This is a genomic window from Flavobacterium xylosi (assembly GCF_042787345.1).
In the GTDB taxonomy this organism is placed as follows: domain Bacteria; phylum Bacteroidota; class Bacteroidia; order Flavobacteriales; family Flavobacteriaceae; genus Flavobacterium; species Flavobacterium xylosi.
Genome location: NZ_JBHZPZ010000007.1, coordinates 1 through 115343 on the forward strand (window position 1 = coordinate 1; position 115343 = coordinate 115343).

The 115343-nt window shown below is 33.2% G+C and carries 106 protein-coding genes, 3 tRNA genes and 2 pseudogenes (1 of these 111 running past the window's edge); 50 read left to right on the forward strand and 61 right to left on the reverse strand.

Translation table 11 applies throughout. The features are described from left to right. Window positions 1-125 precede the first annotated feature (125 nt). Window positions 126-947, forward strand: coding sequence for a haloacid dehalogenase type II (locus tag ACFX5E_RS07210; RefSeq protein WP_379854524.1), 822 nt, complete (start codon window positions 126-128; stop codon window positions 945-947). Window positions 948-1092: 145 nt separating this feature from the next. Here ACFX5E_RS07210 and ACFX5E_RS07215 read toward each other — a convergent pair whose 3' ends face one another. The 13 genes and pseudogenes from ACFX5E_RS07215 to ACFX5E_RS07275 form a co-directional block, all read right to left on the reverse strand. After that, window positions 1093-1821 carry an LVIVD repeat-containing protein gene (locus tag ACFX5E_RS07215; RefSeq protein WP_379854525.1) on the reverse strand — a complete coding sequence of 243 codons (729 nt, stop codon included), beginning with the start codon at window positions 1819-1821 and terminating at the stop codon, window positions 1093-1095. Window positions 1822-1824: 3 nt separating this feature from the next. Beyond that, window positions 1825-2121: a hypothetical protein gene (locus ACFX5E_RS07220; RefSeq protein WP_379854526.1), complete on the reverse strand. Its 297-nt coding sequence runs from the start codon at window positions 2119-2121 to the stop codon at window positions 1825-1827. Window positions 2122-2163: 42 nt separating this feature from the next. Next, window positions 2164-2316 (reverse strand): hypothetical protein, encoded by a 153-nt coding sequence (locus ACFX5E_RS07225; RefSeq protein ID WP_379854527.1) that lies wholly within the window; start codon window positions 2314-2316, stop codon window positions 2164-2166. A 120-nt stretch (window positions 2317-2436) separates the two neighbouring features. Continuing rightward, complete coding sequence (locus ACFX5E_RS07230; protein WP_379854528.1) at window positions 2437-2817, reverse strand: hypothetical protein; 381 nt, start codon at window positions 2815-2817, stop codon at window positions 2437-2439. 234 nt (window positions 2818-3051) lie between these two features. Next, a complete protein-coding gene (locus ACFX5E_RS07235; RefSeq protein WP_073355212.1) occupies window positions 3052-3252 on the reverse strand; it encodes a DUF4177 domain-containing protein in 201 nt (66 codons plus the stop codon). 294 nt (window positions 3253-3546) lie between these two features. Continuing rightward, complete coding sequence (locus ACFX5E_RS07240; protein WP_379854529.1) at window positions 3547-5355, reverse strand: hypothetical protein; 1809 nt, start codon at window positions 5353-5355, stop codon at window positions 3547-3549. A gap of 491 nt (window positions 5356-5846) precedes the next feature. Beyond that, the gene (gene katG, locus ACFX5E_RS07245) at window positions 5847-8114 is read right to left on the reverse strand and encodes a catalase/peroxidase HPI (protein ID WP_379854530.1); all 2268 of its coding nucleotides are present in this window, start codon (window positions 8112-8114) and stop codon (window positions 5847-5849) included. A gap of 539 nt (window positions 8115-8653) precedes the next feature. Then, a pseudogene (locus ACFX5E_RS07250) lies at window positions 8654-8934 on the reverse strand (MepB family protein). Between the two features lie 237 nt (window positions 8935-9171). Beyond that, window positions 9172-12516: a preprotein translocase subunit SecA gene (secA, locus tag ACFX5E_RS07255; RefSeq protein ID WP_379854531.1), complete on the reverse strand. Its 3345-nt coding sequence runs from the start codon at window positions 12514-12516 to the stop codon at window positions 9172-9174. Window positions 12517-12600: 84 nt separating this feature from the next. Beyond that, window positions 12601-12822, reverse strand: a complete 222-nt coding sequence (locus tag ACFX5E_RS07260; protein WP_007138072.1) for a DUF2795 domain-containing protein — start codon at window positions 12820-12822, stop codon at window positions 12601-12603. 162 nt (window positions 12823-12984) lie between these two features. After that, the gene (locus tag ACFX5E_RS07265; protein WP_379854532.1) at window positions 12985-13554 is read right to left on the reverse strand and encodes a cob(I)yrinic acid a,c-diamide adenosyltransferase; all 570 of its coding nucleotides are present in this window, start codon (window positions 13552-13554) and stop codon (window positions 12985-12987) included. A 53-nt stretch (window positions 13555-13607) separates the two neighbouring features. Next, complete coding sequence (locus ACFX5E_RS07270; protein ID WP_379854533.1) at window positions 13608-14465, reverse strand: ATP-grasp domain-containing protein; 858 nt, start codon at window positions 14463-14465, stop codon at window positions 13608-13610. 127 nt (window positions 14466-14592) lie between these two features. Continuing rightward, entirely contained in the window at window positions 14593-15279 is a 687-nt protein-coding gene (locus ACFX5E_RS07275; RefSeq protein ID WP_379854534.1) for an ABC transporter ATP-binding protein, read from the reverse strand. 350 nt (window positions 15280-15629) lie between these two features. On the opposite strand from ACFX5E_RS07275, the gene ACFX5E_RS07280 reads away from it, so the two are divergent. Next, window positions 15630-16310, forward strand: a complete 681-nt coding sequence (locus tag ACFX5E_RS07280) for a hypothetical protein (protein ID WP_379854535.1) — start codon at window positions 15630-15632, stop codon at window positions 16308-16310. 52 nt (window positions 16311-16362) lie between these two features. Here ACFX5E_RS07280 and ACFX5E_RS07285 read toward each other — a convergent pair whose 3' ends face one another. From ACFX5E_RS07285 to ACFX5E_RS07300, 4 genes and pseudogenes are all read right to left on the reverse strand, one after another. Next, window positions 16363-17172: an O-methyltransferase gene (locus tag ACFX5E_RS07285; protein WP_379854536.1), complete on the reverse strand. Its 810-nt coding sequence runs from the start codon at window positions 17170-17172 to the stop codon at window positions 16363-16365. Window positions 17173-17387: 215 nt separating this feature from the next. Next, complete coding sequence (locus ACFX5E_RS07290) at window positions 17388-17744, reverse strand: helix-turn-helix domain-containing protein (RefSeq protein WP_379854537.1); 357 nt, start codon at window positions 17742-17744, stop codon at window positions 17388-17390. Between the two features lie 3 nt (window positions 17745-17747). Continuing rightward, window positions 17748-18041 (reverse strand): annotated as a pseudogene (locus tag ACFX5E_RS07295) (type II toxin-antitoxin system HigB family toxin). Window positions 18042-19330: 1289 nt separating this feature from the next. After that, window positions 19331-21193: an ABC-F family ATP-binding cassette domain-containing protein gene (locus ACFX5E_RS07300; protein WP_379854538.1), complete on the reverse strand. Its 1863-nt coding sequence runs from the start codon at window positions 21191-21193 to the stop codon at window positions 19331-19333. Window positions 21194-21543: 350 nt separating this feature from the next. On the opposite strand from ACFX5E_RS07300, the gene ACFX5E_RS07305 reads away from it, so the two are divergent. The 10 genes from ACFX5E_RS07305 to ftsY all read left to right on the forward strand — a co-directional run bounded on the left by ACFX5E_RS07305 (window position 21544) and on the right by ftsY (window position 29306). Beyond that, window positions 21544-22707 (forward strand): glycosyltransferase family 2 protein, encoded by a 1164-nt coding sequence (locus ACFX5E_RS07305; RefSeq protein ID WP_379854540.1) that lies wholly within the window; start codon window positions 21544-21546, stop codon window positions 22705-22707. Between the two features lie 84 nt (window positions 22708-22791). Beyond that, a complete protein-coding gene (locus ACFX5E_RS07310) occupies window positions 22792-24096 on the forward strand; it encodes a dihydrolipoamide acetyltransferase family protein (RefSeq protein WP_379854541.1) in 1305 nt (434 codons plus the stop codon). 146 nt (window positions 24097-24242) lie between these two features. Beyond that, a complete protein-coding gene (locus tag ACFX5E_RS07315) occupies window positions 24243-25019 on the forward strand; it encodes an exonuclease domain-containing protein (protein ID WP_379854542.1) in 777 nt (258 codons plus the stop codon). Between the two features lie 37 nt (window positions 25020-25056). Continuing rightward, window positions 25057-25668: a fumarylacetoacetate hydrolase family protein gene (locus tag ACFX5E_RS07320; RefSeq protein ID WP_379854543.1), complete on the forward strand. Its 612-nt coding sequence runs from the start codon at window positions 25057-25059 to the stop codon at window positions 25666-25668. Further along, window positions 25668-26012, forward strand: a complete 345-nt coding sequence (locus tag ACFX5E_RS07325; protein ID WP_379854544.1) for an Hpt domain-containing protein — start codon at window positions 25668-25670, stop codon at window positions 26010-26012. The genes ACFX5E_RS07320 and ACFX5E_RS07325 overlap by 1 nt, the downstream gene beginning before the upstream one ends. A gap of 184 nt (window positions 26013-26196) precedes the next feature. Then, window positions 26197-27450: a CinA family nicotinamide mononucleotide deamidase-related protein gene (locus ACFX5E_RS07330; RefSeq protein ID WP_379854545.1), complete on the forward strand. Its 1254-nt coding sequence runs from the start codon at window positions 26197-26199 to the stop codon at window positions 27448-27450. A 71-nt stretch (window positions 27451-27521) separates the two neighbouring features. Next, window positions 27522-27758, forward strand: coding sequence for a 50S ribosomal protein L28 (rpmB, locus tag ACFX5E_RS07335; RefSeq protein ID WP_024980263.1), 237 nt, complete (start codon window positions 27522-27524; stop codon window positions 27756-27758). Window positions 27759-27785: 27 nt separating this feature from the next. Beyond that, window positions 27786-27968, forward strand: coding sequence for a 50S ribosomal protein L33 (gene rpmG, locus ACFX5E_RS07340; protein WP_017495179.1), 183 nt, complete (start codon window positions 27786-27788; stop codon window positions 27966-27968). 74 nt (window positions 27969-28042) lie between these two features. After that, the gene (locus ACFX5E_RS07345; RefSeq protein ID WP_379854546.1) at window positions 28043-28195 is read left to right on the forward strand and encodes a DUF4295 domain-containing protein; all 153 of its coding nucleotides are present in this window, start codon (window positions 28043-28045) and stop codon (window positions 28193-28195) included. A gap of 127 nt (window positions 28196-28322) precedes the next feature. Further along, window positions 28323-29306: a signal recognition particle-docking protein FtsY gene (ftsY, locus tag ACFX5E_RS07350; RefSeq protein WP_379854547.1), complete on the forward strand. Its 984-nt coding sequence runs from the start codon at window positions 28323-28325 to the stop codon at window positions 29304-29306. Window positions 29307-29494: 188 nt separating this feature from the next. Here ftsY and ACFX5E_RS07355 read toward each other — a convergent pair whose 3' ends face one another. Continuing rightward, the gene (locus ACFX5E_RS07355; RefSeq protein WP_379854548.1) at window positions 29495-30565 is read right to left on the reverse strand and encodes a serine hydrolase domain-containing protein; all 1071 of its coding nucleotides are present in this window, start codon (window positions 30563-30565) and stop codon (window positions 29495-29497) included. Between the two features lie 262 nt (window positions 30566-30827). On the opposite strand from ACFX5E_RS07355, the gene ACFX5E_RS07360 reads away from it, so the two are divergent. Further along, entirely contained in the window at window positions 30828-31271 is a 444-nt protein-coding gene (locus tag ACFX5E_RS07360; RefSeq protein WP_379854549.1) for a hypothetical protein, read from the forward strand. Then, window positions 31252-31548, forward strand: a complete 297-nt coding sequence (locus ACFX5E_RS07365; protein WP_035673647.1) for a DciA family protein — start codon at window positions 31252-31254, stop codon at window positions 31546-31548. Before ACFX5E_RS07360 ends, ACFX5E_RS07365 begins: the two co-directional genes overlap by 20 nt. A gap of 123 nt (window positions 31549-31671) precedes the next feature. On the opposite strand, the gene ACFX5E_RS07370 is transcribed toward ACFX5E_RS07365, so the two are convergent. From ACFX5E_RS07370 to bshC, 3 genes are all read right to left on the reverse strand, one after another. Beyond that, on the reverse strand, window positions 31672-32091 hold the full coding sequence (locus tag ACFX5E_RS07370) for a nucleoside-diphosphate kinase (RefSeq protein ID WP_073207465.1): 420 nt from the start codon (window positions 32089-32091) through the stop codon (window positions 31672-31674). A 111-nt stretch (window positions 32092-32202) separates the two neighbouring features. Beyond that, window positions 32203-33474: an acyltransferase family protein gene (locus ACFX5E_RS07375; protein ID WP_379854550.1), complete on the reverse strand. Its 1272-nt coding sequence runs from the start codon at window positions 33472-33474 to the stop codon at window positions 32203-32205. A 36-nt stretch (window positions 33475-33510) separates the two neighbouring features. Then, window positions 33511-35103: a bacillithiol biosynthesis cysteine-adding enzyme BshC gene (bshC, locus tag ACFX5E_RS07380; RefSeq protein WP_379854551.1), complete on the reverse strand. Its 1593-nt coding sequence runs from the start codon at window positions 35101-35103 to the stop codon at window positions 33511-33513. A gap of 105 nt (window positions 35104-35208) precedes the next feature. Here bshC and ACFX5E_RS07385 point away from each other — a divergent pair, with 105 nt between their 5' ends. The 3 genes from ACFX5E_RS07385 to ACFX5E_RS07395 are packed head-to-tail and all read left to right on the forward strand — an operon-like array spanning window position 35209 to window position 37549. Continuing rightward, window positions 35209-35463, forward strand: a complete 255-nt coding sequence (locus tag ACFX5E_RS07385; RefSeq protein ID WP_379854553.1) for an autorepressor SdpR family transcription factor — start codon at window positions 35209-35211, stop codon at window positions 35461-35463. A 4-nt stretch (window positions 35464-35467) separates the two neighbouring features. Continuing rightward, the gene (locus ACFX5E_RS07390) at window positions 35468-36121 is read left to right on the forward strand and encodes an SdpI family protein (RefSeq protein WP_379854554.1); all 654 of its coding nucleotides are present in this window, start codon (window positions 35468-35470) and stop codon (window positions 36119-36121) included. 51 nt (window positions 36122-36172) lie between these two features. Continuing rightward, window positions 36173-37549 (forward strand): alpha/beta hydrolase family protein, encoded by a 1377-nt coding sequence (locus ACFX5E_RS07395; RefSeq protein ID WP_379854555.1) that lies wholly within the window; start codon window positions 36173-36175, stop codon window positions 37547-37549. Window positions 37550-37606: 57 nt separating this feature from the next. On the opposite strand, the gene ACFX5E_RS07400 is transcribed toward ACFX5E_RS07395, so the two are convergent. Together ACFX5E_RS07400 and ACFX5E_RS07405 are read right to left on the reverse strand one after the other, a co-directional pair. After that, window positions 37607-37804, reverse strand: coding sequence for a T9SS type B sorting domain-containing protein (locus tag ACFX5E_RS07400; RefSeq protein WP_379854675.1), 198 nt, complete (start codon window positions 37802-37804; stop codon window positions 37607-37609). 3 nt (window positions 37805-37807) lie between these two features. Continuing rightward, window positions 37808-38029, reverse strand: coding sequence for a hypothetical protein (locus ACFX5E_RS07405; RefSeq protein WP_379854556.1), 222 nt, complete (start codon window positions 38027-38029; stop codon window positions 37808-37810). 10 nt (window positions 38030-38039) lie between these two features. Here ACFX5E_RS07405 and ACFX5E_RS07410 point away from each other — a divergent pair, with 10 nt between their 5' ends. From ACFX5E_RS07410 to ACFX5E_RS07425, 4 genes are all read left to right on the forward strand, one after another. Continuing rightward, window positions 38040-38714: an OmpP1/FadL family transporter gene (locus tag ACFX5E_RS07410; RefSeq protein WP_379854676.1), complete on the forward strand. Its 675-nt coding sequence runs from the start codon at window positions 38040-38042 to the stop codon at window positions 38712-38714. A 264-nt stretch (window positions 38715-38978) separates the two neighbouring features. Beyond that, entirely contained in the window at window positions 38979-40292 is a 1314-nt protein-coding gene (gene rimO, locus ACFX5E_RS07415; protein ID WP_379854557.1) for a 30S ribosomal protein S12 methylthiotransferase RimO, read from the forward strand. A 39-nt stretch (window positions 40293-40331) separates the two neighbouring features. Next, window positions 40332-40787 carry a hypothetical protein gene (locus ACFX5E_RS07420; RefSeq protein ID WP_379854558.1) on the forward strand — a complete coding sequence of 152 codons (456 nt, stop codon included), beginning with the start codon at window positions 40332-40334 and terminating at the stop codon, window positions 40785-40787. 38 nt (window positions 40788-40825) lie between these two features. Further along, complete coding sequence (locus tag ACFX5E_RS07425; RefSeq protein ID WP_379854559.1) at window positions 40826-41728, forward strand: N-acetylmuramoyl-L-alanine amidase; 903 nt, start codon at window positions 40826-40828, stop codon at window positions 41726-41728. Between the two features lie 291 nt (window positions 41729-42019). Here the strand turns inward: ACFX5E_RS07425 and ACFX5E_RS07430 are convergent, their stop codons facing one another. Beyond that, window positions 42020-43066: an outer membrane beta-barrel protein gene (locus tag ACFX5E_RS07430; RefSeq protein WP_379854560.1), complete on the reverse strand. Its 1047-nt coding sequence runs from the start codon at window positions 43064-43066 to the stop codon at window positions 42020-42022. Between the two features lie 622 nt (window positions 43067-43688). On the opposite strand from ACFX5E_RS07430, the gene ACFX5E_RS07435 reads away from it, so the two are divergent. Both ACFX5E_RS07435 and ACFX5E_RS07440 read left to right on the forward strand, forming a co-directional pair. Then, window positions 43689-43997: a hypothetical protein gene (locus ACFX5E_RS07435; RefSeq protein WP_379854561.1), complete on the forward strand. Its 309-nt coding sequence runs from the start codon at window positions 43689-43691 to the stop codon at window positions 43995-43997. Window positions 43998-44075: 78 nt separating this feature from the next. Then, window positions 44076-44555: a hypothetical protein gene (locus ACFX5E_RS07440; protein WP_379854562.1), complete on the forward strand. Its 480-nt coding sequence runs from the start codon at window positions 44076-44078 to the stop codon at window positions 44553-44555. 142 nt (window positions 44556-44697) lie between these two features. Here ACFX5E_RS07440 and ACFX5E_RS07445 read toward each other — a convergent pair whose 3' ends face one another. Together ACFX5E_RS07445 and ACFX5E_RS07450 are read right to left on the reverse strand one after the other, a co-directional pair. Next, the gene (locus tag ACFX5E_RS07445) at window positions 44698-46056 is read right to left on the reverse strand and encodes an NAD-dependent succinate-semialdehyde dehydrogenase (RefSeq protein ID WP_379854563.1); all 1359 of its coding nucleotides are present in this window, start codon (window positions 46054-46056) and stop codon (window positions 44698-44700) included. A 143-nt stretch (window positions 46057-46199) separates the two neighbouring features. Next, entirely contained in the window at window positions 46200-48338 is a 2139-nt protein-coding gene (locus ACFX5E_RS07450) for an ATP-binding protein (RefSeq protein ID WP_379854564.1), read from the reverse strand. A 645-nt stretch (window positions 48339-48983) separates the two neighbouring features. Between ACFX5E_RS07450 and ACFX5E_RS07455 the strand changes: the two genes are divergently transcribed. Both ACFX5E_RS07455 and ACFX5E_RS07460 read left to right on the forward strand, forming a co-directional pair. Then, a complete protein-coding gene (locus ACFX5E_RS07455) occupies window positions 48984-49523 on the forward strand; it encodes a flavodoxin domain-containing protein (protein WP_379854565.1) in 540 nt (179 codons plus the stop codon). A gap of 39 nt (window positions 49524-49562) precedes the next feature. Beyond that, window positions 49563-50057 (forward strand): nuclear transport factor 2 family protein, encoded by a 495-nt coding sequence (locus ACFX5E_RS07460; RefSeq protein WP_379854566.1) that lies wholly within the window; start codon window positions 49563-49565, stop codon window positions 50055-50057. A 68-nt stretch (window positions 50058-50125) separates the two neighbouring features. On the opposite strand, the gene ACFX5E_RS07465 is transcribed toward ACFX5E_RS07460, so the two are convergent. The 4 genes from ACFX5E_RS07465 to ACFX5E_RS07480 form a co-directional block, all read right to left on the reverse strand. Next, window positions 50126-51667, reverse strand: coding sequence for an acyl-CoA carboxylase subunit beta (locus ACFX5E_RS07465; protein ID WP_379854567.1), 1542 nt, complete (start codon window positions 51665-51667; stop codon window positions 50126-50128). 120 nt (window positions 51668-51787) lie between these two features. Continuing rightward, the gene (accC, locus tag ACFX5E_RS07470) at window positions 51788-53227 is read right to left on the reverse strand and encodes an acetyl-CoA carboxylase biotin carboxylase subunit (protein ID WP_379854568.1); all 1440 of its coding nucleotides are present in this window, start codon (window positions 53225-53227) and stop codon (window positions 51788-51790) included. A 4-nt stretch (window positions 53228-53231) separates the two neighbouring features. Further along, complete coding sequence (locus tag ACFX5E_RS07475; protein ID WP_379854569.1) at window positions 53232-53717, reverse strand: acyl-CoA carboxylase biotin carboxyl carrier protein subunit; 486 nt, start codon at window positions 53715-53717, stop codon at window positions 53232-53234. Between the two features lie 102 nt (window positions 53718-53819). Continuing rightward, window positions 53820-56021 (reverse strand): B12-binding domain-containing radical SAM protein, encoded by a 2202-nt coding sequence (locus ACFX5E_RS07480; protein WP_379854570.1) that lies wholly within the window; start codon window positions 56019-56021, stop codon window positions 53820-53822. A 127-nt stretch (window positions 56022-56148) separates the two neighbouring features. Between ACFX5E_RS07480 and ACFX5E_RS07485 the strand changes: the two genes are divergently transcribed. Genes ACFX5E_RS07485 through ACFX5E_RS07495 form a run of 3 tightly spaced genes read left to right on the forward strand, consistent with a single transcriptional unit; the run spans window position 56149 to window position 57785 of the window. Next, the gene (locus ACFX5E_RS07485) at window positions 56149-57036 is read left to right on the forward strand and encodes a sensor histidine kinase (protein WP_379854571.1); all 888 of its coding nucleotides are present in this window, start codon (window positions 56149-56151) and stop codon (window positions 57034-57036) included. An 11-nt stretch (window positions 57037-57047) separates the two neighbouring features. Further along, a complete protein-coding gene (locus ACFX5E_RS07490; protein WP_379854572.1) occupies window positions 57048-57350 on the forward strand; it encodes a response regulator in 303 nt (100 codons plus the stop codon). A 51-nt stretch (window positions 57351-57401) separates the two neighbouring features. Then, window positions 57402-57785 carry a helix-turn-helix domain-containing protein gene (locus ACFX5E_RS07495; RefSeq protein WP_379854573.1) on the forward strand — a complete coding sequence of 128 codons (384 nt, stop codon included), beginning with the start codon at window positions 57402-57404 and terminating at the stop codon, window positions 57783-57785. Between the two features lie 58 nt (window positions 57786-57843). Here the strand turns inward: ACFX5E_RS07495 and ACFX5E_RS07500 are convergent, their stop codons facing one another. Both ACFX5E_RS07500 and ACFX5E_RS07505 read right to left on the reverse strand, forming a co-directional pair. After that, window positions 57844-59430 carry an OmpP1/FadL family transporter gene (locus tag ACFX5E_RS07500; RefSeq protein WP_379854574.1) on the reverse strand — a complete coding sequence of 529 codons (1587 nt, stop codon included), beginning with the start codon at window positions 59428-59430 and terminating at the stop codon, window positions 57844-57846. Between the two features lie 46 nt (window positions 59431-59476). Then, window positions 59477-60490: a hypothetical protein gene (locus tag ACFX5E_RS07505; protein WP_379854575.1), complete on the reverse strand. Its 1014-nt coding sequence runs from the start codon at window positions 60488-60490 to the stop codon at window positions 59477-59479. 101 nt (window positions 60491-60591) lie between these two features. Here ACFX5E_RS07505 and proS point away from each other — a divergent pair, with 101 nt between their 5' ends. The 5 genes from proS to rpsT all read left to right on the forward strand — a co-directional run bounded on the left by proS (window position 60592) and on the right by rpsT (window position 62861). Then, window positions 60592-62070 (forward strand): proline--tRNA ligase, encoded by a 1479-nt coding sequence (gene proS, locus ACFX5E_RS07510; protein ID WP_379854576.1) that lies wholly within the window; start codon window positions 60592-60594, stop codon window positions 62068-62070. Between the two features lie 78 nt (window positions 62071-62148). After that, window positions 62149-62220, forward strand: a tRNA-Glu gene (locus tag ACFX5E_RS07515). Window positions 62221-62265: 45 nt separating this feature from the next. Further along, window positions 62266-62337 (forward strand) — tRNA-Glu (locus ACFX5E_RS07520). Between the two features lie 42 nt (window positions 62338-62379). After that, window positions 62380-62451, forward strand: a tRNA-Glu gene (locus tag ACFX5E_RS07525). 158 nt (window positions 62452-62609) lie between these two features. Further along, on the forward strand, window positions 62610-62861 hold the full coding sequence (gene rpsT / locus ACFX5E_RS07530) for a 30S ribosomal protein S20 (RefSeq protein ID WP_073207384.1): 252 nt from the start codon (window positions 62610-62612) through the stop codon (window positions 62859-62861). 137 nt (window positions 62862-62998) lie between these two features. On the opposite strand, the gene ACFX5E_RS07535 is transcribed toward rpsT, so the two are convergent. Continuing rightward, complete coding sequence (locus tag ACFX5E_RS07535) at window positions 62999-63409, reverse strand: response regulator (protein WP_379854577.1); 411 nt, start codon at window positions 63407-63409, stop codon at window positions 62999-63001. Further along, window positions 63409-65124: a PAS domain-containing sensor histidine kinase gene (locus ACFX5E_RS07540; protein ID WP_379854578.1), complete on the reverse strand. Its 1716-nt coding sequence runs from the start codon at window positions 65122-65124 to the stop codon at window positions 63409-63411. The genes ACFX5E_RS07535 and ACFX5E_RS07540 overlap by 1 nt, the downstream gene beginning before the upstream one ends. 168 nt (window positions 65125-65292) lie before the next feature. Between ACFX5E_RS07540 and typA the strand changes: the two genes are divergently transcribed. Beyond that, window positions 65293-67089, forward strand: a complete 1797-nt coding sequence (gene typA, locus ACFX5E_RS07545) for a translational GTPase TypA (protein WP_379854579.1) — start codon at window positions 65293-65295, stop codon at window positions 67087-67089. Between the two features lie 132 nt (window positions 67090-67221). On the opposite strand, the gene ACFX5E_RS07550 is transcribed toward typA, so the two are convergent. The 8 genes from ACFX5E_RS07550 to ACFX5E_RS07585 all read right to left on the reverse strand — a co-directional run bounded on the left by ACFX5E_RS07550 (window position 67222) and on the right by ACFX5E_RS07585 (window position 82201). Next, complete coding sequence (locus tag ACFX5E_RS07550) at window positions 67222-67671, reverse strand: glycosyl-4,4'-diaponeurosporenoate acyltransferase CrtO family protein (protein ID WP_379854580.1); 450 nt, start codon at window positions 67669-67671, stop codon at window positions 67222-67224. Between the two features lie 135 nt (window positions 67672-67806). Beyond that, window positions 67807-70596 carry a T9SS type B sorting domain-containing protein gene (locus ACFX5E_RS07555; protein WP_379854581.1) on the reverse strand — a complete coding sequence of 930 codons (2790 nt, stop codon included), beginning with the start codon at window positions 70594-70596 and terminating at the stop codon, window positions 67807-67809. A 78-nt stretch (window positions 70597-70674) separates the two neighbouring features. Then, window positions 70675-75729: a T9SS type B sorting domain-containing protein gene (locus tag ACFX5E_RS07560; protein ID WP_379854582.1), complete on the reverse strand. Its 5055-nt coding sequence runs from the start codon at window positions 75727-75729 to the stop codon at window positions 70675-70677. Window positions 75730-75753: 24 nt separating this feature from the next. Next, window positions 75754-78108: a T9SS type B sorting domain-containing protein gene (locus tag ACFX5E_RS07565; protein ID WP_379854583.1), complete on the reverse strand. Its 2355-nt coding sequence runs from the start codon at window positions 78106-78108 to the stop codon at window positions 75754-75756. Window positions 78109-78123: 15 nt separating this feature from the next. Beyond that, window positions 78124-78960, reverse strand: coding sequence for an ABC transporter permease (locus ACFX5E_RS07570; protein WP_379854584.1), 837 nt, complete (start codon window positions 78958-78960; stop codon window positions 78124-78126). Between the two features lie 56 nt (window positions 78961-79016). After that, window positions 79017-79913: an ABC transporter ATP-binding protein gene (locus ACFX5E_RS07575; RefSeq protein ID WP_379854585.1), complete on the reverse strand. Its 897-nt coding sequence runs from the start codon at window positions 79911-79913 to the stop codon at window positions 79017-79019. A 67-nt stretch (window positions 79914-79980) separates the two neighbouring features. Continuing rightward, window positions 79981-80382, reverse strand: a complete 402-nt coding sequence (locus ACFX5E_RS07580) for a response regulator (RefSeq protein ID WP_379854586.1) — start codon at window positions 80380-80382, stop codon at window positions 79981-79983. Then, the gene (locus ACFX5E_RS07585) at window positions 80372-82201 is read right to left on the reverse strand and encodes a PAS domain S-box protein (protein WP_379854587.1); all 1830 of its coding nucleotides are present in this window, start codon (window positions 82199-82201) and stop codon (window positions 80372-80374) included. Before ACFX5E_RS07585 ends, ACFX5E_RS07580 begins: the two co-directional genes overlap by 11 nt. 359 nt (window positions 82202-82560) lie before the next feature. On the opposite strand from ACFX5E_RS07585, the gene ACFX5E_RS07590 reads away from it, so the two are divergent. Next, on the forward strand, window positions 82561-83625 hold the full coding sequence (locus tag ACFX5E_RS07590; RefSeq protein WP_379854588.1) for a hypothetical protein: 1065 nt from the start codon (window positions 82561-82563) through the stop codon (window positions 83623-83625). 172 nt (window positions 83626-83797) lie between these two features. Here the strand turns inward: ACFX5E_RS07590 and ACFX5E_RS07595 are convergent, their stop codons facing one another. From ACFX5E_RS07595 to ACFX5E_RS07625, 7 genes are all read right to left on the reverse strand, one after another. Then, window positions 83798-84037, reverse strand: coding sequence for a hypothetical protein (locus ACFX5E_RS07595; RefSeq protein ID WP_379854589.1), 240 nt, complete (start codon window positions 84035-84037; stop codon window positions 83798-83800). 227 nt (window positions 84038-84264) lie between these two features. Next, the gene (locus ACFX5E_RS07600) at window positions 84265-85323 is read right to left on the reverse strand and encodes a nucleoid-associated protein (RefSeq protein WP_379854590.1); all 1059 of its coding nucleotides are present in this window, start codon (window positions 85321-85323) and stop codon (window positions 84265-84267) included. A gap of 211 nt (window positions 85324-85534) precedes the next feature. Beyond that, window positions 85535-86074 (reverse strand): IS1096 element passenger TnpR family protein, encoded by a 540-nt coding sequence (locus ACFX5E_RS07605; RefSeq protein WP_379854591.1) that lies wholly within the window; start codon window positions 86072-86074, stop codon window positions 85535-85537. A gap of 189 nt (window positions 86075-86263) precedes the next feature. After that, complete coding sequence (locus ACFX5E_RS07610; protein ID WP_379854592.1) at window positions 86264-86860, reverse strand: HPP family protein; 597 nt, start codon at window positions 86858-86860, stop codon at window positions 86264-86266. Between the two features lie 9 nt (window positions 86861-86869). Then, window positions 86870-88150, reverse strand: a complete 1281-nt coding sequence (locus ACFX5E_RS07615; protein ID WP_379854593.1) for a chloride channel protein — start codon at window positions 88148-88150, stop codon at window positions 86870-86872. Between the two features lie 184 nt (window positions 88151-88334). Then, window positions 88335-88724, reverse strand: coding sequence for an SMU1112c/YaeR family gloxylase I-like metalloprotein (gene gloA2 / locus ACFX5E_RS07620; protein ID WP_379854594.1), 390 nt, complete (start codon window positions 88722-88724; stop codon window positions 88335-88337). A gap of 30 nt (window positions 88725-88754) precedes the next feature. Beyond that, the gene (locus ACFX5E_RS07625) at window positions 88755-89312 is read right to left on the reverse strand and encodes a sugar O-acetyltransferase (protein WP_379854595.1); all 558 of its coding nucleotides are present in this window, start codon (window positions 89310-89312) and stop codon (window positions 88755-88757) included. A 138-nt stretch (window positions 89313-89450) separates the two neighbouring features. Between ACFX5E_RS07625 and ACFX5E_RS07630 the strand changes: the two genes are divergently transcribed. The 7 genes from ACFX5E_RS07630 to ACFX5E_RS07660 all read left to right on the forward strand — a co-directional run bounded on the left by ACFX5E_RS07630 (window position 89451) and on the right by ACFX5E_RS07660 (window position 96824). Next, window positions 89451-91658 (forward strand): TonB-dependent receptor, encoded by a 2208-nt coding sequence (locus ACFX5E_RS07630; protein WP_379854596.1) that lies wholly within the window; start codon window positions 89451-89453, stop codon window positions 91656-91658. 129 nt (window positions 91659-91787) lie between these two features. Next, entirely contained in the window at window positions 91788-92408 is a 621-nt protein-coding gene (locus ACFX5E_RS07635) for a hypothetical protein (RefSeq protein ID WP_379854597.1), read from the forward strand. A gap of 72 nt (window positions 92409-92480) precedes the next feature. Beyond that, window positions 92481-93815 carry a histidine kinase gene (locus ACFX5E_RS07640; protein ID WP_379854677.1) on the forward strand — a complete coding sequence of 445 codons (1335 nt, stop codon included), beginning with the start codon at window positions 92481-92483 and terminating at the stop codon, window positions 93813-93815. A gap of 27 nt (window positions 93816-93842) precedes the next feature. After that, a complete protein-coding gene (locus ACFX5E_RS07645) occupies window positions 93843-94139 on the forward strand; it encodes a 2TM domain-containing protein (RefSeq protein ID WP_379854599.1) in 297 nt (98 codons plus the stop codon). Continuing rightward, on the forward strand, window positions 94117-94458 hold the full coding sequence (locus ACFX5E_RS07650; RefSeq protein ID WP_379854600.1) for a 2TM domain-containing protein: 342 nt from the start codon (window positions 94117-94119) through the stop codon (window positions 94456-94458). Before ACFX5E_RS07645 ends, ACFX5E_RS07650 begins: the two co-directional genes overlap by 23 nt. 60 nt (window positions 94459-94518) lie before the next feature. Further along, complete coding sequence (locus tag ACFX5E_RS07655) at window positions 94519-96009, forward strand: ArnT family glycosyltransferase (protein ID WP_379854601.1); 1491 nt, start codon at window positions 94519-94521, stop codon at window positions 96007-96009. Between the two features lie 47 nt (window positions 96010-96056). Further along, complete coding sequence (locus tag ACFX5E_RS07660; RefSeq protein ID WP_379854679.1) at window positions 96057-96824, forward strand: LytR/AlgR family response regulator transcription factor; 768 nt, start codon at window positions 96057-96059, stop codon at window positions 96822-96824. 104 nt (window positions 96825-96928) lie between these two features. On the opposite strand, the gene ACFX5E_RS07665 is transcribed toward ACFX5E_RS07660, so the two are convergent. The 5 genes from ACFX5E_RS07665 to ACFX5E_RS07685 form a co-directional block, all read right to left on the reverse strand. Next, complete coding sequence (locus tag ACFX5E_RS07665; RefSeq protein WP_073207301.1) at window positions 96929-97111, reverse strand: CsbD family protein; 183 nt, start codon at window positions 97109-97111, stop codon at window positions 96929-96931. 239 nt (window positions 97112-97350) lie between these two features. Further along, on the reverse strand, window positions 97351-98124 hold the full coding sequence (locus ACFX5E_RS07670) for a CDP-alcohol phosphatidyltransferase family protein (protein WP_379854602.1): 774 nt from the start codon (window positions 98122-98124) through the stop codon (window positions 97351-97353). 56 nt (window positions 98125-98180) lie between these two features. Further along, complete coding sequence (locus ACFX5E_RS07675) at window positions 98181-99203, reverse strand: COX15/CtaA family protein (protein ID WP_379854603.1); 1023 nt, start codon at window positions 99201-99203, stop codon at window positions 98181-98183. Between the two features lie 50 nt (window positions 99204-99253). Next, on the reverse strand, window positions 99254-100687 hold the full coding sequence (locus tag ACFX5E_RS07680; RefSeq protein WP_379854604.1) for a CCA tRNA nucleotidyltransferase: 1434 nt from the start codon (window positions 100685-100687) through the stop codon (window positions 99254-99256). A 67-nt stretch (window positions 100688-100754) separates the two neighbouring features. Beyond that, window positions 100755-101324, reverse strand: coding sequence for an L-threonylcarbamoyladenylate synthase (locus ACFX5E_RS07685; protein ID WP_379854605.1), 570 nt, complete (start codon window positions 101322-101324; stop codon window positions 100755-100757). A 113-nt stretch (window positions 101325-101437) separates the two neighbouring features. Between ACFX5E_RS07685 and ACFX5E_RS07690 the strand changes: the two genes are divergently transcribed. Then, window positions 101438-101590 carry a hypothetical protein gene (locus ACFX5E_RS07690; RefSeq protein ID WP_379854606.1) on the forward strand — a complete coding sequence of 51 codons (153 nt, stop codon included), beginning with the start codon at window positions 101438-101440 and terminating at the stop codon, window positions 101588-101590. A 171-nt stretch (window positions 101591-101761) separates the two neighbouring features. Here ACFX5E_RS07690 and ACFX5E_RS07695 read toward each other — a convergent pair whose 3' ends face one another. The 3 genes from ACFX5E_RS07695 to ACFX5E_RS07705 all read right to left on the reverse strand — a co-directional run bounded on the left by ACFX5E_RS07695 (window position 101762) and on the right by ACFX5E_RS07705 (window position 104460). Then, a complete protein-coding gene (locus ACFX5E_RS07695) occupies window positions 101762-102517 on the reverse strand; it encodes a glycosyltransferase family 2 protein (protein WP_379854607.1) in 756 nt (251 codons plus the stop codon). A 194-nt stretch (window positions 102518-102711) separates the two neighbouring features. Beyond that, window positions 102712-103665 carry a WaaS/CpsH family glycosyltransferase gene (locus tag ACFX5E_RS07700; RefSeq protein ID WP_379854608.1) on the reverse strand — a complete coding sequence of 318 codons (954 nt, stop codon included), beginning with the start codon at window positions 103663-103665 and terminating at the stop codon, window positions 102712-102714. 3 nt (window positions 103666-103668) lie between these two features. After that, window positions 103669-104460, reverse strand: a complete 792-nt coding sequence (locus tag ACFX5E_RS07705; protein WP_379854609.1) for a glycosyltransferase family 2 protein — start codon at window positions 104458-104460, stop codon at window positions 103669-103671. 205 nt (window positions 104461-104665) lie between these two features. Here ACFX5E_RS07705 and ACFX5E_RS07710 point away from each other — a divergent pair, with 205 nt between their 5' ends. After that, window positions 104666-105430 (forward strand): lipopolysaccharide kinase InaA family protein, encoded by a 765-nt coding sequence (locus tag ACFX5E_RS07710; protein WP_379854610.1) that lies wholly within the window; start codon window positions 104666-104668, stop codon window positions 105428-105430. Between the two features lie 283 nt (window positions 105431-105713). On the opposite strand, the gene ACFX5E_RS07715 is transcribed toward ACFX5E_RS07710, so the two are convergent. Then, window positions 105714-106547 carry a glycosyltransferase family 2 protein gene (locus ACFX5E_RS07715; RefSeq protein ID WP_379854611.1) on the reverse strand — a complete coding sequence of 278 codons (834 nt, stop codon included), beginning with the start codon at window positions 106545-106547 and terminating at the stop codon, window positions 105714-105716. Window positions 106548-106694: 147 nt separating this feature from the next. Here ACFX5E_RS07715 and ACFX5E_RS07720 point away from each other — a divergent pair, with 147 nt between their 5' ends. Further along, entirely contained in the window at window positions 106695-107858 is a 1164-nt protein-coding gene (locus ACFX5E_RS07720) for a glycosyltransferase (RefSeq protein ID WP_379854612.1), read from the forward strand. 7 nt (window positions 107859-107865) lie between these two features. Here ACFX5E_RS07720 and ACFX5E_RS07725 read toward each other — a convergent pair whose 3' ends face one another. Together ACFX5E_RS07725 and ACFX5E_RS07730 are read right to left on the reverse strand one after the other, a co-directional pair. Next, window positions 107866-108984, reverse strand: a complete 1119-nt coding sequence (locus ACFX5E_RS07725) for a glycosyltransferase family 4 protein (RefSeq protein WP_379854613.1) — start codon at window positions 108982-108984, stop codon at window positions 107866-107868. A gap of 22 nt (window positions 108985-109006) precedes the next feature. Further along, entirely contained in the window at window positions 109007-109834 is an 828-nt protein-coding gene (locus tag ACFX5E_RS07730; RefSeq protein ID WP_379854614.1) for a 2,3,4,5-tetrahydropyridine-2,6-dicarboxylate N-succinyltransferase, read from the reverse strand. A gap of 168 nt (window positions 109835-110002) precedes the next feature. Between ACFX5E_RS07730 and ACFX5E_RS07735 the strand changes: the two genes are divergently transcribed. The 4 genes from ACFX5E_RS07735 to ACFX5E_RS07750 all read left to right on the forward strand — a co-directional run bounded on the left by ACFX5E_RS07735 (window position 110003) and on the right by ACFX5E_RS07750 (window position 112531). Beyond that, the gene (locus ACFX5E_RS07735; protein WP_379854615.1) at window positions 110003-110236 is read left to right on the forward strand and encodes a hypothetical protein; all 234 of its coding nucleotides are present in this window, start codon (window positions 110003-110005) and stop codon (window positions 110234-110236) included. Next, complete coding sequence (locus ACFX5E_RS07740) at window positions 110226-110507, forward strand: type II toxin-antitoxin system RelE/ParE family toxin (protein WP_379854616.1); 282 nt, start codon at window positions 110226-110228, stop codon at window positions 110505-110507. The genes ACFX5E_RS07735 and ACFX5E_RS07740 overlap by 11 nt, the downstream gene beginning before the upstream one ends. Then, window positions 110508-110924, forward strand: coding sequence for a Holliday junction resolvase RuvX (ruvX, locus tag ACFX5E_RS07745; RefSeq protein ID WP_379854617.1), 417 nt, complete (start codon window positions 110508-110510; stop codon window positions 110922-110924). A gap of 110 nt (window positions 110925-111034) precedes the next feature. Then, window positions 111035-112531 (forward strand): malate:quinone oxidoreductase, encoded by a 1497-nt coding sequence (locus ACFX5E_RS07750; RefSeq protein WP_379854618.1) that lies wholly within the window; start codon window positions 111035-111037, stop codon window positions 112529-112531. Window positions 112532-112594: 63 nt separating this feature from the next. Here ACFX5E_RS07750 and ACFX5E_RS07755 read toward each other — a convergent pair whose 3' ends face one another. Then, entirely contained in the window at window positions 112595-114808 is a 2214-nt protein-coding gene (locus ACFX5E_RS07755; protein ID WP_379854619.1) for an FUSC family protein, read from the reverse strand. A 195-nt stretch (window positions 114809-115003) separates the two neighbouring features. Here ACFX5E_RS07755 and def point away from each other — a divergent pair, with 195 nt between their 5' ends. Further along, window positions 115004-115343: the 5' portion of a peptide deformylase gene (def, locus tag ACFX5E_RS07760; RefSeq protein WP_379854620.1), read on the forward strand. The gene runs 248 nt beyond the window's last position; 340 of the gene's 588 nt are visible here — the first part of the coding sequence; its start codon is at window positions 115004-115006; its stop codon lies beyond the right edge, outside the window.

Sequence of the window (115343 nt, forward strand, 5' to 3'; positions counted from 1 at the left end):
CAGGAGCAAATAAAGAACATTTATTCCATTCGAGAGAGAGGACTTTAAAGTCCTTTCTTTTGAAAAAATATCTTTATCTTTTCCCTAAAGTTGCATTAATTAGTTGAATCTAGTAAAGAAAAACAATGAAAGAATTTAAAAACAGCAACGAAAATTTAATAAATACTACTTGGACTATTGGCGAAGAAGAAATTAGTGCGCCTGCTCTAATTGTAAAAAAAGAGACAGACCATAAACAGGAGTACAGCGTTAGTTATTTCCAGAGACCCAAGGTTTTATTTTTTGATGTAAATGAAACGTTGCTGGATCTTAATGTGATGAAAAAAAGTATTGGTGCAGTGCTTGGAGATCATCCAGAATTGATGTCCTTGTGGTTCACAACAATGCTTCAATATTCATTGGTTACAACAGTGGCAAACCACTATAAAGATTTTGGAGAAATTGGAGCCGCTGCACTTATAATGGTTGGCCACAAAAATGGAATTGCTATAACGGATAAACAAGCTAAAAATGCTGTTGCCCCAATTTTATCATTGCCTGCACATCCAGAAGTAAAAGAAGCACTCTTACTTTTAAAAAAAGAAGGTTTTAAATTGGTAGCCTTCACTAACTCATCCAATAAAGCGGTAGAAGCGCAACTTAAATATGCGGGAATTCATGATATATTTGACGATGTGTTAAGTATAGAAGATGTAGGTAAATTCAAGCCACATGTAGATACATATAATTGGGCTGCTAGAAAAATGAGATTAAAACCGAATGAATGTATGTTGATAGCTGCCCACGGTTGGGATGTTGCCGGTGCAAATTGGGCGGGTTGGCAAACGGCTTTTGTCAGCCGTCCGGGACAGCAATTGTTTCCTCTTGCAAATTTACCAGAAATCAATGAAGAGAATATTTTATCAGTTGCTCACAAGCTAATTTCAATACCGTTTAAGCAGTTCTAATTATTGAAAAATTAATGAATCGACTGCAGAATTCAAATATTGATTGACATTTATCCGAAAATGAAATTTTTAGTAGAAAGTTTGGCTTGGGCCAAAATTTCATAAATGATATTTAGCGAATATAGGAACGTTATTTTGAGGAACATTAAAACGTTGTTTCACTCTCCAGTTGTATGTCTTTTATGTTATTAGGATTCATTTTATAGCGGTAGACGCCGTTGTTCCCAATGGCAAATAAGGTGTTGTCACGCACAATTAAATCAAAACAATTTTTGTCGATTGCGTGCATTAAAACAGGTTCAGCAGGATTTTGAATGTTGAATATTTTGATAACATCATCACAAACTAATAAATAATCAGCGGTGTAAAAACTGATGCCTTTTGGTTGCGAGAGTGTTCTGCTGTGAATTAATTTAGGATTTTTTAAATCTTTGGTGTCATAAACCTGCAAAACGTTAATATTATTGCCGCAAGTTGCGTTCGAGTTCAATGTCACATAGGAATGCGTGCTATTGGCAATGACAGGATCACAAGCGGTAAAGTGTTGCACACTGGACAACTTTGTTGGGTTTTCAGGATTGGTGATTGAATAGATAAACATTCCGTTTCTAGATCCAATAAACAAATTATCTCCATATGAAAACAGGGTTTCAATATCGAAACCTATGGGAATCTCATTGACTTTTACAGGCTTTTCCGAATCGATTAGCGAGAATACATTCAGTTTCATCTGATCAACGCCGTACAGATAATTCCCTTTTATGGCAAAAACAGCAAGTGAACCACCTTGCCCTATGTCGCCGTTTTGTGCGCTGTCACTATCCGAACAACCCATTATAAATATTAGTAATACGAAGGATATAATTTTTTTCATGTGTTACTTGATTAAAGTCCAATCGATTATTATTTCATTTTCTTTTGTGTAGCTATGTAAACCATTTGGAGCTTGCTTTTGCGGAAACACATTTTTGTTTCTGTTGGTGACCGTAAAAATTTTGGTGGCAGAATTGAAAGTGGCCGTGACTAAATCGACTGCTTGAATGATGTACACTGTATTTCCTTTGATGGCTAAGTCAGTAGCGCCTGGAGCTTTTATAAAATGGAGTCGGATTGGTTTTTTAGGATCTGTGTAATCATAAACGTGAAAACCTTTATTGACATCGTTGATAAACATTAAATCGTCCTTGATATAGATTTTTCCCGATTTAATAATGGGTTACGCATTTTGAAAAGCAATCGAACTTTCCAGAGCGCTACGGGCAATAATCACTGGTTTGTATTGTTGCTGAGGAATGTCGCCGATATCCGTTGTTGGCCAACAGGAAATAAATAGAAATGAAACCAGCAGGAGAAGTACTATTTTTTTCATTGATTAATGTTTTTATAAAGATAGCAAAAAAGGTATTTGTTTGCGTTATGAAGCTGTTATTGTTTGCGTTGCAAATACAATGAGACATTAGCAGTAAGCAACCGTAATTTATTTGATTTTTCAATTTGTAGAAAATTCAGAGCTTTCAATTCCGCTATTTTGTGTAATTATTTTCACGATTTTTTCCAAATCAGTACTGGCAATGTTATGTATTTCGAATATTTTGTCGCTTCCGGATTTCTGAATGATTTTTAAATTAGTGTTGTCTAATTCTATTTTTTTGACATTTTTAAATGTTATAGACTTACTGATTAATCTATTTATTTTGATGTTTATTCCCCGTTTATTCCATTCAACATAATTTTTGTACCAAAATATTTTACTGTAATAGGCTGCTTGGATAAAAAAACCAATGGAAGCCAAAATTTTATTCGTTCTTTTATATTCAAATTCAATAATTTCAAAACTACCCATAAGAATAAAAACTAAGGAGATTAACATTAAAAGAGATGTCCAGTTTTTAAATGTCAAGTGATTAAAGTATGTTTTTTTCAGTATGTTCAGTTGTTGTTAATACTTCAGTATTTTTAAATGTTGATAAAATTCAGCTTCTTTATGAAATTTTAATATTATAAAAATTGCGCAAAGTCAGAGACATTTGCGCAGCATTTATGAAAAAATTATGTGTTCTCAAAAGTGTTTTGTGAAGCGGGTATTATTTTTCTCTGACTTTGATTAAATATCTTTTTCAAAATACAAATGAATATAAATGGCAGAACCAAAATTTGTTGATGTTGATGTCGTGAACCTATATCCTTTTGCGGCATATTCATCTAGTTTTTCTTGAATTTCTTTTTTTGAGTCATTAGCAATGTGCTTTGAATCTAAAGTCAATTTGGAGTAATAAATTAAACTTTCTACTTTGTATTCTTTCATAATTTTTTTTTTTGGTAATGTTAATGGTGTTCTAACTTTTCATGTAAATATAACGGGTTATTATTACAAAAAAAGCTGTTTTTTTTATTTAAAAAAATATCTCAAACAAGATACACGATTCATTTGTAATAAATTCAAGGATATTTTCACTAAAATTAATTTGAAAGTTAGCTGCTTTATGACCTGTTTACTATAATCTCCATTTATAAAAATTGCGCAAAGTCAGAGACATTTGCGCAGCATTTACGAAAAATTTATTTGTTTTCAGGGATACTTTGCGGAGCTGAATCATCGTTATTGGTCATTTTTCTTAACTGAGTTTTTTATTTTAATTAAGTTGTAATTATTTTTTGAGATTATTTGGTTGTCAATAATTTCATTAAATTCTTCAATAGTTAAAACTCTAGGAATAGATTCAGTTATCCAATATTTTTTGCTAGTTGATGGTATAAACTCTTTAAAAGCAGATAAGCCGATCGGCAATATATAATCAAATTCAGAGATATCATAGTTTCTGCCTTTTGGGTTTTTAGAAAGCCAAATTACTTTTTGATTTGATTCATCAATCGATAGGTCAATTACGTTTTCTCTTCTTTGATTTATAGATTGCATATTACCTTTATAGTAGCCAATTGAATTTTCTTTTAGTTTGCATTCACATATTACTAGAATTTTATTTACTGCGACTGCATAATCTATTTGTTTTGATGAATTATTATTTGAATGACATTGGTTTGTTGGTAGAATCGATTTGGTTTTATTTGTAACATACTCAAATAAATCTCCTTTGAAATTTTCATCTTTAATACCTACTTGAAACATTAAATCATCTAATATTGAAGAAATCTTACTGTAATCAATTATAAATTTGTCTTTTGAAACAGGAATGAAGAGTTTTACTGGTGCAACAAAAAGCAAATCAATTGTATCTCTATTTTGAAGTTTTAAAAATTCAAAGCCTTCTTTAATATTTACTTTCTTTTTTTCAACCTCATCTAATTCTAAATTGAGGAAAGCAAAATTTTTAAAATAATCTAACTCTTTTAGAATATCACTTTCTAAAATAGGACCTTGATAACCTCTTAAAAATAATGGCTTGACCATCGCAACATCCTTTTCTAAAAATAGTTTGTGAAAAATTCTATATGCTACTGCTGTAATTACAGTTAAAATAGAAACAACTTCAATGTTATATTTTTTAAAAAATGAGCTAAATAATGGTTTATTATTGTTGTAAAAACCTCTTAATGGATATAATATGGGTAAAAAATTAGTCATCATATCTTCTCCAAAAGATAAAGGAATATCAAATTGTTTAAAAATAGGATTGAATAAATCCATTTTAATATTAGAAATATTATAAATCGGAACTAATAGTTTGCCAGAATCCAAATCATCTTTATTTTCTAATACTACACCCTTTCGTGTTGTAATAAAAGAAAAATCCCTATCGTCATAATTGTCAATTAAGAAGGCAAGTTCAGGTGTTCTAATTTCTGTGAAGTATTCTTTGTCGGAATGATTAATTTTAAGCGTAGCTCCTTTGCCTATAGCTCTTAAAGTTGCACCGCATTTCCAAACTTCATATGCTAACTTTTCCAATGTATAGTACTCTAGCATATTAGTTTGATTGAACTTAGTTAGTACTATTTGTCGAGGTAAGCTTTTCAGTAATTCTCTTTCGTATTTAAAATCATCACTTAACAGCAATCCATCAAAGACTTCACTAATTTCAATTTCTCCAGTAATTCCAATATGTTCACAAAACTCATCTTTAGCATATTTTTCAATAGCGCCATCTATAATTTTTCTTGTAACTCCTATTGTTATTGGTGATTTATCCCTACCTGAAGTACTTGGAGAAATTCTTCGAGATAAGTGAAGCCAATACATTCTTGATTTTGAAGAAACAATCTTTTCAATTTCTTTTGAGATTGAAGAGTAGTAAGTCTCAATTAACTCTTTGGATTGTAAATAGCTACATTCTTTTTCAGGTATCAATCCCCAAAACGATTTTCTCTTTGAATGTGGCTGTTTAATGACCTCAGAAACTATAGGTTGAGATATTAGGTAAAATGGTCTCTGGTAGTAATCTAAATTCATAGTTTATGTAAATGACAGCCATCTAGTATATACGTCTAACTTTTGTCATACATATCGCCCCATAATTGGGAAGATAGACCTGATAAAAAGTAGACTTTATTTTTTTTCAAATATATAAATAAATCGCTGAAAATACTTATAAAAATAAAGCAGCGACTCATTTATTCTCAAAGATATATTCTTTGTTTACAGGATCAGTACGGGAAACCGTAAACGGAGTTATTTACCGCAAAATCCCTAGCCCCGACAGTAGTGGAAAGCCTATGCCGGATGAAAATCACTTTTTTCTAGTGGTGGCAGAGCGACCAAAGGAAGCTCCTGACAGCGGCTAGAAAAAGGGTTTGAAACCAAATAGCTTGCAGCGTAGGGCGGGAATGGCTCCTGAAAATAAGGCGCAAAAAAAATCCCCAACTACAGTTTGTAATTGGGGATTTGTAGTAGTATATGATGATAATCTGTTATCCTTATTATGAATAAGCAGCGGATGAATATTATCTTACATCGAAACGATCAGCATTCATTACTTTGGCCCAAGCTTTTACAAAGTCATTTACAAATTTTTCTTTGCTGTCGTCCTGTGCATAAACTTCGGAGTAAGAACGTAAAATAGAATTAGACCCAAAAACAAGATCCACGCCTGTTGCCGTCCATTTTACTACTCCGGTTTTACGGTCGCAAATTTCGTAAAGACCTTTTTCTGTTGGTTTCCATGTATTGCCCATATCTGTTAGGTTGACAAAGAAATCGTTGGTTAAAGCGCCTATTGTATTAGTGAAAACACCATGTTTTGTATTGCCATAATTAGTTCCCAACACTCTCATTCCACCAACAAGAACAGTCATTTCTGGTGCCGTTAATCCCATTAATTGTGTGCGGTCTAGCATTATTTCTTCAGAGCTTACGGCGAAATCTTTTTTACTGTAGTTACGGTAGCCATCGGCTAATGGTTCTAAAGGTATAAAAGAGTCAGCATCTGTCATTTCATCAGTTGCATCTCCACGACCTGCTGAAAATGGAACTGTAATAGCTACGCCAGCCGCTTTAGCCGCTTGTTCTATTCCTAAATTACCTGCTAAGACAACAGTGTCAGCGATACTAATACTAAACTCAGCTGCAATAGTTTCAAGAATAGATAAAACATATGCTAAACGTTGTGGTTCATTTGCTTCCCAATCTTTTTGTGGTGCTAATCGAATGCGTGCACCATTGGCACCACCTCGCATATCTGAACCGCGGAATGTACGTGCGCTATCCCAAGCTGTATTTACCATTTCTGGAATAGATAATCCTGATGCAGCAATTTTATTTTTTACAGCATTTCGGTCGTAATCTGTAGTTCCAGCAGGAATAGGATCTTGCCATATTAAATCTTCTTGTGGAACATCAGTACCAAAGTAATTTACTTTTGGCCCCATATCTCTGTGTGTAAGCTTAAACCAAGCACGAGCGAAAGTGTCTGAAAAATATTCTTGGTCGTTCATGAACTTCAAAGAGATTTCTCTATAAATAGGATCGACTTTTAATGCCATATCAGCGTCAGTCATCATTGGATTTTGGCGAATACTTGGATCTTCGACATCTACAGGTCTATCTTCGTCTTTAATACTTATCGGTTCCCATTGCAATGCACCGGCAGGGCTTTTGCGAGATTCCCATTCGTGATTGAACAACATTTGGAAGAATCCATTGTCCCACTTCGTTGGGTGTGTAGTCCATGCGCCTTCAAGTCCACTTGTTACACTATGACGGCCTTTACCAGAATTAGTTGGATTTTTCCACCCTAGTCCTTGTTCTTCAGCTCCTGTTGTTTCAGGATCATCACCTAGGAGACTTGCATCACCATTCCCATGCGTTTTACCTACTGTATGTCCACCTGCAGTTAATGCAACCGTTTCTTCATCATTCATTGCCATACGAGCAAATGTTTCACGCATTTGTCCAGCAGTTTTCAAAGGGTTTTGCTTACCGTTTACTCCTTCTGGATTTACATAAATTAGCCCCATTTGAACAGCGGCTAATGGATTTTCCATAGTAGAAGGAATCTCTACATCAGCATAACGTTCGTCACTTGGTGCTAACCATTCTTTTTCAGATCCCCAATAGGTGTCTTTTTCTGGGCTCCAAATATCTTCACGTCCGAAGGCAAATCCAAAGGTTTTTAATCCCATGTCTTCATAAGCAATTGTACCGGCCAAAACAAGTAAATCGGCCCAACTCACTTTATTACCGTACTTTTTCTTGATAGGCCATAGTAATCTTCTTGCTTTGTCTAAATTAACATTATCAGGCCACGAATTTAAAGGTGCAAAACGTTGATTACCTGAGCCACCACCGCCACGACCATCAGAAATACGGTACGATCCAGCAGAATGCCAAGAAAGCCGTATCATTAATCCACCGTAATGACCCCAATCTGCAGGCCACCAGTCTTGGCTATCCGTCATTAAGGCATGCATATCCCTCTTTAAGGCTTCAATATCGAGTTTCTTAAGTTCTTCTTGATAATTAAACTCTTGTCCGAAAGGATTTGTTTTAGTATCATTTTGGCTCAATATGTCAAGGTTAAGTGCATTGGGCCACCACCCCATAACATTCGCTTTGGTTGAAGTATTTCCACCATGCATTACTGGGCATTTTCCTGCTGATGCATCATGGTTGGCTTCAACTATAGTCGCGCCTTCGTTTAGTGGAAGTTGTTCATGATTGACTGGGCATTTACCTTGACCGTTGGATAGATCTGTATTGTTATTATTTTCCATCTTTATTTTTATAAATTTAATGTGTTTCTTATTTAGTAAAATTAACAATAATGTATCTTATGAATCGATAGCATTCATCTTCATGTTTTATTTGGTTATAGATATTATTTATCACAATAAAAATTAAAATAGATTATGCGTATAATTATTAGCGAATTAAAGAAAAAGAATCTAATAGATGGAATGTGAAAATTAACTTGTTTTTTGGACTGACTTTAAACTTTAATCGAAGAAAAAAGACGCCGCTTTTCTTTCTCTCAAAAATACGAAAATAGTTGGATAAAAGGTAAATGAGTTCGGTTTTTAATATTGCAATCTAGCAATGAAGTGCTATTAATCTATTATTTTTTAAAAATTTAGAAGATACTTTTTGATCCGTAAAATTGTAGTAGAATTTTGGATTTCTTTATAAATAAAATCCCTTTTCAAGCCCTAATCTTTACGATAAAAGCAATTTTACGCGGTCTATATCGATTTTCTTATCAAATGGGATTTCTAAGAAAAATTCCAATTGCCATTTTTGTATTTTTTGTGCTTGATTATGCTTGTTTATTGGTTTTTAGATCCCGAGGAGGATAGGCTCGAATTGCGCGTTTGCCTTCTATTTTGCTAATAGAAATAATACCCTGTTCACAAAGCACTGACTTTGGAAAGATAAATTGGCCAAGGCGATCATCTTTCTAGTTTTTATAATGACAAGATCAATTGGGTCTGTAAAATCAAAAGGTTGAATCGGGCCTTTTCCGCTTCTTTTCCATAAAGTAAGGAATTGTCCAATCATAGTTGGAGTAATTTTAGCAGTAAGAAATTTAACGGACAAGGTGTTAATCTCAAAAGTGTAAGCGCCATATTAAGAACTCTCTTTTTCTTTTATTGGAAAAGAACATTTGTAGTGGTAATTATCGTATCTAAGTTCTTTGGCGACAAGTAGGTCGTGAGGAATTGTAACAGAATTTGACGTGGACATTTTATATGATTATTCTATTTTCAAATATAAAAAAATTCCCCAACTACTTTCGTAATTGGGGAATTTAATAGTAAGAAATCGAAACGGTTTTTAGTTAACGATAACCCATTGCCCTGAGGCGATTAAGCTTTCGGCTTTTTTGTATTTCATTTCTTGTACTTGTCCGTTGGCTACGTTTTGAATGCTAACAGTATCGTTACGATTGATTTTTGGCATATCTCTCACGATAGTCTCTGTTACTTGTCGTTGTTGGGTTTGTCCCGCTTCACGATTTTCATTTTCACTATTTGGAATCTCGTCTTTACTCAATTTAAAGTCTTCTTTCTGACGAACTTCTTTTGCTTCCTGAATTTGTTGATTCTGTTGCGCCGGTAAATCACCTTTAAATAAAAATGAAATAACTTCTTTATTTACGTTGTCAATCATTGCTCTAAACAAATTGAACGCTTCCAGTTTGTAAATTAGCAATGGATCTTTTTGTTCGTGAACCGCTAGCTGAACCGATTGTTTCAACTCGTCCATTTTACGTAAATGTTTTTTCCAGGCTTCATCAACGATAGACAAAGTGATATTCTTTTCGAAATCAGCAACTAATTGATTTCCCTGAGTATCGTATGCTTTCTTCAAATCAGTAACCACATTTAAGGTTTTGATACCATCCGTAAATGGAACTACAATACGCTCAAATTGGTTGTTTTTATCTTCGTATACCTCTTTTATAATAGGAAATGCTTCTCTGGCGCTTCTTTCTGTTTTCTCCGTGTAAAATTCCAGCGTTGCTTTGTAAATTTTACCTGTTAATTCCATTTCTGGCAATTTACTGAACTCTGCTTGTGTAACTGGAGAAGTAATGGAGAAATAACGAATCAATTCGAATTCAAAATTTTTGAAATCGTTAGTCGCTTTATTTTCATCTACGATTAATTCGCAGGTATCATAAAGCATGTTGGCGATATCCAATTTCAAACGTTCTCCAAACAAAGCATGACGACGACGTTTGTAAACTACTTCACGTTGTGCATTCATAACATCATCGTATTCCAATAAACGCTTACGAACACCAAAGTTATTTTCTTCTACTTTTTTCTGCGCACGTTCGATAGATTTTGTCATCATCGAATGTTGAATCACTTCTCCTTCTTGCAACCCCATTCTGTCCATAACTTTAGCCACTCTTTCAGAACCAAACAAACGCATTAGGTTATCTTCAAGAGAAACATAAAACTGAGAACTTCCCGGATCACCTTGACGACCGGCACGACCACGTAACTGACGGTCAACACGACGCGAATCGTGACGTTCCGTACCTACAATCGCTAATCCACCCGCGGCTTTCACTTCGGCAGATAATTTAATATCGGTACCACGACCGGCCATGTTTGTAGCAATCGTTACGACGCCGGACTTTCCAGCTTCTTCAACAATCTGCGCTTCTTGTTTGTGCATTTTTGCATTCAAAACATTGTGCGCAACACCTCTCATTTTAAGCATTCGGCTTAATAATTCAGAAATCTCCACAGAGGTTGTTCCAATAAGTACCGGTCTTCCCGCATTTGATAATTGAGTTACATCATCGATTACCGCATTGAATTTTTCACGAGTAGTTTTATAGATATAATCTTCTTTGTCTAATCTGGCCATTCCTCTGTTAGTAGGAATTTCTACCACATCCAGTTTGTAGATTTGCCATAACTCGCCAGCCTCAGTTGAAGCTGTTCCCGTCATACCACCCAGTTTGTTGTACATTCTGAAGTAATTCTGTAAAGTTACCGTAGCAAATGTTTGTGTAGCGGCTTCGATTTTTACGTTTTCTTTGGCTTCAATTGCTTGATGTAATCCATCAGAATAACGACGACCGTCCATGATACGACCCGTTTGTTCATCTACAATCATGATTTTATTATCCATGATTACATATTCTACATCTTTCTCAAACAAAGCATAAGCTTTCAGAAGTTGAGTCAAAGTATGAATACGTTCGCTTTTTATACCAAAATCCTGAAATAATCTTTCTTTTTCTTCAGCCTCAGTATCTTTGTCTAATTTTTTCTTTTCGATAGCTGCAATTTCGGTTCCAATATCTGGAAGAACGAAAAAGTTATTATCATCAGAATCTGAAGACAAGTATTTAATTCCGTTGTCAGTCAGTTCAACTTGGTTGTTTTTTTCTTCAATTACAAAATACAAAGCTTCATCAATCTTATGCATCTCGCGATTGTTGTCTTGCATGTATTGATTTTCGGTCTTTTGAAGTAATTGTTTAATTCCTTCTTCACTTAAAAATTTGATAAGTGCTTTGTTTTTAGGCAATGCTCTATACGCTCTTAATAAATTGAATCCACCTTCTTTGGTATTTCCTTCTTTGATTAATTTTTTAGCTTCCGATAAGAAACTGTTAGCCAATTGACGTTGCAAACTAACTAAGTTTTCAATTTTTGGTTTCATTTCCATGAACTCATGGCGATCTCCTTGCGGAACTGGACCTGAAATTATCAATGGTGTTCTTGCATCATCAATCAAAACGGAATCGACCTCATCGACAATCGCATAATTGTGTTTTCTTTGAACTAATTCATCTGGCGTATGCGCCATGTTATCTCTTAGGTAGTCAAAACCAAATTCGTTATTCGTTCCGTAAGTGATGTCAGCATTGTATGCCGCTTTTCTTCCTTCAGAACTTGGTTGGTAATTGTCAATACATTCTACTGTCATACCATGAAATTCGAATAAAGGCGCTTTCCATGTACTATCACGTTTAGCCAAATAATCATTCACGGTAACTAAATGGACTCCGTTTCCAGTCAAAGCATTTAAATAAAGAGGCAAAGTTGCCACCAATGTTTTTCCTTCACCCGTTTGCATTTCAGCTACTTTTCCTTCATGCAAAACCATTCCTCCAATTAATTGGACATCATAGTGAATCATGTCCCAAGTAATTTCTTTACCGGCAGCACTCCAAGAATTTGCCCAAATTGCTTTATCACCATCAAGGGTTATATAGCTTTTTGTTGCAGATAATTCACGGTCTTTAGCAGTTGCAGTTACTTCTATTTGAGAGTTGTCTTTGAATCGTCTTGCTGTTTCTTTTACAACGGCAAAAGCTTCAGGAAGAATTTCCATCAACGTTTTTTCCGAAATGTCGTATGCTTCTTTTTCAAGCGCATCAATAGCAACATAGATATCTTCTCTTTTGTCAATATCCTCAATGCTTTCCACTTCTTGTTTTAAGGTATTGATTTTCGCGTCTTTGTCAGCGCGAGCCTCTTTTATTCTTTCTTTAAAAAAAGTGGTGCGAGCTCTTAAATCATCATTAGACAATGACATTAAACTCGTTTCAAAAGTTTTAATTTTGTTAAGATACGGTTGTAAAGCTTTGACATCTTTTTGAGATTTATCTCCAACAAAGACTTTAATGATACTGTTTATGAAACTCATGATATGTTTTTATTTCTATTTGTATAATTGTGTAAATTTAACCAAAAAAAAAGCCTCTTTTGAGACTTTTTATTGGTTTACTTTTTAATATTCATCCTCATTCCAAAGATAATCTTCGTCTGTCGGATAATCTGGCCAAATTTCTTCCATTGATTCATATATCTCACCTTCGTCTTCTATAGATTGAAGGTTTTCTACTACCTCTAATGGAGCTCCTGCTCTAATAGCGTAGTCGATAAGTTCGTCTTTGTTAGCAGGCCATGGTGCGTCACTTAAATATGAGGCTAATTCTAATGTCCAATACATCTGTTGTCGATTTAGTTTTGTGCAAAAATAAATTTTTTACTGAAAAAGACAAGTAAAAAATGATTTATTTTGAAAAAAAGTTAAGAACGTTTTAATTAGTGTTCAGTTTTTAGTAGTTGGTGTTCCGTTTTTCACTTCTAACTGACTACTGTAAACTGCCAACTATTTTCTCGGAATCCATTGAACTTCCTCGGCGTTTAAATCATGAGACAACTTTCGTGCCAACACAAAAAGGTAGTCAGAAAGTCGGTTTAGGTACTTGATTGCGATCTCGGCAACGGGTTCGTTATGGCTTAAATGTACTGCTAAACGTTCAGCACGACGACAAACGCAACGTGCTATATGACAATATGACACAGTTGTATGGCCGCCGGGTAATACAAAATGAGTCATTTGCGGTAACTCATCCTCCATAGTGTCTATTTCATTTTCCAGTAACTCAATATCAGTTTCTATAATACCCAATTTTTTTAAACGGAGTTCTCCATTTTTCATCACTTCTTTTTCTGGGGGTGTGGCCAGAATTGCTCCGACAGTAAATAAGCGGTCTTGAATTTCGATTAAAATTTCTTTGTAATGAACATTCATTTCCTGATCCCGAATTAATCCAATATGGGAATTCAATTCGTCAACCGTTCCGTAACTTTCTATTCGAGCATGGTCTTTGGGAACCCTGGTTCCTCCAAAAAGTGACGTAGTCCCTTTGTCTCCCGTTTTTGTATATACTTTCATTTATGCTATATGAGTTTATTTTTGTGCCAACTTATAAAATGTAAACAACAAATTTAGGCTATTAATTCGACTATTGATGCGACAAATCGTTCAAGAGCAACTGGAGCTATGTCAAAATATAGATCAGGCTCAATACATTCAATTTCCATTAAGTATAATTCAGTATCGATTATGATTCCGTCGACTCTGGCATATAATAATTTTTCGGGGAAAGTATCCACGATTTCTTGTGCTTTTTCAATTAATTGTTGGCTGGGTTGAACCAAAGTGTATGCTCCGCCAAATTGCGACTGTACCCTAAAATCACCTTTAACGGGTTTTTTGTTTACCGCATGAGAGAATTTTTTATTGAAAAATATAAAAGAGGTTTCTCCTGCTATTTGGATTTGCGGCATGAATTCCTGCAAAAGCAATTCCTTTTCTTGCGCTAGATTTTTATAGTCTGCGTTTATTTTTTGAATGTCAGCTACGTCAAAAACTTCGGTTAGATAGGAGCCGGCTGAAAAGGCGGGTTTTATAACTGCTTTTTTCCAATGTGAAGGAATAAGTTCAGCAAGATTAAGTGAATTTCTTTTGTCGATGAAAACGGTGGGAAGAATTGAAATTCCTTGCTTTTCCATTTCACGCAAATAAAACTTATGCTTGTTTTGCTTGATGATTTCAATTGGATTAAGCGTTTTAATTCCTAATTTTTCTATTTGGTCAAGCCAATGGTTAAACTCGGTTTCTTTCTCGAAATAATCCCAGGTCGAACGAAAGATCAAGTAATCAAAATCGCTCCAATTTACGGTTTTATCGCTCCAGATTACCGGTTTTGCCACAATATTATGTTTGGCTAATTCTGGAATCAAAAGCTGGTCTGCAGCAGTTAATTCAGGAAGTTTTTCGCAGGTTAGTATAGCGATTTTCATTTTAGGCTATGTATTATTTGGAATTTTAAATGCTGTTGTGAGTTCGATTGCCTAGCCCGGCCTCTTTCTTTTTTGTTTAAAAAAGAAAGAGATACAAGCGGATAGCCGGAAGTAGCTCCTGAAAAAACTATTTAACCGTATCGCTTTCGATCAGTCCGTCTCTTAAACGGATAATTCGGTGCGCATAAGCGGCAATCTCCTCTTCGTGAGTTACTAAAATCACGGTATTTCCGTTAGCGTGTATGTCTCCAAAAAGTTTCATTATTTCAAGAGATGTTTTGCTGTCCAGATTACCTGTAGGCTCATCGGCCAGAATGATTGACGGTTTGTTGACCAAAGCACGCGCAATTGCCACACGCTGGCGTTGTCCACCCGAAAGTTGGTTAGGCTGGTGGTCCATTCTATCGGCAAGATTCACTTGTTCGAGTACTTCAGAGGCACGTTTGTTTCTATCCGATTTAGAAAAGCCCGCATAAATCATGGGTAAAGCCACATTGTCCAGCGCTGTCGTTCTGGGCAAAAGATTAAAAGTCTGGAAAACGAAGCCTATTTCTTTGTTACGAATTTCGGCTAATTCATCATCTTTCATCTTACTTACATCTTTGCCGTTCAAAATATAAGTTCCTGAAGTTGGCGTGTCAAAGCAACCCAAAAGATTCATTAAAGTTGATTTTCCGGAACCGGAAGGTCCCATCAATGCTACATATTCGCCTTTGTTTATTTCTAAATCAATGCCTTTAAGGACATAAACGATTTCGTTTCCGAGAACAAAATCTCGCTTTATATTGGATATTTTAATTAATGGATTGGCCATTGAAATTTTAGATTTTAGAGATGCTATTGAGATTTTAAAAGTACAAAAGACTTTTGGATTACAAATAAGTAGTTGTTTTTTAAATTTGTTACAGTAATGCTTCAAAATTAGAATTCAAAGTTGTCCTAAAATTCTATTAAATTCCTGTTTTAGCTTCTTTCTTCAATTTTGATAAGTAAAAAGACAGTTTGATGTTTTATAGTATTTCACTAATAAGTTATATAATTATTGGGAAAACTCTTTTTATTTCGTAATTTATTTTATTATTTTCATAATTTTTGGTTAATTACTGAAGTTTTTGTAAATTGCTTTACATTTGTAACAGAAATATTTAATTAAATTAAGAAATTATGAAAAGTAGAAATTTATTATTGGGAGCAGCGGTAATCGCATTAGGATTTACATCATGTAAGGACGAAAAAGCAACGGAAGCAGAGAAAAAAGTGGATACCTATGTAGTATATGTAGATTCTATTGGAAATGTTGCTGAAGCAGATGCTAAAACAAATTGGGAAGCAATCGATGCTTCATACCAAATGAGAATTAGTGATGCAGAAGCTGCTTTAGAAAATTTAAAGGATAAAGAAAAAGCACAGGAAAGAATAGATGCAAGTAAAGCAAAGTACGAAGCGTTGAAAGCTAAAATGCAAGAGGATATGAATGCTCAAAATGAAGCTGCCGCGCCTGCTGCAATTAATTCTAAACAAAAATTGAGAAATGCTTTGTTTGGACAAGGAAAAATCGGGGATGACATGAATTTTAGTTGGGTAAATAAAGACAATATTCATAGTGTTTACCAACAGTTCATTCATACTGCTGAAGACAATAAAGACAGTTACTCTCGTGAGGATTGGGATGAGATAAAATTAATGTATGAAGCATTAGACAGCAGAAAAAATACAGTTGAAAAAGAAGGACTTTCTGTTGATGACAATAAAAAAATTGCTGGTTTAAAATTTAAATTTGCCCCAATGTTAAAAGTAAACAGAATGGGAGCAAAAACGGAAGAAATGAAAGATGCTAAAGAATAAATAATTGTTGATTCAGGTGAGAAATGACCGTCAGAAATGACGGTCATTTTTTTTATAACCGAATTGTAAAATGTTCTTTAGGTTGTTCTCTTCTAAAAAACACCAATCCCCATTGAAACGTATCGATGGTAACGGTAACTTTAGGATGGTTTTTTATAATCTCCCAAGCTTCTTCCATTTCTGGCGACCAATGAATGTCATCGAAAATCCAAAGCGTATCGTTCGTAACTGTGGGCAATAAAAGTTCAAAATAGTCTAAAGTGGCTTGTTTTTGATGATTACCGTCGAAGTAAATAAGCCCCCTAGCCCCCAAAGGGGGAATTCCCAGCGAATCGGTAATTTTAGGTTGTTCATAGTTTCGCAGATAGCTTTCAAATTCCGTTACAACGGAATTTACATTGTTGAAATTGAATTTTTGAAAGTGTTCCTGAGCAATTTTCGACGTTTCAGGACAACCTTCGAGTGTGGTTATTTTTGCTTTTAAATTCCCTAGAGAAAGCGCGGAAGTGGCCAATCCTAAGGAAGTACCGATTTCTAAAATAGAGTCAGGCTGAAAATAAGTGACAATTCTAAAGAGCAATTCAGCCCGTTTCGGGCTAATTCCCGCGGTTTTTACAATTTTGGAGATTTCTCTTTTATTGGATTTAAAAACTTTTGAACCCGCACCAAAATCATTTACTTCAATTGTATTGTGGTTTTTTAAAAGTGAATTACTATACTCTTTTAAAACAGCATATTCCGGCTTTGATTTGGTGTCATAAAAACATTTCGTAATCAAAGTGAATACAAAAGGGGAATGTACCGCATGTTCATTCTTGGAATTCCAAAGAAATTGTAAGTAGGATTTGATTTGGAATAGCATAGCGTTTAGTAAACCGAGTTTATAAAGTAGGCACGAAGATACAAAGCCATTTTGCAAAAAAGGAATTACAGTCTCCTATTTTTAGGAAGGTAAGGAATGAAAGATGTTATTCTTGGTAGAACATTTCGATTTATAAAATAAAAAACCACAACAGAATTGGATTTTGTTGTGGTTTTTTTAGAATTGCTAATTCCTGTTAAGTGGCGATATTTTTACTAATAAGTTTGTATTAAAACTTCAGTCGGAATATTTAGGCTGATGTGTAACTGTCTAATCATTTCCAAAGAAAGTTTTCTTTTTCTGTTTAAAATTTCACTAGCTCGACTTTTGAAACCAATGATTTTGGCTAAATCATTTTGTGTATATCCCATTTGTTCCATTCTGAATTTTATCGCCTCAATAGGATCTGGTAAATCTATTGGAAAATGTTCATTTTCATATTGATCTATCAAAATTCCTAAAAGTTCTAATTCGTCGCCTTCTTCCGTTCCTTTTTTTGCGTCAAAGATTATTTCAAGTCTTTCAAGCGCTTGATTATAATCGTTTTCAGTTTTGATAAGATTTATGTTCATAATCTAAATTGTATTTGCGTTAATTTTGTCATATTCTCCGTGGGTTCCGATAAATCTGATCCAAACCATTTCATATTCATAATTTATTTTTACTATTAATCTGTAATTATTTCCTTTAATATTGAAAACTACTCAATTTTCATTAAGAATACTTGCGCTTGGATAGGCTGTTTTTATGTCATTAGGATTTTTCCATTCCGCTTTTTGAGCTTCACGAAGCCATGATTTTAATTGTTGTTCACAATCAGCATGATTTTCCCAAAAATCTCTCAACATTTTTTTCGCAAGTACTCTCAAATCTTTTTTTTACAAAGATAATAATAATAACCAATTTGGGAACATTTGTATTCGTGTTTTTTACTTGTTTGTGTATCTGTATTTTGTGGAGTATATTTTAGGAACTTTTTTTACAAAACAAAACTTTGCCAAAATAAACTAGAACAGGAAGATTTTCATCCGTCGTTGGTCATTGTGGATGGCGCTACACGGGTTATGGATTCCTTTTTTGACGGTATTAATACAGGAAAACATTGGTGCGGAAAATTATTAAAAAATTACATTCCTATTGCTTGGTAAATGCTATAGGTTTATAAAACAAAACCACAGCAGAATTAGATTTTGTTGTGGTTTTTTGTTTGTTTTGATGCTCATTATTTTGGGCGTAAAGTCAGAGACATTTGCGAAGCCTAACCAATAACTATTATATAGGGCAAAGAGCGGGTGTATTGTAGTAATTATTTGTTCTTTTTCTGACCGCCTTGAAGTGCAAATGCAAATCCTAGACCAAACAACAATGTTATCAGTCCTGCGAAATATGGGATTAGGTCAGACATCTTTATTGTTTTGTATCAGTTTTAAATAAATGCCGAACGCTAATATGGAAGGAACCCAAATTCCAATAAAGATTGCCTGATCTTTATTTCCCTGAAAGTATAAAATTTCCGAGAAAATTAATGAAAGGAAAGCTGCAACGAATAGTAGCTTGTCAGATAATGTAAATTTTTTTAACATTTTTAATAATTTAAAGATTATCTTTTTAATAAAATAATCAAGTAAATCTATTGAACATATGTTGAGAATTGATTGTTTCTATTGTTGTTTTAACAAATTATTAAGTATTGTTTAGCATATAGATTTTTTAGAATAATAAATATACTATTGATTGTTAGTTGAAATTAATAACAAAGAGCCGCTCATCCTACTATTTGCTAGTTTTTTTTGGAGTAAAAAAAACAATAAAACAAAAAAAAGTAGCTTGGAAAGTCCGTAAAGAGTATTATGTTAATTTTCCTGTTAAACATTTTACGATTGAAAAAAACATAATTGGATTGGGTTTTGTTGTGGGTTTTTTTGACTACTATTTTGGGTGCCAAGTCAGAGAGTATTGCGCAGTCTAAACAATAACTGTTGTATACTTAGAAGAGCGGGTTGGACTTTTAATTAGTTCTGATTTTTCTTACCAATTTTAAATTGACTTTTATGTAAAAAAACAAACCCACAACAAAATCAAAATTCTGTTGTGGGTGTAAACTAAATAGAATTAATAGTCGGTACTGCAAACTGCGACTGAACACTGAATACTAATTTTACCCTTCTATCTTCGCAGAAAGCTCAAACCATCTTTCTTCTTTTTCTTCAATTTTATTGATGATATTTTTCAATTCGTTGGCTTTCTTCTCGATAGCTGATTCTTCAATTTTTCCATCTGAGAATAATTGTTCGATAGTCGCTTTCTGAATTTCTAAATCTTTGATTTCTTTTTCTGTTTTCTGGAATTCCTTTTGTTCATTGAAAGTTAGGTTTCCGGTTGGATTATTTTGTTTCCAGTCTTTCTTGTCCGCTTTGTTTTCCTCTTTTTGAGCCACATCAGCACTATCTTCGTAGGCTCTGAAATCAGAATAGTTTCCTGGGAAATCCTCAACTACACCATCGCCTCTAAAAATGAATAAGTGATCTACAATTTTATCCATGAAATACCTATCGTGAGAAACTACTACCAAACAACCAGGATAATCTAAAAGGAAGCTTTCCAATACATTCAGCGTCACAATATCCAAATCATTTGTTGGCTCATCCAGAATCAAGAAGTTTGGATTCTGAATCAAAACGGTACACAAGTACAAACGTTTCAATTCTCCACCACTCAATCGATCCACAAAATCGTATTGTTTTTTAGCATCAAACAAGAAACGCTCCAATAATTGCGAAGCCGAAATCAATTTTCCTTTCATCAACGGGATAAATTCTCCGTATTCCTTAATCACATCAATAACACGCTGACCCGGTTTTGGGTTGATTCCACTTTGTGTGTAGTAACCTACTTTTATTGTTTCACCAATCACTACTTTTCCACTATCAAGAGGCAAAGTTCCGGTCAATAAATTCAAGAAAGTCGATTTTCCGGTTCCATTTTTCCCAATGATTCCAATGCGTTCGCCACGTTGAAAATCAAAACTGAAATTATCCATGATCACATGATCCTTGAATTTTTTGGAGATTTTGTGAAGCTCGATAATTTTGCTTCCCATACGTTCCATATTAATTTCAAGCTCCACTTTATTTTCACGACGGCGACTTTGCGCTTTTTCCTTGATGTCATAAAAATCATCCTGACGCGATTTTGATTTTGTCGTTCTCGCTTTTGGCTGACGGCGCATCCACTCCAGTTCTTTCACAAAAAGATTCTGTGCTTTATCCACACTTGAATTCTCGGATGCGATGCGTTCTTCTTTTTTCTCTAAATAATAAGAGTAATTTCCTTTGTATTGGTATAATTTTCCGTTGTCGAGTTCAATGATTTCATTACAAACGCGCTCCAGGAAGAAACGGTCGTGCGTGACCATAAACAACGTAATGTTTTCTTTGGAAAAATAGCTTTCCAGCCATTCAATCATCTCTAAATCCAAGTGATTTGTAGGTTCATCCAGAATCAATAAATCAGGACGATTGATCAAAATGATAGCTAACGATAAACGTTTTTTCTGTCCACCCGAAAGATTTTTTACTTTCAGTTTGAAATTTTCCAACTTCAGTTTGAATAAAATTTGTTTGTACTGCGTTTCAAAATCCCACGCATTGTGCTGATCCATTCCATCAAAAGCTTTTTGGTATGCTTCTTCATCTTCAGGATTTTCTAGTGCTTTTTCATACGCTTCAATCACTTTCAAAGTCTCATTGTCTGAGGCGAAAATGCTTTCTTCAATTGTCAATTCTTCCTGCAAATTATTATTTTGCGAAAGGAAAGCCATTTTTATGCCTTTTCTCAAAACAACTTGTCCCGTATCTGATTCTTCTAAACCATTAATGATACTCATAATAGTCGTTTTTCCAGAACCGTTTTTGGCTATGAAGGCAATTTTTTGATCTTTATTAATTCCGAACGAGATGTCTTTGAACAACGTACGCTCACCAAAAGATTTCGAGATATTTTCAACAGATAAGTAATTCACTTTGTAAGGTATGAGTTATAAATTATAAGGCATGAATTTGTGACGAAACATAACTTTTTTGCAAAAGTAATTCATTTACACCAAGTTTCAAGTTTTTGAGGTTGAAGTAATGTTAAAACTAAAAAGGTTAGGCTAATTTATTGGAGCCAATGATCTGGTTTTATTTGGAAGCATCGTTCCTGCTTTCGCCTTTATCTTTGTTCGTTCCTCTCAAAGGATATCGGCTTAAATGCAATTCACTGAACTCCTATGAAAATAAAAGTATAGTGAAGTAATCGTGGCTAAGGAGAAACATGTTTTTTAATTTTTTAAACTTTGTGACTTTGGGTCTTAACATATATCTTTGAAAAATGCAACTATCCGTCATCATTCTCAATTATAACGTTCGCTATTTCCTGGAGCTCTGTGTTTTAAGTGTTCATAATGCTTTAGAAAATATTGACGGAGAAATTATCGTAATAGACAATAACTCTCAAGACGACAGTTGTGCAATGATGAAGCAACGTTTCCCAAATGTAAAGCTCATTCAAAACAACGAAAATTTAGGTTTTCCAAAAGGGAATAACATTGGTGTAGCCCAAGCCCAAGGAGAATATATTTGCATTCTGAATCCTGATACGGTTGTCGCTGAAGATACATTCAGTAAAGTGTTAAACTTCGCCAACAAGCAAAAAGACTTAGGAATTATAGGTGTGAAACTCATTGATGGATCCGGGAACTTCCTGCCGGAAAGCAAACGCGGAATTCCAACTCCTTTTGTCGCGTTTACAAAGTTTACGGGTTTGTATAAATTATTTCCTAAATCAAGAACATTAGGAAAATATTACTCCCAACATTTAAATGAAAATCAAACCGGAGAAGTAGAAGTTCTCGTGGGCGCTTTTATGTTCATGAAACGAGAATTGTATCTAGAACTAGGTGGATTTGATGAAGATTGTTTCATGTATTCAGACGATATTGATTTGTCCTATCGAGTCCTGAAAGTAGGAAAGTCGAATTATTATTTTCATGAAACCACTGTAGTGCATTATAAAGGAGAAAGTACGGTTAAGGACGGAATTTATATGAAACGGTTTCAGGACGCTATGCAATTCTTTTACAAAAAACACTTTAAGGCTTCGTTGGTCTTTTCTTTAATTATGAAAGCAGGAATTGTGTTTTTCTCTTTTGTGAAAATGTTTCAAGGGCAGCCTAAAATAAGAACAAAACCAAATTCTTTTGTTTTTTATTCTTCGAACAAAAAATTAGCAAATAAACTGGCTCTGATTTTTCAAAATAAAGTTTCTTTTCACAATTTAAAAACAGAAAAAATGGTAATTTCGTCTTTTGTTAAGAGGGAAACAGAAACAGAGATTATTTTGGATAACGAATTCATTTCTTTCAAAGAATGCATTCGTTTTATGGAATCAGCAAAGAATAAAGGGTTTACCTTTAGAATTTTACCTAAAAAGGCTAATTTTTTAATTGGAAGTGATAATTCCAGGGAAAGAGGAGTAGTGGTAAAAATTGAGTGAAAAATTACATTAAGTGTAATTTATATTTAAAATATTTAGTAATTTCGCAAACTGAAAACAAAAAATACCTTTTAGGTTAACAATATGGCAAGATTTGAATTAAAACTTCCTAAAATGGGAGAAAGTGTCGCAGAAGCAACCATTACAAATTGGTTGAAAGAAGTTGGAGACAAAATTGAAGCTGATGAAGCGGTACTCGAAATAGCAACTGATAAGGTTGATAGCGAGGTGCCAAGTGAAGTTTCGGGTATTTTGGTGGAACAACTATTTGGTAAAGATGATTTAGTTCAGGTAGGGCAAACAATTGCTATTATTGAAACTGAAGGTGGAGAACTTGTACCTGTTGTTAAAGAAGTTGCTACCCCAGAGGCTGTTGCTGAAGTAACTAAAATGGTTGATGCAGCCAAAGAAAGTGTTGCAACGCCGGTAAATTTCTCGGACTCTGAAAAATTCTTATCGCCATTGGTAAAAAATATTGCCAAGGAAGAAGGTGTTTCTGTTGCAGAATTAGACACGATTTCAGGTACTGGAAAAGAAGGAAGAGTTACTAAAAATGATATTTTAGAGCACGTAAAAAATAGAACAATTCAACCGGTAGCTGTTTCAGCTCCAGTGGCAGAAGTTCAAAAAGCTGTTGCGGCTCCTGTTGCTCAAAAAGCGGCTCCTGTTTCCGTAAGTGGCGGAGATGAAATCGTTGAAATGGACAGAATGCGTAAGTTAATTGCGGGTTACATGGTAGCTTCAGTTCAAACTTCGGCTCACGTGCAATCATTTATTGAAGTGGATGTAACGAATATTGTAAAATGGAGAGAGAAAAATAAAGTTGCTTTCGAAAAAAGAGAAGGAGAAAAGTTGACGTACACGCCAATTTTCATGGAAGCAGTTGCAAAAGCTATAAAAGATTATCCAGGAATGAATATTTCTGTTGATGGTGATTTTATCATCAAAAAGAAAAATATTAACCTAGGAATGGCAGCATCGTTGCCAAACGGAAACTTGATTGTTCCCGTTATTAAAAATGCGGATCAATTGAACTTAGTTGGAATGGCAAAAGCAGTAAACGACTTAGGTGGTCGTGCGAAAGCTGGAAAACTAAAACCGGATGATACTCAGGGAGGAACCTATACGGTTACTAATGTAGGGACTTTTGGTAGTGTTTTTGGCACGCCAATTTTAAATCAGCCACAAGTTGGGATTTTAGCTCTTGGAGCAATCCGAAAAATGCCGGCAGTAATTGAAACTCCGGAAGGTGATTTCATAGGTATTCGCCAAAAAATGTTCTTGTCACACAGTTACGATCATAGAGTTGTAGATGGTGCGTTAGGAGGAAGTTTTGTGAAACGAGTAGCTGAATACTTAGAAGCTTTTGACGTAAACAGAGATTTTTAATAATTTATAATTAGAATAAAAACCCGATTGATTTTTAAAAATCAATCGGGTTTTCTTTTTTTTGAGATTTTCTGAAACTTTAAACGTTGAACTTTAAACGAAATTAAGCCCAAATTTCTATATTTGTACTAATACAAAATATAGACATGGAATTAAAGTTAAGTAAACCAATTTGCTTTTTCGACCTGGAAACTACGGGAATAGATATCGGAAAAGACAGAATTGTAGAAATCTCAATATTCAAAGTTTTTCCCAACGGAAATAAAGAAAGTAAAACATGGTTAGTGAATCCCACTATTCCTATTCCAGCACAAACAACAGCGGTTCATGGAATTACTGACGAAAAAGTAGCCAATGAGCCAACCTTTAATGAGTTAGCTTTACAGGTTTACGCAATGATCAAAGACAGTGATTTGGCTGGATTTAATTCGGATCGTTTTGATATTCCCTTATTAGCGGAAGAATTATTGCGTGCCGGAGTAGATTTTGACATGAAAGGAAAAGTTTCTGTAGATGTTCAAACTATTTTCCATAAAATGGAGGAGCGGACCTTGTCTGCAGCCTTGAAATTTTATTGTGATAAAGGGCTGGAAAATGCACATTCTGCAGAAGCCGATACGATGGCCACTTATGAAATCCTAAAAGCACAATTGGATCGTTACCCGGAATTGGAAAATGACATGAAATTGCTTTCGGAATTTTCAACTAGAAAAAAGATTGCTGATTTTGCTGGAATGATCACTTTTGATAAAGATAATGAGGAGATTTTTTCATTTGGAAAACATAAGGGGGTAAAAGTGGATAAGGTTTTAGAAACCGAACCAGGATATTTCAGTTGGATTCAAAATGCCGATTTTCCTTTGTATACCAAAAAAGTTTTAACGGCAATCAAACTTCGAAAATTGAATACTAAATTAAGTTAATTTTTGAATCTTTCAATCATTGAATAATTAATAAGAAATGAAAATAATCTGCATCGGTAGAAATTATACCAATCATATAGAAGAGTTACAGAACGAAAGGCCAACAGAACCCGTAGTTTTTATGAAGCCGGATTCGGCTGTTTTGTTGAAGCAACATCCGTTTGTGATTCCTGAATTTTCGGAAGATGTTCACCATGAAATCGAAATTATTGTAAAAATAAATAAAGTTGGTAAGTATATTGAGCCTAAGTTTGCCCATAAATATTATGACGAAATCAGCGTTGGGATTGATTTTACAGCTCGGGATCTACAAGATAAATTAAAAGCAAAAGGGTTGCCTTGGGAAAAAGCAAAAGCGTTTGATGGTTCGGCGGTTATAGGCGAATTTATTCCAAAAAATCAATTTAATTCGTTAGAAAATATTACATTTGAATTGACCAGTAATAATGAAACGGTACAAAAAAGTAATTCCAGTCATATGTTGTGGAAAATTGATGAGCTAATTTCTTATGTTTCTCAGTTTTTTACGCTTAAAATTGGCGATATTATTTTCACAGGAACCCCGGAAGGAGTTGCTGCTGTAAAATCAGACGATGTTTTAGAAGGATTTTTAGAAGGACAACAACTCTTTAGAATACAAGTAAAATAATGGCTTTAAAATATAACCTTTCCAAAGTGTACGCACTTTCAGATAACGACCCAGAATTTGTAAATGAAATTCTGACTTTGTTCGTTACCGAAGTTCCTGAAGATTTAAAGCAAATCAAAGAGGGAATAAAGAAAAAAGATCATAAACATGCTTATGCTTATGCTCACAAAATTAAACCTACCCTTGATTTAATGGGTTTGAATGTCGCTTTTGAAGAAATTCTCCAAATTGAAGCTTGGACAAAAGCGGAAGGCAAAAAGAAAGAAATAAAAGAGACTTTTAAAAGCGTAAAGAATCAGGTTAATGACGCTATTAAGGAAATCAAAAAAGACTTTGATTTGTAAAATTTGGGCGTGACCACGCTTTCACTAGCGTTACAGCGTGGTCAGGCTATCCGTTGCAATCTCTCTCGTTAAAGAACGAGAGAGGATTTCCACTTTTATCCCTCACGCAAAAACGGAATGTGCTAATTTAGATGTTCCTTTTTTTAGATTAAAATCTCAAAATAAACTCCATCAACTTCAAGAAATGAAAGCAACTATAGTTACCATTGGTGATGAAATTTTAATAGGACAAATTGTCGATACGAATTCTGCTTTTATCGCCAAATCATTAGATAGAATTGGTGTTGAAATCAACGAAATGATTTCGATAAGCGATGATAAAAAGCATATTTTGGATACTTTTGCAAAGCTTCAAAATACGGTGGATTTAGTTGTTATAACTGGTGGTTTAGGACCTACAAAAGATGACATTACCAAGAAGACATTCTGCGACTATTTTGATGATGAATTGATTGTTAATAAAGAAGTCGAAAAACATGTTGTCGAGTTAATTGAGCGTGTGATGAATAGAAAAGCTTCGCAAATCAATAAAGATCAGGCACTTGTTCCTTCTAAATGCACGGTACTTCATAATCAGGTGGGAACAGCACCTGGAATGTGGATGAAAAAAGAAAATACGGTTTTCATTTCGCTTCCCGGTGTGCCCTATGAAATGAAATATTTAGTCGAGAATGAAATCATTCCAAAAGTAGTTCGGGAATACAAACGGCCTTACATTATCCATAAAACAATTCTTACTTACGGTCAGGGCGAAAGCCATGTGGCCGAACGTATTGAAGAATGGGAAAATAACCTTCCGGAATTTATAAAATTGGCTTATTTGCCAGCTCCGGGAAGGGTTCGTTTGAGGCTTTCTGCCAGAGGCACTGATAAAGAGAAATTAGAGGCGGCAATCGCCGAAAATGTACAATCATTGGATGCGATAATACACGATATTATTGGTGGTTTTGATGATGAAGAAACTCTAGAAGTGGTAGTTGGGAAAATGCTGGCAAAGCAAAACAAAACCCTTTCAACGGCTGAAAGTTGCACTGGAGGTAAGATCGCTCAAGTTTTAACTTCTGTTCCTGGATCTTCCCAGTATTTTAAAGGCAGTGTGGTTTCCTATGCAACAGAGGCTAAAATCAATGTACTTGGTATACCGGAAAACCTCATAAAAGAGCATTCTGTTGTGAGCAAAGAAGTAGTTTCGGCTATGGCAATGAGTATTAAAAAAATGATGAAAACGGATTACGCAATTGCGACAACTGGTAATGCTGGGCCGTCAAAAGGGGACTCAAAAGCTGATATTGGAACCGTTTTTATTGCATTGGCTACGCCAAACGATATAATTGTTGAAGAATTTAATTTTGGGCAACCACGTGAAAAAGTGATAGATAGAACAGTAATCAAGAGTTTAGAAATATTACAGAAAGAAATTTTGAAAAATGTGCTTTAATTATTTTGCATAATAGGTTTATTTTTCTTTTCTTTGCACCCTCGATTTGAATAACGATAAAAGATAAGATAATGTCAAGAGTTTGTGACCTTACAGGTAAAAGAGCGATGGTAGGAAATAACGTTTCTCACGCTATGAATAAAACTAAGAGAAAATTTTCTGTAAACTTAGTTAAAAAGCGTTTTTATCTTCCAGAAGAAGATAGATGGATTACTCTTAGAGTAGCAGCATCTACGATAAAAACAATTAATAAAAATGGAATCGCTGCAGTTTTGAAAAAAGCACAGTCAGAAGGATTTATTAAATAATCCAGTCCAAAATAAAAAAATAGCAAGATGGCAAAGAAAGGTAATAGAATCCAGGTAATTTTAGAATGTACTGAGCACAAGACTTCAGGTGTTGCAGGGACTTCAAGATACATCACAACAAAGAACAAAAAAAATACTCCAGACAGATTAGAGATTAAGAAATTTAATCCAATCTTGAAACGTGTAACAGTTCACAAAGAAATTAAGTAATAATTAAAGATTTTGATAAAAATATCAAATGGTGACATTTGTATATTTTGTTAAAATACATATACATTTAAATCATGGCAAAGAAAACAGTAGCAACGTTACAGACATCTTCTAAGAGATTATCAAAAGCCATCAAAATGGTGAAATCTCCAGTAACAGGTGCATATACATTCGTAGAATCTATTATGTCTCCAGAAGCAGTTGATGAATTCTTGAAAAAGAAATAGTTAACAATCACATTATATAGAAAAGCTACTTTCATTCGGAAGTAGCTTTTTTATTTTCTATATTTACCGTTAGAAAATCGTTTTGGCTCTTTAAGTCTAAATACTTCATTTTTAATACTATTACACAATGAGTTTTTTCAAAAGAATATTTTCCCAAGAGAAAAAAGACCCGAGCTTTAGCGAACAGGCGAAGCAAACATTAGACAAAGGTCTGGAAAAATCAAAAACAACTTTCTTTTCAAAATTGACCAAAGCGGTTGCTGGAAAGACTAAAGTTGATGATGACGTTTTAGATAATCTGGAAGAAATTCTTGTGGCTTCGGATGTAGGAGTGAATACCACATTGAAAATTATTACTCGAATAGAAAAGCGTGTCGCTGCGGATAAATATCTTGGAATAGAAGAACTCAATCAAATACTTCGAGAAGAAATAGCGAGTTTACTATCTGAAACTAACTCAGGTGAAGCTACTGAATTTGTAATTCCGATTCAAACTTCCAAACCTTATGTTTTAATGGTTGTTGGTGTCAACGGAGTTGGAAAAACAACTACTATAGGAAAACTAGCCTATCAATTTAAAAAACAAGGCTACAAAGTGGTTTTGGGTGCTGCAGATACTTTTCGTGCCGCAGCTATAGATCAATTGCAAATTTGGGCGGATAGAGTAGGAGTTCCTATTGTTCGTCAAGATATGGGAAGTGATCCTGCATCAGTGGCTTTTGATACCTTGCAATCCGCGGTTGCTCAAAATGCCGATATTGTCATAATTGATACGGCAGGACGTTTGCATAACAAAATTAATTTGATGAACGAATTGACAAAAGTGAAGCGAGTAATGCAAAAGGTAGTGGGCGATGCACCTCACGATGTTTTATTAGTTCTTGATGGTTCTACGGGTCAAAATGCGTTTGAGCAAGCCAAACAATTTACTGCTGCAACAGAAGTTACTTGTTTAGCGGTTACCAAATTGGACGGGACTGCCAAAGGTGGTGTAGTCATTGGGATTTCAGATCAATTTCAGATTCCTGTGAAATACATTGGTGTAGGTGAAAAAATTGAAGATTTACAGGTCTTTAATAAATATGAATTTGTAGATAGTTTTTTTAAATAATAAGTGCAATGAATTTTTCTTCTTTTAAAAATACGAATCCGATTTATTTCTATTTTATCAGTATTTCTTCTTTTGTTTTGGCTAATATCGTTAGAGACAAAAGTATTGGCTTTTATTATTTTTTGTTGGCTGTTGGTGTGGTTTTCTTTTTGCTTGGTATAGTAAAAAGAATAAAAAATAAATGATTTTTATTGGTACAATGCGCTAATTTTCGCCCACAGTGTTAGATCAAAATCAGATAGCGCCAAATTTACATTATCGGCAGCATCGCCCATTCTGATTACTACCATTTTCTTGCTTGGAATGACATATATTTTTTGATCATTTTTACCCAAAGCCATAAACATATCATTTGGAGCAGTAGGAATAATACTTCCGGGAATTGTAAGTTGTGATTGTGGTAAATGGTAACTTGCTTTTCCGTTTAGCCACCATAAATAGCCATAACTGAGGTTTATATTTTGAGAAGTGGTTGTAGCTTCGTTAAAATACGTTTCGTTCAAAATAATATTGTTTTCCCATTTTCCTTTATTGTACATCAATAATCCAAAACGAGCCATACTCCGTGTAGTGCTCCCGTAAACAGAATTATTGCCAGATTGAAACCAAGCTCCATCCATTCCTATTTTGTCTCTTAATTTTGTATTGAAATAAGTGTTCCAAGTTTGTCCCGAAGCCTGAGCAATCACGTCTTGCAATTTTACATATACATTATGATAGGCCCAACGCGCAGCCGCATCAGCTTTGTATTGGAGACTTGATGGCGAAACATCATCCCCATTGGCAATATCTTCGATACCGGAAGTCATGGTGAGTAAGTTTTTGCAGGTAATTAGATTTTCTTGTGCCAGAGTTTCACTTGTCCAACCCGTTCCAATATATTGTGAAACTTTATTATTTATGTTTAAAATTCCTTCCTGTTGTGCAATTCCAGTTAGGGTGGAAGTCAATGTTTTTCCGGCACTTGCCCAATACCAATTAGTAGATGCTGCATGACCATTGAAATAATTTTCCATTACGATGCGGCCATTAACTAGAATAATGAAACCTTTAGACTGTTTGAGTTCTAAATAATCTAAAAGTGGTTGAACGGCTGCTTGTTTCCATCCCAAAGATGCAATTGATTTTGTTTCCCAAATAGTACCTGTTAATGGAGGAAAATAAATCGTTTCTGTTGTTGTAGCAGCAGGCTCAACAGTTTCGGAATTGCAACTGAAACATAAGAATAGGATAAGGAAACTATAGATTGTTTTTGGCATCGTACAAATGATTTATTTCTAATTAGTTTAAGACCAAAAATATATAAAATAGTTTAATCTGTTTTTGCTTTTTTTGTTTTCTTTGCGTTTATTAAGTTTAACTTTGTCTTTGAAACGAAAGTAGTATTTGGTTTCGAATGCCCTAGCCCTGATGGAAACGGCATCCGTTCCCGTCCTGAACATGTTTCAAGATCCCGAAACATGTTCAGGACGGGAAAGATATAGTAGACAGCAGGAAATAGCTCTTAAAAATAATAATTATATGAAAAACGTATTTAGAATTTTATTTATTTTACTGTTTTTTGTTGCCTGTCAGCAAAAGGTAACTCCTGCGGATGTTGCTAAAATTAATGGATATTGGGAAATTGAAAAAGTAGTCTTTGACCAAGGAAAAGATAAGAATTATGGGATGAATGAAAGTTATGATTATTTTCAAATAGGTAAAAATAATAGTGGAACCAGAAAAAAGGTGATGCCGCAATTAGACGGTACTTTTTTGGTAAACAATACCTATGAAAATGTAACCGTGCGATTTGCAGCCGATAAAACTTTTTTAGATTATTCGACTCCGTTTACAAAATGGAGTGAGGAATTGATTTCCCTTTCTCAGGATAAGATGGTGCTTATAAATCCAGAGAAAAAAGAATATCACTATAAGAAAACGGGACCAATAAATCTACTAGGCGATGGCAAAAAGACTAAATAATCAAAGTACGATAGGGGATGTTTTGAAACAAATTATCCAAGTAAATAAACTTCAACCCGGAATGGACCAGATTGATGTAAAGGATGCGTGGAAAAATCTGATGGGAAACGGTGTAAATAGCTATACTAATAACGTGGTTCTGAAAGGTTCGACTTTATATGTTGAATTAACTTCGTCGGTTTTGAGAGAAGAATTGAGTCACGGAAGGTCTAAAATTGTTGCGATGATTAATGAAGAATTGCGTCGGGATGTTGTGAAGGATGTAGTTTTAAGATAATTATTTTAGATTGTTGATTAACGATTGTAGATTTCAGATTTTCTTTTTCATAAAAAAATCCCGTCCCGATTTTATCGGGACGGGATTTTTATTTATACGATTTTCTAAATCTTAATTCATAAATTAAAACTGCTCTCTTCCAGCAAAATGGAAAGCACCTTCGATAGCTGCATTTTCATCGCTATCAGAACCGTGAACTGCATTTTCTCCAATAGAAGTTGCGTATGCTTTACGGATAGTTCCTTCAGCAGCTTCAGCTGGGTTTGTAGCACCAATTAAAGTTCTGAAATCTTCAACAGCATTGTCTTTTTCTAAAATAGCAGCAACAATAGGACCACGAGTCATGAATTCAACTAATTCACCGTAGAAAGGTCTTGCAGCGTGCACAGCATAAAATGCTTGTGCATCAGCAATTGTTAATTGAGTTAATTTCAAAGAAACAATTTTGAAACCAGCAGTTGTAATCATTGCTAATATATTTCCGATGTGTCCGTTTTCAACGCCATCAGGCTTAATCATTGTAAAAGTTCTATTAGTAGCCATTTTATTTTCTGTTTTTTAATTTTGTGCAAAAATAGACTTTTTTTTGAATTGAAATTATTAAATAAGCGGTTTAGCCGCTTTTATTTATTTAAAAATGCTGTTTTTATCGTTTTATACTTTAAAGATCAGCTTGTTTTTGTAAAATATCCACAAAATGAGAGACCAAATTCCAACATAAATTAAAGCTCCAACTAGGGATGACAATAAAGGATTATCGAAAAAAGGCGAAATCCAAAAACTATAAAGATATTTTTGAAGATTAATTTGTTCTGACGGTATTTTTGGATTTTGAAATTGAATCATTCTCAATCCTTGCGGAATAATACCAGAGAAAAAGAATACTACCATGGGATTTACTCCCCAAATTAGAAACAGTTTTGTCCATTTTTTATTGTCTATGACTTCAATGACATAAAACAAAACGGTTAAACACAGTATTGCTAATCCGGAAGTATATAAGACATAGGAACTGGTCCAAAGTGATTTGTTGATGGGAAACAGAATGTTCCAAAGTAGTCCCAATAAAGTAAGTATTAAACCTATTATTGCCATTTTTTTGACAATTTCCAACTTTGGTAAAGGACGATTAATCAATTGTCCAATTAGTAACCCGATTATTCCTGAAGCAATTGCTGGAATTGTGCTTAAGATGCCTTCGGGATCCCAAGTTTTCGAAAAAATCCACATGTGTCCTTCTAATATTACACTATCTAACCAAGCGCCCAAGTTGGTTCCTTTTTCAAAGTTTGCCGCTCCAATGCCCGGAACGGGTACTAAAGCCATTAATCCCCAATATATTAGTAATAGTGCTATAGCGGTTAGAAGTTGTGTTTTTTGACTGGTTTTTAAATACAATAGAGAAACGAAAAAATAGACAATTCCGATTCGTTGAAGCACGCCTGGAATTCTAACCTCTTGATATGCTTCGATACCGCTGTATGCTAAAAACAGCAAAGCAACAAAAACGAAAACTGTCAAATAGGTCTTTATTTTTAGACTGAAGTTACCCAAAAGCGCATAACTTACTCCGATTGTCATGACTAATCTGCCTACTAATAATGGAATTCCTTGCAGACCAAAAAGTTCTATTTTACCAAAAAAATTAAGGAATAATCCCAAACAAAAAATTCGTAAAGCGCGTATAGTTGTTTTATTGAAAGTTGCGCTATCAAACTGTTTAGTGGGCATTGCAAAAGATATGGCGACAGCCATTATAAAAATAAAGAAAGGAAAGACCAAATCGGTTGGCGTACATCCATTCCATTCCGCATGTTCTAACGGCGGATAAATATGATCCCAACTTCCAGGATTATTTACAATTGTCATCAATAAAATTGTGAACCCTCTAAATGTATCCAGTGAAATTAAGCGTTCTTTGGTCATTGATTTTTGGTTGGTTTTGGTTAATAGTGCTTGAATTTATGGCACCAAAATAATATCGAAATTTTGTCCCAAAGGTTTCAATTTATTGATAATCATAGGAATCAGATTCTCTCCATTTTCTAAATAAAATTCAGAGAAATTAGCCTGACGCTCCTGTAAACTTTCGTTTGGAAACAAATCGTTTTGTAATTCTGCGATGCGCTGTAATATATCACTTAGTTTTCTTTTTTGTGCTTTTAGAAGTCGTTTCTCCAAATTTGCCAATCCTTTGGTTTGTTTTACTTCTTGTGCTTTTACCGCTCCAATAAAGGATTTGTCCGTATGTTTTGCGATTTCATATAGTGATCCGAATTGTTTTTGCAAGTGCTCTTTCATCGCTGACAAATCGATTGGAAATTCAGATAATTGTTTGGTTTTATTGTTTAATAATTCAGCTTGTTTTGAAAATACATCTTTCCAACTCAAACTTAGTTTTTCTGCTTTTTTAGCTTGTTTTTCGGTTGCTAATAGTACCGAATTTCTCAGTAATAATATTGGAAAAGTTACTTTTGCAGCAGCAAAAAATGATTTTAATTCCAACCAATACGCAATTTCTCCGCCTCCGCCAATGTAACATAGATTTGGTAAAATCACTTCTTGGTATAACGGACGCATAATCACATTAGGACTGAATTTTTCGGGATGATTTTCTAATAATGCTAGAATTTCACTTTCAGAAAATTCAATTTTAGTGTGATTTACTTTGTATTTCCCATTTTCAAGAATAATACGTTCACGAAGCTTATCTTCGATAAAAAACAAATTGATTTCACGAGGATTGACCTGAATCGTATAGTCTTTTAGTTGTTTGGCAGTTTCGAGTACTAATGGATATGAAGATTGATGCAGCAATTCTTCTTTAGCATAAGGAATAAAAGCTCGTTTTAAATCGGAATTTTCCGCATCCAGAATAACCAAACCGTATGCGCCAAATAATGCATTAGCTAAATGTCTTGTAGCATCAGCCAAATTAGCATGAGTGAGATACGATTCCTGAAACATTTTTTTTAGGGTCTCGGCATTGGTACTGGAACCAATTTCTAGCGCATATATTTCAAAGAAATCTTCTAAACCTTTAGTAGATAATCTCCCAACAGGACCTGTACTTTCAGTATTCCATCGGAATTTTTTTCCTTTAAAATTAAAATAATTGATTTCTTCAAAATCGTGGTCTTCGGTTGCCATCCAATAAATGGGTACGAAATTATAGTTTGGATATTTCGCTTTTAATTCGGTTGTTAAATTAATGGTCGAAATAATCTTATACAAAAAATACAAAGGTCCACTGAATAAATTTAATTGATGACCAGTGGTGACCGTAAATGTATTTAGAAGTGCTAAAGCTTCAATATTTTGTTTAGTTAAAGCCGATGTTTCAACTTTTAAATATTGTTTTTGTAAAGCCGAAACTAAAATAGGTCTGTTATGATTGTCGTAGTTGTTTTGCTTTTCTAGGATTTGGCTTTCAAAGTTTTCAAGTTTTGGAAATCTATTGTATAGAGAATCTAAATTGTTTTTTTGATCTAAATAATCGTTCATCAAAGAAGAGAAATATCCGGAGTTTTGATAGCTGATACAGTCGGTTGGCATATTGGATTTTATTTGATGCTAAATTACCGAAAAATATCGGAACAAATATTTGCTAAAGCGAAAAAATATTTAGACATTTGTCTAAATATATAAATACTTTAAATAATGAATGCCATTTTTAAAGCTTTAAATGACGCCACTCGGAGAGAAATATTGGAACTTTTGAAAAAAAAGGAATTGGCAGCGGGTGAAATCGCGGATCATTTTGATATTTCAAAACCCAGTATTTCTCACCATTTGGATATTTTAAAACAAGCCGATTTAATTACCTCTGAAAAAAAAGGACAATTCGTAATTTATTCTATCAACACTATTATAATGGAAGATGTTTTGCAATGGATATTAACTTTTAAAAAATAAAAAAATGAAATTAACTTTAAGAAAAGAATTACCTATTATCGGAATTGTATTGACTCCTTTTGTGTATTTAGCCGTAATCTGGAATAGTCTTCCTGAAAGAGTTCCGATACATTGGAATTTGAAAGGAGAAATTGACGATTGGGGTAGTAAGTATTCGTTATTTATATTATTGTTTATGCTGCCTGTTTTGATGTATGTTATCATGCTTGCAGCTTCAAAACTGGATCCTAAAAAAAGAATGGATTTAATGGGTGGTAAATTTTATCAGTTGAAGTTTTTTCTGGTTTTGTTTATGTCCTTGGTGGCTTTGTTTATTTTGTACATCACAAAAAATCAATTCTTTTCTAATCCAAGTTTAATTTATGTAACTGTAGGTGTTTTATTAATGGTTTTTGGTAACTATTTCAAGGTCATTCAGCCTAATTATTTTATCGGAATTCGAACGCCATGGACTTTAGAAAACATCGAAGTTTGGAAAGTTACACATGCTTTTGCTGGTCAACTTTGGTTTATTGGTGGTGTAATAATAGTTTTAGGCGGATTGATTTTTCCGGATTTTACTTTTTCCAAAGCTTTTATTGGTATTGGTTTCACTTTAGCATTCGTGCCAATAGTGTATTCTTATATTAAGTTTAAGGAGATAGAGAAAAAGAGTTAGGAGTTTTAAGAATTTAGTACCAATTATAATTTATAGATTTAATCAAATAAAATGAAGAAAACAGTATTTTTTTTAATAGCAATTTTAGCTTCTTTTACAATGGTCGGGCAAGAAATTTCAGGGCAATGGAATGGGGTTTTGAAAGTTCCCGGGGCACAGTTAAGAGTTGTATTTAATATCAGTAAATCCGAAAATGGTTATAGCTCGACGATGGATAGTCCCGATCAAGGAGTCAAAGGAATTCCGATAACGACCACAAGTTTTGCAAACTCTATTTTGAAGCTGCAAATACCGGCTGCAGCAATTGTTTATGAGGGAATATTAAATAAGGATAATATAATTGTTGGTAATTTTGTGCAAGGAGGTCAATCCTTTGCTTTGAATATGTCAAGAGGGAGTATAGAAGAAAAAGTAGTAATAAGACCTCAAGAGCCACAAAAGCCCTATCCCTATTATACGGAAGAAGTAACATTTGAAAATAAAACAGATAAAAATGTTTTAGCAGGAACTTTAAGTTTGCCCCAAAAAGAAGGTCACTTTCCTGCTGTGATTTTGATTACAGGTAGCGGTCCGCAAAACAGAGATGAAGAATTAATGGGACACAAACCCTTTCTTGTTTTAGCCGATTATTTGACTAAAAAAGGAATTGCAGTTTTAAGATTTGATGATCGCGGAGTTGCCAAATCTACGGGCGATTTTAAAAAAGCAACCACTATGGATTTTGCTAAAGACGTTCAAGCAGGAGTTGATTATTTGCGTAGCAGAAAAGAAATTGATAAAAGTAAAATTGGATTAATTGGACACAGTGAAGGAGGAGTAATTGCACCTATTGTTGTGGGGAATTCGAAGGATATAGATTTTATTGTATTATTGGCTGGAACAGGAATTCGAGGAGATAAATTGATGCTTTTGCAAAAGGAAAAAATAGAACGACAAATGGGAGTTCCCGAAAGTGAAATTCAAAAGGGGCAAGAAATTTTTCAAGGTGCTTATGATATAGTTTTAGCCTCGAGCGACAGTGATACTAATCTAAAAACTAAAATAAATAATTATTTAAAATTGCAATTTGGATATAAAATGTCAGAGGCACAAATCAGCGGATTAACTTCACAAATTGCCAGTCCTTGGATGGTTAATTTTCTGAAATTCGATCCTGCCACTGCTTTAGAAAAAGTGAAATGTCCTGTTTTGGCAATAAATGGAGATAAAGATTTGCAAGTTCCTGCTGATGTAAATATAAATGCGATTAAAAAGGTGTTGGCAAAAGGAGGTAATAAAAAAGTAACTACCAAAATAGTACCTAATCTCAATCATCTGTTTCAGGAATGCAAAACCGGTTCTCCTGATGAATATGCAATGATTGAACAAACATTCTCTCCAATTGCATTAGAGGAAATATCCAACTGGATTTTAGTTCAAGTCAAGTAATAGAATATATATTATGCGTAAAAAGTCCATTTATTGGGCTTTTTTTGTGTTATTTTTTTACCTCTTCAAGCTAAAATGACCTCGATATTCGGATCCATCCGTTCTTTTCACCACAAACCAATAATCCGTTGCAGGAAGTTCTTGACCATTAAAAGTTCCATCCCAACCACTATTGTTTTTTAATTCGGTTATGAATTTTCCGTAGCGATCAAATATTTGAACGGTTAAATCCTCTTCGATATCAGAAAATTTGATTTTCTAGGTGTCATTGAAACCATCTCCATTTGGGGTAAAAAATTTAGGATATGACAATGATGAATCATCAATTGTTAAATTACAATCTGTAGCTCCTGAAATTCGGGCGATTATCAAAATTCGATTGCTTTCACAATTGTCTATAGTTTGTGATGCATAGTAATTACTTCCATTTTGTAGTAATTCTGAATCCGGTAATAATGCACCATTAACTAATGAATACAACGTTTCAAGAATTCAATTCAATAATTACGGTACTGGATTCTCATTTCAAGTGGGAGCCATTGCAAAATTGACGAATGAAGTTCGTTTGGGGTTGGCTTATGAATCTTCAACTTGGTGCAAACTGAATTATGAATTATCACAAAGTCTTGTTGCTGTGCGCGCTAATACAGGTGGAGAATTACCATCTGATGTTGTAGACCCTCAGGTAGTCAATATTTACCAAGCTTATAAATTACAAACTCCAAGCAAATTGACCGGAAGTTTTGCCTATGTTTTTGGAAAATCGGGTTTAATAAGTATCGATTATGCCATGAAAAATTACAGTAATACTAAATTTAAACCAGAAAATGATCCTTATTTCAATACCCTAAACGACGATATGAATTCGATATTGGATACTACCGGAGAATTAAGAATAGGTGCTGAATATAAAATTGAGGCTTTGAGCTTAAGAGCAGGATATCGTTACGAACAAAGTCCTTATAAAAACAAAGTGACTATTGGTGATTTGACTGGCTATTCAGCAGGTTTAGGATACAGTTTTGGTTCAACCAAAGTAGACTTAGCTTATTCGTATGCCAAAAGAAATTTCCAACAAGGATTTTTTGGTCAAGGATTTACTGATGGCGCAAGAATAGATGCAATAAACAACAATGTTTCGCTAACATTAGCGTTTGAATTGTAAAATCACACCAGAAATAAAATTTAGAATCCGATTCGTGATTATGAAACGGATTTTTTTTATCCCTGATGGTAGTGAAAATCCTCCCGCTTTTTCTCGGGAGATTACTTCACCTAGCACTCATTTTTATAGGAGTTCAGTGAACTTTGTTTGCAGCGTACAGCAGGAATAGCTTCACAAAAAAACTGAAAAGGAACTGAAACAAGTTCAGTTTGAATAAAAAATTGTAATTTTGCAAAATTCCCAAATTATCGGGATTCTAATGTTATGAGAACTAAGTCGTTAAAAAAGAATAAAATAAACGTAATCACTCTTGGGTGTTCAAAGAATGTATATGACAGTGAAGTGCTTATGGGTCAGCTTCGCGCAAGCGGAAAAGACGTTACACATGAAGCACCAGAAGCCGAAGAAGGAAATATTATTGTAATAAATACCTGCGGATTCATTGATAATGCCAAGGCTGAATCAGTGAATATGATTCTGGAATATGCTGACAAGAAAGAAAGAGGATTAGTTGATAAAGTGTTCGTTACCGGATGCTTGTCTGAACGTTATAGACCAGATTTAGAAAAAGAGATCCCAAATGTAGATCAGTTTTTTGGAACTACAGAGCTGCCACAATTATTGAAAGCTTTAGGAGCAGATTACAAGCATGAATTATTAGGAGAACGTTTAACAACAACTCCAAAAAATTACGCCTACTTAAAAATTTCAGAAGGTTGTGACAGACCATGCAGTTTTTGTGCGATTCCATTAATGCGAGGAAAAAATGTTTCTCAAACGATTGAAAAATTGGTTAAAGAGGCGGAAGGTTTGGCAAAAAATGGCGTGAAGGAATTAATTTTGATTGCTCAGGATTTGACTTATTACGGTCTTGATCTTTATAAAAAGAGAAATCTTGGTGAATTATTAGAAGCATTAGTAAAAGTGGAAGGAATTGAATGGATTCGTTTGCACTACGCCTTCCCTACTGGTTTTCCTATGGACGTTTTGGAGATCATGAAACGCGAACCTAAGATTTGTAATTACATTGACATTCCTTTGCAACATATTTCAGATTCTATCTTGAAATCGATGAGAAGAGGAACGACTCAGGCAAAAACAACAAAATTATTAAAAGATTTCCGTGAAGCAGTTCCCGGAATGGCAATTCGTACTACTTTAATAGTAGGATATCCTGGAGAAACGCAAGAAGATTTTAACATCCTAAAAGATTTTGTTCAAGAAATGAAATTTGACAGAATGGGTTGTTTTGCGTATTCTCACGAAGAAAACACACATGCTTATTTATTGGAAGATGATGTTCCTGATACTGTAAAACAAGAACGTGCCAACGAAATTATGGAATTGCAATCTCAAATTTCATGGGATTTAAACCAAGAAAAAGTTGGTCAGGTTTTCAAATGTATTATTGACAGAAAAGAAGGCGGACATTTTGTAGGCCGAACTGAATTTGATAGTCCGGATGTTGATAACGAAGTACTTATTGATGCTTCCAAACACTATGTGAAAACTGGAGAGTTTGTTATGATAAAAATTATCGAAGCTACTGAATTTGATTTGTACGGAGAACCTGTTTAGATTTCTAATTCACATCCCAACCTTTATAAAATATTCAATATGAAAATAGTTCAATCGTTAGCTATAAGTGCTTTTGTGTTATTATCAATTCAAACTGTTTCTGCTCAATACGGAAATAATGGTTATGGTGGAAATGGTTATGGTGGTCGCGGCCGAATGAATAGCGGAATGAGTCAAGACAGAGGACAGGATAAACCAAGAGAAATTCCTGCTGAAGAAACGATAAGCAAAATAATGCTTAAATTAAAACCCGCAGTAGGCTTAGATGAACTTCAGGAAATTGCTATCTCAAATATCTTGTTGGAAAGCATCAAAAGACAAGGTGTTATTTTGAAACAAGAAACAAATCAAAGTGATCAGATGAAAGACCTTCAAATACTTTCAGAAAATACAGAAAGAAGAGTTATTGAGTTATTAAATGACGATCAAAAGGAAAAGTATAAAATCTTTTCAGAAGAAAGCAAAAATCCAAAAAAATCTAAAAAAAATAGATAATTCCTTCTGGGAACATAAAAATATAATCATAAATAAGCATGAGGAATTCTTTTTATTACCTAATTTTTGCAGTAATTATCACTTCTTGTGCACCTAATCCTTATAAAGTTAGCGAGAAAATATATAATAAAAAACTCCATGACTTAAAAGAAACCATTTCAAGTAAAGAATCAATTTCTTTACCATTGGTAAACAATTATAAAATCACCATTGACACTTTATATACCAACCAATTGCATAATGTCAAAGATTCAATTTCAAGAACTGGGCTTACCATTTTAAAAAATGGCGTAAACACAGAATGGATTAGTACTGTAAATTTTAATTTAAGAAAGCCTAATTTTATTATAATTCATCATACAGCACAAGATTCGTTACAGCAAACTATAAAAACATTCACTTTACCAAGTACGCAAGTAAGTGCTCACTACGTAATTAGTGATGATGGGAGAGTAATACAAATGCTGAATGATTATCTAAGAGCCTGGCATGGTGGAACTGGATCATGGGGAAAAAATACCGATATAAATTCTGCATCGATAGGAATTGAGCTTGATAACAATGGCACCGAAGTTTTTTCGGATGCACAAATTAATAGCTTAATGGCACTTTTAACTAAATTAAAAAAAGACTACAACATTCCAACACAAAATATTATTGGACATTCTGACATTGCACCCACCAGAAAAAAAGATCCTAGCGCATTATTTCCTTGGAAAATTTTGTCTGAAAATGGTTTTGGAATTTGGTCTGATGAAATAGTAGAAACGGCTCCTTTAGACTTTAATGTAGAACAAGGCTTACGAATTATAGGATACGACACCAAAAATCTTTCGGCGGCAATTATATCTTTCAAGTTGCATTATATTCAGTCTGAACTCAATGATGTGGTTGATGAAAATACTAAGAATATTATCTACTCGATATACAAGAAACAATAATTTATTAGTTTAAAATAAAAAAAACGGCTTTTTGAATGTTTCAAAAAGCCGTTTTTTTTATGGAACTATTTAACACCTTGAAAATCTCTTTTAGCACTATTGCACGCTAACAAAATCCTAAACTAACGTATATATACCAATGGTTTGATAAAATATTCGGTGTGACATTATACGTAATTTCATTACTCAAATAATATGCCCTCAATAAAGTTGCTTCACGAAAAAAAAGCTGCCAAAATACTTAAAAAGAATCTTGACAGCAAAAAAAAAAAAATCCTTTGTCTAATTTGATTAAAAACTGTACGTTGTTCCTAACAAAACATAAGCGTTAGAACTTGATGGACTTGAATTGCTATCCATAAATAGATCTTCAGATGACAGGTCAACTCTAATCTCAGGAATAATTGTTAAGTTTCCTACTTTATAATTCAAAGACAAAGTATTTCCGATAACACTTGATCCTGCAAGAATTCCAACACCAGGAGTAGCATTTTTCGCATCAAAATACTCTAACCTGTATGCCAGACTTACCGTTTGTTTCACGGCATAGTTTGCATAACCAACTAAAGCAAACCACTCTCCATCTAAAGAACTGTCATTATCATTGTTTGTCATTGCATACGTTCCGTTAAATCCTAAAGAGAATTTATCACTAATTTTTTTAGATCCCACAAAGTCGAATTGAGTTTTATTTTCATCTGAAGAAGGATTACTACTTCCAGATGTTACGTTAAAATAAGCACTTCCGGTATCACCAGCATAAGCGATTTGTCCGATAAATGTCTTTTGGGCTGAACCCGCTTCAATTGTTGATTTAAAATCCGTAGGATTCGTAATTCCCGCCATGAAACTGTACTTTCCTGAGGTATATTGAGCTTTTACCCCAGTATTAAAAAACGGACCGTAAGTAAATGCGTAGGACATACTGTAGTTTTTATTGTCAACAGCGTCTACTAATTCATACCCTAAGTGAGTTCCGAAGCTACCCCCAATAACTTTAAACTTATCAGAAAACTCATAGGTGAAATTTAATTGTTTAATCATAAATGTTGTTGCGTCATCATTATAAGTAAATTGAGCGGCTCTTTTTCCAAAACCTAAATCAACAAAAACAGAGGCTTTACCCATTTTATGAGATGCTTCAATAGAAGCCATTCCCAATTCAAATGAATTATGAGAATTGGTAAAACTTGTATAACTGTTGTCGATATTAGAAAAATCGTATTTGTAATATGCATCAGTGGAGCCTGCAAAAGTTGTAGCCGGAGCTGGCGCATCTTGTGCAAATGTCAGGGTTGTTGTTAGCATTAATGCTAATGTTAGTGCTACTTTTTTCATCTTAAATTAGTTTTAATTAGTAATCTGGTTGGTTTTTATTTTGGTTTTGGTTTTCTATTTTTATCCGTATTGTCGTTTTATTTTCACTATTTAACCCAATTTTAAAGCAAAAAAAGAAAAATAAATTTCTGATTTTGATAGGCAAAATCTTTTTTTATTGAGACGAATTTATTAACTTTTATCTTAGATGAAAAAATAATAATTACTTTTTTACCTCTTTTTAAAAAGAATTATTGATAACAAAAAATCATGATGAAATAATGAATATTCCATATTTTTAATTAATTATTTTAAACAATCAATAATCACATTTTACAACAAAACCCCTATTATTTACACACTTAAAATAAAATAAACCATTTGAATTTAAAAAAATCAATTAAAAACACATATTAAAAACACACAGCCCCTGTAAAAAATAGCCTTAAATAAATATTAATAATTATTGCTGTTTTTTAAAAATCAAAAAATAAGCTGTATCAATTCATCTGCTTTTGACAAAAAAAGCACTGAATTACCAATACAAGTAAATCCCAACGTCATCCTATAAAAGTGTCGATAATTTCATTTTTTTTCAAAAATTTTAATTTTGCCTAAATTCCTTTTTTACTATATTTACGACATGATTCGACTACTGGGCAAAACTTTTGCATTATTATTATTATTTATCACTTTCTCCTTTGTATGGGTAAGTGATCTATTTGCTATCCTAGCCAATGATAAAAAATATGATTTATGCGAAAAAATTGAAAAGAAGTCAGAAGAAAGCAATTTGGAAAACAAAACAAAAACACTTTTCCTGACAACATTTGAAAATGTCAGTTGTATAGAATACTCCTCGTTTGAAAATGATAATATCAATTCCTCTGACTTGTTCAGAGCCAAAGAATGTGCTTTAAAAAATATGACTCCACCACCAAAGCATGGTTAACTACTCCAGATTTTCTAAAAAGTATAAAATGGGCTTCAAAATAGCTTCATTAAATTTATCTATATTCAAAAAATAAAAATGAAAAATATATTCACAATGCTCATGCTAACAATAACGGCATCATTAATGGCGCAAACACATGAGATCACAAAACATGACGGAAAAACAATGGATGTAAACTTCATTAAAACAGAAAATAATTTAGTTTACTACAGCACTGCAGAAAGTAATGAGGAAAAGAAAATTAGCCAATTTGCAATTTCCCAATTGCATGAAAAATCAAAAAAAGAAGCTAAAACTATATCCGAAAAGATTACACTTTCTGGAAAAGTAGATTATCCGAAAGTAATTATATTGAAACCATACCAAACTGAAGGCTTAAAAGAATCTGGCGTTATCACGAGTTTTTTAGGTAGGACAAAGGGAGAAACTAATCAATCTTTTTTGGATCAAGCAGAAAAAAGGTTAAAACAAAATGCAGCTCTCAAAGGCTCTCAATTTATTGTAATTATTTCCGATAAACCTAAAGAATTGAAAGCCGTAATGTACACATATTAACAGAACATATCGTTATACAGGGAAGTTCTATAGCATCTCATTTAACAAAATAAAAATCGAGAACAGACTTGCGATTGCAATTGCTGCTCTCGATTTTTACATAAAATCATCACTAAACCCTTATTATAGATAACATTAGCTTTTATTCGATAATTACTGATTTCATGTTCATAAATTCTTTGATTCCTATTTCAGACAATTCTCTTCCGTAACCTGATTTTTTGATTCCTCCAAAAGGAATTCTGGAATCCGACCGCACCAATGAGTTAATGAAAACATTTCCGGCTTCAATCTTTCTAGCTAATCTATATGCATTTTCACGATCTTCCGTCCAAATTGCCGCTGCCAATCCATATCTATGGCTATTGGCAATCGCAACAGCGTCATTTTCGTCTTTGGCTCTAATTATAGTTGCCAATGGCCCAAAGGTTTCTTCTTGAAAAGCAATATTATTGGCATCCACAAAATCAATTAATGTCGGTTGGAAATTGCAATTTTCACGTTCTCCTCCTAGCACTAACTTAGCGCCTTGCTGTAATGATTTTTCTAACTGATGACTCAACTTTTCAGCCAAATCCAATCGGGCCAATGGTCCCATATTGATTCCGTCCTGCAAAGGATTTCCCTGAATTAAAGTATTTATTTTTTGTGCAAAAAGAGCAGCAAATTCATCTGCAACTTTTTCGGTGACGATAAAACGTTTGGCACAAATGCAAGCCTGGCCAGCATTTAACATTCTGGACTGAGTAGCAACAGTAGCAGCTTTTTCAATATCTGCATCATTCAAAACTATAAATGCGTCCGAACCACCCAACTCCATTACTGATTTTTTAATATATTTCCCAGCCAATGAGGCCACGGAAGAACCTGCCATTTCACTACCTGTCAAAGTAATACCTTGCACAATATCCGAAGCGATTACACCTTCAACCTGTGCAATATCTATGGTTATTTGTTGGAAAACACCCTCTGGAAAACCGGCTTCAAGAAATGCATTTTCAATCGCTTTGGCACAGCCAATAACATTTTTCGCATGCTTTAAAATCGTCACATTACCCGCCATAATTGCCGGCGCGGCATAACGAAGTACTTGCCAAAAAGGATAATTCCAAGGCATAATCGCAAAAACTGCCCCCATCGGGTCGTAAACCGACATGCTAGTAAAAGGAGTGTCGTACTTTTCGTCTTTCAGCATTTTTTCCGCATTCTCAGCATAAAAGTCACAGTTACCCGCTGATTTTTCCACTTCTGAAATTCCTTCGGATAAAATTTTACCCATTTCATTGCTAATAAGTAATCCCAACTTCTCCTTCTTCGCCATGAGGATATTGGCCAACTTTTTCATTTTATCAGCTCTTTCCTGAAAAGAAGTGTTCTTCCAATTCTTAAAAGCGCTTTCAGATAATTGCAGTTTCTGATTTAATTGAGCATTAGTCAACACTTTATGCTCCGCAATAATTTCTCTTGAAAAGGGATTTATTGATTTGAATATCGTTTTCATTGATTAAAGTTTAATGTTTGAACTTCCTTAAAAATCTATACTATTCAAAAAAAGGACACTCACTTTAGCGAATATCCTTTTTAGTATTTGGCTCGAAAGGCCAAAACTATACGAATTGGTATATTTATAAGAGAAAGAGTTATTTAAAGATACAACTCTTTCTTTTGTTTCTTTTTATTTTTTAAAACAAAAAAATCATCTAACAATTCAAATATTTTTTCTTTATTTAAAGGTTTCGTAATATAATTTTTAAAACCTAAATTCAGTATCATTTCTTTATCTTCGGCTGATGAGTAAGCCGTTTGAGCTATTACAATTAAATCTGGATTCGTTTTTTTTATAACTTTAAAAGCATCCAATCCATTCATTATCGGCATTTTTACATCCATAAAAACCAAATCTATATCTTTATTTACCCTACAGATATCAACCGCTTCTTGGCCATTATTTGCCCTAAGAACTGAATAATCCCTTAATTGCAAAATTTTCTTTAATAACAAGAAGTTTATATTATCGTCCTCAGCAATCAAAATCGTTTCATTTCCTGAATTATGAAAAAAACTAGCATTGCTCTTCTTCTTACTTTTCTTTTCAGATTCATCATAAACTAAAGGGATTTTAAAGGTAAAAACAGAACCATTACCAAATGAAGAGTTTACAGAAATTGTACCTCCTAACATTTCAATATACGCTTTAGAAATAGCCAATCCCAAGCCTAAACCACTTGATTCTGCATCAAAATGATCCTCAACCCTCAAAAACCTGTCAAATATTGCTTTGAGATTTTTTTCGTCTATTCCTCTTCCGGTATCTTTAACGATGAAAACTACGGTTCCATCATTTTCATTTACATCATAACCAAAGGATATTGAACCTTCATCAGTAAATTTAATTGCATTTGCTATTAAATTTACTAGAATCTGTTTTAACTTAGTTTCATCAGTAAGTAAATGTTTTTCAATTGGATTGGAACATTCAATAACATGAAAATCAATTTGTTTTTCTTTTGGAATGGTCACTTTTATTGTTTCATACAATTCCCGAATGCATTTATTAAGGTTAATACCTTTATATTTAGGCTTGATTTGATGCGCGTCAATCTTTGACATTTCAATAAGATCCTCAATAATTGAGACCAAATTAGTACCGCTTTTATTAATTATTTTCAAATACTCTGATTTTTCATTTTCATCTAAATCCGGATTATTCAACAAATCACTAAAACCTACAATAGCATTCATTGGAGTTCTAATTTCATGTGACAAATTAGCTAAAAAAGAAGATTTTAGTTTATCGCTTTCCTCGGCTTTGTGTTTAGAAATCTCTAGTTGTTTTCTTTGCTTACTATTTTCTTCAAAAAGATTCCCAATATATCCAAACTCACCTTGTATTCTTTTTAGACTAGCAATAGCAGATCGACTTCCTGTTTCCAAAATTCTAGTAACTAATTTCAAAGGATTATAAACCCAGCGCTTGGTGTAATACAAACAAATTAGAATATTAATTATCGAAGCAATTATGACTATGAAAAGAATCTCTTTTGCGTTTTTAAAATTTAGATTAAAAGCTCTTTTAAAATTTAATTTTGATATGACATTATTTTTATAATCGTTAAGATCTAAGTTTACAATAACTACATCTTTTTCAGTGGTGTCAATGTGATTTACATCCACTATGCTAACCTTCGAACTGCTTATTTGATTCAAGCTATCAAAAAAATGTTGGTCTAAAAGCCTAGCCATGAAAAAATAGCCTGAAGGATTCGATTTATTTTTTTTAGGATCATTTGATGGATGAATTGTTGCTCCAAAAACCTCAACTACTCCTTCAGGAATTCGTAAATAAAATCGAGTGAGTTTAGATTTATAAAGTTGTGACATCATCCCTTTTAAAATAAAATCATTCGTTTTAATCTTAGAAGATTTTGTTCTGTTAATCAACCGATTGTTTAAATCATAAACGCCTATATAATCCATGTTATACGTCTCAAATTGACTTGCAACAGACCTACTATACCAATTTTTATCTTTTGTTATAGTAAATTTCACCAATGCATCCCAAAATGTAACATCAATAATTGTAGCAATTGGTGTTTCAGAATTAAGTTTGAAAAGCGAATTAACTTCATTTGTATACTGGTTAAATGTAGTCGTATAAAATTGCTTTTCTTCTCTAATTGTATAAAGATAAAGCGAAACATAAAGCAGCAAAAAGAACAAAGATGTAGATACAATCAATAATAAAAGCTTGTAATACGTATTTATATTAATATTTTTTTTCATAAGACAACGGTGGTATTGTTGGAAAATAAATTCATCCAATTTCTTACAAAAAATTGTGATTTTTTTTAGAAGAAATATCTTAAACCATTTGCGCAAGTTAAACTTTTTTTGTCATTTTATAAAAAAAACTAAAAAGTAGTATCAGAAGCTTTGTTTATTATGAAAACGCCTACTATTATAACTACTAAATGATCTTATTTTACCTTTAATCATAAATATCAAATCGTTTAGTTCGTCCCGAAGTTTCGTGGTTGTTTATAACTAAATTGAACAGGAAATCATTATATCGTTTCTTATTTTTTGAAGGTGGTTTTAGTACCCAGGTCTTAATTTGAAATTATTCATGTTCTTACAAAAAGTAGTCATTTGTCTATTAAATTTATAAATTTAATAGAATAATAATATATATACTTACAAATCAGATCGTTATATAGATTATTTTTTTTGAATATTATACCATTTTAGCATAAAATTTACTGGATTAAGTTGTTATGATTTTGTCATTTCGACAAAGGAGAAATCGCATAATTTGAATGACTTGATGTGATTTCTCCTTTGTCGAAATGACAAATAGATACTGTTTTTATTCCAGTAAAAAGAAAGATTAAATGGTATCAATTCTATTTTAATCTAAAAATAAAAATCATGAAACTACTTATTCTTTATGGAACTACAGAAGGGCAAACCCGCAAAATTGCCTACTTTATGGAAGCAATTTTACAGAATGCGGGACACCAAGTAACAATTGCTGATACCACTGCCGAACCACCAGCACCGGAAGAGTACGATGCTGTTATAATTGGTTCTTCCATACACATGCACAAATACCAATCTGCTGTGAAACATTATATTAGAAAACATGTTCCCGAGTTAAATCAAATGCCAGGCGCCTTTTTCTCCGTGTCCCTTGCTGCAGCATCAGGTCTTGAGGATGAACATCGCGAAGTTCAAAAAATAACAACTGATTTTCTGGAACAAACGGGTTGCAAGCCGTTGATGACTTCCCAAATTGCAGGCGCACTGAAATATACCGAATATGATTACTTTAAACGTTTAGTCATGAAAATGATTTCTAAAAAAGAAGGGGGTGCAACGGATACCTCAAAGGATTACGAATATACTCATTGGGATGAAGAAACAAAATTTATAAATGAATTTGTAAAAAAGACATCTCAAAAGCCTTAATTTATGTATTTTAGATTTTTATTTAAAAATAAATTACTTATGAGAAAAAATGACCCTTCCTATTTATTAATCTTAATATTCGCAATTACAACTTCAGTTTGTACTGCTCAAAAAAATAAACCTAAAGAAACTGCGTACAAATATATTCCTGACAATTTAGAATTATATAACACCATCGTTGCCATGGACAGCACCTTTTTTCAAGCATACAATACTTGTGATTTAGATAAACAGGCTTCAATTTATTCGGATAATATCGAATTTTACCATGATAAAGGAGGACTAATGACTTCTAAGCAAGAACTATTAGATGGTACTAAAAAAAATATCTGCGGTAAAGTAACTAGGGAATTCGTAAAAGGAAGTATTGAGGTATATCCAATTAAAGATTTTGGAGCTATAGAAATGGGGCTCCATAAATTCCATAACAATACTGAAAAGGCTGACACACCATCCCATGCCAGTAAGTTTATAATTTTCTGGAAAAAAGACACTAATAACTGGACAATTACAAAAGTAGTCAGTTTACATTAGTGTTCTTTAAATAATAATTAAACAAAAAAACCACCCTCATTAGGTGGTTTTTCTATTTCTATAAAATATTACAATGGAATATTTCCGTGTTTTCTTTTAGGTGTTACACTCTCTTTATTTTCGAGCATACTAAATGCTTTGATCAATTTGCGTCTGGTGTCTTTCGGTAAAATTACCTCATCCACAAAACCACGCTGTGCTGCGGTATAAGGATTAGCAAACAAATCCGCATATTCCGCTTCTTTTTCCAACAGTTTTGCCTCATGGTCATCTGCTTCGCTAATTTCTTTTTTAAAGATAATTTCACTTGCACCTTTGGCTCCCATAACGGCAATTTCAGCAGTAGGCCAAGCAAAATTCATATCTGCACCAATGTGTTTTGAGTTCATTACATCATACGCACCACCATACGCTTTACGAGTAATGACGGTAACTCTTGGAACAGTAGCTTCACTCAGCGCATACAATAATTTAGCACCATGAACTATAATTCCATTCCATTCTTGATCAGTTCCCGGTAAAAACCCCGGTACATCTACCAAAACCAATAACGGTATATTAAAAGCATCGCAAAAACGGGTAAAACGAGCTGCTTTTATGGAACTTTTTACGTCTAAACAACCTGCTAAAAACATCGGTTGGTTAGCTACAATTCCTATGCTTCGGCCTCCCAATCTGGCAAAACCCACTAGGATATTTTCGGCATAGTTTTTATGAATTTCAAAAAACGAATCTTCATCAATAATTCCACCAATAACGCTGTGCATATCATACGGCTTATTTGGATTATCAGGAATAATATTCGATAATTGCTCGCGGACCTCATCCCCCAATTCATAGGGTAAATTCTGAGGCGTTTCTTTATTGCTTTGTGGCAAATAACTCAACAATCGTTTTAAATCCTCCAGACATTCCACATCATTCGTCGAAGTACAATGCGCCACTCCCGACTTAGTAGAATGTGTGCTTGCCCCACCCAATTCTTCCGAAGTAACGGTTTCATTGGTAACGGTTTTCACTACGTTTGGCCCAGTAACAAACATATAACTGGTATCTTCAACCATCATCGTAAAATCTGTCATGGCAGGAGAATAAACGGCTCCTCCGGCGCAGGGTCCCATAATAGCTGAGATTTGCGGAATAACTCCAGAAGCTTGCACGTTTTTAAAGAAAATATCGGCATAACCGCCCAAAGAACGAACACCTTCCTGAATACGTGCTCCACCAGAATCATTCAGTCCAATCATTGGCGCCCCCATTTTGACTGCCATATCCATTATCGTACATATTTTTTCAGCATGTGTCTCGGATAATGAACCTCCAAAAACCGTAAAATCCTGAGCAAAAACATAAACCAATCTTCCCTTTATCGTTCCATATCCAGTAATGACTCCGTCACCATAATACAGTTCTTTATCCATTCCAAAATCAGACGTTCGGTGTGTAACCAACATCCCGATTTCTTCAAAAGAACCTTCATCCATCAAATACTCAACGCGCTCTCTGGCTGTCAGTTTTTTGTTGGAATGCTGTTTTTCTATACGTTTTTTGCCTCCACCTAAATGTGCTTCGGCAATTTTATTGTTTAATACTTCTATTTTGTCTTTCATACTATTCTTTTTTTAACCGCTAATTCGCTAATTTTTTATCTAATTTTATTTAAAGCTATTAAGAAAATTAAGTTCTGTTTTTCCAAATGAAACGCAATCTCTTAACGGTGGATAAATATTTTACTTAGGTAAGCGTACGATTTTTTGATCTTCAAAATATTGTTTCATAGCCACAAGAGCGGCAATTTCGGCTTCTTTAGTCATTTGGTTTTTCAATACATCAGCATTATAATATTTCTTTACAAAGTGGGTATCAAAATTTCCGGAACGAAATGCTTCATGTTCAAAAACGAATTTCCCGAAAGGTAAGGTCGTTTGTACACCTTTCACATGGTAACCATCAATCGCTTTTAGCATCAATTGAATTGTTTCCTCACGAGTTTCTCCAAATGTGATTAGTTTAGCCAACATGGGATCATAATAAATAGGAATATCCATGCCCTGCTCAAAACCATTATCGATGCGAATATTTTCGCCCACAGGCAATTGATATACATCTAAATGACCTACGCTCGGCAAAAAGTCATTCATTGGATCTTCGGCATACACACGCAATTCTAGAGCGTGCCCTTTTATTTTTAAATCTTCTTGTTTGATCGTTAATTCCTCACCTCTCGCCACTCTGATTTGCAGTTCCACTAAATCAGTTCCGGTAATCCACTCCGTAACGGGATGTTCTACTTGCAAACGCGTATTCATCTCCAGGAAATAGAAATTATTATTTTCGTCCAATAAAAATTCTACCGTTCCTGCTCCTAAATAATCACATGATTTGGCAACCAAAACAGCTGCTTCACCCATTTTTTTACGCAATTCCGGCGTTAAAACCGACGAAGGCGCTTCTTCAATCACTTTTTGATGACGACGCTGTATGCTGCATTCTCTTTCAAATAAATACAAAATATTTCCATGACTGTCCGCCATAACCTGAATTTCTATATGTCTCGGCGAAGCCACATATTTTTCTATAAAAACGGAACCATCACCAAAAGCAGCTATAGCTTCGCTAATGGCGCGATTCATTTGAGATTCAAAATCGTTCTCGCTTTCTACCACACGCATTCCTTTTCCCCCTCCACCAGCAGAAGCTTTAATCAAAACAGGAAAACCAATTGCTGTTGCAGCCAGTTTTGCTTTTTCGATATCGGTAATTGCCTCGTCTAACCCGGGAACCATTGGAATATTATATTCTTTAACGGCCTCTTTGGCAGCTAGTTTACTGCCCATAATTTTTATGGCTCTAGACTTTGGGCCAATAAATATGATGTTGTTTTTTTCGGCTTCTTCGGCAAAATCAGCATTTTCGCTTAAAAATCCATAACCGGGGTGAATGGCGTCCACGTTTAAAGCTTTGGCAACTTCTATAATTTTGCTTCCTAACAAATACGACTGACTCGAAGGTGCTTCTCCAATCCAAACGGCTTCATCTGCAAATTTTACGTGAGGTGCATTTCTATCGGCAGTTGAATAAACTGCTACCGTTTTAATGCCCATTTTTTGCGCAGTTTTCATCACCCTGATGGCAATTTCCCCTCTATTGGCAACTAATATTTTTTTCATAGTCTTATTCGAATTCAATTAACAACTGTCCTTTATCTACTGCATCTCCCATAGCAACCGAAATCGACTTGATAACACCATCACGGGGAGAAAGGAAACTGTTTTCCATTTTCATAGCGCCAAGAATTATTAAATTGTCGTTTTCTTTTACCTCTTGTCCCACCACAACACTAATTTCCAGAATTAACCCTGGCATAGGCGCTTTGATAAAATTGACTTGTTTGGTAAGACCAACTTCAAATCCCATTTCTTTGATCAGAATATCCAATGGATTCGAAATCGCTACAGTGTAGGTGTTGTTGTTTACCTTAACGGTATAGCTTTTTTGATTGAAATCAGAAGTTACGATTTCAGCTTTATAAGGTGTGTTTTCATGCAATACATGGAATTTATTTGTTTCCACACTAACCGCATCTAGCTGTGAAACATGATTCTTTTCAACATCAAAATGAAAAGTGTCATTTACATTTACTTTATAACCAATACTCATAAGTACATTTTTTATTGGTTGTAAAAATAAGTAAAGAAAACGTTTGCGTAATCTAAAAATTAAAGTTTTATGCTAATTTAATATAGTTATAGTAAAATAAATTTACAACACTAACAATCCGAATTCTCGTAAGGTTTTAATTGGTTTTGAGTACCAAAATAATTCAAAGTCTTCCAATTGTATTTCGAAATCAGTTTTTATTTCTTGAAAGGTATAAATTTTAGCATTAGAAACGGTGATTTTCAAAAGGGTTTCTACGAGCCATTCTCCTTCTTGCTTATTGGTTTGAATCTTGAAGCTTTCTTTCTTATCATGGAAAGTCATAGTCATCATTTCCCAAGAATTCCCTTTTTTGGATTTGTTAAAATGTTCTACAAATGGCTTTCCTCCTAGCCAAACGATTTTGGCCGTCGGTTTACTATTTAAATCATTTTCTACTTGTAAAGCATCAAAAATAAAATCAGGGGAAATTTTGGTCTTTGGGATTTTAAACTCAAACCAATCCTGCAGTTCATAATCAAAACAGATTCCGTGCATGAAGTTGAACAAGGATTTATTGAGTCCAAAACTGAATTTATCGTGGTCAATTCCTGTTGAATCGATATAATTAATATCGTTATTGGCGAAAGTTCCAATAACTTCCGTTTCTTTCACTACGCCAAATTTCTCTGGATATAATCCCACTGGACTGTGTGCTGTCATGGCAAACTGATGCCAAAATCCAGATTGCAGCACGCCCACTTCAAATAACTGACGTACCATTTCTAGACTGTCTACGGTTTCCTGAATAGTTTGAGTAGGATAACCGTACATCAAATACGCATGAACCATAACGCCTGCTTCGGTAAAATTTCGAGTAACTTTCGCCACTTGTTCCACCGTAACGCCTTTATCTATTAGCTTTAATAATCTGTCCGAAGCAACTTCCAATCCTCCGGAAACAGCAATACAACCAGAAGATTTTAAAAGCAAACACAAATCTTTGGTAAAGCTTTTTTCGAATCGAATGTTGGTCCACCACGTCACAGCTAATTTTCTCCGCAAAATTTCTAAAGCTAAAGCACGCATCAAAGCCGGAGGAGCCGCTTCGTCAACAAAATGAAATCCGTTCTCGCCTGTTTGGGCAATCATTTCCTCTATTCGGTCGCACAACAAATTGGCAGCGACCGGTTCGTATATTTTTATATAATCCAAAGAAATATCACAAAACGTACATTTCCCCCAGTAGCAACCGTGCGCCATGGTAAGTTTATTCCAGCGTCCATCGCTCCACATGCGGTGCATCGGATTCACAATTTCGATAACCGAAATATATTTATCCAAAAGCAAGTCCGAATAATCGGGAGTCCCCACTTGAGATTGTTTGTAATCGTGTTTTAGGGAATTATTTTTATAAACGACTTTTCCATCTTCCAGAAGAAAGGTTCGTTTGTATTGCTTCTCGACTGCGCTCGAAGTGACCGCATTTATAAGTTCTTCAATTGGCATTTCACCATCATCCAGCGTGATATAATCAATGAACTCAAAAACGCGCACATCCGAAAGCGAACGCAATTCGGTATTTGGAAAACCGCCACCCATTGAAATTTTAATATTCGGATAATGCTTTTTAACCCATTGAGCGGAACGAAAAGCCGAATATAAGTTTCCTGGAAACGGAACCGAAATCAAAAACAATGTTGGCTCAGTATTTTCTATTCGCTCTTTTAGAATTGAAAGCAAGATTCCATCAATATACGTTGGTTCTTGTTGTAAAGCTTGGTACAATTCATCAAAAGAATTGGCTGAACGTCCCAAACGTTCCGCATAGCGGCTGAAACCGAAATTAGCATCGACACATTCTACAATAAAATCAGAAATATCTTCTAGATACAAAGTCGCTAAATGCTTGGCTTTGTCCTGTGTTCCCATAGTACCAAAAGCCCAATCCAATTCTTCGAGTTGTGCAAATCGAGACGCTTCCGGCAAGAAATCTTCTTGACAAATTTGAAGCGCCAAGGTTGGATTTTTTCCTTGTAAAAAAGCAATTACAGAATCAATAGTTTTTAGATATTCGCCTTGTAAAGCATAAATACGCTTACAATTATCTGAGATTTCTCCCATATTAAACTTTAAACTTGCAACCGTAAACAAATCTTTTAATCCTACTTTCGAAAATAATTTCAAAATCACTTCAATCCCCAAATCTGCCTGAACGGATTCAATGCCTTTAGTATTCAGAAACCCCTTGATATAAGCGGTTGCCGGATATGGTGTATTCAGTTGGGTAAAAGGCGGCGTGATGAGAAATAATTTAGTTTTCAAAAGGAATAAGTTTGGTGCAAAAATAAGGGATAATTCTGTTTTTTCCACAAAAGTAAAAGGCTCATTTTCATTTATTCTTTGGATTCAAGTATAAAATATAGCTTTTATAAATATAAAAAAAAAGACCGTGCTTGAGATTAATAATTTAACAAAACTAAATAATAAAAAAGTTTTTGAGTTACAAACAGATTTTGATGTTGCGATAAAAGATAAGAATATTGCGGCTTTAGAACAAGAAAAAAAATCTGATTTAAAAGAAAAAAATAACCAAAGTGAAAATCTATTATTTGTCTCAGTTGCTTTGTTTTTTGCTTTTTTGTTTTTACTTTTTTACATAAAAAACTATAAAACAGTAAAAACAAAAAACCTCATTATTGAAAGTGAAAAGTTACTGGTAAAAAAATCCCGTATAGAAAAAGAAACATTACTTAAAGAAATTCACCACCGTGTTAAGAATAACTTGCAACTGGTAAAGAGTTTGCTTAATATACAAGCCCAGAAAGAAAATCAAAATGTAGAAGGGTTTTTGGCTGTGAGTAAATCGAGAATTCTCTCCATGGCACTCATACATGAAAACTTATACCAATCTGAAAATTTGAATGCGGTAAATTTTAAAGAATACATTCATAACTTAACACAAATTATTTTAAACGCTTACGAAACTGAAAATACCGTCATAAAGTTACAAATTGAAATGGAAGAAGCGTATTTTGACATTCAAACTGCTATTCCTTTAGGGCTTATCATAAACGAGTTAGTAAACAATGCCTACAAACACGCTTTTGTTAACAAGTCTAGTGGCTGTATTATAATACAACTTATTCCCACAGGAGCCAATTACGAACTCTTAATCCGTGATAACGGTGTGGGAATAACCCAAAAAACCAGTTTTATTAAAACACTGGGATTGCAACTGGTTGAGGAGCTTGTTTTTCAAATAGATGGCAAACTAAAAGTTGAAAATAATAATGGGATGCAATACATTATTGAGTTTCAAACCAGCAATACGGTATAAAACTACAAAACATGAATAAAAAAATACTAGTTGTAGAGGACGAATCACTAATTACTTTAGATATTAAACTTATTTTTGAAAAAGAAGGATATGAGGTAATTACTAATATAAAAACTGTCGAAAATGCTATTGCTAGTATCATTGAGCACAATCCAATACTTGTGCTTATTGATATTAATTTAAATCAAAATAAAGATGGTGTAGATTTAGGGACTTATTTACTGGCCAAAAATACAATAACGTATATTTATATTACATCTTTTTCAAATGAGGTTGTATTAGATAGAGTTATCCACACTAGGCCGCATGGCTAAATTGTAAAACCTTTTAGAGTAGAAAATTTAATCACGACAATATCTGTAGTATTGAATAATTTTAAACATAAAAACATAGATACACTTCGAACGGAAAATCCAACCAAAGAAGTAATCCCTAAGAAAGTAAAAAACCTAGTAGAATTTATTAATGCAAATATTGATAAAAAACTGGAAGTAGACCAATTGTTACAAGTTACCAATTGGACAAAACGACATTTAACACGCGTTTTTAAACAGTTTTTAAAAACTTCTCCATATCAGTATATTTTGATTAGAAAAATAGAAAAATCTAAAGCTTTATTAAAAGAAACAGAAATACCTATAAACGAAATTGCTTTTGAATTAGGATTTCAAAATTATAGTAGCTTTTATAGTGCGTTTAAAAAATTAAATGAAGACACACCTAATAATTATAGAAAAAAAAATCGTTAATTTATCTTCATCTTTTTACAAGTAAATGAACATTTTACAATGGTCCTTTCATTTTTAATTACAATTCAAACGCTAATGTTAGCGAAACATTGTTGTTTATTGCATCTATTCTTGCGCCATCAGTAAATCCTTGACCAAAAAATCCTTGTTGGGAATTTCTTTTGGCATACGAATAAGCTAAGTCTACTTTGGTTGAACCAAAACTGTATCCTAAACCTGCTGAATAGCCAGTCAAATCACCAATAGTCACTTTGTTTTTATAAGGACTTTGTTCGTAACGATATCCTGCTCTTAAGCTCAAAGACTCAATTTTATATTCAGCACCTATTCTTAATTCTCCGGTAGTATCCAATATCGAATTCATATCGTCGTTTAGGGTATTGAAATAAGGATCATTTTCTGGTTTGAATATAGTATTACTGTAATTTTTCATGGCATAATCGATACTTATTAAACCCGATTTTCCAAAAACATAGGCAAAACTTCCGGTCAATTTGCTAGGTGTTTGTAATTTATAAGCTTCGTAAATATTGACTACCTGAGGGTCTACAACATCAGATGGTAATTCTCCACCTGTATTAGCACTCACAGCAACAAGGCTTTGTGATAATTCATCATTCAGTTTGTACCAAGTTGAAGATTCATAAGCCAACCCCAAACGAACTTCATTTGTCAATTTTGCAATGGCTCCCACTTGAAATGAGAATCCAGTACCGTAAGTATTTAAGTCATTATTGAATTGAATTCTTGAAACGTTGTATTCATTAGTTAATGGTGCATTATTATCTTCGTAAAAACGAGACGATCTTTGATAATCTGTAAAATGCGAATTTAAATTTAATCCGATGTACAATTTATCTTTGTAAGAAGTGGCTGCGTTAAAAGATAACTTTCCATTGTAGCCTGTGCTGTAAACCGAATTTTCCTGATAATAATTTCCTCCGGACGGAACATTTGTTATGTATGGACTGTTTGGGTCATTTATATCAGCAGCATCGATTATAAAACCTTGATTATAAAATGCTATCATTGCTTGTTGGGCATCAAAACCGTTTAATCGAGGAAATTGGCTGTTAGGTAAATTACTTCCTAAAAAAGAGTACAAATCAGCTATGGATTCTCCTGGTTCTCTATTCACAAACTGCTGCGGAACAGGCGCTCCATTATTGCCGTTATTGGCATAACTCAAAAAATATTGATCTATAGAATTGTTTGGATTGGTTCCTGCCGAAAACAAGGCATTATCAAAATTATTGGTATTTTCATAATTTATTGCCAATGAAAACTTTTTCCAATCACTGTTTGAATTTTTGTTATTGAAAACAAAAACAGCTCCAGCCTGATTCAAATCAAATGTGTTCTGTTTCTCGGTTGTTGCGGTGCCAAAATAATTGGACTTATTTTTGGTGTCAAAATTACTTAGGGTTACAGTTATTTGGTTATTTGATAAAATAGCCGAACCTGCAGCATTTACATTTATAGAAGATAAATCACCTCCAAGCGCCCCAAAAGCCCCACTCATTGCTCTAAAACGAGCAGTTCCGTTCAAATTATCCTGCGAATAACGCATCGCGTCAGAGATTTCTTGTGATTGTGCAACGCTTGCAGTTAAGCCAAATGCGAATAAGAGTATATATTTTTTCATGTGTTTCAAAAATTTTAATTGATACTAACGAGGTAAAGAAATTAAATTATCCTCTACCGCCTCTTCCACCAGATGATCTTCCGCCACCGCCAGAATTACTAGATCTAGAGCTGCTGTTAGAGCTTGGACTGTATGATCTAGAATTGTTGTCGTTTCTAGAAGCTGGTGTGTACGATCTTGTGGGCGTGTTGCTTTGGTTACGAGTGCTATTAATGTTGTCTCTTCTGTTTGGAGTGCTGTAAGATCTGTTTTGTGATTGTCCTTGGTTCCTTGAAAAAGTAGGACTTGTTCGATTCAGTCGACTAGAAGGATTTCTTCTAAAATCGGTATTGTTATTTACTCTGTAATCAGAGTTTACAGCTCTACTATTAATAGTATTGCTTTGTGTTCTTGTATAATTTCCAGAATTTCGATTGCTATTTCCAGAATTTGCATACGAAGATCCTCTACGGCCTATATTGTGAGAGTAGACTCTGTTATTATAGTTTGAATACCCCCAATTGTTTCCATACCAATTGTTCCAACCCCAATCGTTACCGTAGAAATTATTCCAACCCCAGTTATTCCAACCGAAACCAATGTTGCTTCCCCAGCCAAAACCACCGTTCCATCCCCAATTATTTCCATACCAGTTGTTCATTCCCCATCCAAAACCACCATTCCATCCCCAATTGTTTCCGTACCAATTATTCATTCCCCAACCAGTATCGTATACATTAATACTTATACTTTGAGGATTGCTCCCCCAACCGGGATAGTTATAATCGTTTTCTTGCAACGTATCATTCTCTACATTATAATCATTGTAATTATCAACATCTGTAAAGATTTCAACAGGTTGATTGTTGTTTAGTAGTGACCCAAAGTAGTCCTTGTATTGATTGTTTGCTGCATTTTGAGTCTGAGTAACAACTGTTCTATTGGTGGTATTACCATAAATCCCATCAGAATCATAGTAAGAGCTGTTATGGAAAGAGCCACAAGATGTCAATAGGACGCTCAAAAATCCAACAATGTAGTAAATTGACGTATTTCGGAAAGGAAGAGTACTAGTTTTCATATCTATGGAGTTTTTTATTGTTGGACAATACAAAAATAGTTAGTTTTGCGGAACTATTTATTTAAAAGTATTAACGCAAAATTTATGCCAAACTATTCAATATGGGTAAGAACTTAACTACAAGAGCGGAAGATTATTCAAAATGGTATAACGAATTGGTTGTCAAGGCCGATTTAGCCGAAAATTCAGGAGTTAGAGGTTGTATGGTTATCAAACCTTACGGATATGCGATATGGGAAAAAATGCAAGCGGAGTTGGATCGAATGTTTAAAGAAACTGGGCATCAAAATGCCTATTTTCCCTTATTTGTTCCAAAAAGCATGTTCGAAGCCGAAGAGAAAAATGCAGAAGGATTTGCAAAAGAATGTGCTATTGTAACGCATTACAGGTTGAAAAACGACCCGGATAGACCTGGAAAACTTATGGTGGACCCAAATGCAAAACTAGAGGAGGAATTGATTGTTCGTCCAACAAGTGAAGCAATTATTTGGTCAACTTACAAAGGATGGGTGCAATCCTATAGAGATTTGCCTTTATTGATCAATCAATGGGCTAATGTTGTGCGATGGGAAATGAGAACCAGATTGTTTTTACGTACCGCAGAATTTTTATGGCAAGAAGGCCATACTGCTCATGCTACAAAAGCAGAAGCTGTTGAGGAATCAGAAAAAATGATGCATGTGTATGCTGAATTTGCTGAAAATTTTATGGCAATTCCGGTTGTAAAAGGTGTCAAAACGGAAACAGAACGTTTTGCAGGAGCTGAAGAGACTTATTGCATCGAAGCCTTAATGCAAGACGGAAAAGCATTACAAGCGGGAACATCTCATTTTTTAGGCCAGAACTTTGCAAAAGCCTTTGATGTGAAATTTGCTAATGCCGAAGGAAAGCAAGAGCATGTTTGGGGAACTTCTTGGGGTGTTTCGACTCGTTTGATGGGAGCTCTGGTAATGACGCATTCAGATGATCAAGGATTAGTTTTGCCTCCTAGTTTAGCTCCGATTCAAGTGGTGATTGTTCCTATTTATAAAACAGATGATCAATTAGCTGCAATAAGAGCTGAAGTAAATGTTTTGACTGCGGCTTTACGCAAATTAAATGTATCTGTGAAATTTGATGACAGAACCACTCAAAAGCCTGGCTTTAAATTTGCCGAATGGGAATTAAAAGGGGTTCCTGTTAGAATTGCCGTAGGTCCTAAGGATTTAGAAAATGGAACTTTCGAGGTAGCAAGAAGAGATACTTTAAGTAAAGAAGTAGTTTCTAAAACCGGAATTGAAATTTATATCACTGATTTATTGGTGCAAATTCAAAAAGATTTATTCGATAAAGCATTAAATTATAGAAATAATCACATTACGGAAGTAAATAGTTTTGATGAATTTAAACAAGTTTTAGACACTAAAGGAGGCTTTGTATCAGCTCATTGGGATGGAACTGCAGCCACTGAAGAGAAGATTAAAGACTTGACTAAAGCCACCATCAGATGTATCCCTTTGGATAGAGTGGAAGAGGCGGGAAGCTGCGTTTTTACTGGGGGTGAGTCTGTAGGGAGAGTCTTGTTTGCGAAGGCATATTAAAAATAAATAAATTTTTTTGCATCTACTATTGTACGTTTCAAAAATAGTTGTATTTTTGCATCCGCATTAGAGAAGCAGGGCCCGTTCGTCTATCGGTTAGGACGCATGGTTTTCATCCATGTAAGAGCGGTTCGATTCCGCTACGGGCTACTATTTTTTTGCAGATTAAAGTTATTCCAGATTTAAAGGGAAAATGGCCCGTTCGTCTATCGGTTAGGACGCATGGTTTTCATCCATGTAAGAGCGGTTCGATTCCGCTACGGGCTACAAATTCAATTGTAGCAGATTGATAAAAACTTAGGAGGATAAGGTCCGTTCGTCTAGGGGTTAGGACGCCAAGATTTCGTCTTGGTAACAGGGGTTCGATTCCCTTACGGACTACAATTAGTTGTAAATAAGTTTTGTAAAACAGAGGTTGGTGTCTCCAATCGTTGTTTTATTAGTTAAAACCAAAGTGATTGATTAACAATTGTGGGAGGTTTTTCTTTTTTAACTAATAGTTTATAACAATTATTACAATTAAAAAAAAATAAAGTAAAATGGCAAATCATAAATCAGCGCTGAAAAGAATTAGAAGTAACGAAAAGAGAAGAGTATTAAACAGATACCAACACAAAACTACTCGTAATGCAATTAAAGCATTAAGAATAGCTACTGATAAAGTAGATGCTACTTCTAAATTGTCAAATGTAATATCTATGATTGATAAATTAGCTAAGAAAAATATCATTCATGATAACAAAGCTTCTAATTTAAAATCTAAATTAACGAAACACGTTGCTAAATTGTAATTAATATAATTTATCTACATATAAAGAAAGCTTCCAATTGTATTGGGAGCTTTTTTTATATGGTATTTTTATTAGATTTATTCTTTAAGTAATCACTTACGGCAGGTGTTTCGGGAAAAAAATAATAGTCATAAGCTTTAGATTTTACTTTTTAAGTATTCAAGCATGGTTATGGTGATAGGTTTCGATAGGAAATCAATAACCATAGGATAGGTTTTTGACTTCTCTAAGTCCTCAGGGTCTATTGTTGAGGAGAGGATAATAACCTTGATATTCTTGAATTCAGAAAAAGCTTCGTTACTAAAATGATCCAGGAATTCCCAGCCTCCCATAACTGGCATGTTTAAATCTAAAAAAATTAATTGTGGATGTTTTTTTAATTGATGGTCGTCAGTATTGGTGTATTTTAAAGTATTAAAGTAATGAAGGGCTTCCTCTCCATTTTGTGAAGTGATGATTTCATTTGAGAAGGAAGCTTTAATGATTACTTTTTTGCATAACATAAGCGTTATGGGGTCGTCATCAACGCATAAGATTTGGTCTAACATTATTGTTTGTTTTTAAATGTTAATGTAAATGTGGTTCCTTTGTTTACTTCGCTCTCAATGCTAATAGTGCCACCCATGGATTCAACTTGTGATTTGACTAAATATAATCCCAATCCTTTGCTGTCAGGGTAATTATGGAATCTTTGGTAAAGCCCGAAAACTTTATCTCGATGTCTTTCTAAATCTATCCCTATTCCGTTGTCTTTGCATATTAAATAAACGGCATTGTCAGTTTCATTAGCAGTAATGGTTATTTTAAGCTTTCTGTTTTCGGATTTGTATTTTAGTGCATTTGTTAATAGATTGATTAGTATGCTCTCAAGATAAGCTTTATTTGTATTTAAAATAGAAACTTTTTCAAAATGAAGTTTGATTATGGGTTTGTACAATTCAATTTGAAAGCTTAATTGGTTAAAAACGTTTTCAAAGATTTCTTTCAGTGGTACAGCTTCTTTTTGAATAGAAGGATTGTCTTTTATGATAATTACTTTAACTAGATCGTTGATGGTGTCATTTAATAAATGAGTTGATTTACTAAAGCCGTTTAAAATCTCTTTTAATTCTTGATTTTCAATTGGGATGTCTTCGATTAAGTCTAAAAGTCCGGTAAGGTTAGATAATGGGGCTCTGAGGTTGTGTGAAGTAATGTAAGAAAACTGTTTTAAGTCTTTGTTATTTTGCGTTAATTCCCTGATAAGTTGTTCTTTTTCTTTTTCCTGTTTCTTCTCCTCCGAAACATCTCGTTGTATTGATATCCAGTGTGAAAGTTCATTTTCGGTATTGTAAATTGGAATCATAGAGAAGCGCACCCAATATTCTTCTTTATTCTTCTTATAACTGATGGTTTCAATTAGGCATTCTTCTCTCTTTTTTAAGGCGGTAATTAATTTTTTATATTCTTGCTGGTCAGAATTCGGTCCTTTGAAAATATTTGGTGTTTTTCCGATAATTTCATCAGTATGATATCCAGACATGATGGAAAAGGCCGGATTAACATATATTATTTTGGGAATTTCAGAGTTTTTAAAATCTGGTTCTGTAATAATTATAGAATCTTTGGACTGTGTAATGACAGTTTCCAGTAGTTTAAGGCGTTGCTCTTCTTCTTTTTGTTTTGTGATATCTTGGATTGCGCCAATCATTCTTATTGCTTTCCCTTCTTCGTCTTTTAAAAGGAAACCTCTGTCTAAAACGTATTTATAAGTTCCGTCAGCGCATTTAAAACGATATTGATCTTGCCAATTTTCCGTTTTTTGCTCTATAAATGAATATAATTTAATAGACATTTTAATGCTGTCCTCAGGATGTATTTTTTCAAACCACCATTTAGAGCTGCTCCCAACTTCATCTTGGGAGTACCCAAAAATCAGTTCTATTCCTTTGTTCCAGGTCAAGCGGTCTTCCTGTATTTTCCAGTCCCATATAGTGTCGCTTGTTGCCTTTGCTACAATGTCATATTTTTCATTTGACTCTTTAATTTCGTCATTTGTATTCTTAAGTTTTTCGAAAATTTCGGAGTTCCGATTGTCGTTTTTCGATAAAATTAATTTGTAAGCGATTCCTGTAAAAGTTATAAATATTAAATCTTTTAAGAAATTATAGTTTTGATAGCTAGTGTTGTAGGTAAATTTCTGAAATAATTTATGGCAAACGATGGCCACAAATAAGGAGATGAGTATATAGGTTATGGTTATTTGATTGGTTTTGTTTTTCATTACTCAAATATATAGAAATAATGTTAAAATACTAAACAACAGTTGAACTTATTTTGTCTCTTTTTGCCCCTTTGTTTTTAATGTAATACGTTAACAATATGTAAACTATTGCATAAATATTTTTTATATCAAAATAAAGTGTACCTTTGCACCCATTAAAAATCACAGATGGAATCTATTAGAAACATTGCAATTATTGCCCACGTCGATCACGGTAAAACAACTTTGGTTGATAAAATTATGTATCACTGTCAGTTATTTCGTGACAACGAAAACACGGGTGACTTAATCCTTGATAACAACGACTTAGAGCGTGAAAGAGGTATTACTATTACTTCAAAAAATGTTTCTGTAGTATACAAAGGAACAAAAATCAACATTATCGATACTCCTGGTCACGCCGATTTTGGTGGTGAGGTAGAACGTGTATTGAACATGGCTGATGGAGTTTGTTTACTTGTGGATGCATTTGAAGGTCCAATGCCTCAAACTCGTTTTGTATTACAAAAAGCACTTGACCTTGGTTTAAAACCATGCGTTGTTATTAATAAAGTTGATAAAGAAAACTGTACTCCTGAAGAAGTTCATGAGAAAGTTTTTGACTTAATGTTCGAATTAGGAGCAGAAGAGTGGCAGTTGGATTTTCCAACAGTTTACGGTTCAGCAAAAAATAACTGGATGTCGGACCATTGGGAAAACGTAACTGATAATGTTGAAGCATTATTAGATATGGTTATTGCTAATGTACCAGCTCCAAAAGTTTCTGAAGGAACTCCTCAAATGTTGATCACCTCATTAGACTTTTCAGCTTTTACAGGTCGTATCGCTATTGGTCGTCTTGAAAGAGGTGTATTGAAAGAAGGTATGCCAATCTCATTAGTAAAAAGAGACGGTACTATTTTTAAATCACGTATTAAGGAATTACACACTTTTGAAGGACTTGGTCGTAAAAAAGTTCAAGAAGTGATTGCAGGAGATATTTGTGCGATTATTGGTGTTGAAGGATTTGAAATTGGAGATACTATCGCTGATTTTGAAAACCCAGAAGCGTTGAAAACAATTGACATCGACGAGCCTACAATGAGCATGTTGTTTACAATTAACGACTCTCCTTTCTTTGGTAAAGAGGGTAAATTTGTAACTTCTCGTCATATTAGAGACCGTTTGACAAAAGAATTAGAGAAAAACTTAGCAATGAAATTGGGTGAAACTGATTCAGCTGATAAATTCATGGTTTTTGGTCGTGGAGTACTTCACTTATCTGTTCTTATTGAAACAATGAGAAGAGAAGGGTATGAGTTACAAATTGGTCAACCACAAGTTATCATCAAAGAAATTGATGGTAAAAAATGTGAGCCAATTGAGGAATTGACAATCGATTTACCAGAAAATCTTTCAGGTAGAGCGGTAGAGTTTGTTACTTTACGTAAAGGAGAAATGCTTTCTATGGAAACTAAAGGGGACCGTATGATTGTAAAATTTAATATTCCATCTCGTGGAATTATTGGATTGCGTAATCAATTACTTACAGCTACTGCTGGTGAAGCTATTATGGCACACCGTTTCATAGGATATGAGCCTTACAAAGGAGAAATTGCGGGACGTAACAAAGGTTCATTGATTTCTATGGAAAAAGGAAAAGCGATTCCTTATTCTATCGATAAATTGCAAGATCGAGGTAAGTTTTTTGTTGAACCAAGTGCCGAAATTTACGAAGGTCAGGTAATTGGAGAAAACTCTCGTGCAGATGATATGTGTGTAAACGTAACTAAAGAGAAAAAACAATCTAACGTTCGTTCTTCTGGAAATGATGAGAAAGCAAGAATTATCCCTCCGATTATTTTCTCATTAGAGGAAGCTTTAGAGTACATTCAAAAAGATGAATATGTAGAGGTTACACCAAAATCTATTCGTTTAAGAAAAATATATTTGACAGAAACTGATAGAAAAAGATTTAAAATCTAATTTTATTTTTATAAAAGAAAAGCCATTCGAAAGAATGGCTTTTTTTGTGGGAAAAAGATAATTTGATTAGAACTTGGTTATTATTTAATTAAATCTTGAGTTATTTTAATGTGTTTTTTTTGATTTGTTGATTCAACTGATATTGATAGTTTTTTTTAATCGTGGTCTATTGTAGCGTTGTAAAATAATTGGATAAACATTCAATACAACATTTAAAATCAAAAGCCATAATGACTCTGTTATCCCAAATTTAACCGCTACTACAATGTTGAAAATTAGCACTATTAAAAATATAAGGAGATGACCAAATTCAGATTGTTTAGTGCCATATTCCAAATGAATTAAAGCGTCCAGACTCTTTGTGACAGGATTTGTTTTTTTATTGAGTTTTTCCCAACCAATCAAGACGAGTAACTTTCTGAAAATATTTACACCTAAGTATTCATAGATTTTTCCTTTCTTTTCCCATTTTTTTGCGTTGTAATACGTAGAATTAAATTCAGGTTTTAGTGTTTGAGTAAATAGGAAGACGCACGTCATTAATATCAAATTTATTTCAAAAGCAAATAAAAAACCTTGCATCCCGACCCAACTGATGAGCCCATAAATTATAAAAATTGTACTGATTATGATAAGACTAAATATAAAATTTTTGCGCATACTTCAGTATTTGTTTAAGGTTTATAGAATGAATGCGAATAGCATTGTAAAATAGGGTTATCGTTTCAAACTAAAATGGCCCTTGGCTTCTCTTCCGTCTTCTAATTTTATGGTGAACCAATAATCATCAGAAGGCATTGCTGATCTATTATAAATTCCATCCCAACCTTGACTTGATGGTGACAATTGTCTGAGTAATTTTCCATATCGGTTAAAAATGTTTATAGCAGCATTCCTATATAAAATGGAATTTATTCCTTTTAAATTCCAGTAATCATTGTATCCGTCGCCGTTTGGAGTAAAAAATTTAGGGGCATCTAATACGGCAAAACCTTTTATTTTTTGGCCACATCCATTTTTGTTTTCGACAATTAATTCATGAAAACCGCCTAGTATGTTTTCAAAAATAGGTGAATTTTGAAAAGGAGTTTCTGTTCCATTTTCAAAATATATCATATACCTATAATCGGTTGGATTAACTACTTCAATTATCACTTGGTTTAGCGGTTGTAAATGCTGAATTACTATATTATTTATTTTGGCTAAATAAGATAATGTCACAATGCATTTTCTAGTTGTAGAACAACCAAATTTATTTTTTATAACAACATTATAGTCACCTTCTTTATTTACTAATATTGTTGGACTTGTTTCACCTGTAGACCAAGAATAGGTGAAATCACTTGTGGATGCGGGAGCTGTTATTCCAGAATCTAATACTATAAAAGCATTGGTTGCACCCTCACATAAAATTCTATTTTCTAAAATAACAACTTTTGGTGTTGGTTCTACAATAATTTCAAAATGTCCCGTTCCATAGCAGCCTTCATCATTTTCAGCTCGAATGAATATTGTTTTTGAAATTGAAGCATATTGTTCTTCGAGTTCATTCCTTCCTAATGATGCATCATCTTCAGTAGCATAAAAAAACAACCGCACGTCTGAAGGCAATTTTAATTCAGTTTTTATTAAAGTTTTTTTCTGTTTTAAATCAAATAAAGCTTTTCCGTCACCAAGATCGCATTCATGCATTGCTCCAGGTAATAATAAAACACTTTTATTAGCATGTAAAATAACTGATCCAATACTGTAGCAAGAGGAGTTGGATTGAGTAACTTTTGCAAATAAAATGTCGTCAGGAATAATGTTTCGGTAATTTAGGGGTATTGATAAGGAATTTGTAATGTCATTATCTGCATCACTTATACTATGATAATAATATACGTCGTAATCTTTTTCCCCTAAACATAAGGGTTCATTGGCTAGAGATAAATTAAATGTCGACAAGCCGTCAGTAGGGAAAGCATCTTGCGTGTCGCACTGTATTAATTTATAAGGAGTTGACAATCTGTTTGGGGTTTCATATATTGTAATGGTTTTTTCTAAAGGTTCCCTATTTTCACCATTCACCGTTTTTATCAATGTCACTTTATAATCTCCCGATGCCAAATAAGTATGATAGGGTTCTCTGTCAGTCGATGTCGTTCCATCGCCAAAATCCCAAACTACGGAGTCAATTGTTTCTACGGAATTAATAAAAAAATGGGTGGCTTGACCAAAACAATTAAACTCGTAACTAAAAGTATAAAAGAATAAAGAGGTTATGAATGGAGGCAATCCCTGTTCTATGCTACCTGTTTTTAAATCAATGGCGTTTGGCATATAATTGCAACTAGTTCCGTCTAATTCTGGATTGTTGATTACGGATATTTTATTGCGTTTGAAATCACTTGTAAGATATCCTGCGCGGTATATTTTTTCATCAATGGCCAATTGTAGTGCTCCTGATATAAGAGATGAGGTATTTACAATTATCTTTGAGGATAGGATATTGGCACTTTTTAGGTCATATTGGATTAATGAACTTTCTAAAATAGTCTCGCCACCTGCATTAAATTTATTTGCCGTTACATATAATTTTTTTGTTTTGGACGAAAATTCTACACCATAAGGATTTGAATTACTCAACAACTTGATTTCATTGCTCGTTTTTCCTGTACTTGAATCGAAATCGTAAAGTAAAACATTGCCGGTATCTCTAATAGGATTGCCTTTTGGTCCATTTTCATTTGTTCGTCTTGAGGCATTATTTGCTATAACTACTTTTTTTCCGTTTGGAGACGCTTTTAAGTATCCAATGGCATTGGCAAGATAACCGCCTATTGGGATAGTGAGAGTTGTCGGTGTCTTGATAGGATTCTTTATGACTCCTTGAGTACTTATTTTAAACGCATAAAAATTATTTATAAAATGTGTAATTACCCAAAAAGAAACGCCGTCTCCGTGTTGAACGGCCGTAATTTTTTCGGAACATTTGTATTTGACTTCTTCGTTATCGTTTGGATTGTAAGTCAGAAGAGGAACGTTCTTTTCAATAGTCACGATGTCTCCAAGACCATTGTTTAGCCGGATGTCAACTTGGGAATAATTCAATCCATTATTTGGTGGATCCATGTCGTTTAATGGATTGTCATCCGCATTTGCGGGAAGCGGTTGGTCAACGGTAAAAATATAATATATATGAGGATTGTTTGGTTTTGGAACGATTATCGCCGATTGTGTACTTGAATTATGCCCTAGTAAACCAGAGCCATTAGGCATAATTTGATGGTTTTTATTGTAAACTAAAGAACCATCCGTATAAAAAAGTAAATTACCGTTTTTATCAGAAATAGTGGTACATCCTTCTTTGGTAACCAATCTACCATTAGTTAAAGCAACCGGACTTCCTGAATTGAAAGTGAGACCGGCATTATTACCAAAATACCATATAGCCGCTTCTTTTTGGGCAATTGCAGTTGTTACAAAAATAAGTAAGGTAAATACTAAAAGAAGACGGGTTTTCATATCTATTTTAAACTATCAAATATAGTTAATTTCAATGTATTGAAAAATAATAACATTGACCATCATTATTGTGGGTGTTTATCTCTTCAAACTAAAATGTCCTTTGGCTTCTCTACCGTCTTCTAATTTTACAGTATACCAATAATCATCAGCAGGTAAAGGATACCCATTCAAAGTTCCATCCCATCCTTGACTGTTAGTGTTTATTTTAGTTATTAATTTGCCATAACGATCATATATAAATATAATTGAATTGGTATTGAAATTGGAATTCACACCTTTTACACTCCAATAGTCATTATAACCATCACCATTAGGAGTGAAATACTTGGGAAGTCCAAGTACAGCAATAGTTTGACTAACTATTCCACAACCATTTTTGTCATTAATGAAAACCTCATGAATTCCAGCAGGAACATTATTAAATAAATTAGATAATTGAAAAGGGCCATAAGGTTCATCTAGACTGTATTCGTATTGTCCTTGTCCGGTAACATATACAGTAATTGAATTTACATCCACTAAATCTATGATTTTTATGGTGTCTAAATGAGCAATATCCGAAGCGGTAACTTTTATAGTTCTGGTTCTACTGCATTCCGAAAAGGTGCTTACTTCTACTGTGTAATTACCCTCAGCGTTAACATTTAAAGTTTCCTGTGTTTCTCTAGGAATGATAATTCCATCTTTTTTCCATAGATAAGTATAATTGCTAGGAGGAATTCCATTTTGTATGCCCGCATGAAGTTGTACATAAAAAGTGGGTAAATTGGTGCAAACTAATTCATCATCATCACCATTTGCATTAATATTGATATCGGGCAACGAATTGACAACGAATTGTAATATAGTTTGTTCTGTACATGTTGTATTCAATGGATTTTCAACTGTCACTTTTACATTTTGAGTGGCAGTATTAAATGGATTTGGCAATGGACTGGTTAGGGAATTACCATTGCTGTCAAAATATTTTACTACCATTCCCACTTGTCCGTTAAGAATGGTACTTTCTATTGAGGAAGTGTCAAATTTATTTAAGCCATCTGTATCGCTGGGTGCAGCATCATCACAAGCAGGAGGAATCACAACTGCATTTGCAACCGGATGCTTATCTACAATAAAGGTTATACTCGTTTCATCATAACATGGAATGGCATTATTAGTGTTGGTCGTATTATTTGTAACTCTAGCTTTTATGATTTGCGAGTTTGTGGCAAACGAATTTGGGAAAGGACTTGGCAACGGATTGTTGTTTTGATCACAATAAGTAACTGTTACATTGCTTTGCCCACTTAATAAAATAGATTGTAAGGTACTTGTGTTAAATGTGAAGATGCCGTCATTACTAATTTCATCGCACTCTTTATAATTTGGAATCGCATGGGCAATAGGAAGTTTTTCAACTGTTAAAGTAACATAATTACCCAATCCGAAACAAGCATTGTCTAAGTTACTGTCTACTCTCACCCAAATTTGTTGTTGGTTCGGATAACCAACATTTCTGTAAGTGGTTGTATTAGTAATTTCATTGGTTTCGGCTAAAGCATCTGCCTCATTTTTATAATATTTAATGGTGTATGCTGAACTTGGAGAAGGAAGAATTCCTTGAATATTAGCTGTAACACTGCTGAAATTAAATGTGGCTATTCCATCTTTGTCATCATTTAAAGCATCTACATAATCATCACAAACTGTAAAATTTTTATGAAATGTTGCATTAATTTGGGTTGCCGAAACGATTAAATTAATTTTACTGGTACTGAAACATCCGTTTAAATTTTCAACTCTGGCCCATACGGTTCCGGTTCCACTTCTGTACGCCGCAGGTGTTCCGATTTTGAATGCTGGATCATTGGTATTTGCTCCATTTAAAGTAGTAAAATAACTAAAAAATTCGTTACTGTAGTTTGTCGAAATAAAATTATTTTTTTCGGTTAAGTTAAAATCAGTTATTCCATCTGTATCATTGTCACATTGTTTTAATATAATAGAATTACCTACTACTGGCAAAGCTAGAGTTGTTAAAGTTGCAAAAGTAGAGGTTAATCCACAGGAGTTTCCTGTTTTATTTAAATTCACACGGTACTGATAGCCATTCATTGAGGCGCTAATAGCTGTAATTAAAAGCGAATTTGTATTTGCATTAGAGTAGATTGAACTATTTGCAATATTATTCCATAAGATTCCATCATTAGAAACCTGCCATTGGAACGTATCTGCATTCGACACAATTGTAAAACTAACATTTTGCAAAATACATTGTGATTTATTTTGTGGTTGTGTTGTAACAGTTATTAGACCTGCTGTAATATAGTTTAAATTGGGTACTGTATAACCATTTGTGCCGCTTGTAACTATACCTTTTGTATTGATTGTAATTGGATTATTTCCTAATAATCCATCAAAATTAGTGTCTGTAAATCCAGCCTCGATGACATCATTGCAAAGATCATTATCGCTGTCCAAATCTGTATAGTTTTTGTTTCCATCTGAATCGGTGTCAGCTATAGTATAATTGAAAACTCCATTGTCATTAGATGTTTCCAAACTATTGAGTAGTCCGTTGGTTCCAAAAGTATTTCCATCTAGAATCCCATCATTGTCACTATCGGATGAATTACTTCCTGATTCTGTCAAATCATTAATACCATCATTATCACTGTCTAAATCTAAATAATCAGGAATCCCATCAGTGTCTGTGTCAAATGGTATTATTCCGGGCTCAAATGCGTTGTCTAAACCGTCTAAATTCGTATCGGTATTAGTCAGTGCTTTTACATTTTTCTTACCCTCAATCAAATCAGGAATACCATCATTATCACTATCTAAATCCAATTGATCAGGAATCCCATCGCTATCAGAGTCTTTTGGAATACAGGTGGCTGTAAGTTTGAAAGTGGCTTTGTTTCCTACTGAATCTAAGAGATTTTTATGTTTTATTTTAAGACTTTTGGTTTGATAGGAATGAAATTTAAACGTTCCAGTTCCGGCAGATAAAGGGGTGGTGCCATTTAAACGGAAGCGGATTTCGAAAGATGAAAACTGTGTCACACCACTTTCATAAATTCCATCGTAATTAGTATCAATTAGTAATTGATTTGTTGGATTCAAAACAGTGACGGTTTTGTTCAAATCAGAGTTTATGATGAACTCAGAATTAGAATTTAATAGTTCAGTTAAATTTGCAGTATCAACATAGGATAATTTAAGATTAACCGGCTGGCCGAAATTTAGATTATAAGCCACAGAATACCCTTTGCCTGCAAGTAATTCGGTTACAAAGCTACCATTTGTATTTCCTGAAAATGGAGTAGGAGCGGCCGGAGAAGATGTCACAACAGTTCCTGTGAAACTATTGGAATATGAACCGATTGATACAACTCCAGTCGCCGGATTTTGACTATTTATGGCTAAATCACCATAGGATTCAGTACAGTTTAGAATTCCATCATTATCATAGTCGATATCAATATTGTCATTTGCTAAATCATTATCTAAATTGGAGGGACATTCACTAACTGGAATTTTATCTGAAAATACATCACTCAGACATCCTGAAATACTTCCTTTTACTTGATAAAAGCCGGGTGTTGTAGGAGAGAAACTATTACTGGTAGCACCAAAAATCTCTACATCATTTTGATACCATTGAAAAGTATCATAGGAGGAAAGACTGCTAATTTTAAGAATAACATTGGGGATACAGGAAGAAGTACCAACGGTTATTTTATCTGATACTATTTCAGGTTTTAAATCAAAACCAGAATAATAACCTCCATAAGTTGCCGCACCATTCGTTCCAAAATAGGAAACATATACTTGTTTAGTCGATTTTACTGTAATATTACCAACTAAGTTAGTGACGGTATAACTGACAAAGTTAGAATTTCCTGATACAGGATTTGCAGTTGCAGTTATTGGATAGTTATTTACCAGCACAACAGCACCAGTTTCAGTAACGATATTTAAACCACCAGTGTAAAAAGTGTTCCCAATTTCTTCGATTTTTGGGATGTTATCCACAATACTTGGAGTCGAACAGTTTATCGGTGGTACAAAAAACATATTTTGATTGGCGGGAGGATTATTAGGAGCACCATTTGCCAAATAACCGGGAGCTAAACCACCAATGCTTTGATAGGCAAATACATTATTTGAAGTTTTGACATGTAAATTACCGTTAATAAATTGGCTTCCATCAATTAAATAATATTCTCCTTTATTAATTTTCGCTGCGATAGTAGGACTACCATTAATAAAAATTTCAGTTTGATCTTCATGAGCAATCAATAAAACACGTTCAATTTCATTGGTTCCTAATCCTTTTACAAAAATGTATTCTTTACCTGTTTTTGAAAAGGGTACAATTTGGTCAAAACCAACGTCTCTCCCTTGTCCAGATAATGAATTATTACTTCCGCAAAATGAACCTGAATTCACTACTACAGGTTTGTCGGATTCGACTAAAGCGCCAATCATTTTAGAGCTGTTAGAAGTTGAAGTATTATTGTTTTCTAATGCTAAAACATAACTTTCATTTTTGTTTAAAGTAACGTCAAATGGACCTGATATTGGGGTGCCATCGGATAGAATTGTTCCATTAGGAATATTTGAAATAGTGATTTTGGTGTTGTTTTCTGTAGATAATATGGTAGCAAAATTAAGTAAAGTAGGATCTAAAAGTGGATTTAACATGGCTCCTAATCTAAATTTATTTCCTAAAGCACTATTGCCTTTGGACACTAAACCACCCGCATGATTATAACCTCCAATGGCGTTTAAACCAGCATTTACTCTCACATTGGCATAAATTAAATCCTCGGCTTCTATGATGTATCCTTTGTCTTTTAAAATTCCAATTGTTTGCTTAGGAGTGAATAACTGAGTATCATCTCCCTGACCTATAAATAGTCTGTAGGGCAAATTGTTTGATACAACTCCATTGATTACAGTTCCGCCAATAGCAATTATTTTAAAATTGACATCCTTCGTACTGGGAGTTGATATATAAAGATAATGATCCTCGACTAGATTAGAATTAGCAGTTAATGGTGGTATATAATGCGTTTTACTAAATTGGGCAAAGCAGTTTATAGATAAAAAAATAAAGAAAATAAGTAAAGTTTTTTTCATGGCCTAAAAATAGGAAAATAACTATTATCTTTTTAGCGAAAAATGACCTTTTATGGTTTTATTATCCTCAAAAGTTATGTTAAACCAATAATCATCTGCAGGAAGTAAATAGCCGTTTAATGTTCCATTCCAACCAGAGCCATTTGAAGTGAACTGTTTCAATAATTTACCGTAACGATCAAAAATAGTTAAAGTAGATTTTGGCAAAAGGCCCAGATTTTTTATTTCCCAAGAATCATTATATCCATCTCCGTTTGGAGTGAAATAACGGGGATAATCCAATACATATATTTTAAAAGGAATCGATAAACCACAACCGTTTATATCACGAGCATAAACTAAATATTCTCCGGCAGCCATTCCTTTAAATAATGGATTGTCTTGAAAAAAAGAGCCGTCTAGTGAAAATTCATAATTACCTATTCCGGTATATTCTATCAAAACTGAATTTCCGTTTCCTGCAAAATCGTTAATGATTGCTCCAGTGATAATTGCAACTCCAGAGGCAGTTACCGAATAGTTTTTGGTTGCAATGCATCCATTTGTAGATGTAACTTTCACAAAATAATTTCCTGGCAAAGTAACTGTAATAGTATTCGAAGTTTCTCCAGTATTCCATAAATAACTGGAAAAACCAGTATTGACTGTTAGGTTTATGGAAGCACCATTACACAAAGAAGCTGTTTCATCTTGAAAATTTGGTGGATTAAAAGTATTAAAAATAAGTGTTTCCGGGGTAATTGCATAACAATCAGAACCATTTACTATTCGGGCATAGATGGTTTGTTGGTTTGCAATCGTGTTATTGAAAATGTTTGGTAAAGGATTTTTTTGAGAAATAGCGTCTATTGTATTTAAATAATATTCAACAATTAATCCGGCAGGCAATCCACTCAATACTTGGGGAGTAACTTGTGCATTCAAATCAAAATGGTACAAACCATCTTGAACCCCATCATCATCACAAGTTGAAATTAGATTTTGTGGCGAAATACTTTTGTTTGAAATCAACAGTTTAACTTCTGCATAGTCTACACATCCAAATGAATTTGTCACTCTGGCAAAAACAATTTGGTTTGGTGTTTTATTCTTATAAGTTGTAGGATTTGTAATAGGATTACTTTGTCCTTGTGCTTCAATCAAAGATTCATAGTAAACAACAGCACTTAAACCGGGGTCATTATTTTTTACTAAATTATCGACTCTGGTCAAATCATATACAGTAATGCCATCCGTATTAGCATCACATTGAACCAGTGTGGTGTCATTTATAATAATTCGTGGTGTAAATTCAATTTTTATTTCACCTGTAGCGATACAATTAGGACTGCCTAATTCTACTTCAACTTTATAAATGCCAGTGTCAGTAACATTAAGAGAATGACTTATTTCTCCTGGGATTGGAGTTAAGGAACCATTTTTATACCATTTATAAGAATATGTTGCTGATAGTTTAGTATCAATGATAAAGTTTTCTCCATAACAAATGGGATTATTTGGACTTAGTCGATTTGGGCCTAAATCAATTTTGGATGAAAAACTCCCAGCTTCGATGAAAATAGCAGAGTCATAATAAGTCCCTCCTTGATCAGCAATTACCAATTTTACTTGATACGTTTTTCCAACAACTACATTTGTTTGTGCGTTCAGTATTTTAGTTTGTCCACCGTAGTTTATCGGACTACTATTTGTTGAGCTGGTATTTAAACTTCCAAAATAAGATTCATTTATTGCAGGACAGCCTGGTTTAGGACCAGTTGTACTGTTAAAAATAGGTATTAAAGGGTGAACGGTTTTTGAAGAAACTGGAATATTCGTCCCAGGAAGCACAGCTAAATTTTGAAAAGTGTTTGCGCCTACTTCTTTAATTAAAAACGCAAATCCATCGGAATAATTGCAGGGAAAATTATCTTGATATTCATTAGAAGCAAATAAATAATTAAAACTAATTAAATTTGTCAATGCTGTGAAATTAAATTCTAAAATTGTTGCATTTGATGTATTAGTAATTCCTAAGGCTTGCTCTAAGTCTGCATCCCCTTTCCAGTTTGATGTCCCACTATTCGGCCCAGAAGTTGGTTCTCTTAGAAAAGGTCCTACGGAATAGATACTGCTCCAGGAACTTAAAAGAACACCTTCTGTAAAAGGGAAACTGCCTCCCTGATTGTTAAAATAGGCATAACTTTTTTTCCCGGGAGTGGAAGTATCTCCCGTTGCAATTGAATTAGAAATTGAAGCACAGGAACTGTTATTTACTAAAACATTCTCGACAAGTTGCTGTGCTGTGTAGGAATCATTTACCGATATAGATTGTGCAGTTGCAATAGAAGTAGAGCAAAAGATGAAAATATATAACGAGTTTTTTTTTATACAATTCATAGCTCCATAAAGATACTATAAATCTCTGTTTTTTAATAATCGATAGGATAATAAATTGAAGATCAATGTCCAGGCCAAAACGATTAAGATAGAGTAAAAATGAACACCATAATCTTTAGTGTTTTCTATACCTATTTGTGTTCCAATAGATTTTACCACAGACAGTCTGGAAAATGGTTCGATAATCAAATTCGACATCGATTCCAAAGGAAAAAATTGTGTAATATTGGATGCTATTTTACTGTCTGGAAAAATTTTATAAGTCAAAATACCTTTTAAAATACCTTCTATAATATTCCAAACCAAAAGAAATCCAAGAGCAAATGCGGAACGTTTTACCAAGATTCCTAAAAATAAACAGAAGGAGAAAAAGCCAGTCAATTTTATGAAATAGCCCAATAAATAGTCTAAATCTGAGAAAACAATGCCAATTTCTGTGTAAGAAGAAAAGCTAAATCCTAAAATTAAGGACAGTATGAAAATAAAAACAGTGGATGCAAATGCAAATAATAGAGTGGTCAAAAATTTAGATTGAATAAACTCCTTTTTACTCATTCCATCAATTAGATTTTGTTTCAAAGTACCGTAACTGTATTCATTGGCCATCATGGAAACAATTACAATAGCCAGAAATAATTTTAACATTGCGGCAATATAAGTGTTGAAATGCCAGATAAAAGGAAAGTTAAAAATTCCCATCTCAGCAAGGTGAAGTTTAAAAACTCCCAGATCAAACTTAATCGAAGCAATTAATGCAATAAAAGTTAAGAGAATAAAATAAGTTAAAGTCAAAACACGGCTTGCTTTATTTTTCCATATTTTTTGTAGTTCTATTGAGAGAAGTCGTTTCATTTTATAGTTGGTATTTTAGAGATAAGATTTATAAATTTAGATTTTTATCGAAAGAGCTATTTGTTTTTAGTCAATTCCAAAAATTGTTCTTCCAAACTATTTTTGCGTTTCACTAAATGACTGAGAACAATATTATTTTCAAATAAAAATTGATTCAATTCCTTTGCCTCCAATTTATCTTTTAAATAAACTAATACTTTTCCCTCTTCATTTACACTAATTTTTACCGCTGGATGAGTTTTCAAAACGGTCATTAGATTTTCAACATTATCAGCTTGCAGCTCAAAAAATCCTTCGTTTGCTGACATTCCATCAACCAAGCCGGAATATAATACTTCTCCTTTTCTTAAAACTAATGCATGTGTACAAACTTTTTCTACTTCATCCAATAAATGAGAAGCCAATAAAATGGTAGTTCCTTGTGCAGCGATGTGCTTGATGATATCACGAATTTGATGGATACCCTGTGGATCTAATCCATTTGTGGGTTCATCAAGAATTAAAATTTCTGGATCGTTAAGCAAGGCCGAAGCAATCGCTAATCGTTGTTTCATACCAAGAGAAAAAGTACTGAATTGACTATCTTGCCTGTCTACCAAACCTACTAATTCAAGCTTTTCGTTTACTTTAGCGTAGTTGATGCCTTTGATTTTGCAAACCAATTCTAAGTTTTCTTTTGCAGTCATGTAAGGATAGAAATTGGGTCTTTCTATAATTGCCCCTACTTTTTTAAGTGCTTCATGAGTTTGCATTGTACCACCAAACCAGCTGTATTCTCCGGAGGTTTTATTGACCACATTTAAAATGATTCCTAGTGTTGTCGATTTTCCGCTTCCGTTTGGTCCAAGAATGCCGTAAACATTGCCTTTATGTATTTCAAAGGAAACGTTTTTTAAGGCCTGTAAACTGCCATAACGTTTGTCGAGATTTTTAATTGAGAGTATGATTTCCAAAGCGTTCGTTTTTTGATGTATTTTTATTTGACGAACAAGGTAGGAATTTGTTACTGTTATTCTGGAATTAGTTTAAATTACCAATTATTATACATAACGCATCTAATTTTTTAACAGTAATAGGTTTAATAATATAGTCTTTTACTGCGCTGTATTTTTTTGACATTTCAATATCGAAAGGGTCAATTGATGATGTGATAATAAAAATGCTGATTTCTTTTTTTATTGGTAATTTAATAAATTCATCTAGAAATTGCCATCCATCCATTACAGGCATATTCAAATCAAGTAAAATTGCATCAGGTAGATTTTCATTGTCTATACAATTTTGTTTTAATTTAGCTATTGCAAATTGGGCGTTATAAAAAGGAAGCACCTCCTCGCAAAAATTGTTTTTGTCCATAAGAATAGTCATTAATTTTACTGACATCTTATCGTCATCAATGATATAAGTTAATTTATTTTTCATTTAGGTATACTTTAAAAATGGATCCGCAATCTACTTCACTTTCTACTTCAATTTTCCCATCCATGGCCTCCAGTTGATTTTTGGTTATGTATAGGCCAATTCCTTTTGCGTCTTCATTGCCATGAAAAGTTTTATACATTCCAAAAATTTTATGACCATTTTTCTGCAAATCTAATCCTAAACCATTGTCTTTAAAAGTTATGATGGTAAAATTTTTATTTACTTCATAACCGATTTCTAGAATTGGTTTACGTTCAGGAGATTTGTATTTTATTGCATTTGTAAACAGGTTAAGCAAAATACTATCTAAATAAGCTGGTACGGCAAATACTATTAAATCGTCAGGAATAGTGTGCGTTATTGTTATTTGACTTTGTTTAATGACTAAACTTAAGGCCATTTTTGTTTTTTCGATTTCGTCTTTTAATAGAATCTTCGTTTTTTCAATATTTGTTTTTTGTTGGATAGTAATTATTTCATTCAAATATTCAATTGTTTCTGATAGTTTTTCCGTTGCTTCTTTAAGTAAATCAAAATAAGAAAGCTTCTCGGTAATATCATCGGTATTTTCAATTACATCTACAACCATCTCTAGATTGCTGGTGTGAGAACGGATGTTATGGGAAATTATATGCGCAAAGTTATAAAGCTTATTGTTTTGTTGGCTGGTGACTTCTAATAGATGCTTAAGTTCCATTTCTCTTTCAATTCGTAAAGTAACATCGCGTCCAACACCAATAAAATTGACGAAGTTATTTTCTGCATCATATATTGTCGTAATGTTTAATTCGAACCAGTATTTTTCTTTTTGTTTATTATAATTCAGAATTGTAATTTTAATACTCTCTTTATTCTGAACTGCTTTTCTCATTTTGGCTGTAGCTTGCATATCAGTTTCCGGACCTTTAGATGAATATCCTGGTTTTTGACCAATTACTTCTTCTAAACTTAAACCTGTCAGATCTAAATAAGCATTGTTAGCCCATATAGTTTCGCCGTATGAGTTTGCAATTACAATTGTATCTGTGGTTTCCGAAGCTGCAAGGGAGAGCATATTCAAATTCTGTTCAACATTTCTTCGGTCACTTATATCTCTGAAAAAACACACTAAATAAGTTATTTGGTTCATTTTAAATTTTTTCCCAAAAGCAATTTCAACCGGAATTAATTTCCCCGATTTATTTATTATAGAGGTTTCATTTACAACATAATCATCTTTAATTAAATTGTAATTAAGGAAAAATCTGACTTGTTTTCTGTTTTCTATTGGAAATAATTCGGAATTATGTAAACCTTTTAATTCAGTGCTATTGTAACCGAAAAGCTCAACTGCTCGTGGATTATAATCGGTAATAATTCCATTTGAAGTGTCAATAATAAAAATAGCATCGTTTGCGCTTGAAAAAATGGATGAAAATTTTTCAACACTCAATTGAAGTTCATTAATCAGATTTTGTTCTTTGGTAATATCCTGAAAAGAACCAAATATTCTTGTAGCTTTATGGTCTGCGAATTCTACCCTGCAATTACACTCTACATATTTAATGTTATTTTTAGCCGTGATAATTTGAAATTTTTCTTCAAATGAAATTCCTCCTTCTTTTGCTCTTTTTATTAACATTTTGTACCGATCTCTTATTGCGCCTTCGGGGAAAAAATGATCTGCATATCCCTTAAAAGGGGTGAAGTGCTCAGGGACTTCAAGAATAGACTTTGTAACGATGTCCCAATAAACCTGATCGGTTTCAATGTTTACTTCCCAAATGCCAATTTTAGCGGTTTCGGCCGCATTAATATAAATTTCATGCTTATTTGTCATAGTAGGTTTATATATTTAAATGTCTTGGGGACTACCAAATATATAATAATTTTGTATGTTTTAATTTGTTTAACAGAACAAAGATTATACTCAAAATGAATATGTATATGTTTATTATTTAATAGTCTTTAAATTAGTCGATTAGGATTTGTTGATTAAAATTCATTTTGGAAGATTATTTTTATAACTAAGGTTTCAATTTTAATTTAGTGACAGATTTGCCTATTTTTTTTATCTTCAAATTGTAATAAAAAAGCAAAATTTGAGTTCCTTTAAATCTGAAATGGTATTTAGAAGTTATTGATTTTGTACTAATTGAGTCTTAATTTATTGTAGTTTTGCATTAAATTATATTTAAAATGAGTGAGCCAATAATGCTTCTTAAAAAACCTACTTATCCCATTAATAATTCACTCTTGGATTACTTGGAACGATTTGATCGAATTTCTAAAGTGCCCATTTTTTATGATGATTTGATGCGTTTTTCGGGTTCCGTAAATGTATATGATAAATACGATCAGGATACGTTATGGACTAGAGTGTATTATAATGAATTTGAAAGGAACGAAATTGATTTGACTTTAATGAAAATCTATTCATTGTTGCATTCTGACGGTAATTTAGGGATTATTAAGTTTTTGAACGTAGATTCAATCGACTATTGCACTTTTGGAAATTCGAAGCCCTTTCGTATCAAAGTCAGAAATATACTGAATGATAATTATACGCATTTTTACATCAAGAAAGCAGATGCTTCACGAGTTTATGGACTCGAATTAGAACACATTTTGTCCCCTGATAAGATTAATTTTTTGGTTTATAAAGACACTTTAATCGAAGAACATATTATGGGAATTGCCGGTGATGTGTTTATAAAAACGCTTCTTGCCGAATGTACTGAAACCGAAAAATCGCAAATCGCAAAAGAATTTGTCAAGTTCAATGAACGCTGCATGATTCGATTGCTGGGGGATATGCGTTCGTATAATTATGTCGTTATTCCCATTCATGATTTTGATCAGGTGGTTTATAGAATTCGTGCGATTGATTTTGATCAACAATGTTTCGAAGGAAATTTTAAAGTGTACCGTCCCCAGTTTTTCAAAGAAAATTATCCGATGGTGAAATTGGTAAAAGAAAAACTTCAGAATAGTTCGATTGAACAATATAAAGATGAAGAACGAGCTGTTTTAGCCAAAAGAATTCATTCTGCCGAAAATAGGATTAAAAGATTATTGCAAATCATGGGTGAAGACACCATTTCTACCGACGAACATTTGCAACAATTAAAATTGGAATTGTATCGGTATACCCATGATTTGAACTTTAAAAAAGCAAAATCGATGGGGAATATCATGAGTGCCGCTTTTGAATTTATAACTAGAAATTTTAAAAACACCAATTTATTCAATACGGGGTTTTAATAAAATAGGGCAAAATAAGGTTGGAGCTAATTGAGGTTAACCCTCTTTTTTTCTTTCATTTTTTGTTTATAAACGATAATAGATTGGATTAATAATAGGATTAGCATCTTTGCAATATTTAGGTAGATTAGGAATAAGCGGGAGTTAATTTGTAAACTCTTTGTTTAAAAAATCAGACCAGATGAACCTTTTTGTTATGAAAACCAATCAGGGTTTCATTAATTTCCTTTAGTTCTGGCGTGAGAAATGTTTTTTGCCCTTTGTCATCGTTCGTTAATTCTAATTCACAAACGGTGCATTTAAACTCTTTGAAGTGGTCTGTTATAATTCTAGTTACAATAAATTTATGTCCAAGTAACGAACAAAAGATTTTTTTAGTTAAAAATTTTTCTTTGAATTCAATTATTTTCATAATTATGGTATTTTGATTTGGAATATTAAACGTAATTAATAATCGTTTAAATAACAAATAAATCCGATTAAATACATCTATTTTAAAAATAAATATAAAAATGCTTACAAATAATAAGTATTGTAAAATCAAAAAAAATCTCCAACTACTTTCGCAATTGGAGATTAAATAAGTATAATTATGTGAACTGTAAACTGCTCTCGAAGCTTCGGTAGGAATACGGTAAACTAACTCTTTTCTTCTTTATTAAAATAAACCAAATAATAATACATTTGTTTTTCTTCATCCCAGCCTTTTTCCACAAATTTCTCAGCACTTTCCGGATTGATGAAGTCCATTTTTATTTGGATATGAGTATCTAAATTAATTACGTTTTTTATCGATTTTCGGGCATCAGAAACCGCTGCATTTGCAATAGGAAATGAAGTAACATCTTCAATGCTGTATTTTTCTCCTTTGTCTATTTTGTAATTTTTAAATTCAGGAATCAAGTCAGGATTGTCTAATACTTCGTTCAAGAAATTCGTTTCTTCGAACTGATCGTTTTTTGCAAAATAATTCACGGAACGGTTCATAAACATCACTTCTTCTTTCTTATCTTCGGCAGGGAAAACAACGTCTTTGGCAAAGTTTTGACAAAATTTCAAATACTTCTTTGTAATAAAATTTTCATCCTCAAATGCATCTACAGACAGGAAATGTTCCAGCCAATATCTGGCATCATAACGGTTGCTGTCAACAGTTAGGATTTTGTATCCTTCTTCTTTTTTGTAATTAAAGATGATGCAACCTTTGTCTAATTTATTTAAACTGACACCATGTTGCAAAATCATTTCCAAGTGCGTCGGTTTTTCTTCAAATTGTAAAAAGTCAGCTTGTATCTCGCTTTTGAAAATTCCAATGGCATCAACTACATTATTGTCAATACTCACGTTTGTTAAATACGTAACATATACCTCACCATTTTTTATGTGTGGGTGATTGGATTGCTCAAATAAGTGGTTCGTAATTTTTTTTGAAGTTTCGTGAATGCTACTTGGATTTTCAAAAATTTCTGTTGCAAATTTGAACATGTCGTTGTAATCCAAATCAATTTCATGTGCAAATTGAAAATAGTTTTCTTCTTTTTCTCTAAAAGGTTTAAAGAAAAATTCTTTCATCAAGGGAACAATCTCGTCATTTAAATTAAAAGGTTGCTCCGATAAAAAAATGGCTTCGTTTCTACTTTTATTACCAACTCTATGAATTGACAAGTTTTCGATGTGCGTGTTATACAGATTGATCATATTTTTATAAGGTTTCCTCCCCCCAACCCCCTCCGAAGAAGGGGGAGACGGGACGTGATTTTGTATTTGTTAAATCTTTTTATAATTGTCTGGGGTTATACCTAACAAAGAAATCGGTATGGAAAAAATGGTTTTTTAGTATCTATACAAACATTCATTTTATTTTTATATGTTTTATCTCCCTCTCCTTTGGAGTGGGTTGGGGAGAGGATTAATTCCAATTTTCTTCAAATCCGTAGTCTTCAAAACTATCGTCTCCTTCAAACATGTCTAAATCATCTTCATCCAGTCCATCTTCAAATTCATCATTATAGTCATCGGCATTATCTGCTTCAAAATTTTTCTCCATTGCTTCATCTGGCATTTCTCCGTGTGAAAATATAGTTTCAGGATATTGATTGCCAAATACTGGATCTTCAATAGCAGCCAGTTCCACGAGGAATGTCCACATATTGATAAAATCGTAAACGTAGATTATTTTTGTGTTTTCTTTATCTAATATATCAGACAATTGATAATCACTCATTACTTTTTGTTCACCAGCAACATCTCCGGTATCAAAAAGCGAAATTTCGTCTTCTTGATTCCATGTCTCATCACAAGTATAGAACGAAGCCACTTCCATCCCGTCAAAACCAAAGGAATTAAAGATAGCATTGTGTAAATCTTCTAAAGTATCGTCTTCAAGTATTGCAATGTCTCTAAAAACATCTTCTTCCGCGTCTAGAATTACTCTAAATTTATAAACCATAATCTTTGTTTTTATTGAAAGCTCAAAGGTAAAATATAATTTTAGATTTAGATTTCAGATTGTCGATTTGTTGATAATATTTTTGCGTATGCACTAAATAAGGATTGAATCAATCGATTGTTAACTTTAATAGCGATTATAGAGGTAAAATAAAAAAAACAGAGTTGGAATTATAATTCATGTCGCTCGTTATTTTTTAAATACATGGGCTACTCTCTTTCTAAATTGGTGGTATTTCTTATGATTTGGATAACTTCTGCTTGAAGTCATATTATTAAAAACTAATGCTACGATTAATAAAATTAGTACGCCGCTAAAGACAGGATTAATAACATACCAATACCCCAGATTTTTAATTTCTGCAGAACCAGTTACAGCGATAAGCGCTGTTGCGCCGCCTGGCGGGTGTAATGTTTTAGTCACCTGCATTAAAACGATCGAAAGAGAAACAGCGAGAGGGGCACTTAGCCAAAGAATATCGGGAGCAATTTTCTGAACCGTAACGCCAATAATAGCTGAAACAAGATGTCCTCCAATAAGATTTCTTGGTTGCGCCAATGGACTTTGTATCACACCATAAACCAAAACACTCGATGCTCCAAATGAACCAATCAGGTAAACAACATCAGAGTGAAGAAGGGTTTTCGATTGCATATAGGCTATTATTCCAATACCTATAAACGAACCCAAAAAAGCCCAAAAATGTTCTTTATAATCAACCAAAGTTTCTTTATAAAGAATGTATTTAGTTTTGCGATAATTTCTTTTTATTTTTTGAACCGCCATAAAAATCTATTATTTGGATAAACTGTTAGAATAGGTGTATACCGTAAAAGGGTATGTCATTTTAGCGGTATATTTTGAAATAAGACAAACAACTAAAATGGGCAGAAATAAAGTATAATTATTTGTTAATCCGCAAACTAAAAAAATTGCCGTAAATGGTGCATGAATACTAGCACTTAAAACGGCAGCCATACCAATAATTACAAAATTTATCGGAATTACATTGGCATTAAACAGAGTATTCAAAGTAGATGCAACAAGTAATCCTAAAAATGCACCTATAAAAAGACTCGGTGCAAAGACACCTCCGTCGCCTCCCGAAGCCAAAGTGGCTGAAGTTACAATAGGTTTCAAAATTATAATTCCAATATAGGTAAGCGCTAATGAAAATGTCATGGGTGTATCACCTGAATTACTAAAAATAGTTTTGATGGCATGATAACCTTCACCATAAAGTTGAGGGAATACTAATAACGAAATACTTAAGATTACAGAACCTAAAATAATTTTGTAATAATGAACGCTTATTTTTGAAAATTGAGATTTAAAAAATAATACGCATCGTGTGAGATAAACAGAATTTAATCCGGATAAAATTCCTAAAAGTATAAAATAAGGTATGGCTTTTAAATGCCAAGTTGTTACCGCTACCGTAAATAAAGGTTTTTCATCCAATAAAAAAACCAATCCAAAGGCAGTCGCAACAGCAATTAATGTACTTATTAAAAATGCTCGTGTTACTTTTCTCGAAATGACTTCGAGTGCAAAAAGAATTCCAGCAATGGGACTGCTGAATAATGCGGTAATTCCTGCCGCAACTCCGGCACAGATTAACTCGGTTTTGTATTGTCTGAATACGTTTTGTTTTCTTTGTGCAACAGAACCAATCGTCGCCGAAGCAACAACAGTAGAAACTTCAATTCCCGTAGATCCTCCAAAAACAACAGTTAATAATCCATTGATAAAGTGAGATGGAATTTTATAATTGGGTAAGTTCTTTGATTTAGAATTGGTACTTTCAAAAATTTCTTTAATCCCTTTGTTCTCTTTTTTTCTAAAAAGGTATTCTCGAAGAAAATAAATAATTGATAGCCCGAAAATTGGAAATAAAACAAAGAATAATGGATTTATAGCCGCTTTATGAAAAAATATTTCTTCGTAATATTCGGTTATTTTTTTTAATGAAATTCCTAAAAAGGCCGAAAGAAAACCGATTAGAACAGCAACAATAACTAATTTTTGAAATTTGATTAATTGGTAATTTTTTTTAATTCGAGAAGTATTATTCATTATAAAAATGTTTTTAAAAACTTATTTCCAAATAAAATCAGATAGATATATTTTAAAAAAAGAAGTTTTTCTGGGTATTACAAATTTAAAGAAACAATCTTAGAATCACATTTAAAAATAACTGTAATCATCATTTTTTGTGATTTCTTTATGAATTACATTTTTTTAGGATATTCAAACTCCCTTATTTTTCATAAAATTCAATAGGGAGATTATCTGGATCAGCAACAAAGGTAAACTTTTTATCTGTTGTAGGGTCAAGTCGTACCGCTTCAGATACAATGTTTTTTGACGTTAAAAAATCAATTGTTTCATTAATGTCATTTACTTCAAATGCTAAATGGCGTAATCCTGTAGCCTCAGGTCTTGAAGGGCGTTGGCTCGGATTTGGAAACGAAAAAAGTTCAATGGTATAAACTCCATTCAAGGCCAAATCAAGCTTGTAAGATTCTCTCTCTTCACGGTAAATTTCCCGAATAATCGTTAGCCCCAAAACATCGGTATAGAACGTTTTAGATTTTTGATAATCGGAGCAAATAATAGCAATGTGATGAACTTTATTGAGATGTAACATAGTATTCGTGAATTAGCTTTAAGATTTGTATTATTGATTTAATTTCCGAATCACTTTTGCCGGATTTCCCACCGCAAGTGAATTGTCAGGAATATCTTTTGTGACAACAGAACCGGCACCTATCACACAACCATTTCCTATAGTTATGCCCGGGCAAATAACGGAATTACCGCCAATCCAACAATCATTTCCAATAGTTATAGGTAATGCATTTTCATGAGTCTTTCTAAGTTCAGCATCAAGCGGATGGGATGCTGTGTATAACTGAACTCCTGGAGCAAATAGCACATTAGAACCAACAGTCACTTTGGCACAATCTAAAACAACACAATTTACATTGAAATATACGTTTTCTCCACAAGTGATATTGTATCCGTAATCGCAAAAAAAAGGCGGTTCAATATAAAGATTTGATCCTGCATTTGGTATGAGTTCTTTTAGTATCTCTCGTGCTTTTTTAGTAATTCTATACTCGGTGACATTCAATCTATGAAGAAGATTTTTTGATTTTCGTCTGTCTTTTACTAAAATAGGATCTCCAGCCAAATAATATTCTCCATCTATCATTTTTTCTTTTTCTGTCTTCATAAAATGGAATCTTGTTAGCGTAAATATAAAAGAAATTGTGGATGATTACAACTCGTCCTACAATTTCAACAGTTCAGTTAATAATTGTTTTATAAGTTTAATCCGTGAAATATATTTGCTTCATCAAAATCAAATATTATGAAATCAATGGTTCACAAATACAAAAAAAATAATAGAAATAGCGTGAGTAAAATTATTTTTACTCTTGCCATTTTTTTATTTTCAATTGCTCTTTTTTCGCAAACTACAGTTTCCGGGAAAGTAGTAGATGAAAAAGGAAATCCTATATCTGGAGCCAATGTTTTTATCGAAGGAACTTATGATGGTACTGCCAGCGATGAAAAAGGGGATTTTACTTTTACAACTACTACAACGGGTAATCAAACTTTGGTGGTGAGTTTCTTGGTTTATGAAACTTCAAAAACGGTAATTGATGTTTCAAATTTTAAAAATAAAACCATAAAGTTAAGAGACAATGTCAATACTTTAGATGCTGTAGTTATTACTGCAGGAAATTTAGAAGCTGGTGACAAAGCAAGAGTCTCCGTCTTGAAACCGCTAGATATCGTTACTACGGCGGGTTCGGCAGGAAATATTATTGCGGCATTGCAAACATTACCCGGAACGCAAAATGTAGGGGAGGACGGACGATTATTCGTGCGTGGCGGCGAAGCCAATGAAACCCAAACTTTTGTAGACGGTATTCGTGTAGCACAACCTTACGGAGCATCTGCTCAAAATTTGCCAACAAGAGGTCGGTTTTCTCCATTCCTTTTTAGTGGAATATCATTCTCTACAGGTGGGTATTCTGCTGAATATGGGGAAGCTTTATCCAGCGTTTTGTTATTGAATACGCAGGATGAACCCGACCAAAACAAAACCGAAATTTCGTTAATGACTGTTGGTTTGGGTTTAGGAAATACTCAGAAATGGAAAAAAAGCTCCTTGAGCGTGAATACGGCTTACATCAATTTAGCACCTTATCAAGTTCTAATTAAACAGAATGTTGATTGGAATAGTCCGTATCAATCTTTATCTGGGGAAACCGTATATCGATATAATTTCAATAACGGAATATTAAAATTATACGCAGCTTTCGATTCTTCTAAATTTGATATTAATCAGGAAAATATAAATTCAAGTGAAAAAACCAGAGTCGATTTAAACAATACTAATTTTTATTTTAATTCTTCCTATAAAGGTGGTTTCGGCAATAATTGGCAAATAACTTCGGGCTTGAGTTATGGCTACAGTAAGAATAAAATAAACCTAGATTTAGATGAGGTTGCAAATGATGAAAACGCGGCACATTTGAAATTAAAATTAAAGAAAAGTTTTTCAGACAGAGTGAAATTATCCTTTGGAGCGGATTATTTTATTACCAAATTCAATGAGGATTTCAAAGAAAATTTAGGTGCAACAAATACAAACGGATATAATTCAAATATCGGTGCCGTTTACACCGAAGCTGATATTTTCTTCTCCAAAAAATTTGCTGCAAAAGCTGGATTGAGAGCGTCTTATAATGATTTGCTAAATGAAACGGCTATTTCTCCTAGAGTTTCATTGGCTTATAAAATGGCTAAAAACAGTCAGCTTTCCATGGCTTACGGAGATTTTTCGCAAACACCAAATGTTGATTATATCAAATATTCTAAATTTCATCAGTTTGAAAGTGAGAAAGCGTCACATTATATTTTGAATTATCAATACAACAAAAATGGAAAAACTTTCAGAGCGGAAGTCTACTACAAAGACTATAGTAATTTAGTGAAATATGACACACAAGCGATAAAAGACAATTCTGTGTTCAATAACAATGGTTCCGGTTATGCCAAAGGATTTGATTTGTTTTGGAGAGACGGAAAATCAATTAAAAACTTAGAATATTGGATTTCCTATTCGTACATCGATACGGAGAGAGATTACAGAAACTTTCCAGCCCAAGTAACTCCAAATTTTGTTGCGGATCATACTTTGTCTGTTGTTACAAAATACTGGATAAACAACTGGAAATCGCAAATTGGGTTTACTAATTTATACAGCTCGGGACGACCTTATAACAATCCAAATGAAACGAAATTCATGAACGGGAAAACCAAATCCTATAACAGTTTAAGTTTTAACTGGGCTTATTTGCTTACAACTCAAAAGATTTTGTATTTCTCCGTTTCGAATGTTTTAGGTAGTCAAAATGTATTTGGTTACGATTATGCTAAGAATCCAGATGCTACAGGAGTTTATAACAGGGCAGTAATTATGCCAACTGCGGATCGATTTTTCTTTGTAGGGTTCTTTTGGACGATTAGCAATGATAAAAAAGACAATCAGTTGAAGAATTTGTAGAGACGTTAAATTGCAATGTCTCTACAATTCATCCGTCAAAAACAACAATTCAGTAAGTATAAATTTTAAAAAAGAAACAACCAATGTAAATTTGGTCAACAATTAATCAACAACTAAAAATTAAATATCATGACAAAAGTTATCACCGTAATCGCATTATTTGTATGTAGTTTATTATCCGCTCAAGGTCAATTTGAGCAAGGAATGGGAAAAGCATTCGGACTTTGGAAAGAAGGAAAGAACACGGAAGCTTCGGATTTATTCGAAAGAATCGCTGGAGCTGAAAAAGCAAGCTGGCTGCCTAACTATTATGTAGCTTTGGTAAATACGACCACTGCTTTTGGAACAAAAGATAGTAATCAAATGAATTTATTATTGACCAAAGCACAGAATTCATTGGATATAGAAATGGCTAAAAATCCAAACAATCCTGAATTATTGGTTATGCAAGCGATGGTTCATACGGCTTGGATTGCTTTTGACCCTATGACAAACGGACAAAAATTATCTGGAAAAGTTATGGAATTGTATAGTAAAGCGCAAGCAATCGCTCCAGAAAACCCAAGAGTAGTTTTTGGTAAAGCCGAATTTGAAATAGGTGGTGCAAGTTGGACAGGGGTTGACACTAAACCTTTATGTCTTCAAATTGAAAAAGCAATCGGACTTTTTGCTACTTTTAAACCGGAAACGCCTTTCTCTCCAAAATGGGGATTGGATAGAGCGCTAGAAGCACAGAAAAACTGTAAATAAATCTATTATTGTTTCTCATTATTCGTTTTAAGAAATAAAACAGAGAATAGTAACTATTGAAAAAAGAGAATGATGTATATAAAACCACATTTACTAAAAGCTTTGTTTATTGGGGTTGTGATTTTTTTAGTGTCCCTTCTAATTAAATTTGTTTCTGTTGGAAACGAGGTTTTTAGCACTAGATTATTCATTCACTTTTTATATTGTATGCTTTACAGTGTTGCACTGTATCTTGCAAATGCAGCGTTGTTTATGTTTTTGGACAAAGTTTTCAAAGATAATATTTATGCTGTAAAACGAATAATTATTGGGTTTGTCGGCTCTTTTTTCATTTCCTTATTTGTAATTTTTTCACTTCGTATTTTTTTGAAAGTTATAGTGAAAAAAAAATCAATTACAGATTTTTTCGCAAATGAAACTCCTACAAATTATATAGAATCATCAATTATTACTTTTATTGTATTGTTAGGCGTTCATGCTTTACATTTTTACAAAGCTTACACTGAAAATAAAGTCAAAGAACAGAAAATTATCGCAGGAACAGCAAATGCGAAGTTCGAAAGTTTAAAAAACCAGATTGATCCTCATTTTCTTTTTAATAGCTTGAATGTTTTAAGTTCTTTAATCGAAGAAAATCCAGACAATGCACAACGATTTACGACTTCGCTATCCAAGATTTACCGATATGTTCTGGAACAAAAAGATAAGGAATTGGTTTCTGTCGAGGAAGAACTGGCTTTTGCCAAAACTTATATGAACCTGCTTAAAATGCGTTTTGAAAACAGTTTGTTTTACGAATTACCGACAAATGGAATTAATCCTGAAGCCAAAGTAGTTCCTCTTTCCTTACAGCTATTATTGGAAAATACCGTAAAACACAATGTGGTTAGTGAACAAAGGCCTTTGCACATTCGCATTACAATTGAAGGGGATTGTCTTGCCGTACAAAACGACTTTCAAAAAAAGGAAGTATTGCAGGATCGTCAAGGTGTAGGATTGCAAAATATCATCAATCGCTATGGTATTATTACCAGTAGAAAAGTATTGATTGAACAAAACGAAAAAACCTTCACGGTCAAAATACCTATTTTAACCAAACAAATTACGGTTATGGAAACTAATACTTATTACAACGAAAATAACGAATACCACAGAGCAAAAGATCACGTCAAAAAGCTCAAGGCATTTTATGGAAATTTAATTTCGTATTGCTGTGTAATTCCTTTTTTAATCTTTATTAATTTAAGTTACGGTTCTAATTTTCAATGGTTTTGGTTTCCACTATTAGGTTGGGGAATGGGACTTACATTTCATGGGCTAGAAATTTTTGGATATGGAAAATCATGGGAGGAACGCAAAATTAATGAAATTTTAAACAAAAACAGGTCTAATAATAAATGGAATTAAGATTTTAACTTTTTTGAAAATAAAAATATGGAAATAAATAGGAATGACTCACAAAAATATCTTCAGGCTAAAAGACAAGTAGAAAGAATAAAAGGGTTATATAGAAATTTAACGGCTTATGTTATTGTCATAGTTTCGTTAGCAATTATAAATTTGAATACATCTCCAGAATATTTATGGTTTTTGTGGCCATTATTTTGGTGGGGAATCGGTTTAGCTTTTCACGCAATGAAGGTGTTTAATTATATGCCTTTTTTAGGAGCGAATTGGGAAGAGAAAAAGATTAATGAATTGATGGAAAATGAAAAAAATAAAGACTACTGAGATTATGGAAACAAATTCAATAGAAGAATTGCAGTATCAGGAAGCTTTGATACGTGTAAAAAAAATTAAAGGTTTTTATACCCATTTAACAGTCTATTTGGTAGTGAATCTAATGATTTTGATAGTCAATTATCAGGATTTAGATGCTGGTGAAAGTTTTTTTCAATGGAGGATTTTTACTACGGCATTCTTTTGGGGGATTGGATTGTTCTCACATGCACTTTCTACTTTTATGCCTAATTGGATTTTTGGAAAAAGCTGGGAAGATCGCAAGATTAAAGAGTTTATGGAGAATGAAAAAAGTGACAAATGGGAGTAAAAACTCAGTCTCAGCTTGCTCTCGTGTCTTTTTAAAATTCCAAACTTTAAATACTTAAACTTGAAAAAATATTTACCAACTATAATCATTTTAGCCTTAATTAAACTTTGTATTCATCTAGTCGGAAATCGGAATTATGGATTTCATCGGGATGAGTTATTGCATTTATCTGTAAGTGAGCACTTAGATTGGGGGTATTTTGAATTTCCGCCTTTTATTGCTTTTGTTGGCAAAATTGCCCATTTTGTTTTTGGATATTCGATATTAGGTGTTCGGTTTTTCTCTACATTGGCGGGAGTTGCAATTCTTGTGATTTGTTGTTTGATTGCCAAAGAATTGGGCGGGAAAATAAAAGCAATTTTGTTAGCAGGAGTTTCTGTTTTAGCTTTTGTTCCTTTTTATCGCAATCATATGTTATTCCAGCCCGTAGCTTTCGATCAGCTTTTTTGGACACTTGGATTTTATTTTTTGATTAAGTATTTTAACACCAAGAATGTGAAATTTCTTCTTTTACTTGGAATTTCTGCAGGTTTTGGTTTAATGAATAAGTACACCCTATTGGTTTGGGGATTAGGAGTTGTAGTGGGTTTATTGTTTTACGAAAAAGGAAAATTATTCAGGAATAAATGGTTTTATATCTCAGGATTAATCACTTTTTTACTTGTATTGCCAAATTTGATTTGGCAAATAAACCATCATTTTCCACTGTTACTGCATTTGCAAAAGTTAAAAGAAAGTCAGCTGGATGAGAATGGTCCTTTTGATTTTGCAATAGAGCAATTGAAACATCCTTTCACATTAACAATAAGCCTAATCGGGCTTTTCGCTTACTTTTTCGATAAGGATTTAAAAAAGTATAAAACGTTTGGAATCGCAGCTTTGGTGATATTTGCCAGTATGTGGATCATGCAGTCTAAGGCATATTATTTCTTTGCTATTTACCCAGTATTATTCGCCGCTGGAGCGGTAAAAATTGAAAAATTATTGCAAAATAGACCAAGATGGAATTATGCGGTATCCTCTGTGATATTTCTTCCAATAATTCCTTTTTTGCCTCAGGCGATTGCTATTTTGCCAATAGAAACCTACATTAGTTACTACGGTTTAGAAATGCAAAAAAATGGGCGCATTCAGCTGACAGATGATTATGCTGATATGTTTGGTTGGGAAGAACAAGTGAAATTAGTTGATAGTGTATACCAATCATTGCCCGCAAAAGACAAAGAGAATTGCGTTATTATGGCTAAAAATTATGGTGAAGCCGGAGCAATAGAAATCATTGGAAAAAAGTATGGATTGCCAAATCCAATTTGTAGCAATGGAAGTTTTTGGCTTTGGGGAGCTGGGACTACCAGCGGACAAGTTTGTATAAGTATTGGTAATGAAAAAGAAGTCGTCGAAAGGGTTTTTGCAGACTATAAATTAGTGAAAATCATAAAACACAAATATGCAATCGAAGAAGAAAATAATATTCCAATCTATCTTTGCCGAAATCAAAAAATAAATATTAAACAAAAATGGCAATCATTGGAGAAACACGTGTTCGATTAGTCCATACAAAATAAACAATATCCTTTTTGAAAACTTAAATATAAATGATGACCACAATCATAATTGAAGACGAAAAACCAGCGGCCAGATTACTCCAAAGAAAACTTGAAAAGTTAAATATTCAAGTAGGAGTGATGCTGCATTCGGTAGAAGAATCTATTGCTTGGTTTTCTAATAATGAACATCCGGATTTGATCTTTTTGGACATTCAATTATCGGATGGATTATCGTTTGAAATCTTTGAAAAAGTAGCTGTCAAAAGTGCTATAATTTTTACGACGGCTTATGATGAATATGCGTTGCGCGCTTTCAAATTAAACAGCATTGATTATCTTTTGAAACCTATAGATGAGGATGATTTAGAAGTGGCGGTTTCTAAGTTTAAAATGCGGTTGCCAAAACAAGAAACTGGCACCCGGGACTTCGGGTTGGATTTTGAGCAAATCAAAAGAATGTTGACGAACCCATTTGAAAAAAATTATAAAAAACGGTTTACGGTGAAAATCGGGCAACATTTGAAAGTTATTTCTATTGATGAGGTAGAATGTTTTTTTAGTGAAAATAAAGGAACTTACATTCATACTTTCGATAACAGAAATTATTTAATCGAAAATACTTTGGAAGTTTTGGAGCAAGAATTAGATCCGAAAGACTTTTTCCGTGTGAGTAGAAAATTTATAATTCCATTGAAGGCAATCAAAGAAATAGTCCTTTACAGCAACTCTCGGTTGAAGTTAATTTTACCTTCTTTTAAGGATGATGGGGTAATCGTAAGCAGAGAAAAAGTTTCCGATTTTAAAACTTGGATTGGCTGACGAACAGATAAAAAAAACTGTTTCAAAAGCTTAAACAAATTTCCAAAACGGAAAATATTTAAAGCAGCTTTTGAAACAGTTTTAGCAATTTTTAGATCCTGAAATTATTCGAACAAAGATTTAATTTCTTTCTCTGTCTTTCCTAATTTTTGTTGCAATTTGCCCCAAGTTTCATCTTCTTTTCCTTCTTCAAATAACACATCGTCATCTGTTAGTTCTGCAAACTTTTGTTTAAGTTTACCTTTCAATTCATTGTAATTTCCTTTAATCTCTGTTGAATTTGGCATCGTATATAGTTTTAAATTAAAAATTATTCTATTACAAAGTTGGGGAGAAATAGAGGTTAAATTGTTATATAATTAGTTGTAAAAGTTGCTTAATTTTGTTGGTGAGTGCTATGGTTAATAGATTTTGGGTACTATTTTATAGAATAATTATTAATTAAATCTATTTATAAGGTAATTGTCTTTAATATTCTGATAATAAGTATAATGAATAGATACTATAGATTATTACTATGATGGTTTTAAACCTTAAAAACTGTCTTTCTAATGCCAATCAGGACGAAAATAAACAACGTATAAACGATAAAAAACGGAACGATGTATTCGATTAAATCCATTGGTAACATAACGGCAATAATCAGTAATTGAAACCCTAATCCGTAAATAGAGAGCAAGGTCATAAACCAATTTGGAAATGTTTTTACCTTGTAAGCCTCTTTGTCAAGTGTGTGAATTATTTTGTCAAAAACACCGTAGACAATGGTGTAAATGCGGAACAAAATATCGACTGATTTTTGACTTTCTCCGGGCAAAGCTTTGGGTGATTTGTATTCAAAAATTTTACTGGTGGTGTCTCCGCCAACTGATTTGTTTCTTAAAATTACATAGTAATAATTGTATAAAGTTCCTTGCAATTGAATACCAATAAATGCTAAAAAAGTAAGCCAAATATTCGTTTTTGAAACATAACAAATGGTCATGAAAAGCAAGAAGTTTAAGATGATGTCAAAGACACTGTCAAGGTATCTTCCGGTGTAAGAAGGGGTGTTTTTTATCCTAGCCAGTTCTCCATCAGCAGCATCAATTCCTGATTTCAAAACAATAAAAAAACTGGCTAATAGGTACTGATTTTGTAAAATACAATAAATGGCGATAAGACCTGTAAGCCCAAAAAGCAGCGTAACATGAATGGGAGTAAATCGGGTATTTTTTAACTGATTCGCTAAAAATTTCCCGAATGGCCTTCCGTAATCGGATAAATCTAAAAATTTATCTTGAGCAGCAAGTTTAGACATTTGCGTTTATGAACAAAGAAATGCGACAATATAGTCAGGTACAAATAGCGAAAAAATTATTTTGATAATCGGTGTAAAGTAAAAGTCATTGCAGTCAATAAGAAAAAAGCACTAATCTGATGAATTAATCCCAACCACAAAGGAACACCATATAATAACGTTAAAACTCCTAATACGAACTGTACAAAGACGAGTAATAAGAGCATTTTAATTCCATTATTCTGAGCTTTGTCTAAGGTGAAATTCATGCTTTTGAAGTATAATAAAACAATCATACCAACTACAAAATAAGCTAATGTTCGGTGTACAAATTGAACCCCGCTTTTTCCTTCGGTAAAACTTAAAAACAGGTTTTTTTGTTCCAGAAAAACACTGTCATGGATAAATTGTCCATCACTCATCAAGGGCCAGTGATTGTGTATTAAACCAGCATTTAAGCCAGCAACAAATCCGCCATAAATTATTTGCAATAATAAAAGCGCCAAAGCTACGCGAGCAATTGTTCGCAATGATTTTTCTATTTTTTTCTTTTCAGGATAGATAAGATCCAAAGCAACCCAAAGTGTATAAGCGAATGTGATAAACGCAAAAGTTAAATGTAATGCTAGTCTAAAGTGGCTAACGTCCGGATCATTGATTAAACCGCTGCGTACCATGAACCATCCTAAAAATCCTTGAAAACCCCCCATAAAAAGTAAAACAGCACATTTTTTTATGGTTGCAGTCGAAAGACGTTTTTTGAACAAGAAATAGACAAAAGGAACAATAAATGCCAAACCAATAATTCTTCCTATAAAACGGTGAAACCACTCCCAGAAATAGATAAATTTATAATCACTTAGCGTAAAATCATTGTGGATATTGATTTTTTGGTATTCTGGGAATTTTTTATATTCTTCAAAAGCCTGTGACCATTTTTCCTCGGTCAACGGTGGGAAAGTGTCAGTAACTAAATGCCAGTCGGTCATTGATAAACCAGAGTTGGTCAATCGGGTAATTCCTCCTACAACAACCATTAGAAATAATAATAAGCATCCTGATAATAACCAAATGATAACGTAATTATTCTCTTTTTTCATTTTTGAAATTAATTTATACAAAGATATTTGAAATGTGATGAATTGTTAATTCAACAAGCGTTAATCTTTAGTCCAATTTTTACCGCTTTTTTTAGCATAAAATCAAACGCCGCCTGATAATCATTGGGGATTTCTCCTTCTAATATCGCTTCTTTGATGGCTTCTTTAAGCATTCCAATTTCTTTAGATGGTTTGATATTGAAGATTTCCATAATTTCTTCACCAGTTATCGGCGGTTGAAAATTACGAACATGATCACGTTCTTCCACTTCTACAATTTTCTTTCGAACAATTTCGAAGTTGCTATGGTATTTCTTGAATTTATTAGGATTTTTGGTGGTGATATCGGCCTCACACAAAGTCATTAGATTTTCTACATCTTCACCAGCATCAAAAACCAAACGACGCACAGCAGAATCTGTAACGGTATCTTGTGATAAAACGATAGGACGTGAACTCATCATAACCATTTTTTGCACAAACTTCATTTTTTGGTTCAAAGGCATATGCAAACGTTCAAAGATTTTCTTGGCCATTTTACCGCCTAAAAACTCATGTCCATGAAAGGTCCAGCCCTGTTTTTTGTTGAAACGTTTGGTTGGTGCTTTCCCAATGTCATGTAATAAAGCGGCCCATCGCAACCACACATCATCCGTATTTGGACAAATGTTATCAACGACTTCCAAGGTGTGGTAAAAATTATTTTTGTGTGTGTGACCTTCAATTTCTTCGACTTGATTCAAAGCAGTCAATTCCGGTAGAATGATGTCCAAAAGTCCAGTTTTGAATAATAGTAAAAATCCTACGGAAGGTTTATCTGTCGAAAGGATTTTATTCAGTTCGTCAACAATACGTTCCCCGGATATAATTTTGATTCGCTCTGCATTTTTTGCAATTGATTTCAGCGAATTTTCTTCGATATCAAAGCCTAATTGGTTCGCAAAACGAATACCTCTCAACATTCTCAGAGGATCATCAGAAAAAGTAATATCCGGATCCAGAGGTGTTCTGATTATTTTGTTTTTTAAATCTTCCAGACCATTAAAAGGATCGGATAATTCACCAAAGTTTTTAGCATTCAAAGATAAAGCCAAAGCATTTATAGTGAAATCACGACGGTTTTGATCGTCTTCAAGGGTTCCGTTTTCTACAACCGGATTACGGCTTTCAAAATGATACGATTCTTTTCGGGCGCCTACAAATTCAATTTCAGTATCTTCAAAACGCAACATCGCTGTGCCATAGGTTTTGAAAACCTGAACTTTTGGCTTTTTTGGAAGTAATTGGGAAACTTTTAAGGCTAATTCGATTCCGCTGCCAACGGCAACAATATCAATATCTTTTTTGAAATCTCTGTTTAAAATCAAATCTCTCACGAATCCACCAATTACATAACTATCAACGTTAAGTTCTTGGGAAGCTTTAGAAATGACTTCGAAAATTTTATTGTTTAAGGCTTCTTTGTATGAAGTTTTGATGCTCATTTTAAAAATGTTTAAAGTCTATAGTCTAAAGTTGCTAAACTGAAAACTGAAAACTGAATACTGCAAACTATTTCCGAATCACTTTCACCTGAGAATCATTCGTCAATTTTATAATTGTTGAAGGTTTTCCTGCAATTTTTTCGCGCTGCAAATTTACAACATAGTCAACGCCTTTTATAATTTCGGGGCTAATTTCTTTGAAACTTTTTGGAGTAGGTTTCCCAGAAATATTTGCCGATGTTGAAACCAATGGTTTTTTCATTTTTTCCAATAATTTAAAACAGAAAGGTTCTTTTACAATTCTAATTCCTAAAGTATTATCGGGTGCTATTAAATTGGGAGCCACGTTTCTTGGTTTGTCGAGAATTAATGTGGTTGGATTTTCGGATAAATCCATAATCTGCCAGGCAACTTCCGGGATATCCTTGAACACGTTGTACATCATTTTTTCGCCATTCATCAAAACAATCATGCTTTGGGTTTCGGGTCTTTGTTTGAGTTTATATATTTTGGCGACAGCCTCAGCATTTGTTGCATCACAACCAATTCCCCAAACAGTGTCTGTAGGATAGAGGATAATACCGCCTTCTTTTATGACTTCGTAGGCTTTATTTATTTCTATGTTTATATTTTCCATTTTTAATATTTAAAATACAAGTGACAGGTTTGTAATTTACAAAGAAACGAATAAAAATCATGAAAATACCACATGTTTTATTAGCTATTGGTTGAGGAGGAAATGAACAGCAAATGATTGATGTGATTCCTGAATTAATAAAACTTGGGGCTGAAAATATTGTTTTTGATGTTGAAAATCCTTTCCTAAAGAAAGAATATGAAAATAACAACATCAATTTTGTTGATGCAAAAAAAACTAGATGGTATGTAATTATCAATATTTAAAAGCCTTAGTAAATCAAATAAAATCAAATTTTATTGATTTATATACTATTGATATACTCATTGTTTTTGTAATTTCAGATTTGCTTTTCAGAATAAAATCAAGATTATATTTTCAAAAAAAAAGAATGGGTTATATGTAGATGCATTTGAAATAGACAATCAATCAATCAATCAATCAATCTTTCGATGCATCATCCAAAGCTGAAAGTAACGTTTAAATACTGCAAAAGAATGAATATATGCTAAAATAAATCCTTCTTTTTGATCAAGAAAGCCTAATCTGTATATATATTGCCACCAAAAACGGTAATGTGGACGAATAAAAAAATGATATAAATTAGGACGCTTATTTTTTAGATATAGCGTTTCTGCCTGTAGTTTACTGTATAAATTTAGTTTTTCATTGTAATTTTCAAAGCTTTTATAGCTGTAATGATTGACACGATTTTTTAAAAAACCTGTTTTACCATTAGTTGTAATTGACTCATGAACTAAATTACCGTTATAGGAGCAGTATTTTTTGTTGAATATTCTAATGCATTTATCAGTTTGACAGCCGCCATATTTAATTTGTTTTCCTAGAAAAAAAGAAATTCTCTTTACATAATAGGCAGCAAAATCGTTTTGTAATGAAATGACAGAAACAATTTCTTTTCCAAGTTCCGGAGTGATGATTTCATCTAAGTCAAAAAATACAATCCAATCATTTTTTGCATGCTGGATTGCAAAACTTCTTTGTTTTGAAAAATCATCGAAATTTCTTTGGATTACCCTTACTCCAAGTTCTTTTGCTATTGAAACTGTAGCATCAGTGCTATTTGAATCTATAAAAATAATTTCATCGGCAAAAGATAAACTTTGGATATATCTTTTCACGTTAATTTCTTCGTTCAAAGTGATTGCTAGTGCTGTTATTTTTGGTTCCAAATTATATTGATTTCTATTTTTGAGGTATATAAAAAGCAAATGTAATAATTTACATTTATTTGCTAAACTTAAAATTGTGAAATGACTCGATTGCTCATTTTAATGTATCACAATATTTCTAATGATGAGTAGATTAAGCTTATTGTATATGTGTTAAAAAAATAGTATAAATATAGGCTGTTAAAGCAAGGTTTTTATAAATTAAATATCGTTTTTACCCAATTTTGAATAGTGTATTTATAATAAATTTCGTCTTTTAAAGGTTGGTATGATGTTTCAAAAAAAGATTTGTTTATTTTTATATTGTTTTCATTAATTACTAAAATATTGTTAGGATTATAGAAATCATAATTCTTAATAGATTGATTCGTAGTTATTATTTTTCTCTGCATAGCTAATGCTTCAAAAATTCTAAAACTTAATCCGGTATGGTTTTTTCTAATTAAATCTAGAAAAATTTCAGAATTTTTCATCATTTCTTCGACCTTAATTGCTGGGATTTTATCTTTTCTAAATTCTATATTTTTATTCGTATTTTCCGGTCTGTAATTATGATTACTTACCACAATACATTTTGACTTAATGTTTATTTTCTCAAGTTGTTCTAAAATTTGACAAAGGATTGGTAATCTTTCATCAAGGGACATAACTAAGAAAATCGTATTCTGATATTTTTTTTGGACTATAATCTTATCAATAAATATGTAATTTGTTAAAGGGATGAAATTAAACTTTTTGATATCATCTAAATCATATGAATAAATGTTGTCAAAAATATTTTTTGTCAGATGTTTTATTTTGAATCGTTTACTGCTGTCATATAGATAGCAATTGTATACTGAGGTATATTTTTTTATTTTAAGATGTGCTTTTTTTGAAATTAAATCTGGACGAATAACTAAAATTTGATCTTGGTAACCAATATGGTCTAATTGATTAAAAATGAATTGATTTAGCTTTACTTTTTTTAAGTTTCTATTAAGAAATATTTTGGAAAAAAAATTATAGACCTTTTGGGAATAACTTGAATAGGAAAATTTATGTTTGTTTAAATCAATGTGCGTTGTTTCAACACCATTTTTTTGGAGTTCTAGAATGATATGTTTGTCATATCCGAAAAAATCATAACTGATAATACAAATTTTCATAATTTATTTTGTTATCCCATTCTTGCACCAAAAAGAAGTTGTTGTCTTATTCTTTTCTAAAATGGCGTTGTTAAGTTCAATATTGTTTTTATCTTGTTCGTTGTGATCCAAATGATATTGAATCCCCGCTAATCTTAATTTCCTTAATCCGACACCTTTTTTTATTAATCGAGCGGCCAATTCAGAGTCTTCTCTGCCCCAAGTTTTGAAATCTTCCTCATATCCGTTAACATCTAACAAATCTTGACGCCAAAAACTCATATTGCAACCACGAACTTTAAAAATTAATTTTTCGATAGGAGCTTTTTTAGGTCTAATGAATTGATTTATAAGTGGAAAATGAACAGCATTGAACCTATTTTTGATGTTTTTTGTATAAGGATTAAACGTTGTTATTTTATTCGTTAAAGCCAATTGAGTTGCTTCTTTTGATAAAAGTACTCTGGGGCCAGTAATAAAAGTGCTTTTTTCTGCATAATTAATATGGTCTTTTATGTAGTCTTTGTGTAGGATTATATCGCCGTCGATTTGAATAATATATTCGAATTGGGCTTTTGCAATAGCTTTATTTCTAATTTTTGCCAAACGAAATCCTATGTCTTCTTGCCAAATATGATGTAATTCTATAGCTGTTGTTGTTTTGAAATTATTAATTAATTGTCGAGTTTCGTTTTTGGAACCATCATCAGCAATGATTATTTCATTTGGTAAAACGGATTGATTTTGAACGCTTTCTAAAGCCAATAAAAGAGCTTCAGGCCAATTATAAGTAGCAATGAGTAATGAAACCTTCATGTTAATTTGATTTGTTTTATACAGTTTGACGTTATTTTTATTTATATTTGGTGGTTTACAAAAAAAAAGGAGTTGTAAATGCTGCATATTTTTTAATAATGCAAATTTACAATATAAAATTCGATTCTAAAGTTATGCGTTCTTTAGGTTGATTTTCTTTAAATACCGATTTGACATAATTAAAACATTTGCAAAAAAATATATAATGATCTGTAAGATTAATTCAAATGCCCCATTTAGTAAAGAAGAGATTGTAAACTTGGTTAATGATTTTCATTCTAAGGGAACTCTTCTCGTAAAAGGGAACCGTAATGAAATAAAATTTTTTAAGAGTAAGCACTTTATTTTAAATATTAAATCGTTTAAAATCCCTCATTTAATTAATAAAATTGCCTATAAATATTTTAGAAAATCAAAAGCCCGACGTTCCTTTGAATACGCTACAATCTTATTGGAAAAAGGGATTGGAACTCCACAACCCATTGCTTATTTAGAAAATTATAATTGGTTAGGTTTAACTAATAGTTTTTATGTTAGTGAGCAACTTGAAACGGAATTAACTTTTAGAGAATTGGTTTGGTATCCAGATTATCCAGATCATGAAAATATTTTAAGACAGTTTACCAAATTCACTTTCAATTTACACGAAAAAGGAATATTTTTTTCAGATCATTCAGCTGGAAATACATTGATTAAGAAAATGCCAAACGGAAAATATGAATTCTTTTTGGTCGATTTGAATAGAATGGCTTTTGATAGAAAAATGGATTTTAATAAACGAATGCAAAATTTCTCTAGGCTTACGCCAAAAAAAGAAATGTTGGAAATTATGAGTGAAGAATATGCTAAATTTTATAGTGAAACGAGTTCAATCATTTTTGAGAAAATGTGGTTTTTTACGAACCAATTTCAAGAACAATTTTTAAAAAGACGAAGATTAAAAAAGCAACTAAAATTCTGGAAATCGTAAAATTCAACTTTTTTTAAATTGTTTAAAAACGTAAATTTATGTAAATGGATGTTTTTAGTAAGTTAAATGCAATTTTGATGGAACAAAACGAAACAATTCCCAATTTTTAAAAATGAATTTTATTGAGATTGTTTCCTGTTTTTTACAAATAAAAATCATTAAGAATCGCTTTTTTGTGTAGTAGAAATAGTAATCCGGCTTCATTTGTTAATTCATCTTTGCCTTAACAAATTATATAGTAAATGCTTTGTTAATACAAGTAAAACTATATGGTTTGGATTAGTTATGAATTAGTATTTTCGGTATTGTTATTGTCAGCGTTTAAAAAGTTATTTATACCATTTTTAGCCATTTTTAGGTTAGAATTTACAGTTTTTTCTAGAACATTATAATTCGAATTTGCCGAATCAGTGTTCCTTTCTTTGTGATAAATGTGGTATACTATACCCATATTCTTCATCACCTTTTTTTTTACATTACAATTAATTAATCTTGCTGCTAATTCTGAGTCTTCATAGCCCCAACCCTGTAAATTATTATCGTAGCCATTAATTTTAAAAACGTCCTTACGCCAGAATGCCATGTTACAACCCAGCATTTTAAGTTTATCTTCTTTTTTGTAAAACAAAAGTTTAGTCAAAAAAGGGAATCGAATTCCATTTCCTCTGTTTTTGATTCCTTTGGTAAAAAGACAGATCTTTGTGGTTTTATTTTCTAGAATTTTTTTTGATAAATTTTCGTTCATTTTTATTCTACTCCCTCTTACAAAATAGTTTTCTTTGGCTATTTTGAGATGATCTTCAATGAAATACTTATGCAAAATTACATCTCCATCTATTTGAATAATATAATCACCAGTACTTTTTTTCATTGCTTTGTTTCTAATTTCTGACAACCTAAAACCAGTATCTTCATGGTATACATGGATTAGCGGTATTTGAAACTTAGATTGATAAAAAGTTATCATATTTTTTGTTTCAATTGTGGAACCATCGTCAGCAATTATTATTTCGTTTGGAAAAACAGATTGCGTAAGGATACTCTCCAAAACAAGTTCTAGTGCATCTGGCCAGTTGTAAGTTGAAATTATTAGTGAAGACGTAATTTTTGCTTTCATTTATTTACAATTGATATTGTTTTTTTAATCTGAATTAAAATAATAGAGTTCAAATTTAAAATTTAAATTTAAAATTTAAATCATAACTTATGAGTTTTTATTGAAATTAAATTTAGATACATTTGTATTTATATTAAAAATAAACTTATGCCTGTAGAGAATAGAGCCTTTTTTTTGATTGATTATTCTGTAACAGGAGGGGTTGAAAAAGTCAATGCTAACTTATCTTTTTTGTTTCAAGAAAATAATATAGATTTTAATCATATTATTTCTTTATACAGTGTTAATGAGTACCCTGAAATTAATTACGCATCTCATTTAAAAGTTCATGTTGTTAATCCAATTTCAAAAAGAAGTTTAATTGAAAGTATTACTAAAGTTTTACAAGAAAATAATATCACTACAATTTTGTTTCAAGGGGATAACATGACAATTGCTTTAGCCGTTTTAAAAGCAGCAAAAAAGGCAAATTGTAAAGCTATTTTACATTATCATGGTTCTCCACATGCGTATTTAAAAATATATATTTTCAGAGAAGATCTAATTAGAAACCCTATTTTAATGTTTAAATGGTTGTTTTCTAAAATTGTTTACCCTTTTAAAAAGAACAAATTAAAGAGAGTGATTCAACTGGCACAAGATGGTTTTGTTTGTGTTAGCCATGGTGCAGAACAAGAGATAAAAGATTTATACAATCTAAATGATTACAGTAGTCAAAAAATCATTACGATATATAATCCATTATTATTCGAAAAAATAAATTACTATAATTTGTTTTCAGAAAAAGAAAAAATAATATCATTTGTTTCAAGATTAACACATAAGCATAAGAATGCGATGCTTATCGTTAAAACTTGGATGTTACTTGCCGATAAATATCCAGAATGGAAATTACAGATTTTAGGTGATGGACCCTTAAAAACAATAATGGAGTCTGTTTTTGAAAAGAATAAAGTTCAAGACGTTTTGTTTTATGGCAATGTGAAAAATATTGAAGAGCAATTAATTAAAAGTAGTATAGCTGTAAGTACTTCTAATTGTGAAGGATTTGGACTTGCAATGGCCGAAGCTGCTTATTTTGGAAATGCATTAGTTGCCACAAAAAGTGATGGCGGTTTGAAAGATATTATTTTTGAAGATCAAACGGGTTTCTTTGTGCCATTAAATGATGCGCTCAGTTTAGCATTATCTATTGAAAAATTAATTCAAGATCGTTTATTGTGTACTGAATTGGGGAAAAATGCACAAAAGAGGATTAGTGACTTAGATTTTAAAAATGAAATAATAAAATGGAAAAAGCTGTTAGTGTAGTTTATGTTTAATTTTCTAAGCTTTTATAAATTTCCATAAACTCATTTGCAATATTTCCGTCATTAAATTTTTGTACAAATTCCCAACCTTTTTGGGTAATTTCTTCGCACAAATCATCATTTTGTAGTAATTTCAGAATGGCTTTTTCCATTTCAGCAACACTTGTTGGATCGATATAGATAGAATTTGGTCCGCCAGCTTCCGGGAAAACGCCACCACGAGTTGTTATTACAGGAGTTTTTGAATATAATGCTTCAATAATAGGAATTCCAAATCCTTCATATAATGACGGATAAACAAAAAATTTAGCTAGTTTGTACAGTATTGCCAATTCCTGAAGGCTTAATCCTTTTAGAAATATAACTTTGTTTTCTAAATGATACTCAGAAATATAGTTTTTAATTTCGTTTGTGTAAGCAGTTTCTTTGCCAATGATAATTAAACAAGTATCTATGTTTTTTATTGCTTTTACAGCTAAAAGAATGTTTTTTCTAGTTTCAATTGTACCTACGTTAAGAATAAATTCTTTAGGTAAATTAAATTTAGTAATAACTTTTTTGTATTCGTCGTCTGAAAACTCTTTTTTAAAAACTGCATGGCATCCCTGATAAATAACTTTTATTTTTGACTCCTCAATTTTTAAAAACTCAATGATATCATTTTTTGTTTGTTCACTAATCGCTATAACTAAATCTGCTTGTTGAGCCGCTTTTTTGAATTTGTAAAAATGTATTTTTCTATCAAAGAAAGAATAAAGATGTGGGTATCTCACAAATATTAAATCGTGAATTGTAACTACACTTTTAATGTTTTTAGCACGTAATCCAAGAGGTATTTCGCCTGATAAACCATGAAAAATGGTTACGCCATTTTTCGTTAAATCCTTTACAACTCCTTTTTGTCTCCATAAATTATAAAATTTAGTGTAAAAAGAAGATGATGGTTTTTTTTCAAAAACGTTAGTATTATTGGCTTCAAATAGTTTTGCATCTGAAGGCTTAGGATTGTATAAGAAATAATTATTTTCAGGAGAATATTGGCTGAGTAAGCGTATTAAATCACGGCTATAATTGCCAAGTCCTGTTTTATTATGAAAAATTCTTTTTGCTTCAAAGCCAATATTCATTCTTTCTTATTTTTAGTATTTGTTACACCGCTACGTCGTATTCACGTAAGGCATTATTCAAAGATGTTTTCAAATCCGTTGAAGGTTTACGTGTTCCAATAATTAATGCACAAGGAACTTGAAAGTCTCCAGCTGGAAACGTTTTTGTATAACTTCCAGGAATCACAACCGAACGAGCAGGAACAAATCCTTTCATTTCAATAGGAGTTTCACCTGTAACGTCAATAATTTTTGTTGAGGCAGTCAAGCAAACATTGGCACCAAGAACTGCTTCTTTCCCAACGTGAACGCCTTCAACTACGATACAACGGGAACCAATAAATGCACCATCTTCAATAATTACCGGAGCCGCTTGCAAAGGTTCCAAAACTCCGCCGATACCAACACCACCGCTTAAGTGTACGTTTTTACCAATCTGAGCACAACTTCCTACGGTTGCCCAAGTGTCGACCATTGTTCCTTCATCAACATAAGCACCAATATTTACATAACTTGGCATCAAAATGACACCGCTTGAAATATAAGCTCCGTAACGTGCTACAGCATTAGGAACCACACGAATTCCTTTTTCGGCATAACCTCTTTTCAATAACATTTTGTCATGGTATTCGAAGATTCCAGATTCCCATGTTTCCATTTTTTGAATAGGGAAATACATAACCACCGCTTTCTTAACCCATTCGTTTACTTGCCAACCTCCAGAAGTTTCGGGATCAACTGGCTCGGCAACACGCAATTTTCCGGTGTCTAATAATTCAATAACTTCTCTGATTGCATCAGTGGTTGTAGTTTCTTGTAACAAAGCACGGTTTTCCCAAGCTTGCTCTATAATCGGTTGTAATGGATTCATTTTAGATAGATTTTTGACAAAGATAGGATTTTTAACCAAAAGCAAAAAAGGAAAATGTTCTGAAAATGTTACAGATTTAACTTCTTGTTTAATGGTCTTTTTACAAGTAGTAAGATTTGGTTTTTACTTTGCAAAAAGTTATATCTTTGTATATTAAACAAAAGGATTATGGAAACAATTAGATTAGAATTTCAACCAAAAATAAAAGCTAAAATTCTGGAGTTATTGAGTTCGTTTTCATCAGATGAACTGAAAATATTTCAGGAAGATCCTGATTTTGATGAAAATAAGAGAAGATTGGATATTGCTTTGGTTAAGATTAAAAACGGAACAGCAAAATTTTATACTTTTGAGGAAGTAGATGCGATACTTGAAGAAACAATTTCTAAGTATGATAATTAAGTTTCAGGATGAATTTTTGTTTGAATTAAATAGTCAGGTTTATTATATTTTGAAAGATAAGCCAGTCGCAGCTAGAAAGTTTAAAAATGATTTATTGCGAAGTATTCGAAAAGATTTAAAACAACCTTTTCTTTTTAAGAAATCGAGATATTATAACGACGAAAATATAAGATTTTATGTTTTTGAAGGTTATACTGCTGTTTATTATATTGATATTGAGGAAAACTCCGTTTCTGTCTTCGGTTTTATTAAACACAAACACTCCTTATAAATGCCAAGAATTCTCTCCATAGATTACGGACAAAAACGAACCGGAATAGCCGTTACCGATGAAATGCAAATCATAGCTTCGGGTCTAACAACGATCCCATCCGCTACTGCAATTGCTTTTTTGAAAGATTATTTTTCCAAAGAGAAAGTAGAAGCCGTTCTTATTGGTGAACCCAAACAAATGAATGGTGAACCTTCAGAAAGTGCTTCCATGATCAAAGGTTTTGTAACGCATTTTACGAATCACTTTCCGGAGATGAAAGTTATTCGGGTAGATGAGCGTTTTACTTCAAAAATGGCTTTGCAAACGATGATTGATAGCGGGCTTAAAAAGAAACAACGCCAAAATAAGGCGCTTATAGATGAAATTTCGGCAACCATAATGTTACAAGATTATTTGACTCGAAAATTGTTCTAAATTGGAAAAATAAATTTCTAAAACGTTTTCGTAATTATGTAACTTTTCACACAAAATTTAAGGTTTTTTTTGCATTCATATGAAGTATCTTTGCACTTTAAATTTTTGTTATGCCTAATACAACCATTCGTACAAATAGTGATGTAGTTCTTATAGGAGCTGGAATAATGAGTGCCACTCTTGGTTTACTCCTAAAAGAACTGCAACCCGATATAAAAATTGAAATTTACGAGCGATTAGATATTGCCGCTGCCGAGAGTTCTGATGCATGGAACAATGCCGGAACCGGACATTCTGCCTTTTGTGAACTCAATTATACACCTCAAAGTGCTGATGGCACTATTGATCCCAAGAAAGCAATTAGTATTGCGGAATCTTTCGAAGTTTCCCGACAGTTTTGGGCTTATTTAGTCCAACAGAAAAAAGTTTCATCTCCTGAAAATTTTATTAAAAGCATTCCACACATGAGTTTTGTTTGGGGAGAAAAAAATGTAGAATACCTTAAAACAAGATTTGAGGCTTTACATTCGAATCCTCTTTTTAAGCAAATGGTGTTCAGTACTGATTTTTCTGAGTTAAAGAAATGGATGCCTTTGGTTATGGAAGGCAGAAAGGATTCAGATAAAGTTGCTGCTACTTCAATGGCAATTGGCACAGATGTGAATTTTGGAGAGTTAACCAGAAGTATTTTTGGTTATTTAACAAAATTAGAAGGTGTTACGATTCATTTTAATCATGAAGTTCAAAAATTAAAACAAAGAGAAGATAAGTCCTGGAGAATAAAAATTACTGATTTGGCTACAGGCCAAACAAAAAAAGCATATCCTAAGTTTGTTTTTATTGGTGCTGGTGGGGGTTCATTGCCGTTATTAGAAAAAGCAAACGTTCCAGAAGGAAAGGGATATGGAGGTTTTCCTGTCAGCGGACAATGGCTAAAATGTATCAATCCTGAAGTGATTGCCAAACATCAGGCTAAAGTATATGGAAAAGCTAGCGTAGGCGCACCACCTATGTCTGTACCACATATTGATTCCCGAATGATAAATGGAGAAAAAGCATTGCTTTTCGGACCTTTCGCGGGTTTTTCGACTCGATTTTTAAAAAATGGCTCCTATTCTGATTTGCCTTTGTCCATAAAAACGGATAATATCATTCCTATGATTGCCGCCGGAATCAAGAATATTCCCCTTACAAAATATTTGATTGAGCAAGTACGTCAGTCTCCTAAAGACAGAATTAATGCCTTGAGAGAATATGTTCCAGGTGCACGATCTAAAGACTGGGTTTTAGAACGAGCAGGACAACGTGTGCAAGTGATTAAAAAAGATGTAAAAGGAGGTGGAATTCTGGAGTTTGGAACCGAAGTGATTACGACTGCCGATGGTTCATTAGCCGTTTTACTTGGAGCTTCTCCCGGAGCTTCCACTGCTGTTTCTATTATGGTTGATTTGATTGAAAGGTGTTTTAAGGATCAATTTGAAACGCCGGATTGGCAGGAAAAATTAAAAACGATGATTCCTTCTTTTGGTCAGAAATTAAATGATAATCCTGATTTATTAATGGAAATCAGAAAAGAAACCGCTACCGTTTTGAAACTGAATAATTAGAAATTTAGAAATAAATAAAAGGCGCTGAATTTTAGATTTTATCTGATTTTAGTGCCTTTTTCTTTATGAATCCTTTAATATTTTTGTCGTTTTCAAAATATTTTCTGATAAATTAGTTAACCAAATTAATTGTTCTATGACCAATTGCGCTTCCTGCATTTTCAGTTGAAACGCCTCTTCATCGATTGGAATCCCTTGCTTTAATTCTTTTTCCCGGATGTTCTTCAGCTCTGTAAATCGCATCGCTAAATCTTCTAGCGGAATGTTTTCTTTTAGTTCTAAATTGGTTTCTTTCAAGAGTGCAATGGCATTATCTAAGTTTTTAATTGCAGTGTCGACCACTACATTAAACGCCTCGGAAGCGGTTGTGGTTTTGTGCGATTGGATGTAAGTACCCAAAGAAGCCAACGAGGACAATAACGAATGGTTTAGAACCGCCAGTTTATAGACTTGTGGCAATTGTTTTTGTTTTGATTTAGGTTCTTGGATCATTCTTTGAAACGAAGCCATTAAATTCCCAATTTCGATAAAAGCATTTTTTCGCGCTAATCGGTATGAAGTAGAAACGGAACCTTTCTTGTTATAAAAGATAGAGATTTCCTTCAAGTAATTTTGATTTGCCCTAATCGATTTTTCTAAATAGACGGGAATATTTAAAAACTCCCAGGAAGGCCATAGAAAGTGATTGGCAAGAAAAGCTAAAGCGGCGCCAACAACCGTATCCAGTATTCTATATTGAACTAAATCACAAATATTAGGCGTTACGATTCCATAAATAAAAACGACATACATGGTGACAAACGCGGCACTCACTTTATAGTTTATTTGCGTAAAAGAGAATCCCAACAGCATGCAAAGAATGGAAAGAATACTGATAATAATATTATCCTTTACCAGGAAAAGAATTCCAAAAGCAATCAATCCGCCTATAACCGTACCGATTATTCGTTGAAAAGAACGTTCTTTTGTCAAACCGTAACCAGGTCTCATAATTACAATTATGGTCAGTAAAATCCAATATACATTGTCAAACGGTAAAAATTTTCCAATAATAAAACCAACCATCAATGTTATGGTTAATCGCAAAGAATGTCTGAAAATTGTAGAAGAGAAACTCAGGTTTTGTGTCAAAGTGCTCAACGGGTAATATTGTGGTGTCAGGAATTTTTCTAAATCGGTATCGATTCCTTTAAAATCCTGGGAATTAAAAGCTAGTGTAAAAGCGCGTTCTACAATTTTTATTTTTTCGACTTGCTTTTCAGCATATTGGAGCATGGTCGTCAACATAAAAACACCTTCGGAAGCAGTAGTTTTTCCCAAATCATTTTCATAATCTGCAATGGCAAGCTGTAAAGCATTCAAATCACTCAGTAAAGTATGTTTGGAAATGTACTTCGAGCGTTTTTTGACGCTTTTAGATAATTGCTTTAAACTAGCCGCTAGATTGTATGCTAAACTTTGGTAGGTGAGCAAAACCTTTGGATGATCATCGAATTTTTGATGCAATTTGTCATGGTCGAATGCTGTGGATAATGCCAGTTCAAGTATTTCTACCAATGAAATGAAAACGATAAGCATCTTTCGGTTTTGATTGGAAGAACCGGAAGTTCTATGGCTGCTGATCAATACTTCCCTTATGTTTTGGTGAATGGTATTAAGTTCAACCTGAAGGTGTAGTTGTTTTTCAATAATTGATTTTTTATCAGCATTCAAAATCCACAAATCGCCTCGCAGTTTCAAATATTTAGCAGTAAGCTTGATGCATTCTGCAATTTGTAATTCGATATATCGATGCGGTCTGATGTAATGAAAAATAAGTGAAATTAACAGATAGAATAAACCGCCGGCAAGAATTAATCCGGAATGTAGCAGCATTGCCCAACCGGTATTGATGCTTGCAAATGCTAATGAAACGGCAATGAGACCAGAGAAAGAAACCATGGTGGCTCGTTGTCCATAAACAGAAATCATTGCTATAAGGAAAATTAATACCGCCAAAAAAGGAAAAAAAATCCACGAATAGGGATATATAATATTAACAATCAAATTAATGCCTGCAACTAAAAAAGCAGTCACAAGAATACCGTTAATTTTATGTTTCAGACTGCTTGGAATATCGCTGGGATAGGTAAAAAAAGCACCGAGAGCCATTGCAAAACCCATTTCAAATTTACCCAAAAAAGAAAATAACACAACCGGAATAACCGCTGCAATGGTAACTTTTATAGCATTGGTAAAATAGGTACTATCGGTAAATTTTCGGATTTTGTAAATCATACAATTGGATTGCTTACAAAGGTAAGATTTGTATGAATTATTCAATGAATAAATGGAGGTCTTTTGTTCTAAATTGTAAATATTATTTAATAATTAACGGAGGATTATTCATTGTCTATTTTTTTACTATTTTTGCAAACTGAATTAAAAGGGAACATATTCCAATTTCAGTAGATAATACTTAATACAACACGAATGATTTTACCAATTATAGGATATGGCGATCCAGTTTTAAGAAAAACAGGAGAAGTTCTTTCACCAGAACATCCCAACTTGAATGAAACAATTGCTAATATGTATGAGACCATGTATAATGCTTATGGCGTAGGACTTGCTGCACCACAGGTAGGATTGGCAGTACGCTTATTTGTAATCGATACAACTCCTTTTAGCGATGATGAAGATCTGGAAGATGCTGAACAAAATGCACTTAAAGGATTCAAAAGAACTTTTATCAATGCAAAAATGATAAAAGAAGAAGGTACAGAATGGTGTTTCAACGAAGGTTGTTTGAGTATTCCGGATGTTCGTGAGG

Coding starts and splice junctions, on each gene's coding strand:
- ACFX5E_RS07210 (WP_379854524.1), top strand. CDS start 126: ATGAAAGAATTTAAAAACAGCAACGAAAATTTAATAAATACTACTTGG.
- ACFX5E_RS07215 (WP_379854525.1), bottom strand. CDS start 1,821: ATGAAAAAAATTATATCCTTCGTATTACTAATATTTATAATGGGTTGT.
- ACFX5E_RS07220 (WP_379854526.1), bottom strand. CDS start 2,121: ATGTTTATCAACGATGTCAATAAAGGTTTTCACGTTTATGATTACACA.
- ACFX5E_RS07225 (WP_379854527.1), bottom strand. CDS start 2,316: ATGAAAAAAATAGTACTTCTCCTGCTGGTTTCATTTCTATTTATTTCC.
- ACFX5E_RS07230 (WP_379854528.1), bottom strand. CDS start 2,817: ATGTTAATCTCCTTAGTTTTTATTCTTATGGGTAGTTTTGAAATTATT.
- ACFX5E_RS07235 (WP_073355212.1), bottom strand. CDS start 3,252: ATGAAAGAATACAAAGTAGAAAGTTTAATTTATTACTCCAAATTGACT.
- ACFX5E_RS07240 (WP_379854529.1), bottom strand. CDS start 5,355: ATGAATTTAGATTACTACCAGAGACCATTTTACCTAATATCTCAACCT.
- katG (WP_379854530.1), bottom strand. CDS start 8,114: ATGGAAAATAATAACAATACAGATCTATCCAACGGTCAAGGTAAATGC.
- secA (WP_379854531.1), bottom strand. CDS start 12,516: ATGAGTTTCATAAACAGTATCATTAAAGTCTTTGTTGGAGATAAATCT.
- ACFX5E_RS07260 (WP_007138072.1), bottom strand. CDS start 12,822: ATGTATTGGACATTAGAATTAGCCTCATATTTAAGTGACGCACCATGG.
- ACFX5E_RS07265 (WP_379854532.1), bottom strand. CDS start 13,554: ATGAAAGTATATACAAAAACGGGAGACAAAGGGACTACGTCACTTTTT.
- ACFX5E_RS07270 (WP_379854533.1), bottom strand. CDS start 14,465: ATGAAAATCGCTATACTAACCTGCGAAAAACTTCCTGAATTAACTGCT.
- ACFX5E_RS07275 (WP_379854534.1), bottom strand. CDS start 15,279: ATGGCCAATCCATTAATTAAAATATCCAATATAAAGCGAGATTTTGTT.
- ACFX5E_RS07280 (WP_379854535.1), top strand. CDS start 15,630: ATGAAAAGTAGAAATTTATTATTGGGAGCAGCGGTAATCGCATTAGGA.
- ACFX5E_RS07285 (WP_379854536.1), bottom strand. CDS start 17,172: ATGCTATTCCAAATCAAATCCTACTTACAATTTCTTTGGAATTCCAAG.
- ACFX5E_RS07290 (WP_379854537.1), bottom strand. CDS start 17,744: ATGAACATAAATCTTATCAAAACTGAAAACGATTATAATCAAGCGCTT.
- ACFX5E_RS07305 (WP_379854540.1), top strand. CDS start 21,544: ATGCAACTATCCGTCATCATTCTCAATTATAACGTTCGCTATTTCCTG.
- ACFX5E_RS07310 (WP_379854541.1), top strand. CDS start 22,792: ATGGCAAGATTTGAATTAAAACTTCCTAAAATGGGAGAAAGTGTCGCA.
- ACFX5E_RS07315 (WP_379854542.1), top strand. CDS start 24,243: ATGGAATTAAAGTTAAGTAAACCAATTTGCTTTTTCGACCTGGAAACT.
- ACFX5E_RS07320 (WP_379854543.1), top strand. CDS start 25,057: ATGAAAATAATCTGCATCGGTAGAAATTATACCAATCATATAGAAGAG.
- ACFX5E_RS07325 (WP_379854544.1), top strand. CDS start 25,668: ATGGCTTTAAAATATAACCTTTCCAAAGTGTACGCACTTTCAGATAAC.
- ACFX5E_RS07330 (WP_379854545.1), top strand. CDS start 26,197: ATGAAAGCAACTATAGTTACCATTGGTGATGAAATTTTAATAGGACAA.
- rpmB (WP_024980263.1), top strand. CDS start 27,522: ATGTCAAGAGTTTGTGACCTTACAGGTAAAAGAGCGATGGTAGGAAAT.
- rpmG (WP_017495179.1), top strand. CDS start 27,786: ATGGCAAAGAAAGGTAATAGAATCCAGGTAATTTTAGAATGTACTGAG.
- ACFX5E_RS07345 (WP_379854546.1), top strand. CDS start 28,043: ATGGCAAAGAAAACAGTAGCAACGTTACAGACATCTTCTAAGAGATTA.
- ftsY (WP_379854547.1), top strand. CDS start 28,323: ATGAGTTTTTTCAAAAGAATATTTTCCCAAGAGAAAAAAGACCCGAGC.
- ACFX5E_RS07355 (WP_379854548.1), bottom strand. CDS start 30,565: ATGCCAAAAACAATCTATAGTTTCCTTATCCTATTCTTATGTTTCAGT.
- ACFX5E_RS07360 (WP_379854549.1), top strand. CDS start 30,828: ATGAAAAACGTATTTAGAATTTTATTTATTTTACTGTTTTTTGTTGCC.
- ACFX5E_RS07365 (WP_035673647.1), top strand. CDS start 31,252: ATGGCAAAAAGACTAAATAATCAAAGTACGATAGGGGATGTTTTGAAA.
- ACFX5E_RS07370 (WP_073207465.1), bottom strand. CDS start 32,091: ATGGCTACTAATAGAACTTTTACAATGATTAAGCCTGATGGCGTTGAA.
- ACFX5E_RS07375 (WP_379854550.1), bottom strand. CDS start 33,474: ATGACCAAAGAACGCTTAATTTCACTGGATACATTTAGAGGGTTCACA.
- bshC (WP_379854551.1), bottom strand. CDS start 35,103: ATGCCAACCGACTGTATCAGCTATCAAAACTCCGGATATTTCTCTTCT.
- ACFX5E_RS07385 (WP_379854553.1), top strand. CDS start 35,209: ATGAATGCCATTTTTAAAGCTTTAAATGACGCCACTCGGAGAGAAATA.
- ACFX5E_RS07390 (WP_379854554.1), top strand. CDS start 35,468: ATGAAATTAACTTTAAGAAAAGAATTACCTATTATCGGAATTGTATTG.
- ACFX5E_RS07395 (WP_379854555.1), top strand. CDS start 36,173: ATGAAGAAAACAGTATTTTTTTTAATAGCAATTTTAGCTTCTTTTACA.
- rimO (WP_379854557.1), top strand. CDS start 38,979: ATGAGAACTAAGTCGTTAAAAAAGAATAAAATAAACGTAATCACTCTT.
- ACFX5E_RS07420 (WP_379854558.1), top strand. CDS start 40,332: ATGAAAATAGTTCAATCGTTAGCTATAAGTGCTTTTGTGTTATTATCA.
- ACFX5E_RS07425 (WP_379854559.1), top strand. CDS start 40,826: ATGAGGAATTCTTTTTATTACCTAATTTTTGCAGTAATTATCACTTCT.
- ACFX5E_RS07430 (WP_379854560.1), bottom strand. CDS start 43,066: ATGAAAAAAGTAGCACTAACATTAGCATTAATGCTAACAACAACCCTG.
- ACFX5E_RS07435 (WP_379854561.1), top strand. CDS start 43,689: ATGATTCGACTACTGGGCAAAACTTTTGCATTATTATTATTATTTATC.
- ACFX5E_RS07440 (WP_379854562.1), top strand. CDS start 44,076: ATGAAAAATATATTCACAATGCTCATGCTAACAATAACGGCATCATTA.
- ACFX5E_RS07445 (WP_379854563.1), bottom strand. CDS start 46,056: ATGAAAACGATATTCAAATCAATAAATCCCTTTTCAAGAGAAATTATT.
- ACFX5E_RS07450 (WP_379854564.1), bottom strand. CDS start 48,338: ATGAAAAAAAATATTAATATAAATACGTATTACAAGCTTTTATTATTG.
- ACFX5E_RS07455 (WP_379854565.1), top strand. CDS start 48,984: ATGAAACTACTTATTCTTTATGGAACTACAGAAGGGCAAACCCGCAAA.
- ACFX5E_RS07460 (WP_379854566.1), top strand. CDS start 49,563: ATGAGAAAAAATGACCCTTCCTATTTATTAATCTTAATATTCGCAATT.
- ACFX5E_RS07465 (WP_379854567.1), bottom strand. CDS start 51,667: ATGAAAGACAAAATAGAAGTATTAAACAATAAAATTGCCGAAGCACAT.
- accC (WP_379854568.1), bottom strand. CDS start 53,227: ATGAAAAAAATATTAGTTGCCAATAGAGGGGAAATTGCCATCAGGGTG.
- ACFX5E_RS07475 (WP_379854569.1), bottom strand. CDS start 53,717: ATGAGTATTGGTTATAAAGTAAATGTAAATGACACTTTTCATTTTGAT.
- ACFX5E_RS07490 (WP_379854572.1), top strand. CDS start 57,048: ATGAATAAAAAAATACTAGTTGTAGAGGACGAATCACTAATTACTTTA.
- ACFX5E_RS07500 (WP_379854574.1), bottom strand. CDS start 59,430: ATGAAAAAATATATACTCTTATTCGCATTTGGCTTAACTGCAAGCGTT.
- ACFX5E_RS07505 (WP_379854575.1), bottom strand. CDS start 60,490: ATGAAAACTAGTACTCTTCCTTTCCGAAATACGTCAATTTACTACATT.
- proS (WP_379854576.1), top strand. CDS start 60,592: ATGGGTAAGAACTTAACTACAAGAGCGGAAGATTATTCAAAATGGTAT.
- rpsT (WP_073207384.1), top strand. CDS start 62,610: ATGGCAAATCATAAATCAGCGCTGAAAAGAATTAGAAGTAACGAAAAG.
- ACFX5E_RS07535 (WP_379854577.1), bottom strand. CDS start 63,409: ATGTTAGACCAAATCTTATGCGTTGATGACGACCCCATAACGCTTATG.
- ACFX5E_RS07540 (WP_379854578.1), bottom strand. CDS start 65,124: ATGAAAAACAAAACCAATCAAATAACCATAACCTATATACTCATCTCC.
- typA (WP_379854579.1), top strand. CDS start 65,293: ATGGAATCTATTAGAAACATTGCAATTATTGCCCACGTCGATCACGGT.
- ACFX5E_RS07550 (WP_379854580.1), bottom strand. CDS start 67,671: ATGCAAGGTTTTTTATTTGCTTTTGAAATAAATTTGATATTAATGACG.
- ACFX5E_RS07555 (WP_379854581.1), bottom strand. CDS start 70,596: ATGAAAACCCGTCTTCTTTTAGTATTTACCTTACTTATTTTTGTAACA.
- ACFX5E_RS07560 (WP_379854582.1), bottom strand. CDS start 75,729: ATGAAAAAAACTTTACTTATTTTCTTTATTTTTTTATCTATAAACTGC.
- ACFX5E_RS07565 (WP_379854583.1), bottom strand. CDS start 78,108: ATGAATTGTATAAAAAAAAACTCGTTATATATTTTCATCTTTTGCTCT.
- ACFX5E_RS07570 (WP_379854584.1), bottom strand. CDS start 78,960: ATGAAACGACTTCTCTCAATAGAACTACAAAAAATATGGAAAAATAAA.
- ACFX5E_RS07580 (WP_379854586.1), bottom strand. CDS start 80,382: ATGAAAAATAAATTAACTTATATCATTGATGACGATAAGATGTCAGTA.
- ACFX5E_RS07585 (WP_379854587.1), bottom strand. CDS start 82,201: ATGACAAATAAGCATGAAATTTATATTAATGCGGCCGAAACCGCTAAA.
- ACFX5E_RS07590 (WP_379854588.1), top strand. CDS start 82,561: ATGAGTGAGCCAATAATGCTTCTTAAAAAACCTACTTATCCCATTAAT.
- ACFX5E_RS07595 (WP_379854589.1), bottom strand. CDS start 84,037: ATGAAAATAATTGAATTCAAAGAAAAATTTTTAACTAAAAAAATCTTT.
- ACFX5E_RS07600 (WP_379854590.1), bottom strand. CDS start 85,323: ATGATCAATCTGTATAACACGCACATCGAAAACTTGTCAATTCATAGA.
- ACFX5E_RS07605 (WP_379854591.1), bottom strand. CDS start 86,074: ATGGTTTATAAATTTAGAGTAATTCTAGACGCGGAAGAAGATGTTTTT.
- ACFX5E_RS07610 (WP_379854592.1), bottom strand. CDS start 86,860: ATGGCGGTTCAAAAAATAAAAAGAAATTATCGCAAAACTAAATACATT.
- ACFX5E_RS07615 (WP_379854593.1), bottom strand. CDS start 88,150: ATGAATAATACTTCTCGAATTAAAAAAAATTACCAATTAATCAAATTT.
- gloA2 (WP_379854594.1), bottom strand. CDS start 88,724: ATGTTACATCTCAATAAAGTTCATCACATTGCTATTATTTGCTCCGAT.
- ACFX5E_RS07625 (WP_379854595.1), bottom strand. CDS start 89,312: ATGAAGACAGAAAAAGAAAAAATGATAGATGGAGAATATTATTTGGCT.
- ACFX5E_RS07630 (WP_379854596.1), top strand. CDS start 89,451: ATGAAATCAATGGTTCACAAATACAAAAAAAATAATAGAAATAGCGTG.
- ACFX5E_RS07635 (WP_379854597.1), top strand. CDS start 91,788: ATGACAAAAGTTATCACCGTAATCGCATTATTTGTATGTAGTTTATTA.
- ACFX5E_RS07640 (WP_379854677.1), top strand. CDS start 92,481: ATGTATATAAAACCACATTTACTAAAAGCTTTGTTTATTGGGGTTGTG.
- ACFX5E_RS07645 (WP_379854599.1), top strand. CDS start 93,843: ATGGAAATAAATAGGAATGACTCACAAAAATATCTTCAGGCTAAAAGA.
- ACFX5E_RS07650 (WP_379854600.1), top strand. CDS start 94,117: ATGAAAAAAATAAAGACTACTGAGATTATGGAAACAAATTCAATAGAA.
- ACFX5E_RS07660 (WP_379854679.1), top strand. CDS start 96,057: ATGACCACAATCATAATTGAAGACGAAAAACCAGCGGCCAGATTACTC.
- ACFX5E_RS07665 (WP_073207301.1), bottom strand. CDS start 97,111: ATGCCAAATTCAACAGAGATTAAAGGAAATTACAATGAATTGAAAGGT.
- ACFX5E_RS07670 (WP_379854602.1), bottom strand. CDS start 98,124: ATGTCTAAACTTGCTGCTCAAGATAAATTTTTAGATTTATCCGATTAC.
- ACFX5E_RS07675 (WP_379854603.1), bottom strand. CDS start 99,203: ATGAAAAAAGAGAATAATTACGTTATCATTTGGTTATTATCAGGATGC.
- ACFX5E_RS07680 (WP_379854604.1), bottom strand. CDS start 100,687: ATGAGCATCAAAACTTCATACAAAGAAGCCTTAAACAATAAAATTTTC.
- ACFX5E_RS07685 (WP_379854605.1), bottom strand. CDS start 101,324: ATGGAAAATATAAACATAGAAATAAATAAAGCCTACGAAGTCATAAAA.
- ACFX5E_RS07690 (WP_379854606.1), top strand. CDS start 101,438: ATGATTGATGTGATTCCTGAATTAATAAAACTTGGGGCTGAAAATATT.
- ACFX5E_RS07700 (WP_379854608.1), bottom strand. CDS start 103,665: ATGAAAATTTGTATTATCAGTTATGATTTTTTCGGATATGACAAACAT.
- ACFX5E_RS07705 (WP_379854609.1), bottom strand. CDS start 104,460: ATGAAGGTTTCATTACTCATTGCTACTTATAATTGGCCTGAAGCTCTT.
- ACFX5E_RS07710 (WP_379854610.1), top strand. CDS start 104,666: ATGATCTGTAAGATTAATTCAAATGCCCCATTTAGTAAAGAAGAGATT.
- ACFX5E_RS07715 (WP_379854611.1), bottom strand. CDS start 106,547: ATGAAAGCAAAAATTACGTCTTCACTAATAATTTCAACTTACAACTGG.
- ACFX5E_RS07720 (WP_379854612.1), top strand. CDS start 106,695: ATGCCTGTAGAGAATAGAGCCTTTTTTTTGATTGATTATTCTGTAACA.
- ACFX5E_RS07725 (WP_379854613.1), bottom strand. CDS start 108,984: ATGAATATTGGCTTTGAAGCAAAAAGAATTTTTCATAATAAAACAGGA.
- ACFX5E_RS07730 (WP_379854614.1), bottom strand. CDS start 109,834: ATGAATCCATTACAACCGATTATAGAGCAAGCTTGGGAAAACCGTGCT.
- ACFX5E_RS07735 (WP_379854615.1), top strand. CDS start 110,003: ATGGAAACAATTAGATTAGAATTTCAACCAAAAATAAAAGCTAAAATT.
- ACFX5E_RS07740 (WP_379854616.1), top strand. CDS start 110,226: ATGATAATTAAGTTTCAGGATGAATTTTTGTTTGAATTAAATAGTCAG.
- ruvX (WP_379854617.1), top strand. CDS start 110,508: ATGCCAAGAATTCTCTCCATAGATTACGGACAAAAACGAACCGGAATA.
- ACFX5E_RS07750 (WP_379854618.1), top strand. CDS start 111,035: ATGCCTAATACAACCATTCGTACAAATAGTGATGTAGTTCTTATAGGA.
- ACFX5E_RS07755 (WP_379854619.1), bottom strand. CDS start 114,808: ATGATTTACAAAATCCGAAAATTTACCGATAGTACCTATTTTACCAAT.